Genomic DNA, 115343 nt, shown 5'->3' on the forward strand with positions numbered 1-115343 from the left:
GGATCAATGTCGATAACGAAATGGGCTGGGTGCGCGGCTACACCTTTGGCGAGGGGATTACCCGATTCAATATCGTGCATCGTGATCGCCGCCATGCGCCGAAAGACGAGCCCGTTACGCTCGAGGAAGCACTGCAGTGCATTCGTGATGTGCATGGTACCGATTACGGCATCGAGAAGTATCGCTGGGCATCACGATTCGACGACCAGATGCGCGCGGTGCCGAGCCTGCGTCTGGGACGTACTTTCCTCGTTGGCGAATCCGCGCGTATTCATTACCCGGCAAGCGGCGTGGGCATGAATTTCTGTTTGCAGGATGCGTTCAATCTCGGCTGGAAACTCGCCAACGTTATCAACGGCGTCGCGGATGTGGCCACGCTGGACACTTATGACACGGAACGTCTTCCCGTCATGCATGCGTTGCTCGACAGCGTGAAGGCGCAGTGCGTGCTGCAGTTTAACTTCGAGCCCGAGGCGGTGGCGCTCAAGCGTCGGATGCAGGAGCACATCGTTCCGTTGCCTGATGTGCAACGCAAACTGGTGCTGGAGCTATGCGGTCTGGAAGCGCCTTATCCGCGCGACGCGGATAGCCATCCGTTGACGGGCCTGCGTTGTCCCGATTTCGATCTCGTGTTGCTTGACGGACGTTCCGTCGCGGTGACGGAGACTTTGCGAAGCCGGCACTTCGTGTTGCTGGATCTCGAAGGATTCAGCCGCCAGTTCGGGGCACTCGATGTGTCCGGGCTGCCGGTCACGGTATTGCCGGTGCGTGCCGCGCATATCCCCGCGTCGATGGATGGCGTGAAAGCACTGCTGGTCCGTCCGGATGGATACGTGGCATGGGCAAGCACGGAGGTGGCGCGTGCCGGCGAAGCCGAAGCGCAAATCGGCAAATGGCTCAAGCGGTGACATCATGAACGAACCACGAATTCTGCTGACAGGTGGCTGGATCCTGAGTATGGATCCAGCTATCGGCGACCTGCGTAAAGGTGACATCCTCGTCGAGGGGAAGGACATCATTGCCGTCGAGCCCCACATCGACGCTCCCGATGCCGGGCATGTCGACGCGCGCGGCATGATCGTGCTGCCTGGGTTTGTCGATACGCATCGCCACACGTGGCAAACCTGCGTGCGCCATCGCTATGCGGATATCGATCCGCAGATTTACTTCGCCGAGATGCTGGGCGCCAAAGGCGCCGCGTTCCGGCCGGAGGACGTCTACATTGGTACGATGCTCGGTGCCGTTTCCGCGCTGGACGGCGGCATCACCACGATGCTCGACTGGTCGCACGTGCAGAACACTCCGGAACATTCGGACGCGGCTATTCTAGGCCTGCGTGATGCGAACATTCGCGGCGTGTTTGCCCACGGCTGGCCGCTGGTCGACGGTGCTTCGTGGATGTTCGACAGCCAGCGCGGCCACCGCGATGACATCCGGCGACTGCGCGAGCGGTTCTTCTCGTCGGACGATCAACTGCTCACGCTAGCGATGGCGGCGCGTGGCCCCGAAATGGCGCGTCGCGACGTCTGGCTTGCCGATCTGCGACTCGCCCGCGAACTCGACATCCGCTCGACCATCCACATGGGCGCGTACGCGCGCAACGCGTCGGTGAAGGCCATTACGCAGATGCACGACGCCGGTGTATTGAGCGACGACCTGACGTTCGTGCATTGCTGCTTTTGCGGCGCGGATGAGATTGCGATGATGGCCGATGCCGGGGTCAGCGCTTCGCTCGGCGTGCATTGCGAATTGAATGCTCAGGGCATCGGCGACATTCCGCTAGATCGACTGCTGGCGGTTGGCATCCGGCCCAGTCTGAGCGGCGACACCGAAACAAAATGCGCAGGCGACATGTTCACGCAGATGCGGCATGCGTTCGCCTATTACCGCTCGTGGATGGGGGGCAACCATTCGAGCGTTCCGAATGCACCGGCCACGCTGTCGATGCGCGACGTGCTTGAATTTGCCACCGTCGCGGGTGCGCGAGCGAACGGTCTCGATCACAAAGTCGGTTCGCTCACGCCGGGCAAACAGGCCGACATCATCATGATCCGCTGCGACGACCTCAATCTCACGCCGGTTTCCGACGCGGTGGGGGCTGTTGTGCTGGCCGCTCATCCGGGCAACGTGGACACGGTCTTTGTCGCGGGCCGGGCTGTGAAGCGGCATGGCCACATGCTGGATGTCGACCTCGACGCGCTACGGCAGCGCGCGCGGGCGTCCCAACAGTACATTCTCGGATTGCAATGAGAGACGCCGCCATGCCTTTACCGCTCGATTTTGAACTGGCTGGCATTGTGTCGGCCATGCGTGCCGCTAACGCACCTCCGCCGTTTTCCGGCACGCCTGAGCAAGCCCGCGAGCGAATGCGGCGCGCCATCATGGCGGCGCGCGAACGGTCTGCGTTGCCCATCGTCGGCGTGGTCGAAGATGCGCTTGCCGGGTTCGACGGTGCCCACGTGCCGGTGCGTGTCTATCGTCCGCAAGATGCGCAACCTGGGTTGGCGACGGTGGTGTTCTTCCACGGCGGCGGATTCGTGCTCGGCAGCGTCGAGTTGATGGACGACATCGCACGCAAGCTATGTCGGGACATGAACGCGGTTGTGGTATCTGTCGAGTACCGGCTGGCGCCGGAGCACCCGTTTCCTGCCGCCCATGATGACGCGTTGACGGCCACGCTATGGGCCATTCGCAACGTCGCGGCACTGGGGGGCGATGCGTCGCGCGTCGCGGTGGCAGGGGAGAGCGCGGGTGGCAACCTCGCTGCGTCGACTGCTCTGACACTGCGCGATCGGGGAGAGCGTCTCGCGGCACAACTGCTCGTGGTGCCCGGTGTCGATCTGGCTCGTGATACCTCGCGGATCGAAGCAAAACAGAGCGACTTCCCGATGCTGTCGCCGTCGGATCTGCGGGATATTTCGCGGCTTTACATGGGGGCAAACTCGGCACAGGCGGGGATGTTTCCGCCATCGCCGTTGCACGCTGCGGATTTTGCAGGGTTGCCGCCCGCGGTGATCGCCGTTGCCGGGCACGACCCGCTTTGCGAGGAAGGACTCGCCTATGCGGAACGTCTTGGCGCCGCCGGCGTTCCGGTGCAGGTGCACCGATTCGACGATATGTTCCATCCATTCTTTGGGTTCTTCGATGCTTCGGCAGCGGCGTGCCGCGCGAATGACGAGATTTGTCAGGGCTTTGCCGCGTGGCTCGAGCAATACGCGTTGCCTGTCGCCCGGTGAAAGAGACACCTCAAGCTCACGATTAATGTAAATTGGTCGTACTTGAGAGTGCCTTTCAGCGGAGAGACCCATGAAAAACGGAAAACCAAAACGGACGCGTCAGGATGCGGACAATCTTTTCCCCGACCTGCAGCAAAGCGGCACCCATCTTGCGAGCCGGCCTGACAACCCGTTCGGAGAAAAAGTATCTGAGCCAATCGCGCGACGTGATCGTGACGAGGCATCGTTGTGGAAAGATAATCTCGTCACCTTGCCGACAGCGATCGAGTTGCCTCCGGGATATCAGTCGGTGCCGCACGTGCGCGAGGCGATGGAGAAGGCATGGCGTATGAAATGGGTCAGGGAAAGCGGCAATGAGGTTGTCGCAGAATTTCCTGAGGGCTGGGCGGCCATTCGGCCCCCGAGCGGTGCAGTGGAATTGAGGGACGCGACCGGCGTGGTCCGAGCCGTGTACGGCTGGGCAGAGGATGCTGAAGTGAGACTTCTGCCGCGGTATAGGGTCGAATCGCAGGCGAACAGCTCGAGCGGTCTCGGCAGCCTGGTCGTGCGTGATCGCGAGAACGGAAACATTCTTGAGAGGTCGTCGATCTGGTCTGCTCAGACCGGGACAAACCACCCCGATTGGGCGAGGCTTTCGGCATGGCTGGACAAGCAGTATCCTGGCCACCGCGATCCACTGCGGCTGTGGGCGGATTGCGAAGACAACCTCAGTTGAATTCTTCTCATCGAGAGTCCGGCTCCCCAAGAAGCCGTTCCGTACGAAATCAAACGCTGCTATCTCGTGCCATGCACGCAAGAAAAGCGGCAATCGCGGGACTCTGCCCGCGTTCTTTCAGGTAATAGATGTATTCGTCGATCGTCGTGCGTACGCCGCGCAAGCCAAGCACGCACAGATCGGGATGTTTTTCGACCTCGCCGAGCGGAAACAGGCTGCCGCCGATCCCACGCAGGATCGCTTCCCGAATGGCCTCCCGGCTGCCGATCTCCGCGACTCGCGGTGGCGCGACCCCCGCGGCTGCAACGATCTCTTCAGTGCGCTGACGTGTCACCGAACCATCTTCGCGCATCAGCAGTCGCACCTCGCCCAGCATCGACGCGTCGATCTCGGTGAAGCGTGCCAGCGCATGCGTGCGGTGGACGACCAGCACCAGTGGATCCGTTGAAATCACACGCCGCGCCAATCCTTCAGCAGCGTTGAGTTGCGAGGACACCGCAAGATCAATGCGGAATTCGTGTAACGCATTGAGCATTTCTTCCGAATTGCCGATCCGGCAGGTCAACTCAATTGTCGGATAGACCTCCGAAAAGCGGCCGATCGCATCCATGATGTAGTACGGCCCGGTCGCCCCGAGCCGCAGATGACCTTCGAACAAGCCGCCTGCATTACGCAGCGTCGTCCCGGCTTGTGCTTCGAGGTCGATCATTTTCTCGATCACGGGCAATAGCTTGACGCCTGTCTCGGTCACTTCAAGCCTGCGTCCACTGCGATAGAACAACTCCGCACCGTAGGTCTGTTCGAGTTGTCTGATCTGCGCCGCGATGGTCGGCTGACTCAGGCCGAGATGCCTCGCTGCGCGCGTGATGCTGCCCTGTTGCACGGTCGCGTGGAATGCTTTCAGCTGATCGTACAAACTCCGTCTCCTTCATTTTCACAACCCCTCAGCTTAACGGCGCGTTATGTCGAGCATGTGAAACGGTCTCTATCTCAACGACCGCAAAGGTTTGCGCTGCCACCTTTACCCCAGAAAGCTTGGGTGGCTACCCAGGAAACCTCGGGGAACTGGTCAAGTCCGCGACATGTGCGGCAAGTATTAATAGGGGTGTTCTAAACGACTGGACCATTCAACCATGCACAGACTCAGATCGGCTGCGCTCTGCGCGGCTTTGCTCCTCACGGTCGCGCTGGCGGCTTGCGGGGACGGCAGCAGCGGTTCGTCGGCCGCGCCTGCCGCTAACAGCCAGACGCCCGCTTCTGACGCAAATGCACAGGAGCCATCGTCCGGCACGCCCGTCGTGCATTGGGCGCCGGATTCTGGCGCGAGCGCCGCCAACTGACCCGTGAATCGGGCCCTGCATCGCCTCTTCCCACATCACCAGGTTTCTCATGTCCTCTAAAAACAGACGCGACTTCCTGCGCCTTGCCGCGACGTCGGCCGGTGCGCTTGCCACTTATGCAGGCTTTCCCCCGGCGATCCGCAAGGCGCTCGCCATGCCCGCGGCATCGCGCACCGGCACGATCAACGACGTCGAGCACGTCGTGATCTTCATGCAGGAGAACCGTTCGTTCGATCACTATTTCGGTGGCATGCGGGGTGTGCGCGGGTTCAACGATCCGCGTCCGCATCTGCTGCCCAACGGCGCACCTGTGTGGCAACAGCCGCCCGCCACGGTGCAAACGCAACGCTACAACGCGCGCGGCCTCGATCCAGCCGCGCCGTACGTGATGCCTTTTTATCTCGATCCGGCGCGGACGAGCGAATTCCAGCCGGGCACCGATCACGGCTGGAGCAGCGGCCACCTCGCGTGGAATGGCGGGAAATGGGATCAGTGGGTCAACCAGAAGCAGGACGTGCTGACGATGGGTTATCTGAAGCGCCACGATCTTTCGTATCACTACGCGCTCGCCGAAGCGTTCACCGTGTGCGACTCGTACTTCTGCTCAGTGAACGCCGATACCGCGCCCAATCGTATCTATCTGTGGACGGGGACTATCGATGCCCGCAACGCATACGGCACGAAGCCGAACGGTCCAGGCCTCGGCGAGCGGGACGGCACGAATGGCTATACGTGGACGACCTATCCGGAGCGGCTCGAAGCGAACAACATCAGCTGGAAGCTTTACCAGGGCGGCACAGGAATTCCTGGCGATCCAACGGATAACTTCACCGACAACTCCCTGGAATTCTTCGCCCGCTATCAGGTGCAGGGGGGTGCGAGCGGCCCACTCGTCGACAAGGGCGCATCCCAGCACACGCTCGCCGAATTCAAGTCCGATGTGCAGAACGACCGTCTGCCGCAGGTATCCTGGATCGTGTCACCGTACAAGTACAGCGAGCACCCTGCGGCCTGCGCCACCGACGGTGCCTTCTTCATCAACATGATTCTCGAAGCGCTCACGTCCAACCCCGACGTCTGGGCAAAGACGGCGTTCTTCATCAACTACGACGAGAACGATGGGTTGTTCGACCACGTCGTTCCGCCGATGCCACCTACGACGAGCGGCGTCAACGGGCAGGGCATCGTGTCGGGCGATCTGCTCGCGAGCCTCGGTGACGAACTGCTCGATCTCGACAAATACCCAGGCGAAAAGAGTCCGCTCGTACCTGGCGCGGATCCTGGCGGCATTCAGCCGATCGGCCTTGGAACACGCGTGCCGATGATTGTCGTCTCGCCGTGGACTAAAGGCGGATGGGTCTGCTCGGAGGTCTTCGATCACACATCCGTGCTGCAATTTCTCGAAGCGCGTTTTGGCGTCGCGGAGCCGAACATCAGCAAATGGCGCCGTGCGGTGTGCGGCGATCTCACGTCGGCGTTCGACTTTTCCGGGCGTCCCGATACCGAGGCGGTGAGCTTCACTGTGCCGCAGCACATCTCTTCATCTGGGCTGGCGTACCAGGTGCCGGCCCAGCAGACGATGCCCGTGCAGGAACCCGGAACGCGGCGCGCCCGCGCATTGCCGTATGAGATGTACGTCAACAGCCGCGTCGCGGGGCATGACGGCAACGTATGGCTCGACTTCGCCAACACCGGCGAGGTGGGCGCGGCGTTCTACGTCTATGACCGGCTGCGTCCAACCGACACGCCGCGCCGCTACACCGTTTCCGCGAAGGACAAACTGTCGGATTACTGGAGCACCTCGGCATCGCAGGGCGCCTACCATCTCGCGGTGTACGGGCCGAACGGCTATCTTTGCGAGTTCCAGGGCAATACGAAACTCGCGACGGATGGCCGGCATGCAAATCCGGAAGCGCGCATTGGCTACGACGTGCGAAACCGGCACATCTATCTGGAGGTGCGCAACAGCGGCAATGCGACGTGTCATGCGACGGTCGACAACGCGTATGGCCACGGCCACGGGCGGCACTACACGTTGCGACCCGGCGATACGGTTCAGGATCACTGGGAGTTGAGTTCGAGCCACGGATGGTACGATCTGACGATTTCCGCCAGCACGACCGGAGGAGATTCGACGGACCCGGTCATGCGGCGCTTCGCGGGTCACGTCGAGACTGGGCGGCCGAGCAGGAGCGATCCCGGGCCGGGCAGAGAGTGACGCTGCGATAGCGTAGACCGACGCATGGCGTGGCGGCTGAAGATGACCGCCGGCCATGCCACTCACTGTGTGCTGGTCGCGACGCCCCTGACCCTTTGCGACCAGCAAAAATCACCATGCAGCAATTGAAATACCTAATCGGCTATCCAGCGTCTCTGCAGGAAAAAGTCCAGAAGCTGATTGCCGACGAGCAACTCGGCGCTTATCTAAGCGCGAGGTACCCCGGCACGCACACAGTGCAAACAGATAGAGCGCTGTACGAATACTGCGCAGAGTTGAAGCGCGAACACCTTCGCACGGGAGCCGCGATCGACAAAGTCACCTACGACAGCAAGCTCGATGTCGTGCGCCATGCGCTCGGCCTTCACACGAGCATTTCGCGTGTGCAGGGCGGCAAGTTGAAGGCAAAAAAAGAAATCCGCATCGCCTCGCTATTCAAGGACGCCGCGCCGGAATTCCTGAAAATGATCGTTGTACATGAACTCGCCCATCTGAAAGAAAGCGACCATAACAAGGCGTTCTACCGCCTCTGCGAGTTCATGCAACCGGGCTACCATCAGATCGAATTTGATCTGCGCTTGTATCTGACGTACCGCGATCTGAGGAAAAGCCAGACCTGAGCGGTAAGCACGTGTTTCGCTACGTATCAGGTTCGTGTGGTTGCGAGCGGCGCCGTACGGGCGGCATACGCGACCTCTGCTGCAGCTTGATCCACCGCCGCGCCGGTTGAATCCGCGTACGCCTGTTCGCGTGCCAGGCTCAGGCGGAACTGCCTGCAGCCGAACCACAACAGCACGGCGGCCAGCAGTGTGGCGACCAGGTTGACGATGGACATCGAGTTGCCGACGGCTTTGGGCGAGCCGAACACCTTGTCGGTCAATAACGCAACAAGAGTGGTGCCGATTCCGAGCGCGATCAGGTTCGAGACCAGCAGGAACACCGCTGAAATCTGCGCGCGCATCTGATTGGGTGCGAGGGTTTGCATCGCGGCAGTCGAAGTAGGCATCGGGAACGACGCAAAGAACATCGCGATCACCAGTAGCCCGAGAGAAACGGTCAGGCTGCCGACCTGCGTGAAGACGACCGCCGGCACCAGCATCCCGATTGCGCCAATGAAGCCAGCGAGCATCGGGCCGTCTGCGCGGCCTTTCTTCATCAGCCAGTCGTTGAGCCAGCCGCCGCAGAACACGCCGACGGTATTCGCGATCAGCAGGATAGTGCCGAGCGTGTAGCCGGCTTCGACCGGCGTAAGCCCGAAGCGGCGGATGTAGAACGCGGGTGTCCAGCTCATCAGGCAGAAGAGGGTCATCGCGTAGAAGGAAAAGCCGAGGTAATGGCAGAAGAACGTCTTGCCATGTTTGCGGATGAAGCGCAGCGAGTCGCCCATCGACACACGCTTTGCCTTGCCGGCGCCGTCCTGCATGAGCCCCTTACGTTGGGGATCGCGCACGGTCAGGATAAACAGCAGGGCTATAAGAAAGCCAGGCAGCCCGACGATGAAAAAGGTCAACTGCCACGAGCGCACGTCGCCGACGAGCGGCAGTGAGACGGTGGTCATCTGTTTCAGCAGGTTGATCACGTACCCGCCGATCAGGAATGCGATCCCGCCGCCAATGAACGATCCGAGGGAATAGATGCCGACTGCGCGCCCCAGCTTTTCCTTGGGAAAGTAGTCGCTCAACATCGAATACGTTCCCGGCGAGAGCGCGGCTTCGCCCACACCGACGCTCATCCGCGCCAGAAACATGTGAAGGAAGTTCTGGCTGACGCCGCAGACAGTGGTGGCCAGACTCCATAGCGCGATGCCTGTCGCGATGATGCGCGGCCGCGCAAAGCGGTCGGCGAGATAGGCGAGCGGCATGCCCATCACCGCGTAGAAGAGCGAAAACGCGAAGCCCTGCAACAGGCTGAACTGCGTATCGGTCAGATGCAGATCCTTTTTGATCGGCTCGATCATCAGCGCAAGCACCTGCCGGTCGATAAAGGAAAAGACATACGCAAGCATGCAGATCACGACCACATACCATTCGTAGGTATAGCGCTTGCCCGCAGGTTTGCTGCGTGTTGATACGGTCATCTGGGTTCTCCGGGAATCGGTGTTCGACGGCGCATGGCAGCGCGCGTATGCGCACGTCCTGCATGAGAAGAGTCCGCTACGGTGGCGTTCCGGAGATGCAGCGTACGTAAACAAAATTCCGAAACCTATGCGCAATACCTGCACGCACACGGCGGCATTCCCCTGGGAAGCTAAGGCTTTTCCCAGGGTGAGTCGCTAAAAGGCCCGCCACATAAGGCGCCGAGGAGCGCCATGCGGTGTGCGAGGCACATCATTCGTGCGGTCTATAAGTGTTATATGCATGAGTTGATCGACGCTCGAAATTGGTCTTCCTAGACTCGCTTCGTTTTCCGCTCGATCAAACGAAGTCCTTAGGGAAGGCGGGAAACACAAGCGCCGCAGCGTCCAAATCCGCTCGGCCCATAAAAATCAGACTCTCGCCGGGACCACAGGAATGATTAACTGGAAATGGTGCGCGCCGCTGCTATGCGTCGCAGCGACGCCCGCGCTGGCGCAATCAAGCGTGACCTTGTATGGACGTATTGATACATCGATCGAGTACACGAATTTCGGCCCCAACCACGTAGTGCGGATGGGCAGCGGCGATATCTTCGCGACGCAATGGGGCTTGAAGGGCAGCGAAGATCTCGGCGGTGGCTACTGCGCGATCTTCAAGCTTGAAAACGGCTTTAGTTCGGCCAACGGCACGCTCGGCAACAACGGCGCGCTGTTCGGGCGCGAAGCGTGGGTCGGACTGTCCGGGCCATTCGGCGCCATGCAGGCGGGCGTCAACTATACGATCCTGCATACCTCGTTCGTGACGTACAGTCTGCCTGGAGATGGCGCCGGGCTTGCGTGGGGCAACGCGGCGAACAACTTTGTCGGACCCGCATTCCTGCGCGTGAACAACTCCGTGAGGTACACGTCGCCGCGTTTCGGCGGGTTCCTGCTCCGGGCGATCGCCGCGCGCGGTGCAAATGGTGCGCAGAATGTGCCGTCGACGCTCGGAGACACCTATGGGGCGTCGCTCAACTACCTGAACGGCAATCTGTCGATCGACGCCGACTACATGCAGCAGACCTTCAGCCCGGCTAGTGCGGCGACGCTGAACGCGAACAGTCCGACGGCTGCCGGCAATTACGCGCTCGGCGGCGTGTCGTACGACTTCGGCTTCTTCAAACCGGCATTCATCTACATGCGCCATCGCGGTGGACCGGACGTCGCGGCCGGCGTGAATGCCACCAGTTCGAATCCGCACAGCGATCTGTTTGAACTTGACGCAACCGTGCCGGTGGGGCGGTCGCAGGTTCTGCTGAGTTACGGCCATTATCGGAAGGTCGCCGACAGTGGAGGCAATGCGGATTCGTTTGGCGTGCGCTACGACTACCCTCTGTCGAAGCGCACGGTGCTCTACACGGGCGCGGCCATGATCCGCAACGGCGCACATGCGACGTTCACGGTCAACGGCGCGGCGGGCGGCGGGGTAGCCGTGGCCAAGCCGGGCGCTACCGCGAGTTCGGTGGTTGCAGGCATCATGACGGCGTTCTAGGCGAAGCATCCGCTTCCGCTTCAAACGCCGAATGTGACGCGGCTAGTCGCTGTGCAAGCCTTCCGGGTTGAGATTGAGCGGCGCGCCGAGCCAACTGTCGAATGGCTCGGCGGTGCCGATCCTGAAGAGTTCCATCAATAACCCGCGTAGCCAGCGGTGGCCGGGGTCGGCATCGAAACGCCGATGCCAGTACGCGTTGACGGGCCACGTGCCCGCATCGTCGATCTCGAAGACGGCGGACTCGCCGAGCGCGGAGAAGGCACGCGCCACGGTACGCGGCAGAATCAGCGCGTAATCGCAGCGGCTAAGGATCGCCGGCACGACCATGAAGTTCGGCACGGCGATCCGCACGCGCGCCGTCAGGTGATAACGTTCGAGCAATTCGGTCGATTGCGGGTGTGACGTGACCGCGATGAAATGCAGCCCTGAGGGTACATTCGCGCCCAATGTGTAGTGTTCATCCAGTTCGAGTCGCTGTGCCACGCGCCGCGCCATCAGCAGTACGTACCGTTCATGGAGGAGTTCACTGTGGTAAAAGTGGCTTGATGCGTGCGGGAAATGCCCAAGGGCAAAGTCGATGCGGCCGGATTCGAGCGCCACGTTGAACTGGCTGTCCTCAATGTGATGGGTTTCGACCATCACGTCCGGCGCACGGGCGCTGAGTTCGCGCATTAGCGTCGGCAGAAATGCGCTTTCTGCAAAGTCGCTCATATGCAGGCGAAACACGCGTCGCGAGGTGGCTGCGCAGAATTGCGCGCCTTCATCGAGCATGTCCTGGAGGATGCGCAGGACGCGGTCGATCGAGCCCGCCAGGCGCTGCGCGCGCGGCGTTGCTTCGACACCGCCGGGTGTGCGCACGAACAGGGCGTCACGAAACACAAGCCGCAGGCGGCTCAACGCATGGCTGACGGACGGCTGCGTCACACCCAGGCGTAACGCCGCGCGCCTGACGTTCTTCTCGACGTGTACCGCGTGAAACGCTTTCAGCAGGTTGAGGTCGAGATCCTGCACGCGCGGCGCGTCGCCGGCATCCATGAAGGCTCGTAGGTCGTGCGCAGGCGGCGTGACGTCAGAGGGGGCAGGGGGATTGGTTGGCATGAGGTCGTTAGGCGTTTTGCGAACACCGGGTCAGTTGCACATCCGGCGCTTCGCGGTTGCCGATGGCAGACAGCCGAAGCGTCGCGCATAAGCCTTCGCGAAATGCCCAAAGCTGTTCACGCCATGTTCAATAAGGATGTCGGTCACCGATCGTTCCGGCCCGGCCTGGAGTGCGCGATGGACTGCCTCGAGCCGTCGTTCGCGGACATAGCCACCCGGCGACGTATTGAGAAACTGGCTGAAGCCGTTTTGCAGCGTGCGCGCCGATACGCCGGCTGCACGCGCCAGCGTGTCCATGCGGAGCGATTCGTCGAGGTGCGCGTGGATATAGTCGCGCGCGCGGCGCACGTGGGCCGGCAGCGGCGCGGAGGATTCTTTCGCAAGCGCCGCGCTGTATGAGTGAGGAAGCTGGCTGAGCAGTACCGTCATCAGCCACTGCGTGAGATCCCGGCCAAAAATCCGTTCATGTGCCGGCGTGTCGAACTGGTCGCAGAGATCGCACAGGTAACGCAGCGTCGAAAAAAAGACCGTCGTGCCGGTATGTGCGCCGTCCACCGCGAGGTCGAATACCAGCGGCTGTCTGACGCTGTCGTTGAGCATCTCGGCGAGCTTGACTTCAAGTGCCTGCCGGTCGATACGCAGCAGCAGGTTGCGGCATTCGCGATCCGTGACGATGCGGCTCACACGCGCAGGCGACGACACGCTCAGGCCACCCGCGCGCAACGAGACGCGTTCGCTGCCGGATTCCAGCGCGCATTGACCGCTTAGCGTGGTGCGAAACAGATAGTGATCCCCAATATCGCCCGCGTCGATGTGCGTTTCGCTGCCGTAGTGGAGTTCCAGAAGCGTCGCCTGATAGAGGGCGACACGGTACAACTCCGCGTTGAGCGGTCCGCGATCCGCGACTTCCATTCTGTGTGGGCACAGCACCTGCGACACCTCCCGTTCGATGTCCTCACGCGCGTGCGAAGCGATAAGCCGGTTACGGGTCTTGCGTGAAATCGCGATGTCCATTCGTGGCCTCGAGCCGTGCAGTAGGTAGCGCGCTCATGATGCGATGACCATATTGTTCGCGCAAGAACGGGGCGACCCGGATGGCGAATTGTTCATCGCGCGTCCTGGTGCGCAGCATCGAGTTGCCGGATTTGAATGCGGATTGCGCGGCGTGAAGCGTTTTTGTGCGGGTGGGCACGTACTCTGGCAGCCATCGAACAAGGAGAACTGTGATGAATGTCAGCGTACTGGGCGGCGGCCACGGCTGCTATGCGGCCGTGATCGACCTGTTGGAAAAGGGCCACCGGGTGACGTGGTGGCGACGCGACACGAGCGCCGCGGCGCGACTGCGCGAAATTGGCGCGTTGAATGTGAAGGATTTTCGGGGCGAACGGCGTGTGCCGCTTGGCGAGGCGCAGGGCGCAGTGCGCCTCGTCGACGACCTCGCTGAGGCGGTACAGGGCGCACGGTTAGTCGTTATCCCGTTGCCGTCCACAACGCACGAAGCGCTGGCGGCGCAACTCGCGCCATGCCTCGCGGACGATCAGGTCGTCTTCCTGCCGCCGGGCACGTTCGGCAGCTATGTGTTCGCGAAGGCGATGCACGAGGCCGGCAACACCAGCAAGGTGGCACTCGCCGAAACAGGCACGTTGCCGTATCTGGCTCGCAAGCACGGTGAAGACAACGTCGTGGTGAGCGCCTATGCAACCCGATTGCCGACCGGCGTGTTCCCCGCGCGGTTTTCCGGCTGGGCGTTCCCCGTGCTCCAGGATGGCTATCCGTCGGTCGAACCCATCGAGGATGCGCTGAGTGGCGCGTTGATGAACGCAGGGCCGGTGATTCACCCGCCGCTGATCATGATGAATGCGGGGCCGCTCGAACATTTCGACGCCTGGGACATTCACAACGAAGGCACCCAGCCTTCGATCCGCCGCGTGACGAGTGCGCTCGATGCCGAACGTATCGCGGTTCGCGAAGCGCTCGGCTACGGCGCGCCGCACTTTCCGCTCGCAGACCACTACGCCAGCGAGGGCGATGAGTGGATGTACGGTCGAGGCGCGCATGGCAAGCTGACCGACAGTGGCGACTGGCGCGAGGACATCGATCTGAAGACGCACCGCTACATGCTGGAGGACACGCGGCTCGGCCTGTCGTTTCTCGTCTCGGCTGGACGGTGGGCCGGCGTGCCGACACCCGTGGCCGAAGGCTTGCTGAATGTGGCGAGTGCGGTGTCGGAGCGCGATCTGTATGGCGAAGGCCGTACGCTGGAGCAATTGGGCATCGCTTCGCTTTCGCGAGAAGCGATGACGGCCCTGCTTGAACGAGGCTTTGCGCAATGAGTGCGGCCGCTGCTATCCAGCATGTCCATATCCTTGGCGCGGGACGCATGGGCCAAGGCATCGCGCTTGCGTTCGCGTACGCGGGGTTGCACGTCACCCTGATCGATTTCAAGGATCGCGACGCAGTGGCCCGTATTGCATTCGCCGCGGCAGCGCGAGGCGACATCGCGCGGCAGTTGCAAACGCAGGTGAGCGTCGGCCGTATCACGGATCCGCAGGCGGCCGAGGCGATGGCTCGCATCGGCATCGTGGATCGCGAGCGAGCGCGCGCCGGGCTTGCTGCGGGCGAGATCGTCTTCGAAGCCGTGCCGGAAGTCATGGAGGCCAAGCAGACCGCATTCGCATGGTTGTGTGAACACGTGGGCGCTGAGGTGCTGATTGCGTCGACCACGTCCACTTTTCTCGTGACCGAACTGCAGCAGATCGTCGCTCATCCGCGGCGGGTGCTCAACGCGCACTGGCTCAACCCCGCCCATCTGATGCCGCTCGTCGAGGTGAGCCGCAGCGACGTGACGAGTGAGGCGGCCGTGCAGCGCGTTGTGGCGTTGCTGCGCAGGGTTGGCAAGGTACCGGTGGTGTGTGCGCCGTCTGCCGGTTACATCGTGCCGCGTATTCAGGCGCTCGCGATGAACGAAGCCGCGCGCATGGTCGAGGAGGGTGTCGCCAGCGCGGAAGATATCGACATCGCTATCCGTACGGGCTTCGGCCTGCGTTTCTCGGTTCTGGGTCTGCTGGAATTCATCGACTGGGGCGGTTGCGACATCTTGAACTATGCGTCGCACTATCTCGCACGCGCAATCGATCCGCGCTTTCTGCCGGCGAAAATCGTCAGCGACAACATGCGCGAAGGCCGTGACGGACTGCGCAATGGGCGCGGTTTCTACGATTATGCGGACGTTGATGTGCCCGCATATCGGGAAAAGCGGTTTGCTGAATTCGGACACGCGCTGGATAGAATGGGGCTTTTGCCAGCATTCAACGCTGCCATTTGAGGCTGAGGGGGCCAACGTGAATCAGGTGCGGAGCTTCGGGCGGCACCCGCCAACTGTGACGCAAGACCCCTCACGCAGCAGCCGCCTCCATCGCCGACGCCGTCAGCAACACCGGAATCGACTTCGAAGTCGGCGTCCCCGCGCCATCGGCGACCGACGAGAGCGGCACCAGCGGATTCGTCTCCGGATAGTAAGCGCCGAGACATCCACGTGGAATGTCGTACTCCACTAGCAGGAACCCAGCCGCGTGACGCTCGATCCCATCGGCCCACACGCTCGTGATATCCACGCGCTGGCCCGCAACGAAGCCGAGCATCGCGAGATCGTCCTTATTGGCGAACAGCACGCGCCGCTGTCCATACACGCCGCGATAACGGTCGTCGAGGCCGTAGATCGTCGTGTTGTACTGGTCGTGTGAGCGCGTCGTCATCAAGGTCATCAACCGCTCGCCATGCTCTGCGCGTGCCTGATGAATCGGCGTGTCGACATCAATCGCATGCACCAGGAATTGCGCTTTGCCGCTCGGCGTTTTCCAGATGCGATCGCGCGAGGCGACGCCGAGGTGGAAACCGCCCGGGTGCTTCAGGCGCTCGTTGTAATCGTGGAAGCCATCGATCACTTTCGCGATGCCGTCGCGAATCAACGCGTAGTCGGCCGTCTGTGCGAGCCAGTCGACCTTGTCGCTGCCGAGCGTGGCGCGTGCCATCCGCGCGACGATCGCAATCTCGGACAAAAGATTTTCCGAGGCCGGCTTGTTCATGCCGTACGAGATGTGCACCATGCTCATCGAATCTTCGACGCTCACGCCTTGCGCCACACCATTCTGCAGATCGATCTCAGTACGGCCGAGTGTCGGCAGAATCAGCGCGTCGCGGCCATGCACGAGATGGCTGCGGTTCAGCTTGGTCGTGATGTGCACGGTCAGGTCGCACGAGCGCATCGCTTCCCACGTGCGCGGTGTGTCCGGCGTCGCGATCGAGAAGTTGCCGCCAAGCCCGATGAACACCTTCACCTTGCCGTCGAGCATCGCCTGGATCGTGTTGACGACGTCGAGGCCATGCTCGCGCGGCGGCTCGAAATCATAGACTTCGCCGAGCCGGTTGAGAAACTCCTGAGTCGGTCTTTCTTCGATGCCGACCGTGCGATCGCCCTGCACATTCGAGTGCCCGCGTACCGGGCACAAGCCCGCGCCAAGGCGGCCGATATTGCCGCGCATCATCATCAGGTTCGACAGGATCTGCACCGTCGGCACCGAATTCTTATGCTGCGTGAGGCCCATGCCCCACGTCGAAATCACCGCGCGGCCCTTCACGTAGATGTCGGCGAGCTTCAGCACGTCTTCGAACGGCACACCCGATTCGGCGACGATCATGTCCCAGTTTTCGGCACGCAAATCGTCGGCGAACGCATCGAAACCGACCGTGTGTTCGGCGATGAACGCGACGTCGAGCACGCGTTCCAAACCTGAGTCCAACGCTTCGTCGTCGAGTTCGATCACGCGTTTGGCGACGCCCTTGATCAAGGCGAAATCGCCGCCGACTTTCGGCCGGATGAACACGGAGCTGATCTTCGTGCTGCCCATCGTGATCATTTCCACCGGATGCTGCGGGCTTGCAAAGCGCTCGAGCCCTCGTTCCTTCAGCGGATTGATCGACACAATGGTCGCGCCGCGCTTCGCGCACTCGCGTAGTTCGCCGAGCATGCGCGGATGGTTGGTCGCCGGATTCTGGCCGAAGATCAGGAGCGTATCGGCGTGTTCGAAGTCGTCGAGCGTGACCGTGCCCTTGCCGATACCGACCGTGTGCGGCAAGCCGCGGCTGGTCGCCTCGTGGCACATATTCGAGCAGTCGGGGAAGTTGTTGGTGCCGTACATGCGCACGAACAACTGATACAGGAACGCGGCTTCGTTGCTGGCGCGGCCCGAGGTATAGAAGGCGGCCCTGTCGGGATTGTCGAGTCGTTTCAGGTGAGCGGCGATCAGGTCGAAGGCTTCGTCCCAGCCAATCGGCACGTAACGGTCGCGCATGGCGTCGTAGACGAGCGGGTCGGTCAGGCGGCCGTGTTGTTCCAACTCGAAATCCGACTGGGCCATCAGTTCTTCGACGGTGTGTTGTTCGAAGAACGCCGGCGTGACGCGCTTGCTGGTCGCCTCGGCGGCCACGGCCTTGACGCCGTTTTCGCAGAACTCGAAGGTGGACGCATGTTCGCGATCCGGCCACGCGCAACCCGGGCAGTCGAAGCCGTCCGGCTGATTCTGTTTGAGCAGCATGCGGTAGTCGCCGCCCGTCACCTTTTCCTTCAGCAGGTTGATGGCGACGTATTTGAGCGCGCCCCAACCGGCAGCGGGGTGCGTGTACGGTTCGATGCGGGCTTCGGGTTTCTTCATGATCTTGCTGCCGGATGTGGCTTGGACGAGGCTTTTATGCCGATGCAGAGAAGCCTACTGTGTTCCAAAAGCAGCGCAGCATACAGAAAATCGGAAAACGGAGGAGTACAGTTGTTTGATATTTGTCATAGACTGACGATCCCGCCCACGCTTTCGTTTGATCCAGGTCCTTGAAACTGTACGAAAAACTCGCCGATGAAATGACCGAAGCCGTGCGCCGCGGCGTTTTCGCGGCGGGCGAGCGGATTCCGTCGGTGCGGCAGGCGAGCCAGCAGCATGGCGTCAGTATCAAGACCGTGTTGCACGCATATGCGTTGCTGGAAAGCCGGGGGATTGTCGAGACCCGTCCGCAGTCGGGGTATTTCGTGCGCGACGCGGCGGCGACGACAGCAGCGCTCGACGAGCCGCGTTTGAGCCGCCAGCCGGCGGCGCAAACTCCGCCGGTGGCCGCCGCGGTCGACGTGAGCCGCCTCGTGCTGTCGACCCTGCGCAGCATCCGCGCGCACGACGCCGTGCCGCTTGGCTCGCCTTATCCCGATCCGTCGCTGTTCCCGTGGCGGCGCATCAATCAGTACGCGAACGCGATTGCCCGGCGCCATGCGAGCTGGAACCTGATCGACGACTTGCCGCCCGGCAATCCCGAGCTGATCCGCCAGATTGCGCGGCGCTATGCCGAGAACGGCGTGCCTGTGGATCCCGACGAAATCATCATCACGCTCGGCGCGACCGAGGCGATCAACCTCAGCTTGCAGGCGGTCGCCAAACCGGGCGACACAGTCGCCGTCGAGTCGCCGACCTACTACGCGATGCTGCACGCCATCGAGCGTCTCGGCATGCGCGCCATCGAAGTGGCGACGCATCCGGTCCATGGCATCGATATCGAGGCGTTGGCCCAGGTCATCGCCAGACAGAAGATCGCCGCGTGCATGGTGATGCCGAACTTCCAGAATCCGCTCGGTTTCCAGATGCCGGACGCGCGCAAGCAGCAACTGGTCGAACTGCTCGCCGCGCACGAGATTCCTGCCATCGAGAACGATGTCTATCAGGAGCTGTACTTCGGCGAGGCGCGGCCGTCCACTTTGAAGAACTACGACACCAGGGGGCTGGTGCTGCATTGCGCGTCGTTCTCGAAGAGCCTGACCGCCTCGTACCGGATCGGCTGGGCGATGCCGGGGCGCTACCGCGCGCAGGTCGAGAAGCTGAAGTTTCTCAACACGCTGACCACGCCCTCGGTGCCGCAAGTCGCCGTCGCCGATTACCTCCGGCAGGATGGCTACGACCGGCATCTGCGCCACGTGCGCAAGCTCTACCGCCAGCAGGCGAGCATCATGACGGCGATTGTGCAGCGGTTTTTCCCGGCGGGCACGCGCATGTCGACGCCGCAAGGCGGTTACGTGCTGTGGGTGGAGTTGCCTGAACGTGTCGATTCGATGCGGCTCTATGAGGCGGCGCTCGCGCGCAGCATCACGATCGGGCCGGGCATGATGTTTTCGATGCGCGACGACTTTCGCCACTTCATCCGGCTCAATTACAGCTATCCGTGGACGGCGCAGACCGAGGCGGCATTGAAGACGCTGGGCGAACTGGTGGCGCACATGGCTTGATGGCGCCTGGCAGGGCATGGGGAAAACGAGGAGACATTCACAATGGAAGACGACGAACTCGATCCGGTACTGGTCGCCATCCTGACGCAGTTGTGGCGCGCCTGTCAGGAAACGCCTGGCGGCGCGTGGTCGCTCGCCAAACTTTCCAGGCAGGCGGATGTGCCGATGAGCGGCTTGCGGCGACAGTTGACGGCACTCGTCGACGGCGGTCTGGTGGACACCACGTTCAACGAGGAAGGCACGGGCACGGCGCGCTTGAGCGAGACCGGCCAGGCTTTGTGCGCGGACTTGTTCGGCGAGGGCGACGCGCCTGACGAAGAGCCGGCAGACCCGCCGCCCCAGGTTCATTGAGTTGCAAATGCGCGTAGCAGATGAATTCGGCGCGAGGAAGACGGCTGCGCCTTCAGCATCCGGATGTGGTGCGCGCTTGCCGTCCCATGTTGCCGACGTACTCCTTCGAAGATATCGATCACGTTTCCTGGGCACCAAAATACCGGATTCGTTATGGGCGGGATAACGAATACTAATTTTTCCACTGAAATTGACCTTCGAATATGGCCCTCTATGCTGGAGCCGTGCCCGGGCGTGTCCCGAGCGAGCGCTGTGGCAGGCACTTCACCTGGAAACCATCTTCGGAGAATTCATGAAAACAAAGCTGGCGCGAGCGCTGCATCACTCATTGCGCATCAAAACCGTCCGGACCGCTCTCGCCGCATTACTCGGCGCGACTCTGGCGTTCAGCGCCGCGACCGCAGCCGCAGCGACCGCACAGCCGCTCGGTATCGCCTTCGTCTACCTCGGTAATCCGGGCGATGCCGGTTGGACCTACGCGCACGAGCAGGGTGTGAAAGAGGTCGAGGCGAAATTCGGTGACAAGATCAAGGTGACACGCGTCGAGAACGTGCCGGAGTCGGCGGATTCGGAACGCGTGTTTCGCGATCTGGCATCCAAGGGCAACAAGATCGTGGTTGGTTCGAGCTTCGGTTTCCAGGATTTCGAGCTGAAAGTCGCCAAGGACTTCCCGGACGCCGTGTTCGAACATGCGACCGGCTACAAGAAGGCCGCCAACTTCGCCACCTATGACGTGCGCACGTACCAGAGCGCCTACCTGGCCGGTCTGGTCGCCGGTTATACGACGAAGTCCAACACGCTCGGCTTTGTCGGCTCGGTGCCGGTGCCGGAGGTGGTGCGCAACATCAACGCGTTCACGATGGGCGCGCGTTCGGTCAACCCGAATGCGCGGGTGAAGGTCGTGTGGATCAACAGCTGGTTCGACCCGGGCCGCGAAAAGCAGGCCGCCGAGACGCTGATCGGCCAGGGCGCTGACGTGCTGATCCAGAACACCGATTCGACTGCGACCATGCAGACGGCCGAACAGAAAAAAGTGCATGCATTCGGCTGGGATTCCGACATGAAGAAGTTCGGGCCGAATGCACAGTTGGGCGCATGCGTGAGCAACTGGGGCGTGTATTACACGCATCTGGTGCAGCAGGTGATGTCGGGTACCTGGAACAATTCGCCGGTATGGTGGGGGCTGAAAGAGAAGGCGATCGATCTGGCCAACATCAACACGGACGCGGTGTCGCCGGTGGCGCAAAAGGCGTTGAACCAGAAGCGTGACGACATCATCTCGGGCAAGTTCAACCCGTTTGCCGGTCCGATCGCGGATCAGTCCGGCGTGGTGAAGGTTGCTGCCGGCAAGTCGTTGAGCGATGCGGAACTACTGCGTTTGAACTGGTTCGTGCAGGGCGTGGACGGTTCGCTGCCGAAGTAACGAATTGATTGGTTTGCCTAACTATTATTCAAGGAGATTGCACGTGAGTCTTACCGTCCCGACCGGTGCCGATGCTGCTGGAGTGGCGCCGACCTATCCGCCGCAGGGTTTAACGCCGACGCACGAGCAGATTGTGCGGCATCTACGGCATTCGAGCCGGGTGGCCGAGCGGGCGACATTGCTGGGGCACCACCCGTTCGGCGCCGTGCTGGTCGGCCCGGATCAGGAGACCGTGTTGATGGAGCAGGGCAACGTCGACACGGTGAATCATGCCGAGTCGGTGCTGGCTCGCGTGGCGGCGTTGAATTTCACGCCGGAGTATTTGTGGAGTTGTACGTTGTACACGTCAGTCGAGCCCTGCTGCATGTGTGCCGGCACGATGTATTGGGCCAACATCGGCCGCGTCGTGTTTGGCATGACTGAGAAGCGCTTGCTGGAGGCGACCGGCGATCATGCCGAGAATCCGACCATGAGCGTGGACTGCCGCTATGTGTTCGACCATTGCCAGAAACCCGTTGAGGTGATCGGTCCGGTGGTCGAGGTGGAGGGCGAGGTGATGGCGGTTCAGCGGAGGTTCTGGAGCGGCAGGTAGCGCTATTGCCCCTCCACTGGCGCGAGCATGGCGAGGCCACAGAACCAGTCGCCGCCGTGCGGCTTATATTTCCACTGACTGTTGTTCTGCCTGATCACAGTGGAGCACTGGTCATTCACAACGATCCCGGGATTCGCGGCGGTGCATTGAAGCATCGCCGTTTCGATTTGTTGTAGCGCGGGCATCACGGCCTTACGTTGAGTGTCCGGTTTGGCCGGCGCATCTGGCGTTTCCATCTGCATGCTTTCGATCAGCCGTTGCAGTTCTTCGATCCGCGTCGTATACCACGTCCCCAGGCATGCCTCATCGCGGCAATTCGCTTCCCGCCACGCCCACTTGCTGTCGCTATCGGTGAGGAAGGCGCGACGGTTAATGACGCGCCGCCGTGCTTTCCAGTACAGTTGTCCCAGTGTGTCATCGAGCTTCGAGAGCGCGGGGTCGTTGCAGATCATCCGTTCGGTGAGCGAGCGTCCCCGATGGCAGTCGAAGCTGGTAGCGTGAGCGGGCAGATGCGTGAGCATCAGTGCGGCGACAAGGATGGGGCGAAAAATTTTCATGGTGGTCCCGCCAGTGCAAGGGTTTTTCATGCAATGGATGATCGGCTGAGTTGCCGGAACGCAGACGCCCGAAAACAGCGTGAGTTCGGCTGGGTGATTACCAAATCTTGCTTTGTGCGAGGCGGCACTGGAATGGGTAGGGCAAGCCCGTAGGCATTTGCCGGGCGGTTTCAGGCATGTGCATTGCAGGTGCGGATGAGTAGGTACCCTGGCCGCGACACCGCTTGAGGCGACGGGCCTGGCCCGATGCATTCCCACGTGCGTGCAGGTGGGCACACATGCGGGCCATAGCGGCAGGCACGCAAACGCGGGACGTAAAAACGGGAGAAAAAATGAAACAGCACCTCGTTCGATGTATGTACGTGGCGGTCGGCTTGCTGTCACTGCCAGCAGTGGCTTCTGCGCAATCGCAGGCTTACACGAACAGCACCGTCAATGTGCGTGCCGGGCCTGCTTCGGATTACCCGGTCGTGACGCAGTTGCCAGGTGGCGTGCCGGTTAGCGTGATGGGTTGCATCAGCAATTACGAATGGTGTGACGTCGCTGCTCCGAATCTGCGCGGTTGGGTCTATGCGGGGCGGCTCAGCTATCCCTATCAGGGCAGCAATGTGCCGGTGATGAGCTACGGCACGGTGATCGGGCTGCCGATCGTGACGTTCTCGATCGGCGCCTACTGGGGCAATTATTATCGGGGCCGGCCGTGGTACGGCCAGCAATCGCGCTGGGCGCATCATCCGCCCCCGCGACCGCCGAGACCCGGTGCCGGACGGCCACCAGGGGGCCGTCCGCCGGGGAATGTGGGTGGGCGTCCGCCACCGGGTAACGCAGGTGGACGACCGCCAGGAGGTCAACCGGGTAACGCGGGAGGACGCCCGCCAGGAGGTCAACCAGGGAACGCGGGAGGACGCCCACCAGGAGGTCAGCCAGGGAACGCGGGAGGACGCCCACCAGGAGGTCAGTCAGGGAACGCGGGTGGCCGTCCGCCAGGTGGCCAGCCGCCGGGTAATGCAGGAGGCCGCCCGCCGGGTGGCAATGGTGGTGGCCGCCCGCAAGGTGGCGGTGGCAGACCCCCGGGTGGCGGAAAAGACGGCGGTGGAGGCGGAGGTAACCGGCCACCGGATCAGCGTGGCTAATCCGCATAACGGCACCGGTGGCGAGGGGGCAGGGGCAGGATAAGGCACCTCGACTCGCCAGAGCCTGCGCCTGATTCGGGTTTCGCAGCGCCGCGAGGCGCGTGCGGAACCCGCCTGACGCGCCCGCTCTAGCTTCGTCGCCGTCCTCACGTTGGGGACACGCCGAGCCGTCGCTCCTCTTCAGTACGCCGCGTTCAAAAACGCCGAACTAACCGCGCGCAAGGTCTCCTGCGAGCGCGGGTCGCTAAGCCGCGTATGCAGCACCACTTTCGAGTTTGGCAGCGGCGGCAAGCCGAGTTGCTCGCCGACCTCGACCGTTCCCGCCGGCGCCACGCGCTGCGCCAGCGCGGCCACGGCGAGCCCGGCGCTCACTGCCGCGCCAACGGCCATCACGCCGCCGCCGACGAACACCTCGGTCCACGTAATCCCGGCAGCATCGAGCGCGTCTGTGGCAATCGCCCGAATCCCACACGGCGCGGCGAGCGTCGCCAGCTTCAGCGGCTGCCCCTCGCGATGTTGCCAGCCCGGCGCCGCGAACCAGCCTAGCCGCTCCTCCGCCAGCAGTTGCCCATCGCGGCGATCACCCTCGCGACGGCCGATCGCCGCGTCGATTTCACCCCGCTCGAACCAGGCAAGTACGTCGCGTGACGCAGCAATGCGTACCTCGATGACGAGCAACGGATCGTAAGCCGCGAGCCGCCCCAGCAACACCGGCAGATTGGGCCCCGCCACGTGGTCGCTGATGCCGAGCTTGAGCCGGCGTTCCGGCGCATCGGTAGTCTCCGCCAGCGCTCGCTCATGAGCGAGCGGTGTGTCTAACAGCAGGATGAGCGAAACTGGTTCGACAGCGACGCTGGCGGCCTCTTCTCCGTCAGCGCCGCTCGATGCCCGGGTGGCGCTGGCCACCCACCTGACAGGGCTCGCGCTGACGGCCGGTGCAATCGTGGGATTCGCCGTATTAATGGTGCTGTCGCTTCATTGGCTGAATAGATAGCTGGACGGCCGTGCACTTCGCCCTATGCATCGCGATTAAAGTGCGCCGGTCTCGCGTAAACCCCGGTGCGCCGCGTACACTAACTTGCCGATGTGGGGTTAGGGGGCGCACAAATGACACGCGATGCGACGTCAGATACGACGATGGGAGCAACGCCTGAGGGCACCCGCTACCGGCCAAATCTGGCCGAGGGTGTGCTGGCGTCGGAGCGTACGGTGTTGCGGCTGATTACCCGCAATACCCCGCTGCCGGAATTGCTCGATGAAGTATGCCGCCGCGCGGAAGCGCTGCTCGGCGACGGTGCGTCCTGTTCGATCCTGTTGCTGGATGCCGACGGCGTGCACGCGAGAGTGGGTGGCGCGCCTTCGCTGCCGGCGCACTTCAGCGCCGCGATCGACGGCGCCGCGATTGGCCCAGGGGTAGGGTCCTGCGGCACCGCGATGTACGAGCGGCGCATGGTCGCCGTCGAAGATATCGAAACCGATCCGCTGTGGGCCGATTTCCGGCACCTTGCGTTGCCGATCGGCTTGCGCGCGTGCTGGTCGGTGCCATTTGAAAACGATGCCGGCACGGTGCTGGGCGCGTTCGCGGTCTACCATCGCACGTCGCGCCGGCCGAGTGCCGAAGAAGAGGCGATGCTCCACGACATCAGCCACAGTGTCGGTCTCGCCGTTCATCAGGACGTTATGGCGCAACGCCTCGCGCACAGCGAGGAGCATCACCGGCTGGTCGTCGACCATCTCAACGAAGGCATCGTCGTGCAGTCGCGCGAGGGCGTGGTGCTGGCCTGCAATCCGAGTGCGCAACGCATTCTGCGGGCGAACACCGATCTGATCGGCCAGGACATTCTGACGGTCATGGTGCGCGCGTATCACGAGGACGGCTCCGCCGTCACCGAGGCAGATCGTCCGACCGCTCAGGTGCTTGCAACCGGCACACCCATGCTTGGCATCACGATCGGTCTGGAGCTGACCGACGGCGAGGTCATCTGGATTACGGAGAATGTCGTGCCGATCATCAAGCCGGGCGACAGCGAACCCGGTTCGGTGCTGATCTCGTTTACCGACATCGGGCCGGTGCGCGAGGCGCAACGGCAGCTCAAGTTTCTGGCCACTCACGATCCGCTCACCGGTCTCTACAACCGCGCCTACCTGGCCGAGCGGATGCGCGATCTGTTTGCGCCGGGTGGGGTGGCCGGGATGGGCGAGCTGGCGCGGGTCGCCGTGCTATTCGTCGACCTGGACGGTTTCAAGAAGGTCAACGACACCGCCGGTCACGAGGCCGGGGATGCGCTTCTATGCAGCGTGGCGGAGCGGTTGTCGGCGTGTGTCGCGCGGAACGACACGCTCGCGCGCGTGGGCGGCGACGAGTTCGTGATCGTGGTCTGCGCTTACGAAAACACCGGTCATCTGATCGCGCTCGCCCAGCGCATTCTCGACATGATCGCGGTGCCGTTCGCGGTGGCGGACAACGAGTACTACATGGGTGCGTCGATCGGCATCAGTCTGTTTCCCGAAGACGGCCAGGACGTGCCCACGCTGATGCGCAATGCCGACTCGGCGATGTACCACGCGAAACAATGCGGGCGTAACAATTTTCAGTTCTTCACGGTCGAGCTGAATCAGCATCTGCAACGCCGCTTCATGATCGAGCAGGCGTTGCGGCGTGCGCTCGCTACCAACGAACTGAGCCTCGTGTATCAGCCGATCGTCGACAGCCAGTGCGGCCGCACGATCGGCGCCGAAGCGCTGCTGCGCTGGTACAACACCGAGTTGGGCAATGTTTCGCCGGTGGAATTCATCCCCGTGGCCGAAGACGCCGGCCTGATCGTCGAGATCGGGTCCTGGGTGCTGGCGCGGGCCTGCGAGCAGGTCGCGCAATGGCGGCGCACGCTGGCGCCCGAGTTGATCGTCGCGGTGAATCTGTCGCCGCGCCAGTTCAAAAACGGGCTCGTGGAGCGGATCGAGCGTTGTCTGGAGCAGTCCGGGCTTGAGCCGGAGGCGCTGGAACTCGAGATTACCGAGCGGCTGTTGATGAGCGACAGCGACGCCGTATTGCCGATGCTGAGCGCGTTGAGCGCGATGGGCGTGCGGATTTCCGTCGACGATTTCGGTACCGGCTATTCGTCGCTGTCGTATTTGAAGCGGTTTCCGCTGCATAACCTGAAGATCGATCGTTCCTTTGTCGCGGGCTTGCCGGATCATCGCGATTCGATCGCGATCACCCAGGCGGTGGTGGCGATGGCCCATTCGCTAGGCATGAATGTCACGGCTGAAGGCGTGGAGACCGCCGAGCAGGCGGCGTTTTTGCGTGGGATCGCCTGCGACAAGCAGCAGGGGTATTTTTATAGCCGGCCGGTTGGGGCGAGTGCTTATGCGCGTAGTTTGTGTGACGCTCAGATAGGGCTGGCCGGGGCATCATGACTGTCCTGACGTTTCCGGCCACGGCCGCAGGCAGGCGCTGGCGTAGCAAACCCACTTCGCCGGGCGGGTTAATCCAGCAAACAGACCCCTCTGCCGCGGGCATCCAGACTTGATTGTTCAGTTTTGCAAACAAGTGCCTTCGCGTTCCCGGTATTTATCCGAGCCCCCTGTTTCCCTAAAATTCTCCCATCGAATATACATTCCGCGCTGCGCCGAAGCGGCCCCGCGCGATGGGAGCCGTTATGCCAGCCCTGATTCAAAACCAGCTTTATCGGCCATCGGTGATCCTGCCGATGGTCGCCCTCATGCAGGTGATGGTGTCGCAGGATTTCAACCTCGGCCAGGTCGGCTGGGTCGTCGCGACGCGCGGCGCGCAGGCCGCACTGCAACGCTCGCGTGAATTGATCTGCGCTGTGCACTGCCACGCCTGAACACAATCGGGCGCGATTTCCATTCAATCGACTGGCGCCGGTCCCCCGGCGAGACGAAAACAGATCGCACGCCGGCGCGCGGAGCTCACGGAGCGCAGCAGAATCAACGAGGAGGGGCGACAAAGGCAACACGCGGCGCTGAGGGTAAGATGCTACGACCAGCACCCCAGCCTCGGGAGATCTGCCATGCCACAGCACTTCGACGCAGTCGTGATCGGCACGGGACAAGGCGGTGCGCCGCTTGCTGTCCGTCTTGGTGAAAGCGGCCGTAAAACCGCGGTCATCGAACGCGCGGCCTTCGGCGGGACCTGTGTGAATGTCGGCTGCACGCCGACCAAGTCTTATGTGGCCAGTGCCCGCGCGGCCCACGTGGCGCGCCACGCCGCGGAGTTGGGCGTGCAGGTGAGCGGCGCGGTCAGCGTCGATCTGGCAGCGGTCAAGGCACGCAAGGACGGGATCATCGGTCAATCGCGCGATGGCGTCGAGAAATGGCTGCGCGGCGCGGATAACCTCACCGTCTTCAACGGCCACGCGCGCTTCACCGGCGCCCATACGCTCGCCATCAGCGGCCCGGACGGCGCGGTGCTCGATGAGCTCAGCGCTGACGAAATCTTCATCAATACCGGCACGCGGGCCGTTGTGCCGCCGCTCGAAGGGCTCGAGCGAATTCGCTACTACACCAATTCGAATCTGCTTGATCTCACGGAATTGCCGGACCATCTGGCGATTGTCGGCGGCAGCTATATTGCGCTCGAATTCGCGCAGATCTTTCGCCGCTTCGGCAGCCGGGTGACCGTGCTGGTGCGCGGCGAGCGCGTGCTCACGCGCGAGGATGCCGACTTTGCCGACTCCGTGCAGAAGGTGCTGGCGCGCGAAGGGGTCGAGTTTGTCTTCGGCGTGCAACCCTCGCGGGTCGAGCCGCATCCGCATCACGAGAACGAGGTGTGCATCGGCTTCGAGCAGAACATTCCCGCACTCGAGGCGTCGCACCTGCTGTTCGCCACCGGCCGCGAACCGAATACTGACGACCTCGGCCTCGACGCCGCCGGCATCGCGACGGACCGTCACGGCACGATTCCCGTCGACGGCCAGTTGCGCACCAATGTGCCGGGCATCTGGGCGATCGGCGACATCAACGGACGCGGCGCCTTTACCCACACCTCTTACGACGATTTTCATATCGTCGCGGCCAATCTGCTCGACGGCGGCGCGCGCAGCGTCGACACGCGAATCATGGCGTACGCGGTGTTCGTCGACCCGCCGCTCGCGCGCGTCGGGCTCTCGGAAGCCGATGTGCGCAAGGCCGGCCGCGACGCGCTGATCGCCACCATGCCGATGACGCGGGTAGGCCGGGCCCGCGAACGCGGCGAGACCGACGGCTTCATGAAGGTGCTGGTCGACGCGCAGAGCAGGCAGATTCTTGGCGCGGCGATCCATGGCATCGAAGGCGACGAAGCGCTGCACACGTTCATCGACATCATGACGGCCGGGGCGCCGTATCCTACCTTGCAGTACGCCATGCACATTCATCCAACCATCAGCGAACTGGTGCCGACTTTGCTCGATGGACTCAAGCCGATGAAATAGACGATGTATCCGGCGGTAAACCGGGCGACGTGACGTGTGCTGTGGGCGAAACGCGCTGCGAACCGGTTGCCGGGCAATGACCAATCGCTGAGATCACGTCGCCATAACGGGATTACACTCGAACTGGGACGTATCCTGGAGCAAAATTATGATCAATGCCGACCCCAAAAGCACTTTTCGCGGTCTTCCGTTGACCCCGGAACAGGACGCGGAAGTCAGACATTACATCAAGAAGCAGAAGCAACAGGGCGCGGAGTGGGACACGCCAGAGCTGGCGGCCATGCTTCGAGACATGCTGGAACCCCCGGGTGATGATGACGAGGAATTCGATCCCGTTTTCGACGAAACGAAAGCAGCCGCGGAACGTGCGGCGGCTTCGATCGACGAGTCGATGGACCCGATTGAAGCCAGCGAAGAGCGGAACGCGGCTATGGAAATCGAGGCCATGAAGGGCAAGAGGCGTTGAGCCTGCATGACGGAGCGACAGAACGACTGGCGAGCCGCGCTTATCGATCCGGCGATCTTGCACGGAGTAAGGACTTCGTGGTTCTATCCGGCAGCAGCCGATCAGTCATCAGGGGAAAACATGAGCATTAGCATCGTCCAGCTAGGGTCTCCGAGGGCGGCCGACGAAGGGGTGCGTATCGGTACGGTTCGGCGACCGCCGCGCGGCGTACCCCGGACGGAATTCGCCACCCGCGACTACTACGATGTGTGGCTGCCTAATCTGTCGCCTGATGCGGAGTTGGTGAAGGAAGCAAAGGCGGTCGCCAGTGACGCTGAGTGGGCCGCGTTTGCGAAAAAATTCCGGACCGAGATGAATGGCAGCGACACCAGTAAGGTGTTGGACCTGCTTGCCGCATTGTCAAAAACGACGCACTTTTCCATCGGCTGCTACTGCGAGGATGAAAGCCGGTGCCATCGCAGCATTCTTCGTCAATTGTTAAACGAGCGGGGTGCGCTGATAAGGTGATGTGTGCGTACGCGGTCGGCCTTCAGCGATGGTGTGATCGCCATCATCATCACGATCTTGTGCTCGCGTATGAACGAGCGGCAGTGAGCTTACAGTATGGTTGGCAGTTAAGCTGGCTGCTTGACACATGGCGGAATGACCGCACGCTGCGTATGCGCCTTTACGATGACCGGCGCGCATCTGGGGTATGCGGACAGGCGCAAGCGGGATAATCGCGCGCGCCTGGAACACTATTTTCCAACAGCAAATCTGCTATTCAAGCTGTGGACAAGCTGTGGATTGATTTCAATTTTTAGTTTGATGCTTAACATCACTTTTTCGGGAATTTAGCGTATCCACGCATTACGAAACCCGAGTCGATATCCACTTTTGGCATTACCGTGCCGCAGTAGAATTTCCGATAGCTTATTTTCCAAATTCATTGCCTGGTCACCATGGATTCCATGATTCAGGCTTTCAGCCGGTTCCAATCCGCGTTCCCTCCAGGGTGTCGGGCGTGTGACGGCTCGTGTATCCTCTTGCTAACAGGCCGTTCATCGAAATAATCCGTTTTGACCTGATCTGTGTGGCCTTTGAAAACAATTTCAATCATCGAAGGGACATAAATGAATCGGATCCACCGTGTCATACATGAACGCTCGTCTGATTCTATGCAAATGGCATTTGAAGCCGTCTGGCCGAAAGATAGCCATAAAACTGGTCAAACCGTCACTCACGCCACCAGGCTAATTGGCCGCGGCGGCGTCGCTGAATCTCGCGACAAACCTCTTCTCAGACCCATTAGCGCCAGCATTCTGTTAATTGGCGTCAGTGCGGCCGTCAGTACAGCACAGGCGCAAACCATTTCATTCACGACAAACTCGACCGTCGATATAGGCGATTCGACAACCTCTGTCACCAGTCTGCTGGTTAGCAATAACGTTACCGGCACGCTCAATGGAGTGGGTGGCACGCTGGTGTATTCGGGCGGTGCCTTCCGCCTCGGCGGCACGGCTAACGGCACACAGCAGACGTTAAATATGTCGGGGCTGAGTAATTTCATTTCCAGCAATGCGACGCAAGCGTTCAGTATTAGCGGGCAGATAACGGCAGTGGGCGGGTCGGGTAGCACGAGCGGTAGCATGACCCTGGCGGGCAGCAACACCATTACGGCAGCCACGTTCGGCGTGGGCGATTTCAATCGCAGCGTGTCCAATTCCGCAACTAACGTCGGAACCGTGTTGCTGGGACAAAGCAATATGATCAACGCGGATCAGATTACGATCGGGAACAACCAGGCAAGCGGCACGCTGGCCTTCCAGAGTGGGAGCAACGGCGGGACGCTCGTGCTCCGGGGAACCGATGGCAGCAGTCCGGTCGGCACCTGGAATATCGCCGTGGGCGTATCCAGCAATTACACCGGTAACAATGGCACTGTGGACCTGAGCCGAGGTTCATTGGACGCGAAGATAGGCAATCTGCTCATTGGTTCAGCTGGATATGGCTCGCAATCGGCCGTCGGCAGTTTGAGCATGGGAGCCGGCATACTCAATGCCACGTCCATTACTCTCGGCCAACGCAGCTCCACGGTTGGCGCCGGTGGCGCCCAAGGAACATTGACGATTGCCGGCGGCACCGTATTGACGCAGAGCCTGACACTCGGCGACTTCTCCGGCACCATCGGCTCGGCAACTGGCACGGTCAACCTGAACAGCGGCGCTACGCTTCGTGCCCTGTCGATTCAACCCGGTGCGGGTAGCGCAACCCGGACGATCAACTGGAACGACGGCACGCTCGGCAACTATGCCGACGGCGACAACATGACGGTGTCGGGTGCGCAGATCCGTTTGTCCGATAGCGGTACGCACACGTTCCAGATCGACGGCGCCAATGCGCTCGCAACGGTGAGTTCCACGTTGGCCAACGCGAGCGGTTCGGTGACGGGCGGGACGCTGGTCAAAGCAGGGACGGGGACGCTCGCGCTGACAGCGGCGAACACCTATAGCGGCGGCACCACAGTGACCGGCGGACTGGTCAACTTCCAGAGTCTGTCCAATCTCGGGACCGGAAATGTCACGCTCAATGGGGGAGGTCTCCAGTGGGCGAGCGGGGTCGCTGCGGATGTGTCTGGCCGCCTGAATCCGCTGGGCCAGAACGGCGGGGTTTTCGATACCAATGGCAACGACGTCACGCTCGCTACAGGCCTGACGGGAACCGGCGGCAGCCTGACCAAACAGGGCGCAGGCGTTTTGACACTGACAGGCAACAATACCTACACCGGCGGCACGGTGATTGGCGCCGGCACGCTGCAGCTCGGCAACGGGGGCCCCAGCGGCAGCATCGTGGGCAACGTGACCGATAACGGCACGTTTGTCATCGATCGCTCCGATACCGTGACCCTGCCGGGTGTGATTTCCGGAACCGGCAGTGTGAATCAGCACGGCCCGGGCACCGTCATTCTTGCCGCGGACAATACCTATACCGGTGGCACGACGATCAGCGCCGGCACACTGCAGCTCGGCAATGGCGGCGCCGGCGGGAGCCTCGTCAGTGATGTAACCGACAATGGCGCGCTTGCTTTCAACCGCAGCGATACGCTGACCTACGGCGGCGCGGTGAGCGGCACAGGTTCGCTGGAACAGGCGGGCACCGGCACCTTGATCCTGACCGGCAATAACACTTACACCGGCACCACGACGATCAGCGCCGGCACACTGCAGCTCGGCAATGGCGGCCCCAGCGGCAGCATCGCTGGCAACGTGAACAATGACGGCGCGCTGGTATTCGATCGTTCGGATAGCCTGGTTTATGACGGAACCGTCAGCGGGACCGGATCGGTTACGCAAGCGGGTAGTGGCAAGGTGGTTCTCAATGGCGTGCAGACTTACAGCGGTAACACGAATATTGTCGGCGGCACGCTGGTCATTGGCGACAGCGCGCACACCGGCGCAGAACTGGCAGGAGGCGGACAGGTCAACATCGCGGCCGGGGGCGCATTCGGCGGCTACGGGAAGGTGACGGGTCCGGTCGTCAACGACGGGCTGATTGGCGTGGGCAATGCGCTGCCGGCCCTGGCCAATGGCCCTGATGCCGTTTTTACCGTCGCCGGCAATCTCGATAACGGTGGCACGATTACCATGGTTAATGGCTTTGCTGGCGACCGCATGGCCGTGATCGGCGGCACGTACACGTCCAACGGTGGACGGCTGCTGATCGAGACCGTGCTCAATGCAGGGGGCGCAAGTTCTCAAACCGATACGCTGGCAGCCCAGTCAACTGCCGTTGGAGCAGGCGGTGCGACCAGCATCACCGTTCAACGCATAGGCGGCACGGGGGCGGTAACCGACCAGAACGGCATTCAGGTCGTGCAGGTGGCTGACCCGAGCCGCTCGGCGAGCGGTGCATTTACTCTCAATGGCCGCGTGGTAGCCGGCCCCTATGAATACCGGCTGTTTCAGGGCGGGGTGAGCGATCCTGCCGACGGTCAGTGGTACCTTCGTTCCGAGCAGCCCACGCCCACACCGACGCCCACACCGACACCGACACCGACACCGACACCGACACCGACACCGACACCGACACCGACACCGACACCGACACCGACACCGACACCGACACCGACACCGACACCGACACCGACACCGACACCGACACCGGCCAAACTACTGAGGCCTGAAGGGGGCGTCTATCTTGGCAACAAGTACGCGGCGCAAACCATGTTTCTGAATACGCTGCATGACCGCTTAGGTGAGCCTCAATTCGCCGAGCTTGATAAGCCCGACGGCAGCGCCCGGCTTGCTGATGGATGGGCGCGCGTTGTGGGCACGAGCTTGCGTAGCGACGCAGCTGGCGGTCAGCTGACTGTGAGAACGCAGGGGGAAGTGCTACAGGCGGGCGGCGACGCAGCGCAATGGTCCGTGTTGCAGAGCGGCGACCGTCTGCATCTGGGCGTGATGACCGCCTACGGCAACATGCGAACGAACTCGAGCGCGGACGGCAACCCTTTCAATGCGCATGGCACCGTGAACGGCTACGCGGTCGGCACCTACGCCACATGGTTCGCTAACGAAAAGGACCGGCTCGGCGCTTATGTCGACAGCTGGGTCCAGTACGGCAACTTCGACAATCAGGTCGAGGGCGATCTGCTGCCAGGCGAAAAGTACAGCGCGCATAGCTGGACCGGTTCGCTTGAGGCGGGCTACGCGCTGAAGCCGTTCGGTAATGATTGGGTGGTCGAGCCGCAGGGGCAACTCATCTATATCGACTACAGTGCGGGCACTCATACGGAAGTCAACGGGACTGACGTCGAGGACAACAGCTCAGGTGGGCTTGTGACCCGCCTGGGCGCACGCATCTACCGGGATTTTGCGAGAGATAGCGGCAAGACGATTCAGGCGTCGTTCGAGGCCAACTGGTGGTACACCAACCGCAAAAATGCGGTAGCGATGGACGGTGTGAACGTTCCGCTCGATGGGATTGCGAAAAGCACCGGGGAAATCAAGGCAGGGGTGCAATACCGCTTCGCTCATCGGTGGCAAACCTGGGGTAGCGTGGCGTGGGCCTTCGGCGGCAGCGATTACCAGCGTCTGACCGGTATGGCAGGCGTGAAATACGCCTGGTAACGGTTTCTTCGTGCGCCGCCAATGCAGGCCATCGCGTTTCGCGTGTTCTTCTCGCACGGCGATGCGCGGGGCGACCCGATATTGACGCGGTGGTCCGCGTTCATGAGCCGCCGCCCGCATCGACAAATCGAGTGGTCATCGCCGATAATTGCCGTCGGGCATGCCAGCGTAAGCATGCTGGCATGCTGCGCGCGGTGCTCGCGCAAGGACCACGTTCCCGGCACACGCGCATTTCCCTCTCAACCGCCGCTGCACGACCAGGAAACCAAACGATGGGCAAGGGACGTGTCGAAGCTTTCAGCGATGGCGTGATCGCCATCATCATCACGATCATGGTGCTCGAGTTGAAGGTGCCGGAAGGCTACGACCTCGCTGCGCTGCGCCCCGTGATCCCGGTGTTCTGCGCCTACGTGCTGAGTTTCATCTACGTCGGCATCTACTGGAACAATCATCATCACATGTTCCATGCCGTCCAGAAGGTCAACGGCGCGGTGCTCTGGGCCAATCTCCATCTGTTGTTCTGGCTGTCGTTGCTGCCGGCCGTCACGCATTGGATCGGCGAAAACCATCTGGCTTCGTGGCCGACCGCGCTGTACGGCGTGGTGCTGTTCATGTCGGCGATTGCCTATTTCATTCTGACCCGCGTGCTGATCCGCGAGCACGGCACGGAGTCGACGATCGCGAAAGCGCTCGGCAACGACTTCAAGGGCAAGGTCTCGGTCGTCATCTATCTGGCGGGTATCGTGCTGGCATTCGTGCAGCCGTGGCTCTCGGCTGCGCTCTATACGCTGGCTGCGGCGTGGTGGCTGGTGCCCGACCGGCGCATCGAGCACCTGATGGAAGCGTAAGCAGTTGCTTCGCGCGAAGCGGCCGGTGTGGACCTTGACGCGGGAGCTTGCCGAACAGCAGTCGGCAGACTGAGGCCGTTTGGCAGATACTGGCATCATGACTTCGCGTACCCAAAACTCCCCAGCCACTCGAATCGGCCTGATCTCCGATACGCACAACCTCGTGCGTCCTGAAGCGCTGCAGTATCTCGCAGGCTGCGATGCGATCATCCACGCGGGCGATATCTGCAATCAGGCGGTGCTCGATGCACTTGCGCAGATCGCGCCGGTCACCGCCGTGCGCGGCAATAACGACATCGACGACTGGACCGCCGAGCTGCCGACCCACGTCAAGCTCACAGTGCAACAGGTGACGATCCTCGTCGTGCATGACATCGCCGACGTGGGCGACGACCTGCGTCGTGAAGGCGTCGACGTGGTCGTGACGGGGCACTCGCATAAGCCCGCGATCAGCGAGCGCGACGGTGTGCTGTTCGTCAATCCAGGCAGTGCCGGACCGAGGCGGTTCAAGCTGCCGATTTCCGCGGGCATGCTAATTATCGAAGGCACGCATGCAAGTGCGACGTTCGATTCTCTGGTGACATAAAAAACGGGCCGGCAAAAATCTGCCGGCCCGTTTTCGGACACGCTAACGCGAATTACAGTGATTGCTTGCCGCCGCCTCGTTCGCCCCTTACGGCGGGCGCTACGGGTACGACTTCGGGCGGCCAGCTACCGCGCAACCCAGGATCAGGCACGCGCCGTAGCCGCAGCAGCGTAACCTTCATCCATCTCCGCCGCCTCACGCTCGCCGCGCAGCACCGCATGCGCTTCCGCACGCGTTGCGACACACGGACCCGAGCCGAGCAGCGGCTTGCGAGCCGTTTCACGCAGTGCGAACACCGACACGATCCCGATCAACGACGCGCCCATCAGGTAGTACGCAGGCATCATCAGATTGCCGGTGCTATTGACTAGCCATGCCGTCACGAGCGGCGTTGTCCCGCCGAACAGCGACACCGAAATGTTGAAGCCGATCGCGAGCGCACCATAACGGATCTTCGTCGGGAACAGCGCCGGCAGCGCCGACGGCATCACGCCGGTAAAGCACGACAGCAGCACGCCGAGAATCATCAGGCCGCCGAACACGGGCAGCACCGTGCCCATGCGAATCAGCAGCAGCGCGGGAATCGACAGCGCGAACAGACCCACGCAACCGAACAGCATCACCGGCTTGCGGCCGATCGTGTCGGACAGACGGCCGGCGGCCAGCGTCATCGGCATCATCAGCACCATCACGAGCAGCACGAGGAAGAGACCATGTGTTTCGTTGAAGTGCAGCGTGGCTGACAGATAGCTCGGCAGATACGAGAGCGCCATGTAATCGGTGACGTTGAAGATCAGCACGAGGCCGACGCACAGCAGAAGCGGCTTCCATTGCTGCATGAGCAACTCGCGGAACGATTGCTTCGGGAGCGCCTTGTCTTCGGCTTCACGTTGTTCTGCCTGCTTCTTGAACGCGGGCGTTTCTTCGAGCTTCATCCGGATGTAGAGGCCCACCAGACCCAACGGCCCAGCGATCAGGAACGGCACGCGCCAGCCCCAGGAGAGCAGCGCATCGTTCGACAGCGTTGCCGTCAGGACCGCGACCGTACCTGCGCCGAGCACATAGCCGATCAGTGTGCCGAACTCGAGGAAGCTGCCCATGAAGCCGCGGCGTTTGTCCGTCGAGAATTCGGCGATGAAGGTGGCGGCGCCGCCGTATTCGCCCCCCGTCGAAAAGCCTTGCACCAGGCGCGCGACCAGCAGCAACACCGGCGCGAAAATGCCGATCGTCGCGTAGCTCGGAATCAGGCCGATCGCGAAGGTGCCGAGCGCCATCATGATCATGGTCATGGCCAGCACGCGCTGACGGCCGATGCGATCGCCCAGCGGCCCGAACACCATGCCGCCGACCGGCCGCACGAGGAACGCCGCGGCAAACGTGCCGAAGGTGGCGATCAACTGGGCGGCCGGACTCGCCGACGGGAAGAACACTCGGCCGAGCGTGACAGCGATATAGCTGTACACGCCGAAATCGAACCATTCCATCGCGTTGCCGAGCGCCATGGCGCCGACGGCCCGCTTGAGGAGAGATTTGTCGACGACGGTAATGTCGTCGAGTGAGAGGCGTTGTTCTTCTTTGTGATGTCGCCAGAAGCCGTTGCTGGAAGCGGTCAAGGTGAAAACTCCAATGACTGCGACGAAACTCATGAAAACGCGCATGAACGTTCCGCCACGGGTGCTGGGGAAGTGCAGTTTCGCGAGCAGAGCGATGGCGTCTCTTTCGCCCGAGGACAAAAGAAGTGGGCGCGAAAAAGAAAATAAAACGCCCGTGCCTCGCGAACGATTCGCGAAAAAACACTCGTCTAGATTGTGCTGACTGTTGCATCTGCGTGGCCGTGGAAGGGGGGCAGATGCATGAGGACGCTGGGGTGGCTGAAAGCTGGCCCATGCGCCGCTGGAAGGCTCGAAACGAAAAAGGCCGGTGCTGGATCGCCGCTCATGGGATGAGATCCGGCGGGGAAACGACCGACAAGCCTTCTTGTATAAAAACTGTCCAATTCAGCGTGGCGGCGTACGGGAAAAGACACGACGGGCCAGCTTGAGAGAACGCGAATGAAGGTGAAATGCTGTTGGAACGATGAACACGATAGCACGATGACCGAGGATCGTGCAAACCAGGCGTGCGCTCAGAAGCCCGGGGAGGGCAGTCAATCCCTTGCGTGGTGGGGAATCCAGCGGATTGCGGCGGTATGGAAAGGAGGCTTAAAAATGGCCGGAAATGGTCCGGTTAGTGAATTTTGCCAAGGAGTGACAGTAGTGAAAGGCGCAACGGGAAGCCGGTGTATCGAGCGGCTCAAGGTTCGACGAAAACGTGGCGTATCGAGCGGCGAAAGGCGCGACCAGACAGGCGAAAAAAAACCGCGCACGCGGCGCGGATTCTTCATACGGCTGATCGCCAATACTGGGGCGTAGCCGAAAACGCTTATTCGGCTGCCGGCGGCACGTAACCCTGCGCCGTATCCGCGCCTTCGCCGAAGAAGAACTTTTCGGTCTGCTTCATCAGATACTGACGTGCGCGCGGGTCGGCCATATTAAGGCGGTTTTCGTTGATCAGCATGGTTTGCTGCTTCAACCAGGCCTGCCAGGCTTCCTTCGAAATACTTTCGTAGATCCGCTTGCCGAGTTCGCCCGGCAGCGGCGGGAAATCGAGACCTTCGGCTTCCTTGCCGAGCTTCGCGCATTGAACCATACGAGTCATGCTGTGCTTCTCCTTTAATCGATGTGGGGGCGGGCAGTCGCTTTATATGGGGACGCTCAGAGCTGTTTCATCAGCACGAGCGACTTGCGCTGCCAGTTATAGAGTCGCCGGCGGTCTTCAGGCAGGTCGTCCACCGTGACCTTGACGAAGCCGCGCTTGAGGAACCAGTGTTCGGTGCGCGTGGTGAGCACGAAAATGCGGGTGAGGCCGCGTGCCCGCGCGCGTTGTTCGATGCGCTTGAGCAGGCGTTCGCCGTCGCCGGTGCCCTGCGCTTCCGGCGCGACCGTGAGGCACGCCATTTCGCCGATGCGCTCCTGCGGGTACGGGTACAGCGCCGCGCAGCCAAACAGCACGCCATCGTGCTCGATCACCGAGAAATGGTCGATGTCCCGTTCGATCTGGTGGCGGCCTCGCCGTACCAGCGTGCCGTCGGATTCGAGCGGTTCGATCAGCGAGAGAATACCGCCGACGTCGTCCGGCGTGGCTTCGCGCAGGCTTTCGAGGTTCTCGTACGAGATCATCGTGCCCACGCCATCGTGCAGGAACAGTTCGAGCAGCAGGCTGCCGTCGAGCGCGTAAGGGATGATGTGCGCCCGTGCCACGCCGCCGCGGCAGGCGCGGATCGAATGCTTCAGATAAAAGCCAGCGTCACCGGTGACTTCGCCGCTTTCGTGGAGCTTGTAGGCGTCGTCGAGCGACAGTTCTCGGACCAGTTCGGGGCCGTTTTCGCCGGTTTCCATCAGGCCCGGCGTTTCGGTCAGGAACACGATCTTGTCGGCGCGCAGTGCGATGGCCGCCGCCGAGGCGACGTCTTCCATCGACAGATTGAATGCCTCGCCGGTGGGCGAGAAGCCGAGCGGCGAGAGCAGCACCAGCTTGCGGCTCGCGAGCGAATGGCGGATCGAATCCGCGTCGATCTTACGCACCACGCCGGTGTGGGCGAAATCGACGCCATCCAGAATGCCGACCGGGCGCGCCGTGACGAAGTTGCCGGACACCACGCTGATGTGCGCGTGCGCCATCGGCGTGTTCGGCAAGCCCTGGCTGATCGCTGCCTCGATATCCAGACGCACTTCGCCCGCCGCTTCTTTGGCGGACTCCAAAGCACGCGCGTCAGTAATGCGCATGCCGTGCGAAAACTCGGATTCCACGCCATGCAGGCTCATCTGCTCTTCGACTTGCGGTCGTGAGCCGTGCACCAGAACGATCTGGATGCCCATGGCCTGCAGCAAAGCGATATCGGACACGAGTGCGTTCAGGAGCCCCTGATGCACCACCTCGCCGCCGAAACCGACGACGAACGTCTTGTTACGGAACGCATGGATGTAAGGGGCGACTGAGCGCATCCAGTCGACAAATTGCGCGTGCTGGGCGAGGTCTTCCGTTGCTCCGGTGGGGGCCGGAGCGCTCGCGGGCGCGGGAACGAGGTCGGTTTGGGAATTCATGCCGGGGATTATAATGCGCCCCCATGTCGAATGTACCCAAAAGTCCCGCTACGGCGAACGAGAATGCGGCGCCGGCCGCCGATCAGGCGAAGCCTGGCGACGCTGCACGCCGCGAAGCGCCAGACGCCAACCGCAACGCGCCGCGCACGGCGCGCGAGCCGCGACGCACCGCGGAAGGCGCGCAAGCGTTGGCGCAAAAAAATAATCCGCCGCGTGAGGCGCGCCGCGAAGCGGGCGCGCCCGCGCGCAAATCACCACAAGCAGGTGATGCTCAAGGCGGCCAGCCCCGCCGCGAACCGCGCCCGCCGCGCGTTCAACGCGTCGTCGAACCGAACCCGATTCCGCCGATCACCTTCCCCGAAGCGCTGCCGGTTTCCGGCCGTCGCGAGGAGATCGCGCGCGCTATCGCGCAGAATCAGGTCGTGATCGTGTGCGGCGAGACCGGTTCGGGTAAAACAACCCAGTTGCCGAAAATTTGCCTCGAACTCGGTCGTGGTCTCGGCGCGGGTGGCACGGGCCTGATCGGCCACACGCAACCGCGCCGGATCGCGGCCTCGGCGACGGGCCGCCGCATCGCCGAAGAGCTTGGCACGCCGTTCGGCGAGGTGGTCGGCTACAAGGTGCGTTTTACCGACAATCTGTCGCCGGGCGCGTCGGTCAAACTCATGACCGACGGCATTCTGCTCGCCGAAACGCAGACCGATCCGCTGCTGCAGGCCTACGACACGCTGATCATCGACGAAGCGCACGAGCGCAGCCTGAACATCGATTTCCTGCTGGGCTACCTGAAGGAAATCCTTGTCAAACGGCCCGATCTGAAGCTGATCGTGACCTCGGCGACGATCGACGCGGATCGCTTCGCGCGTCATTTCGGCAGCGACGAGAAGCCTGCGCCGGTGATCGAAGTGAGTGGCCGGCTCTATCCGGTCGAGATGCGCTATCGGCCGGTCGCGGAAGACAGTCCGGCGGTGAAGTCGGCGGAAGGCGCTTCTGCATCGTCGTCGCGTGAAAGGCCGAAGACCCAGCGCGAAACGGATCGCGATCTGATGGAAGCGATCGTCGATGCGGTCGACGAACTGTGCCGCGAAGGTCCCGGGGACGTGCTGGTCTTCCTGCCCGGCGAGCGCGAGATTCGCGACGCCGCCGAAGCGCTGCGCAAGCACCATCCGCCGCATACGGAAATTCTGCCGTTGTTCGCGCGCTTGTCCGCCGCCGAACAGGAGCGCGTGTTCCGCACTTCGAACGCGCGCCGTATCGTGCTCGCGACCAACGTCGCCGAAACCTCGCTGACCGTGCCTGGGATTCGCTACGTGGTCGATACGGGCCTGGCGCGCGTAAAGCGCTACTCGTATCGCAACAAGGTCGAACAACTGCAGGTCGAATCGATTTCGCAAGCCGCCGCGAATCAGCGGGCAGGGCGCTGCGGCCGCGTTGCCGATGGCGTGTGTATCCGTCTGTATGAGGAAAGCGACTACCAGGGCCGCGTGCGCTTCACCGATCCGGAGATTTTGCGTTCGTCGCTGGCGTCGGTGATTCTTCGCATGAAGTCGCTGCATCTCACGGCGATCGAAACCTTCCCGTTCATCGAGCCGCCGCCTGGCCGCGCCATCGCCGACGGCTACCAATTGCTCAACGAACTGGGCGCCGTCGACGATGACAACCAGCTCACGCCGCTCGGCCGCGAACTCGCGCGCTTGCCGCTCGACCCGCGCGTCGGCCGGATGATTCTCGCCGCGCGCGATCAGCAGGCGTTGAGGGAAGTGTTGATCATCGCCAGTGCATTGTCGGTGCAAGATCCGCGTGACAGGCCGATCGAAGCGCAGGAGCAAGCTGACCAGGCCCATCGCCGGTTCGCCGACGAGCGTTCCGAGTTCCTGCAATGGCTGAAGATCTGGAACTGGTTTGAAGAAGCGATCGCGCACAAGAAGTCGAACCGGCAGTTGCAGGACGAATGCCGCAAGAACTTCCTGTCGCAACTGCGCCTGCGTGAGTGGCGCGACGTGCACTCGCAACTGCTCACGGTGGTGCGTGAGCACGGCTGGCGTCTGAACGAGGCCGAAGCGACCTTTGAGCAGATCCACCTCGCATTGTTGACCGGTTTGCTCGGCAACATCGGCCTGAAAGCCGACGACGAGCCGTATTTCCTCGGCGCGCGCAGCATCAAGTTCTACCTTTGGCCTGGCTCGGCGCTGGTGAAGAAGGCTGGGAAGTGGGTCATGGCCGCGGAACTGATTGAGACGAGCCGTCTGTACGCACGTTGCATCGCGAAGATCGAACCGGAATGGATCGAGAAGATCGGCGAGCATCTTCTGAAGAAGTCATTGTCCGAGCCGCATTGGGAAAAGCGCGCGGCCCAGGTGTCGGCGTTCGAGCGCGCGGTGCTGTACGGCTTGCCGATCTACCACCGGCGGCGCGTGAGCTTCGGCAAACAGGACCCGGCGCGGGCGCGCGAGTTGTTTATTCGCGGTGCGCTGGTGGAAGGCGAGTTCGATACGAAGCTTGCGTTCTTCGCGCACAACCGCAAGCTGCTCGCCGATATCGAGCAACTGGAACACAAGTCGCGCCGTCAGGACGTGCTGGTCGACGACGAGCTGATTTTCGGCTTTTACGATCAGGCGTTGCCGCAGGGCATTTACACAGGCGCATCGTTCGAGCGCTGGTATCGCGACGAGGTCAGGAAGAGCGGCCAGTCGGAGGACAAGCTGCGTCTGCTGTATCTGTCGCGTGATGATCTGATGCGGCACGAAGCCGCCGGCGTGACGACCGACCTGTTCCCGAAGCGCACGACGATGGCGGGCGTCGAGATGGCGCTCACGTATCACTTCGAACCCGGTTCGCCGCGCGACGGCGTGACGCTCGCGGTGCCGCTCTACGCGCTGAATCAGGTCGACGCGCGCCGTTGCGAATGGCTCGTTCCGGGCATGCTGAAAGAGAAGGCGCAACTGCTGCTGAAATCGTTGCCGCAGAAGTTGCGGCGCCATTGCGTGCCGCTGCCTGAGTTCGCGGCGGGTTTCGTCGATCGGCATAGTGGTCCGCGTTTCGGCGCGGGCGGTTTGCTCGAGTCGCTGATTGCGGACATTCGCGAGCAGACCCAGGTCGCGATGAAGCAATCGGACTTCAAGCTCGAAACGCTGACGCCGCATCTGTTCATGAACTTTAAGGTTGTCGACGAGCACGGGCGGCAACTTGCGATGGGCCGGAATATGTCGCAACTGCGCGCCGAGTTGGGCGGTCAGGCGCAGCAGCACTTCCAGAAAATTGCGTCCAGTGCGGCTGGGGCGGCGTTGGCGGATGCGGGCGGCGGTAGCGTAGCGGTTGGCTCGCAGGCATCCGGCTCAGCAGGCGCGAGCGGTGCGGCGCCGCGGGGCAAGGGCGTCGCTGCGGCTGGTCCAGAAACAGCGTCGCAAGGCGGCGGCGCACCGGCTACCGCGCTCTACGAAAAACTGACGACTTGGAATTTCGGCAAGCTTCCCGAGTTGCTGGAAATTCGCCGCGGCGGGCAGACGTTGTTCGGCTATCCGGCGTTGGTGGATCGCGGCACGCATTGCGACGTCGAAGTATTCGATTCACCGGACGAAGCCGCGCGCATCCATCGCGCGGGATTGCGGCGCCTCTTTGCGTTGCAGTTGAAGGAACCGATCAAGTATCTGGAAAAGAATCTGCCGGGTTTGCGCGAAATGGCGATGCAGTTCATGCCACGTGGCACGCAGGAGGCGTTGCGCGATCAGCTGATCGATACCGCGCTCGACCGCGCGTGTCTGCAAGACCCGCTGCCCGCCGATGACGTTAGTTTCCATACGCGCCGCGACGAAGGCCGCAGCCGTCTGACTTTACTGGCGCAGGAAATCTCACGGCTGGTGGGGCAGATTCTGAGCGAATACGCGACCGTGACGAAGAAGCTGGTGCAGGCGAAGTCGTTCACTGCGGCGTATGCAGACATGCAGAACCAGCTCGATGGGCTGATCGGCAAGCGTTTCGTGGTCGACACGCCGTACCCGCAGCTGGCGCACTTCCCGCGCTATCTGAAAGGAATCGCGCTGCGCATCGACAAGCTGAAGGCTGACTCGGCGCGCGACGCCCGGCAGTTCGCCGAGTTCCATCCGTTGTTGCAGAACTATCAGCGGGCAGTCGCGCAACGCGGCGGCGTGCTGGATCCTCGCTTGTCGGAATTCCGCTGGCTCCTGGAGGAGTTGCGGATTTCGCTGTTCGCGCAGGAGTTGCGTACACCGATGCCGGTTTCGGTGAAGCGTCTGTACAAGGTGTGGGAATCGATGCAGCGCTGAGCGGCGGTGGGGTAGGGGCGCTGCAGGTGCCTGCTCCATCTGGGCGGCGCGGCTGCAACGCTTGCGCAGTGCGCATAAAAAAACGCGCGACACCGCTCCTTTTGAGAGTGACATCACGCGCAAAGGGCGGGGGCCTTTCGGACCCGCGCCTGCTCGCTGCTAGTACAGCAACGCTGTAGACTTCTACGTGACTGGCTCAGGTCGAGCCGGTCACGCTTCTTGCCGAAGTTTTACCAGTGCATGCCGGCGCCGACCGACGCGCCGAACTGACCACGCGAGTCGGAGGTGCCTTGCACCTTGTAGACCCACTTGCCGGTTTCCGACAGTTGCGACACGCCGATGGCGACTGCTGACTGGCCACCGTAGGTGCCCGCAGCCATCGCCACCATGCCGTGACCCGGCAACACGGCTTGCGGCAAGCCCGCAGCCGCCAGTGCCGTTGCCGTGCCACCGTAGGCATCGCGGCGAGCCGAGCGGATCTGGTCGTTGGTGTAGCTGTTGGCCTGACCGACCGCGCCGTTCATGCTCTGCTGCAACTGGTTGACGTTGACCGCGTCCGTGCCTTGCACGCCGGCTGCCACGTTGGTGATCTGACGCTCTGCACCCGCCGCGCCGACCGACACCGTGTTCGCCCGATCCGCGACAGAGCCTTGACCCAATGCCACCGAGTTGTCCGCGCTGGCATTGGCGTTTGCGCCGAGTGCCGTTGCGTTGTTTGCGCTTGCAACCGAATTCGCGCCGATAGCGACAGCGTTGGTACCCGTGGCTTGTGCGTTCGCGCCTGATGCGACGGAGTGCGTACCGGTTGCCACCGCGCCTTCGGTATCGCGATTGCCTTCGGCGCTGAAGAACGGGTTGGCCGAGTTGACGGTAATGTTGCTGACCGCGCCGTTGATGGCCGCGTTCAACTGACCGAGGTTGACCGCGTCGTTTGCATCCACGCCGTCGGCGACATTGTGGATCGCGGTGCCCGCGTCGCCGCCCAGCGTGACGCTGTTCTTGTTGACCGTGCCATCGGCGTTCTGGTCGTACATGACCGCGCCGTCGAGTTTGGCTGCGGTGGCGGCGCCCTGGTCGCTGACGGCTTTCAGTTGGGCGACGTTGACCGCGTCGGTGTCGGCGGTGCCGGCTGCGACGTTGGTGATCTGACGTTCTGCGCCTGCTGCGCCAACCGATACGGTATTTTCGCGATCAGCGACTGAGCCTTGACCGAGGGCGACTGAATTGGCCGCAATAGCGTTCGCCTTGTAGCCGAGGGCGGTCGAGTTGTCGCCCTGCGCCGTGGAGAGCGTGCCGACAGCGGTGGAGAAATCGCCTTGTGTTTGCGAACTTGTACCAGCGGCAAAGGATGCTTTGCCTGACGCGTCGGCGGAGCTGCCGATCGCGACGGCGTGATCGCCGCTTGCGATCGCATCGTCGCTACCGTCATTGGCGCCGTTTGCCTTGAAATAACGCGATGCGCCGGCCGTGGCGGCCTGCAACTGGCTGACGTTGACGGCGTCGGTGGCCTCGGTGCCGGCTGCGACATTGGTGATCTGGCGTTCGCTGCCCGCCGAGCCAACGGAGACGGTGTTTGCGCGGTCGGCCACCGAACCTTGACCCAATGCGACAGACCCTTCCGCGGATGCGACTGCACCTTGCCCCAGAGCAACGGAGTCGGTGGCGCTGGCCGTTGAAAAGGCGCCGAGCGCGACACTGCCAAAATCGCTGGCGGTGGCGCCTGAGCCCAGTGCGACCGAACTGTCGCCGCTGGCTTCGGCGTGCAGGCCCATGGCGGTTGCGGTCAAGCCGCTAGATTCGGCGAAGTTGCCGATCGCGACTGCGCCCGTCGTCGCGGCGCTGGAGTTCGCACCCAGCGCTATTGCGCCGTTGCCTTCAGCGTCGGCAAGCGTGCCGACAGCGACGGAGTAATCGGCGATTGCCATGGCTGTCGCACCGCCTGCGAACGAACCGACGCCGGATGCCGATGCGTTGCTCCCCACCGCAGTGGCAGCCGTGGTGCCCGCCAACGCCTTGCTGCCGATAGCGACTGATGTCGTGCCGAGCGCTTGCGCGTCGTCCGAGCCGTCGCTGGCGCCAGTTGCCTTGAAGTAACGTGATGTAGTGGCGGTGGCGGCAGCCAGTTGGCTGACGTTGACGGCGTCGGTGGCCGCAGTGCCGGCTTTCACGTTGGTGATCTGACGCTCGCTGCCCGCAGCGCCGACGGAGACGGTGTTTGCGCGGTCGGCCACCGAACCCTGACCCAATGCGACTGAACCGTCTGCGCTGGCGTCGGCATAGTTGCCGAGTGCGACGCTGCGGGATCCCGTCGCGGACGAATTGCTACCGATCGAAGTGGAGACCTGACCGTCGGCGACGGAATCGATCCCCACCGCCGTCGCAAGTTGACCATTCGCCGCGGCGCTTGAGCCGATTGCTACGGAACCAAAGGCAGTGGCGCTGGCGTTCGCTCCTGCTGCAACCGCGTTCGTACCGCTGGCGGCTACCGCGTCGTCCGTACCATCGTTGGCGCCGTCGGCTTTGAAGTAGTGCAGGGCGCTGCTTTTGGCGACAGCGTCGACCTTGCCATCGACCGCGCTGAGTTGGCTGACGTTGACTGCATCCGTCGCGGCCGAACCGGCTGCGACGTTCGTGACGCGGCGTTCATTACCAGTGGAACCCACTGAAACTTCACCCGTTGCGGTGGTGGCTGCGACGGCTGTGGCGCCTGCACCTGTCGGCACAACAGCCGGGGTAGTCAGATCGGCAGTGGTGGTCGACTTTGCACCCAAGGCAACACTGTTGTCGCTTGCGGCAGTTGCGCCGTAGCCGATTGCTACGGAGTTGATGCCCGCGGCGTTGGCGTTCGCTCCGGCAGCAACCGCATTCGTACCGGTGGCGGCTACCGCGTCATCCGTGCCATCGTTGGCACCGTCGGCTTTGAAGTAGTGCAGGGTGTCGTTTTGGGCGACAGCATCAACCTTGCCATCGACTGCGCTGAGTTGGCTCACGTTGACCGCATCGGTCGCGGCCGAACCGGCTGCGACGTTCGTGACGCGGCGTTCATTACCTTGGGAGCCCACCGAAACTTCACCTGTTGCGGTAGTGCCTGCGATTGGCGCAGACGTTGTACCGTCCAACAGTTTCGGTGCATAAGCTGCAGCACCCAGATCTGCGGCCGCGGTCGAGTTCGCACCCAGCGCGACGCTGTTCTCTGATGTGGCCTGCGAGTTGTACCCCAGCGCGACCGAGTTTGCGCCATTCGCCACGCTATATGCGCCGACTGCGGTTGCTCCGGCTGCAGCTGATGTGGCCCAGCCCCCGAGGGCAATACCGGATTCGTTCAATGCCCATGCTGCCGTGCCGGCCGAAACAGCACCTTGGCCCATTGCGTGCGCGTTGCTGCCGAGCGCAATGGCGCCTCCAGCTGTTGCCATTGCTCCATAGCCGACGGCAGAGGAGCTGTCACCTAAAGCTTGGGCGTTAGCGCCGGCCGCGACTGAAGCCTGTTCACTCGCCATCGCGCCGCGATCTACGCCGTTAGCTGCCGGCGTGGCCACGAAGTGATCTGGCGTTGTCTGTGCGTGTGCGATCGATGCAGCACCCATCAACGCAGCCCCAGCCAACACCACCTGCGCCATCGCCAGCTTCCGCGCCGTGCCGCGCTTCGTCTTCGACCGTGCCGTTTCCGACGTGGCTACCCACGTTCCCGTCGCTTCACACCAAACCGATTTGTAAATCTTGTTCATGTTTTTAGAAAACTCCGCGGAATTACGAGTGTGGACAGTGCGTGAAAGCATTTTGATTCGGAGGGAATGTCATCGCCCCAATATGTCGCGCACAAAATAAAGCATGTCGACCGCGGTTTCTCCGTTGTCCGTTTTTTCGTGTCCTGCTGAATTTTTCGCGCGTCCGAATCGCATGCGTCACGCTCTTAAGTCCACAGGATTAAGTGCATGGGCGATGATCGGCGGGATTGTCAGGTGTGGCGGGGAAGGGGCGGAATAAGCCAATTCCTAAACGATTAAAAATAAATAATACATTGTAATTTAATTTGATTAAATGTTATTTGAATGTATAAAATTAGGGGGTGTAAAGATAAATCTTGGTTTGTCTTATTTGATATTTAAAAAATTAAGAATGTAATAATCCGTTATTTTGATTAAAATGGTGGCATTGAGAAAATCAGATGAGGATTTTCTTACGCGAAGCTGACCTTATGTCAGCAGTGCGGCGGAATGCGCTGACAGTCTCGTGCCCGCATTCCGCCTGTTTTCCGTTTTCCCCCACGTGTCATACCCGCATCCACGTCAACCGCGTGCCCCGGCAAACGTTCTACAATGACGGTTGTTCTCCGAAGTGAGTTTTCATGCGTAAATTTTTTCTTCCCGGCTTGACTGCCACGTTCGCCGCAGGCGCGGCGCTGGTTGCCGCCGCAGGTTTTTTTTCTCCGGCGGCCCACGCCAATAACGTGATCGTGCTCAATTCCGGCGAAGCCACGCTGAGCCTGATCGACGAGGCCACCCGCCAGGTCGTCGGCACGGTGCCGACGGGCAAGGAACCGCATCACCTGATGGCCACGCCGGACAATTCGTCATTGATCGTCGCCAACTCAGTGTCGAACAACCTGATGTTCGTCGATCCGAAGTCGGGCCAGGTGCAGCGCTGGGTCGAAAACATCGAGGATCCGTATCAGATCGGCTTTTCGCCTGACCGTAAGTGGCTCGTCACCACCGGGCTGCGTCTGGACCGTCTCGACATCTATCATTACGACGGCCAGAAGAATCAGATGGCGCTGGCCTCGCGTCTGCCGCTCGCGGTGATGCCGAGCCACATGGCGTTCACCAATGACAGCAAGACGGTTTTCGTCACGCTGCAGGTTTCGGGCGAACTGGCCGCTATTGATCTGGCCACGCAAACCGTCAAGTGGAAGATGAAGGTCGGCAAGGTGCCGGCCGGCTTGTGGATGACACCGGGCGAAAAGTACCTGCTGATCGGCATGACCGGGTCGGATTACGTCGCGGTGGTCGATTGGCGCAATCAGAAAATCGTCAAGACGATCCAGACAGGCAAGGGCGCGCATAACTTCCGCTCGCTGGCTGACGGCAAGCATGTCGCGGTGTCGAACCGTGTCGCGAGCACCATCAGCATCATCGACGAAGACACGCTCACCAACGTCGGCGACATCACCGGTTTGATGCCGGGGCCGGACGACATGGAACTTTCCGCCGACAAACGCTATCTGTGGGTTACCTTCCGCTTCGCGAAGCACGTCGGCATCATCGACCTGAACACGCGTAAGCTGATCCAGACGATTGCCGTCGGCCGTTCGCCGCACGGTATCTATTTCTTCAATCGCGCGCCGGTCACGGCGCCGAACGGCGCATGATACGGTTATCAGCGAACCGTCAGGAATGAAGTAACAGGCCAGCACCATGTTCCATCTGATTTTTTCTTCGCTCGACAGCTTCGTCTCGGCCCTGCAGACGCTGCTGTACGTCGACGTGGTGCAGCCGTTGCTGTTCCGCTTCAATCTGATGGACTACGACGAAGATACCTACGACAGCCTGTATTGGGTGATCGTCGGCGTCGTCGAGGTGCTGGCGATGTACGCGGTGCTGCGCCCGCTCGAGGCGCTGCGGCCGGTGGAGCGGTGGGAAAACCGCAAGGCCGTGCGGGTCGACGTGATCTATACCTGGATCGCCAAGCTCGGCATCCTCAACCTGTTCTTCTTCTTTGCGCTGCAGCCATTCTTCGACACCGTTCAGGCCTGGCTGCGTCTGCACAACATCGCTAATATCGAATTCGACAATCTGTGGCCAGGCGTCACCACGCAGCCGCTCGTCACGTTCGTGATGTATCTGCTCGTGCTCGATTTCGCCGGTTACTGGTACCACCGCTGGGAGCATCGGATCGGCGTGTGGTGGGAGCTGCACGCGGTGCACCACAGCCAGCAGCAGATGTCGCTATGGTCCGACGACCGTAACCATCTGCTCGACGATCTGCTGCAAGCGTCGTTCTTCGCGGTGATCGCACTGGTGATCGGCGTGCCGCCGTCTCAATTCGTCGTGCTGGTGGCAATCACGAACCTGGCGCAGAGCGTGCAGCACGCAAACATCCGTCTGTACTTCGGCTGGCTCGGCGAGCGCCTGCTGGTCAGTCCGACTTTCCATCGCCGTCACCATGCGATCGGCTACGGCCACGAAGGCCTGACGTACGGTTGCAATTTCGGTGTGCTGTTTCCGTGGTGGGACATGTTGTTTCGCAGCGTGTCCTGGAGCCGGGAGATGGAGCCGACCGGCATCCGTGACCAACTCGAAGGCCGGCGCTACGGTGACGGTTTCTGGGCGCAGCACTGGCTCGCCTTCGTACGCATCGCCGGACGTCTTTCGCCGAAGCGACGCCGCGCCGAAGGCAGCGACGCCGCGCCAGTTTGAGCATTCTTCTTCCCACGCTGCCGGTTTTCCCGGCGGCGCGTCACGTGGTTTATCCTGTCCACGTTTGCGCGCACGTTCCTGGTTCGTTTTCCGATCCGCATTGCGGTCTGTCTGCCGGATCCTTCGCCTGTTCGTCGCGCTGTTCCCCTTATTCCATCGTTTCGTTCACCGGCACTGGCACGTATGAATGATCTGTTGCGCTCGTTCGGACGTGCGCTCGCAAGCGCGCTCCACCCGCGCATGCTCTGGCTGACCTTCCTGCCGTTTCTGGGGGCGACGCTCGGGTGGGGCGTGATCCTGTGGTTTTCCTGGCAGACGCTGATCGGCGCTACCCGCACGTGGCTCGAAAGCTGGTCGTTCACGATCACGCTTTATCGTCTGTTCGACTGGCTCGGTTTTTCAGCGCTGCACACGGCGATCGCCCCGTTTATGGTGATTGCAATGGCGATTCCGCTGATCGTCGTCACGGTGTTGCTGTTGATCGCCACGCTGTCGATGCCGGCCGTGATCCGCTTTCTGTCGGCTCGGCAATTTACCGGACTCGAAATGCGCCACGGCGGAACGTGGTACGGTAGCCTCGGCCAGGCGTTGTGGACCACACTGGTCTGCCTCGTGCTGCTGATCGTCACGTTGCCGCTGTGGTTGGTGCCGCCGTTCTTCGCGCTGATTCCGCCGCTTCTGTGGGGCTGGCTGACGTATCGCGTAATGAGTTACGACGCGCTCGCCTTGCATGCCACGCGTGAAGAGCGGCGCGAGCTGGTGCGGCGCTTCCGGCTGCCGCTGCTGTTGATCGGCGTCGCGAGCGGACTACTGGGCTCACTGCCTACGCTGTTGTGGGCGTCGTCGGTCTGGTTGATCGTGTTGTTCCCGGTGATCACCGCGGTGACGATCTGGATTTACGCGTTCATCCTCGTGTTTTCGGCGCTGTGGTTCGGCTACTACTGTTTGCGCGCGTTGCAACGCATGCGCGCGGAAGAGCACGGTCCGCGGCACGCGGCGCCGGTTCCTTACTGATGAATTATTGACTAAGCGAAAGAGGCGGCAATGGCATTTGGCGTCATCATCATCGGCGACGAAATCCTGTCGGGCAGACGCATCGACAAGCATCTGCCGAAGGTCATCGAATTGCTGGGCGCGCGCGGGCTGTCGCTCGGCTGGGCGGAATACATCGGCGACGAGCCGGAGCGCATCACGGCAACGCTGCGGCGCACGTTCGCATCGGGCGACATTGTGTTTTCCACGGGCGGCATTGGCGCCACGCCGGACGACCATACCCGCCAGTGCGCGGCAGCCGCGCTTGGCGTGCCGCTCGAACTGCATCCGGAGGCCGCGACGCTGATTCAGGAGCGCATCCGTGATATGTATCCGGCGAACTCGGCTACGCGGCTTGATCTGGCTTCGCCGGAGAACCGGCATCGTCTGAATATGGGCACGTATCCGCAGGGCGCATCGATCATTCCCAACGGCTACAACAAGATCCCAGGCTTCTCGATCAAACAGCACTACTTCGTGCCGGGCTTTCCGGTCATGGCGTGGCCGATGATCGAGTGGGTGCTGGATACGCAATACGCGCATCTGCACCACGCGATGCCGCACGCTGAAAAGTCATTGCTGGTCTTCGAGCTGCCGGAGTCGCGCCTTACGCCGTTGATGGAAAAGATCGAACACGATTTTCCGGGCGTGAGGGTGTTCAGCCTGCCGAGCGTGGGCGATGCGGAGCGCGGCGGTGTGTATGCGCGGCATCACATCGATCTCGGTGTGAAAGGCGAACCGGAAGCGGTGGCCGCGGCCTTCGTGAAGCTGCGCGAAGGTGTGCATCTGCTGGGCGGCGATATTGTCGAGCTTGAGGCGGCCGCGGCTAAACCGCGCGGTTGATCAGCCCAACACGCCAGACGTTGTTCGGGTGCACTCGCGCCTCGTGGCGAGCTTATTAAGACTCAACGCATCATCGGCCTGTCACATGCAGCGCCGACGATGCGTCTAATCGTTCCGCCCTTCGACTGACGGTACCCTCAAGTGTCCTTATGCGCCGGCTTGGACACGCGGCTGACGAAAGTACCCGTACCGCGCCGATAGCGGTACGCGCGCAGAGGTGCCGCTGAAGCGGGCAGCAACGTTCAGGCCGCCGACCAGCAATCAGGCGCCAATCCACGGCAACCCGCGAAAGCACCAGCCCGACACTGTCTTCCGATGCCCTTGGCCGTCCTTATCGCCTTCAAAGCCTTCCAGCAGGTCATACGCCTTGGTAAAGCCGGCCTGGGCGGCGGCGATCGCGGCGAGCTTCGACCGCGCGGCGCTGCGGCACAAAAACAGCACGGGTGTATCGGGCGAGGCCACCTGGCTGAGTTGCTGAAGGAATTCCTGGTTCGGCACGGCGCCCGGATAACGCGTCCACTCCACATGCGCGTATTGCCCGTCGCCCATAACCGGCCGGCCGACCCAATCGAGTTCGGCGCGGGTGCGCACGTCGACGAGACGCGTGCGCGGATCGAGTTGCAGCAGTTCGAACGCTTCGGCGGGCGATACCGCGCCCGCATAGGGCAACTGGTTCTCGGTGCGGCGCTTGTCCGCCTGGGCGTACAACTGTTCGAGCGTGCTCATGAGCGCAAATCTCCTTCGGACCAAATGACCATTCTAGCGCGCGGCGGGCAGGGAGCATGCCGTTCAGAGGCGGCGTCTCGGCCGTGTGGAGCGAGGAGGCGGACGCCCAGTAATGGTGCGTTTTTGCGAGATTGCACCAAGATAGAGATGTCGGCAGTTGCGGATTTTGCGAACGCACTAATTCGGTGCGTAACGCGACACAAAGATTTCAGGGCTGCATGCTGTTCGGTGCGCTCATTCCCCGCAAATGCGCGCGCAGTGCGGTTTTGCGCCGGGTTGGCGCATGCATGGCACAGAAGCTGCTTTATTGGTGCCGATCGATTTGCTCCAGCAGGCTTTTATGTTCGCCCTCAACGATACAGGGGTGGACGGGCCGGAGCGGGTCAGCTAGATTGGGCGGCGGCTGAATCCGCCGAATTCGTTAATCAGGAGATAGGTTATGAGTAAATCCGTGGCCGACGTCATTCAACTCGTCAAAGACGAAGACGTCAAGTTTGTCGACTTCCGTTTCACCGACACGCGCGGCAAAGAGCAACACGTTTCGGTGCCGGTGTCGGCATTCGATGAAGACAAGTTCGAAAGCGGCCATGCGTTTGACGGTTCGTCGATTGCCGGCTGGAAGGGCATCGAAGCATCGGACATGTTGCTGATCCCGGACGCGAACACCGCCTTTATCGACCCGTTCTATGAAGAGTCGACCCTCGTGCTGACGTGCGACGTCGTCGAACCGGCTGACGGCAAGGGCTACGAACGCGATCCGCGTTCGCTCGCAAAGCGCGCTGAAGCGTATCTGAAGAGCACGGGTCTGGGCGACACGGCCTTCTTCGGTCCGGAACCGGAATTCTTCATTTTCGACTCGATCAAGTGGGGCACGGATCAGTCGGGCACGTTCGTCAAGATCGGTTCGGAAGAAGCACCGTGGTCGTCGTCGATGGACTTCGAAGGCGGCAACACCGGCCACCGTCCGGGCACGAAGGGCGGCTACTTCCCGGTCGCTCCGGTCGACACGTTCCAGGACATCCGTTCGGAAATGTGTCTGTTGCTCGAACAGATCGGCATCCCGGTCGAAGTGCATCACCACGAAGTTGCGGGCCAGGGCCAGAACGAAATCGGCACGAAGTTCTCGACGCTGGTGCAACGCGCCGACTGGCTGCAGCAGATGAAGTACATCATCCACAACGTCGCGCACACGTACGGAAAGACGGCTACGTTCATGCCGAAGCCGGTGGTCGGCGATAACGGTTCGGGCATGCACGTTCACCAGTCGATCTGGAAAGACGGCGCGAACCTGTTCGCAGGCAACGGTTACGCAGGTCTGTCGGAATTCGCGTTGTTCTACATCGGCGGCATCATCAAGCATGCTCGCGCGCTGAACGCGATCACGAACCCGTCGACGAACTCGTACAAGCGCCTCGTGCCGCACTTCGAAGCACCGGTGAAGCTGGCTTACTCGGCTCGCAACCGTTCGGCATCGATCCGCATTCCGCATGTGTCGAACCCGAAGGGCCGCCGTATCGAAACGCGTTTCCCGGATCCGATGGCGAATCCGTACCTGTGCTTCTCCGCGCTGATGATGGCGGGTCTGGACGGCGTGCAGAACAAGATTCACCCGGGCGAAGCTGCCGACAAGAACCTGTACGACCTGCCGCCGGAAGAGGATGCAAAGATCCCGACCGTGTGTGCCGGCCTCGACCAGGCGCTGGACTCGCTGGACGCGGACCGCGAATTCCTGACGCGCGGTGGCGTGTTCACGGACTCGATGCTCGACGCGTACATCGAACTGAAGACGGGCGAGTTGCAACGCTATCGTCAGTCGGTGCATCCGATCGAATTCGAAATGTACTACTCGCTGTAAGCGGCAATGGCGCTTCGCCCTTCAAACGGCGAAGCGCTTTGCCCGACGCTCGCGATCGGTCACAAAGGGACGGCGGCGCCGTCCCTTTTTTGTTAGACCCGAATTCGTTTGCAGCGTAGGGGCAGCAATAAAGCAGAACAGTAGGCAGTGCAATAAGCGGTACACCTGATTTATCACCATCTCCTATCGGCCAGACTGCAAGATGGTTCTGAAGAATCTGATGAAGGCAAGAAAAGGGCACGAGCAGACGCTCTCGGACGACGCCCAGTTGGTGAGTTCCGGGTTGTTGCCGGGCTTCGAGGCATTACCAACGGTCGTGCTGGTGCTCGAAAAGCGCACGCTGCGTGTGGTGTTTGCGAACCCGTCGGCGGAATCGATGCTGGAGCTTTCGCGAAAGCAACTGACGCAGATGGCGTGGCAGGACATTTTCTCGAATGCCGACGAACTGGTCGCCACGATTTCCGCGATCGCCGCCCACCGTTTTCACGCCACGCATCTGGACGCCGTACTCGAGCGTCCCGGCCACGAGCCGCTGCATGTGCATGCGATCGTCGGCTTTCTGGAGAGCGCGCAAGACTATGTGCTGCTCGAACTATTCGAGAACGAGCGGCATTTACGTTCCGACCGCGAGGAACGCATCAACGACCTCACGGCCGTCAACAAACAACTGATCCGCAATCTCGCGCACGAGATCAAGAACCCGCTTGGCGGGATTCGCGGCGCGGCGCAACTGCTCGAGTTTGAACTCGGCGAGCGCGAACGGGACGAGTTGCGCGAGTACACGCAAGTCATCATCAAGGAATCGGACCGGCTGCAAACGCTGGTTGATCGCTTGCTGGAGCCGCACCGTCATCCGCATATCGTCGGTGACGTGAATATTCACGAAGTGTGTGAGCGCGTGCGTCAGGTGATTCTCGCGGAGTTTCCGCGCGGACTTACGATCGAGCGCGATTACGACGTCAGCGTGCCGGACCTGCGTGGCGACAAGGAGCAACTGATTCAGGCGCTCCTGAATATCGTGCGCAATGCAGCCGAAGCGCTGCGTGAACGCATCTCGCAAGGCGACGCGCGCATCGAATTGCGCACTCGCATTGCGCGCAAGATCACCGTGTCGAAACGTTTATGTAAGCTGGCACTGGACTTGCATATCATTGACAACGGCCCTGGCATTCCCGAGGAAATCCGTGACCGCATTTTCTATCCGCTCGTATCGGGGCGGGAGGACGGTAGCGGTCTCGGTTTGACGCTCGCGCAGACCTTCGTGCAACAACACGACGGACTGATCGAAGTGGAAAGCCGGCCGGGCCATACCGAGTTTCAGATTCTGCTGCCGCTCGACTGCTAACACCAAACGCACCGTGAGAAAACGCCGGGCCGCCCCAAGTTTTCTCACCCCCTTCGGGGGGCCTGGCGCGAAGCGACAGGTTTGGGGGCGCTCTTAAGACTTCTGACCGACCTATATGAAGCCGATCTGGATAGTAGACGACGATCAATCGATTCGCTGGGTGCTCGAAAAAGCGCTCGCCCGCGAAAACTTCGCGACGCGCAGCTTCGCGAACGTGCGCGAGGCTTCCGCGGCGCTCGATCACGACAGCCCTCAGGTGCTGGTGTCCGACATCAGGATGCCTGGCGGCTCGGGTCTCGAATTGCTGCAAACCGTCCGTGAGAAGGTGCCGGGTTTGCCCGTCATCATCATGACGGCGTTCTCGGACCTGGACAGCGCGGTTGCGGCGTTCCAGGGCGGGGCATTCGAGTACCTCGCCAAACCGTTCGACGTCGACAAGGCGGTCGAGCTGATCCGCCGCGCGGTCGACGAAAGCATGCGTGGCGAACAGACGTGGGACGACCGCGTCGCCGATGCACCGGAAATGCTCGGCCAGGCGCCGGCGATGCAGGACATGTTTCGCGCGATCGGCCGGCTGTCCCATTCCGCGGCCACCGTGCTCATTACCGGCGAATCAGGCACCGGTAAGGAACTCGTCGCGCGTGCATTGCACCGACATAGCCCACGCGCGAACGGTCCCTTCATCGCGCTGAACACGGCAGCGATTCCGAAGGATCTGTTGGAATCCGAACTGTTTGGCCACGAGCGCGGTGCGTTCACCGGTGCGCAGGCCATGCGTCAGGGGCGCTTCGAGCAAGCGGAAAACGGCACGCTGTTTCTCGACGAAATCGGCGATATGCCGTTCGATTTGCAGACACGCCTGTTGCGTGTGCTGTCAGACGGGCAGTTCTATCGCGTCGGCGGGCACAATCCATTGCGCGCCAATGTGCGCGTGATCGCGGCGACGCACCAGAATCTCGAATCGCGCGTGCGTCAGGGCCTGTTCCGCGAGGACTTGTATCACCGGCTCAATGTGATCCGTTTGCGCTTGCCGGCGTTGCGCGAGCGCAGTGAAGACATTCCGTTGCTTACCCGCCATTTCCTGCAAAAGAGTGCGCGCGATCTGGGCGTGGAGCCGAAGCGCGTGTCCGAAGAGGCGCTCGCTTATCTGGCATCGCTGCCGTTTCCCGGCAATGTGCGTCAACTGGAAAATCTCGCCAACTGGCTGACGGTGATGGCGCCGGCGCAGACCATCGAGATCAAGGATTTGCCGCCTGACCTCGGTCCCACGCAAGCGGGCCTGACTGATCTCTCCGGTGGTGTTGGCGGGATGATCGGCACGGGTGAGGCAGCCCTCGCGGGTGGCGCGCCGATCAACGGTATTGGCGCGGCTACGCATCCGGCTACCGCCGCCGGTATGCCGGCCGCGACTACCGTAAACGCCTGGGAAGGCGGCTTGCGCACCGAAGTCGCGCGGATGTTGCGTGAGAATGCGGCCGACGTCATGGACGAACTCGCACGCCGTTTCGAAGCTGCGGTGATTCGCGAGGCGCTGGATTTCACGCGTGGGCGTAAGGTGGAAGCAGCGGAGCGGCTCGGCATCGGTCGTAATACGATTACGCGCAAGATTCAGGAGCTCAATCTCGAGCCCTGAAGTGTGTTGTCAGCCGGGGTAGCTTGCCAGCCGCCCCGGCAGTTGTCGCTTAGGCCGCTCGTTCGGCCATCTCATGGATAAGTTCCTAAGCCGCCTCTCCAGCGATCTCTTCAGCTGTTCCGGCGCGTGGCATCAAAGGCCTTCGGGCTCACGCAAGGCATAATCAACGCTGTTTTCATTCGACAGCTGACGATGCCCGCTTCTCCCGCTACTTTCTCCTGGCCGCTTTCCCCCGATACCTTTCTGTCGCTCGAAGCACTCGACGACCCTGACGCGCTCGCGTGGGTCGAAGCGCAGAACGACCGCACGCGCGCGGCTTGGTGCCGCAGCGCGGAATTTGAGTCGCTCAAACAGCGGCTTACCGACGCTTATCTGCCGCGTGAGCGTCCGGTTATTCCCGATCGCTGGAAGGACTGGGCCTACGATTTGTGGCAGGACGAACGCAATCCCAAAGGCATCTGGCGGCGTACGACGTGGGCAGCCTGGCGCAGTGGCGCGCCGGTCTGGCAGAACCTGCTCGATTTCGACGCGCTCGGTGCAGCCGAAGGCACGCCATGGGTCTGCGCCGAACTCGACATTCTTTATCCGGACGGCGATCGCGCATTGATCACGCTGTCGCCGGGTGGCTCGGATGCGCTCGTGGTGCGCGAGTTCGACATCGACGCGCAATGTTTTGTCGAGGACGGTTTCGTGATCGCGAAGGCCGGCAAGCACACGGCTTCGTGGATCGATCGGGATACGCTCTATGTTGGCTGGGACAACGGGCGCAAGACGTTGACGCGCTCCGGCTATCCGCGCGAAGTGCGGCGTTGGACGCGGGGCAGTGCGCTGGCCGACGCGCCGGTGGTCTTCAAGGGGGCATTCGGCGACATCGGCGTGGAGGCACACTACGATCCGATCGAGCTGCGGCATGCCGTGGTGAGCAGTGTCGATTTCTTCGATTCGCAGACGTACTACCTCGATAGCGCCGATGGCACTGCAGATGGTGCTGGTGCGGCCAATCGTGCTGATATTGTCAATGCCTGGAAGCAATACGACGTGCCTTCGCACGTCGCGGTCGGCGGCTGGCAGGGTTGGCTGCTGCTCGAGCCGCGCCTCGATTGGGACTGCAACGGGGTGCGCTATCCGGGCGGTTCGTTGCTGGCGATCCGCGAAGCGGCGTTCTTGCGTGGCGAGCGTGACGTGGTGCCGCTTTTCACGCCGACATTGCAAACCTCCGTCTGTGAGTGGGCGCACACGCGCAATCACCTGATCGTGTCGTATCTGGAAGATGTGCAGAGCAGGACCGCGCTGTGGATCCCGTCGCAAGCGGCCGATCAAGCCTGGCACTGGCATCGACGCCTCTTTCCATCGCATGACGACGTGCAGGCTGACGTCTCGCCCGTCGAGCCGACGCTGAACGACGAAGTGTTCGTCGATACCGACGATTATCTGCAGTCGCCTGCGTACTGGCTCACCGATCTTGCTCGCGATGACCTGACCGATTGGGCGTTGCTGGACCGCTGGCCGACTCAGTTCGATGCGACGCCGTTCGCCGTGACGCGTGGGCATGCGGTGTCCGCAGACGGCACACCGGTGCCGTATACCGTGATCGGACCGCGGGTTGCGCCGCATGCCGGGCAAGGGCAGACGGCGCAACCTGGGCAGCAAACGCATGGACAAACACACGAGCAGACACACGAGCAAGCACGCCCATGCCTGCTTAACGGTTACGGTGGCTTCGCGATTCCGTTGCTGCCGGGTTATCTGACCGGGCAGGGCATCGGCTGGCTGGAGCGGGGGGGTGTGTATGTGGTGGCGCATATTCGCGGCGGCGGCGAGTTCGGCACGGCGTGGCATACGGCGGCGCAGGGCGAGCATCGACAGCGCTCGTTCGACGATTTCATCGCGGTGGCCGAGGCGCTTATCAGCACAGGCGTAACCAGCGCGGCGCAACTCGGCATTCAGGGCGGTAGCAATGGCGGCCTGCTGGTCGCGGCGTGCATGGTGCAGCGGCCCGAGTTGTTCGGCGCCGTGGTGTGCGAGGTGCCGTTGCTCGACATGAGCCGCTATCACCTGCTGCACGCGGGCGCGTCATGGATCGATGAATACGGCGATCCGGACGAACCCGACGAAGCGCGCGTGCTGGCCGCTTACTCGCCTTATCACCGCGTGAGCGCGGACGTGGCGTATCCGCCCGTACTGTTCACCACGTCGACGGCCGACGACCGCGTGCATCCCGGACACGCGCGCAAGATGGCGGCGCGCATGCAGGCGCTGGGCGCGGAAAGGGTCTGGTATCGCGAGAACACGGAAGGGGGTCACGGCGGCTCCGATGAACTGGAGCAGGCCGAGCATGACGCGATGGTGTTCGAATTTCTGTGGTGCTGTTTGAACGGGGCGGCGTATGCCTTTTGAAACAGGCGGACTGTCGTCCAGCGTGAGGCCTCGCTTGCGGCGCGTTCAGTCGATCTGTGCGACGACCGGTGCATGGTCAGACGGCTGTTCCAACTTGCGCGGCACTTTGTCCACATCGCAGGACGAGCACGCTTCAGCAAGCTCTTTCGACAGCAGAATATGGTCGATGCGCAGCCCCGCATTGCGGCGGAACGCCATCATCCGGTAGTCCCACCACGAGTAGATCTTCTCCGGTTGCTCAAACTTGCGAAACGCATCGACAAGACCGAGTTCAATCAGTCGCACGAATTCGGTACGCTCTTCGGGCGACACAAGATTCTGGCCTTCCCATGCTTTCGGATCGTGTACGTCGCGATCTTCCGGCGCGATGTTGTAGTCGCCGAGCAGCGCGAGTTTCGGATACAGCACCATTTCGCTCGCGATCCAGTCGTGCAGTGCGGCGAGCCAGCGCAGCTTGTAGGCGAATTTGTCGGTGCCCGGCGCCTGGCCGTTCGGGAAGTACGCGGAGATGATGCGCACGCCTTCGACGGTCGCGGCGATCACCCGTTGCTGCGGGTCTTCGAAGCCGGGGATATTGCGCACGATAGTGCTTTCGTCGACGTTCAGGCCTTCGCGCACCAGGATGCCGACGCCGTTATAGGTCTTCTGGCCCGCGAACCAGCTCCTGTAGCCTTTCTCTTCGAGTTCGGCGCGGGGGAACTTGTCGTCGGTCAGCTTCAGTTCCTGCAGGCACAGCACATCCGTATGGCTCGTTTCGAGCCAATCGATGACATGCTGCAAGCGAACTTTGAGGGAGTTAACGTTCCAGGTGGCGATTTTCATGAAGTTCTCACATTCTTGCTGAGCAAGGCTTGGTGGGGCGCTGACCCCGCGTCTTTGCTTTATCTACCCGTCTGGCGACCCAAAATCGGATTGTCAGGATCGGGTTAATTCTGATAGTCCCGCATCTTATCGCGCGAGACGGGCGACGGTGAAAATTGCCCCGGCGGCCGTGAAAAATAAAAGCCCGATCCCTTCATGCCGCAGCGTATAGTGGGATCACATTTACACGCATCAAGGATGCACCATGGCCCAACTTTATCCAGCCCTTTATAAGGACTTCGAAGTGCATCCGCTGGTGTTTTCGCGGGAGTTCGACAAGTTCGACGGTCACAAGCGTCATGCCGAAGGGTACGACGTTGCGGTACGCGTCTGCCGGCCGGGTGCGATCGGCGGCTCGAAGGCAAGCCGCGTATTTCGTCTCGTGCTGCCGGCCACGTTCTCCGATTTCGGCGTCGCGAAACGCAGCGCGAGCCAGTACGGCGCGGACATCATCGACGGCAAAGTAGAAGGCGCTACGGTCGAAGATCTTTGAGTTGCACGCTCACGTGCTGCATGAGCGTGGACACGCGCGGCGCGCCTCGTTTGAAACTATTTCATCCGATTGTTTGACGTCTGGCTGACAGCCCGCTATAATCTTTTTCTCTGACGCGGGGTGGAGCAGTCTGGCAGCTCGTCGGGCTCATAACCCGAAGGTCGTAGGTTCAAATCCTACCCCCGCAACCAAGTATTGTTGAAAGCCCGCTAGCGCAAGCTACGCGGGCTTTTTAACTTCCAACGTCTCCTCATGCTCGCCTCATACATGCATGAGGCGAGCTTGCATTCAGTCCGACTCGATCGCCCATTCCACTGCCGCCTGCGCATGCAACGCAGTCGTGTCGAACACGGGTAACGCCGAATCCTCCGGCTTGATCAGCAAGGTGATTTCCGTGCAACCGAGAATCACCGCCTGCGCACCGCGCGCAGCGAGCCCTTCCATCACACGTTGATACACCGCACGCGAGGCGTCATTCACTTTGCCGTGGCACAGCTCGTCGTAGATGATGCGGTGCACATCCGCGCGTTCGGCTTCGTCGGGAATCAGTGTCTCGAGGCCGTAGCGCTCGCGTAAGCGTCCCGTGTAGAACGTCTGCTCCATCGTATAGCGTGTACCCAGCAAGCCCACCCGTTCGATTCCTGCGGCGCGCAGCGCGTTGCCGGTCGGATCGGCGATGTGCAGGAAGGGCACGTCGATCGCCTGTTCAATCGATTCATACACGCGGTGCATCGTGTTGGTCGCCAGTATCACCAGGTCGGCACCGCCTCGCTCGAGTTGGCATGCGGCATCGGCTAGCTGTTTGCCGAGCGCGGTCCAGTCGCCGGCACGCTGGTTGGCCTCGATCGGTGCGAAGTCGACCGTCAGCATCAGGCTGCGCGCATTGTGATGGCCGCCCAGACGCGCCTTGGCGTGCCGGTTCAGGAGCTTGTAGTACTCGGTGGACGACTCCCAACTCATCCCGCCGATCACGCCGATGGTTTTCATGGTCTTGCTCCGTGGGTGGATGAGGCAGGCACCCGTTGTGCGCCGAAGGAGGATGCCAACGTCAGTGCGGAACCCCCAGGCGTCGAACATGTGGAAGGTCGAGTATAGGCGCGCGCCGTTGCCTGGAGCCGGTACGGATTTCCCTCTGCCCACCGGTACGGCATCCTGTTAAAACGCGGCACTTGGTTTCTGACGCCGATAGAATCACCATTAGTCAAAGAGCGGTCAACAGGAGCGAATCATGGATCTGATCATCCGCCACGCGATGCTGCCGCCGAGCGCCGCGCCGCAGCAAAAGCAGCCGGTCGACATCGGCATCGAAGCGGGGCGCATCGTCGCCGTCGAACCGAATCTGGCCGCGAGCGCGCGCGAAGAAATCGACGCCGTCGGTTCGCTCGTCACGCCGCCATTCGTCGATCCGCATTTCCACATGGACGCGACGCTATCGTATGGTCTGCCGCGCGTGAACGCGTCGGGCACCTTGCTGGAAGGCATCGCGCTGTGGGGCGAACTGAAGCCGGACCTCACGCAGGAAGCCCTGGTCGAGCGTGCGTTGCATTACTGCGACTGGGCTGTCGCGCGCGGACTGCTGGCGATTCGCAGCCACGTGGATGTGTGCGATCCGCGCTTGCTCGCGGTCGAGGCGCTGGTCGAAGTGAAGCGCCGCGTTGCACCGTATCTCGACTTGCAGCTGGTTGCGTTTCCGCAGGACGGCGTCTTGCGTAGCGCAGGCGCATTCGAGAATCTCAAGCGCGCGATTGCGATGGGCGTCGACGTGGTCGGCGGGATTCCGCATTTCGAACGCACGATGGCCGATGGCGCGCTGTCCGTGCGCATGTTGTGCGAGTTCGCGGCAGAGCAGGGCTTGCGCGTCGATATGCATTGCGACGAATCGGACGATCCGATGTCGCGCCATATCGAAACGCTCGCTGCCGAAACGCACCGGCTGGGCTTGCATGGGCGCGTCACCGGTTCGCATCTCACCTCGATGCATTCGATGGACAACTACTACGTCAGCAAGCTCTTGCCGCTGATGCGCGAGTCGGGTGTCGCCGCGATCGCCAATCCGCTGATCAACATCACGCTGCAAGGCCGCAGCGACACGTATCCGAAACGGCGTGGCATGACGCGCGTGCCGGAGATGATGGCCGCGGGCATCAATGTCGCGTTCGGCCACGACTGTGTGATGGACCCGTGGTACAGCCTTGGCTCGGGCGACATGCTCGAAGTCGCACACATGGGTTTGCATGTTGCGCAGATGACGGGCGTCGACGGCATGCATGCCTGTTTCGACGCGGTCACGGTGAACGCCGCGCGTATTCTCGGTCTGGAGGGCTATGGCATCGCGCCGGGAAGCGCCGCCAACCTCGTGCTGCTCGACGCGCGCGATCCGGTCGAGGCAATTCGCTTGCGCGCCGCACGGCTCGCGGTGGTCAGTCGCGGCAAGGTGGTGAGCCGCGCGCCTGCTGCGCGTGCGGCGTTGTCGCTGGACGGGCGTCCTGCGCAGGTGGATTTCAAACTGCATCGCGGTTAGCCGGCGCGCGCAGCGTACTGACGCGTAAATGGAAAAAACCGGTGCTTGCTCACGCAAGTCACCGGTTTTTTTGTCGACGCTGGCGTGACCTGCAACGCCAACTGATGCTTCAACGCAAGATCAATGCGCGGCGGCAGGCGTCATGCCATTGTGGCGCAGCAGCGCATCGATATTCGGCTCGCGGCCGCGGAATGCCTTGAACGATTCCATCGCGGGACGGCTGCCGCCCACTTCCAGAATCTCCTTGCGATAACGCATGCCGGTCGCCTGATCGAGCACGCTGCCGCTCGCGGCTTGTGCAGCTTCTTCGAACGCGGCATACGCATCGGCGGACAGCACTTCAGCCCACTTGTAGCTGTAGTAACCTGCCGCATAACCGCCCGCGAAAATATGGCTGAACGTATTCGGCCAACGCGAGAACGAAGCTTGCGGAATCACATGGAAGCGCTCGTTGATCTCGCTCGCGAGTTCGGTCGCGTTCTTTGTGCCGGACGCATCGAAATCGGTGTGCAGTTGCATGTCGAACATCGAGAAGACGATCTGGCGCAACGTGCCGAGACCGCTCTGGAAGTTCTTCGCGGCGAGCATCTTGTCGAACAGATCACGCGGCAATGGCTTGGCGGTGTCGACGTGCGAGGTCATGTCGCTCAACACGTCCCATTCCCAGCAGAAGTTCTCCATGAATTGCGACGGCAATTCAACGGCGTCCCACTCGACGCCGTTGATGCCCGACACGCCGAGTTCATCGACACGCGTCAGCATGTGATGCAGCCCGTGACCGAACTCGTGGAATAGCGTGATCACTTCATCATGCGTGAAGCAGGCGGGTTTGCCGCCCACCGGCGCCGAGAAGTTGCAGGTCAGATACGCGACCGGCGTTTGCACGCTACCGTGCGTATGTTTGTGACGGCCGCGGGCGTCGTCCATCCAGGCGCCGCCGCGTTTGCCTTCGCGTGCATACAGGTCGAGATAGAACTGCGCGACGAGTCCGCCGTCCTGATTCTCGACGCGGAAAAAGCGCACGTCCGGATGCCACACGGCCGCTTCATCGCGACGGATGCGCACGCCGAACAGCGTTTCGGTGACCTTGAAGAGCCCCTTGAACACGACGTCTTCCGGGAAGTACTGTTTGACTTCGTTCTCGGAGAACGAATAGCGGTTCTGGCGCAAACGTTCAGCGGCAAACGTCATGTCCCATGGCTGCAGGTCGGTCATGCCGAGTTCGTTCGCGGCAAATTCGCGCAGCTCCTTCCAGTCCTGTTCGGCGTGCGGACGCGCGCGCGTGGCGAGGTCTTCGAGGAAGCTCATCACTTGTGCCGGCGACTCGGCCATCTTCGGTGCGAGCGAGACTTCGGCGAAGTTGTTGTAGCCGAGCATGTGCGCTTCTTCCGCGCGCAGCTTCAACTGATCGGCGAGCACCTGAGTGTTGTCCCACTCGGGCTTGCCGCCGCCGTATTGCGGCCCGAGTTCGGAGGCGCGCGTTACATACGCGCGGTACATCGTTTCGCGCATCGCGCGATTTTCCGAGTACTGCATCACCGGGAAATACGAGGGAAAGTGCAGCGTGAACTTGTAGCCGGTCTTGCCTTCGCGTTCGGCCGCTTCCTTCGCGGCTTCGATCACGTCCTCAGGCAGGCCGGCCAGTTGTGCTTCATCGCCGGCCTCGACAACATACGCATACGCGTTCGTCGCATCGAGCACGTGATCCGAAAACGCTTTGGACAATCCCGCCTGGCGTTCCTGCAATTCGGCGAAATGCGGCTTCTGGTCTTCCGGCAGTTCCGCGCCTGACAGTCGGAAATCGCGCAGCGCATTGCCGAGAATCTTCTTGCGCTCGCCGGTCAGCGACGAAAAATCGCTGCTGGCGTGAAGCGTCTTGTACTTCTCATAGAGCGCGAGATTCTGGCCGACGCTCGACCAGAATTCGGTGACGCGCGGCAGATTCTCGCCATACACGGCGCGCAGTTCCGGCGTATCCGCCACGGCGTTCAGATGGCCCACCACGCTCCAGGCGCGCGACAGCGGTTCGGTGGCGCGCTCGACCGGCTCGACCACGTCGGACCACGAAGCGGGCGTAATGGGTTGGGCGGCGCGCTCGACGGCGGCGGCGGCATCGGCGAGCAGGACATCGAGGGCGGGGGTGACGTGTTCGGGGCGGATCTCGCCAAAGCGCGGCAGGTCGGAGAAATCGAGGAGCGGATTGTCTTGATTCGAGGGGGTAGTGGACATAAGGCTTCCTGTCTGACGCGGGTGAACGGGTAATCGGTGCATCGACGGGCGCGCGCGATGGCGCCCCGATAACACTCCATATGGACATTATTGGGGCAGGGCGCGCCGATTCCAATCCGTCGGCAGACAAATTATCAGATGTCGCGCGCCTGTGCGCGGAGAGCGCATGGCGTACGCGGTTCGGGCGGCGGGAATGCGCCACCATGCCGCGCCCGCCATGCCGCTGCGCTCTGTGCGAAAGCGAACGGTTCGAATTGTTGCCATGCCGCATTCTGACGTGTCGCTACCGGTCAGCGACGCTTTCTGTAAGAGGTATCGATGAACCCGCTTTCGCACGCTTTATCGCGCAAGGGCAACAATTTCGACCTCGTGCGGCTCTTGGCCGCCGTTGCCGTGGTGTATGGCCATTCGTATCTGCTGCAAGCACCCGACGGCGCGACGGATTGGGTCCAGAACGCGCTTGGCTTCGACGGTTTCGGCGCGCTTGGCGTCTACGCGTTTTTTTTGCTGAGCGGCATGCTGGTGACCGCCAGTTTCGACCGGCAACGTTCGGTGCCGCGTTTTGCCGCGTTGCGCATCGCGCGCCTGTGGCCGGCGGTGGCTGGGGGCTCGCTGGTGACCGTGTTCATCCTCGGGCCGCTGTTCACGACACTGCCGCTGCGCGACTATTTCGCCTCTGGCATGACGTGGGGCAACCTCGACAATTTCTCCACCATCGTACTGAAAATCGGCTGGGCGCTGCCTGGTGTATTCGAGCACAACCGCTTTCCGGTCGACGTCTGCGCGCCGCTGTGGACGCTGCCGCTCGAAGTGCGCTGCTATCTGATCGTGATGGTGACCGGCATGCTGGGGCTGTTGTCCAGCACGCGCGGCATCGTGCTGGCGGTGGCGCTCGGATGCGCCGCGTTCGTTCTGCGCGTGCATCTGCCGCATCTGCAAATCGGGCTGCGCGACTTCAGCGAAACGCCCGGCGGCTATTCGTTCTGGCCGGAGCCGTTTTTCATGCTAGGGATGCTGCTGTACGGATGGCGCGAGCGGATCGACATCAACGGTCTGACGGCTCTCGCGCTGGCGATGGTGTTTCTGGTGTTCCGCGACACGGCTGGTGCTCAACCGCTGTTCTATCTGGCTTTTGCTTACGGCGTGCTGTGGGTGGGTTCAACGCCGCTTTTGCGGCGCTTCGTGCCGCGCCACGATTACTCGTATGGGATTTATCTGTACGGTTTCATGGTGCAGCAATGCGTCGCGAATATCGCGCCGCGGTTGAGCCATGTGACGGCGGTGCTGATCGCCGCGCCATTCATCCTGCTATGCGCGGCGCTGTCGTGGCACTTCGTGGAGCGACCGGTGCTGAAATGGTGCCGCGGGCGCCTTGCGCGTCGGCAGACGCCGCATGGCGCGGGCATCGCGGCAGGGGATCAGGCCGCACGTTGAGGGTGGGGTTCGCCGTCAACGTGGAGCGATCGGAGTTGGCTCTTTACGCGAGCCGCCGTTGCGGATTTATGCCTGTGCCGCCGCTTCGCGCTCGGCTGCTTCGATCGTGTTGACGAGCAGCATCGTGATGGTCATGGGGCCGACGCCGCCCGGCACCGGCGTGATATAGCCCGCCACTTCCTTGACGCCCGCGAAATCGACATCGCCGCACAGCTTGCCGGCTTCGTCGCGATTCATGCCGACGTCGATCACGGCAGCGCCCGGCTTCACCATGTCCGCCGTGAGAATGTTGCGCAGGCCGGTGGCGGCGACCACCACGTCGGCGTTACGCGTATGAGCGGCCAGATCGCGCGTCTTGCTATGGCAGATCGTGACGGTTGCGCCGGCTTCGAGCAGCAGCAGCGCCATCGGCTTGCCCACGATGTTCGAGCGGCCGATCACCACGGCATTCGCGCCTTGCAGCGGAATCTCGTAGGCCGCCAGCATCTTCATCACGCCGTATGGCGTGCACGGACGGAACAGCGGCCGGCCGGTCATCAGCGCACCGGCATTGGCAACGTGAAAGCCGTCGACGTCCTTTTCCGGCGCGATGGCCTCGATCACCTTGTGGCTGTCGATATGCGGCGGCAGCGGCAGTTGCACCAGAATGCCGTGGATGCGCGGATCGCGGTTCAGTTCGTCGATGCGAGCCAGCAGTTCGGCTTCCGGCAGATCGGCCGGATAGCGATCGAACGACGAACCGAGGCCGTTGTCATTGCACGCTTTGACCTTATTGCGCACATAGACTTCGCTGGCAGGATTGTCGCCGACCAGCACCACGGCGAGGCCCGGCTGATGTCCACGGGCGGTGAGGGCGGCGGCGCGCGTGGCGACGTCGGCGCGCAGGGTCTTGGAAAGGGCTAGGCCGTCGATCAGTTTGGCAGTCATGGTCGGTCGAGATGGGCAGTTTGGAAAGCGGAGCAGGGCGCAGGCGCGCATATATGGCATGTGCGGCACGTGCGATGGCGCTTTTCACCGAAAACGGGTCGGCACATGAAAAGCGCGCGGAGCGAATCGGGGATAAGCGGCGCTGCAAAGTCCGACATTATACCGGCCCGGCATGACGCACCACGTACGGATTCCAGGCGCGTGGGAGCGCCGCGGATTCGCGATGCCTTCGGGGGCGGATCCGCACTCGCGGCGGCTGCCTGGTGTGGTCGGCAGGCGTGCGTGTCGCGCGGACGTTGCCATGAATACCGGTGTTGGACACCGGCACAGATCTAAAAACAGATCGGCCGCGGGCGGCTTGTGCGCCGCCGCGGCCGTCGAGCGACGCCCGCCGCTTTACTGTTGCACCGGCTGCCAGCTATCGTCGGGGTCGAACGACTTAATGGCCGCCGCGGCGCGCGCGCTTTGCGGCCCGAGGTTCTTCTGATAGACCTGACCATCCTGATTGACGATAAAGCTCATCACGCCGGTCTTGCCGTATTCGGCCGGCGAGGCGATCAGACCGAACCCTTTGGTCATCTCGCCGTTCTCCACGTAGTTCTGTGCGCCACCCTTTGCGTGCGAACCCTGCGCCGTCAGGATCCGGTAGTGATAGCCGTGGTAAGCCTCTTTCGGCAGCGTGCCGTTGGGCATGGTGGCGGCGAGCGGTCCGAGCGGGCTTTCCGTTTCGCCGGGCGCCGTTGTCCAATACAGCCCGTCATGCTGGCCCGGCGTACTGACGAAGCGCTGTGCGTAGTGCTGGGTCAGGTTGTGATAGTCGTTTTGCGCGTCGAGATAGGCGAGCGAGGTCAGGATCGCTGCGTGTTCGTTGCGGCCGATGCGGCGTGTCAGCATCTCGTCCTGCGCGGCGGGTGGATCGAAGCGCCAGCCATGCGCGGCCTGCACGAGCGGAATCGGCAAGGTCCAGCCGCTGTCGCCGACCGCCAGATGCGCGGTTGCGCGGCCCTTGCTCTTCACAGGGTCTTCGACGATCTGATGTCCTTTCGACCATGCGCCGAGGAACTGGTAGATGTCGTCCTCGCCGATTCCTTCGGAAGGAATGAAGCGATGAAAATCGTTGCCGAGCACGTGCTTGAGCGCGTTTTCGTCGTTGCGGGCCAACGCGTCGACGAACGCACTGGCGGCGTCGTCAGCACTCGGATAGACCGCCTGCGCGTGTGCGGCGGTCGTGCCGAGCAGCAGTGCCGGCGCCACCAGCAGGGTACCCATCGTGCCAAGGGCGAGGGCGAATGTCAGTGCGCGGACGCGTAAGGCGCCCCGTGGAAATAAGCGAATCATCAGAGACTCCTCTTGATCGTTCAACGGTTGCGGCCGAGGTGGCGCTCACCACCGCCGCCACCGCCCAGTCGGCCGCCACCACCGCCGCGCTGGATGCCGCCGCCGTTTGCACCGAGACCGCCGCCCGTGCGTTGCTGGCCGCCACCGTTGGCGCCGAAGCCACCGCTGCCGGAACGGTTCGCGGCTGCGTTGCGGCTCGCCTCGCCACGCTGCGTGTCCTGCCGCGCGCTGTTGCCGTCGCCGGCGCCGCGCAACGCGTTATCGCGATTGGCGTTCTGCGCGCGGTTTTGCAGATCGGTGTTCGCGGTGCCGCCCTGGTGAATCCCCTGCACGCGCTGGCTCGCGTTGCCACTCAGATTCTGGCCGGTACGATTCTGCAAGGTCTGCTGCGCCTGGGCGCGGGCGGCGTCGTCACGTCCGCGGTAGGCATCGCGTTGCGCACCGCCGAGGTTGTTGTTGACGTTGCGGTTGAGATTCGCATTGTTGACGTTGCGATTAACGTTGGTGTTGCGGTTCCAGTTCGTCGTGCTGCTGTTCACGTTGAGCCGGTTGTTCACATTGATGTTGTTGTACCGGTTCACGTTGATGTTGACGTCATGTGTGTTCCAGTTGAAGCCACCCCACAGCGAATTGGCAACGGCGACGCCGGCGCCGAACGCAAGGCCTGCAGCCAAACCGGACGCGATTGCATAACCGGGCGGCGGCGGGACATACACGGGCGGGTAGGCGGGATAGGGCCATGTGCCGTAGACGACAGTCGGGTTATACGTCGGCACGTACACCACTTGCGGATTGGCCGGCACGATCTGAATCGTGCTTTGCTCGACCACGACTTTCTGTTGCGAACTCGTCTTCAGATTGCCTGCCGCTTGCGCCTGTTTGCGCAAGCGCTGCACAGAGTCCATCACGTCATTCGGCTGACCGAGAAAGGCGGTGCCGAGTTGCGAGACCCAGTCGGGTTTCGACGCCATCGTCGCGAGGACCTGCGGGAAGGCGACCAGCGATTGCACGCTGGGATCCCACGGTTCGGATGCGACTGCCTTCACGGCGTCGTCGCCTTGCAGCTTCGAGTTCGCTTTCGACCATGCGGCTGCGACCTGCACGTCTTGAGGGAAAGTGGCGGCCATCAGCACCTGCGCGAGCAGGGCATCGGGATAGAGCGCGATGGGTGCAGTCAGCGAATCGAGTTGCTGGGTCGACATCTTCGCGGCACTTTGCGCATAGACTGCGCCTGGCATGGCCAGACCGGCGAAGAGTGGCGCGCCCGCAAGTGCGGCGCAAACAAGCAACACACGCGAACGGTGTGTTCCGGATCGTTTCACGATGAAATCCTCCCGGGTGCGTTAGACGCGCGAAGTCAATGCGCAGCGCATGCTGCGTTGCTTCGGCGCAAAGGAATGGAGAAGGAAGCGAGTAAAGGCCGGCTCAGTTTTGCTTGAGCCGTTCGATAGAACAGATCCCCCAGCAATGCGGTTGAACCACGGTAACTGCTTTGCATCGCCTTGCGACGCACACACGAAAACGGCAGCACACCTGTCATGCGTTTCATCGGGCATCAACGGTTCCTGTTGAGGAGTTCTGTGTAAATTAAGGGGCGCAGCGAAGCTTGTCAATCTTGCCGGAGGAAAGAAATTATTGCCGCGCGACGTAAGCGCATGCTGAGTAATGCGTAATGATTAACGGATGCGAACGTGGATGCGGGCGTGTTGAGCCATGCCGCCCGTCGTTGTTGCGAAGCGGGGGAAGAGAGGAGAAGTAGATGAGGCAGGCCGGACTGTTCGACAGCCCGGCCGTTGACACCGCACACAGTCACGACCCCGGCCTGTGCCGCGGTCGCTATGCTTATCGGTTTATTGCGCCGGTTGCGGTTTGTTCGACAACGCGAGGCGCAGCAGATCGGCGACCGTGTTGACGTTGAGCTTTTCCATGATGTTCGCGCGGTGCGCTTCAACCGTCTTGATGCTGATGCCGAGGTCGTCGGCGATCTGCTTGTTCAGGCGGCCGGCAATAATGCGCTCAAGCACCTGATGCTCACGCGCGGTCAGCTTGCCTAGGCGCTCCGCAGCGGCGCGCTGTTGCTGCACGCTGGTGCTTTCGCTGCGCGCCTTGTCGAGCATGCGCTCGACAAGCTTGCGCAGTTCGGCTTCGTCGAATGGTTTTTCGATGAAGTCCATGGCGCCTTTTTTCATCGTCGACACGGCCATCGGCACATCGCCGTGACCCGTCACGAAGATGATCGGCAGCGAGGCGTTGTCGGCGATCAGGCGTTCCTGCAACTCGAGCCCGCTCATTCCGGACATCCGCACATCGAGAATCAGACACGCGATCTGGCCCGGATGCGTATGCGGCTGCCATGCGTCGATGAACTGCTCGGCGCTGGAGAAGCATTGCACGCGGTAGCCGTTCGCCTCCAGCAGCCAGCGCAGCGAATCTCGTACGGCCTCATCGTCGTCGACGACAAAGACAGTTTCCTGTGTGGTGACTGGGCTGTTCATAGCTCTCCCGTAACGGTTTGTGGTGTCGGCGCCTCTGACCCGCCGTTGCTCGGGCCGTCGGGCTCTCCAATAGGCAGACTGCAATGGAACGTGGCGCCTGTGATGTGGCCGTCAGATTCGACGTTGTTGACCACCCACAGACGGCCGCGGTGCGATTCGATAATCGAACGGCAAATGTTCAGCCCCATGCCCATACCATCGGACTTGGTGCTGTAAAACGGTTCGAACAGCCGCTCGGCTGTCGCTTCGTCGACGCCCGGTCCCTGGTCGACAACACTGATGCAGACAAACCCGCCTTCCAGCCGGACGACCACGCGAATCACGGGGTCGACGGCATTCGGGCGCGCATCGTGCATCGCTTCGGCACCGTTCTTCAGCAGGTTCACCAGCACCTGCTCGATCAGCACCGGGTCGACATAGATCACCGGCAGGCGCGAGCGCAGATCGGTCACGATGCGAATCTTGCGCTTGCGCGCTTCGAGTTCGGCGAGACCCACGGCATCGGCCACGATATCGGCCACGCGCGTGGCCTGGCGTTTCGGCTCGCTGCGTTTCACGAATTCGCGAATGCGCTTGATGATCATGCCGGCTCGCACCGCCTGTTGGGCGGTTTTCTCGAGCACGGGCAGAAGATTGTCAGGCGTCGTCCGACCGGATTTAACCAGTGCTACGGTTCCTGAGCAATAGTTATTGATCGCGGCGAGCGGCTGGTTCAGTTCGTGCGCGAGGGATGAGGCCATTTCGCCCATCGTCATCAGGCGGCTGGTGAACTGCAGCTTCTCGTCCTGTTGGCGCGAAAGTTCCTGAGCCTGCTTGCGGGTGGTGATGTCGGTCGCGATCTGCATCTGCGCGAGGTGGCCGTCCACCCACTGAATGTACTGGCGGCGCACTTCGAACCATTTCTGGATGCTCTGGACGTAGATTTCCTGCGCATCGGCTGTGCTTTCGGTCAAGGCGGCGGCGGGCAGGCCCGCGTAGGTATCCACCATATCGATCGAATCGGACGACGCCTGTGCGCTATCGAACCCGCCGCCTGCCAATTCCAGATGGCCGTCCGGGCGAATGCCGAAGAGGTGACGGTAGTAGCGGTTGGCGAACAGCAGTTCGGCTTCGTCGGCGGCCAGCACGGAGACAGCGGCGTCCAGACTTTCGAGCACGGTCGTGAAGCGCTCGTGTGCAGCGGCGAGTTCTTCGCGCGCGCGTTTCGGTTCGGTGATGTCAGTCATCGACGACATCCAGCCGGTCTGGCGCCCCGAGCTGTCGATCAGCGGCGACACATAGAGACGCGCGTGGAACAGCGAACCGTCCTTGCGGCGCACCCGCAATTCGAAGCCGGAAGAGGGCGCCTTGCCGCGCAGCGTCATATCGAGCTGGCGTTGCATCTCTGGGTAAGCGTCGCGTGGCCAGTAGGCGAACGGCGCGTTCTTGCCGACCAGATCGCTTTCGTCCCAGCCGGTCATGCGGCAAAACGCCGGATTGACGTGAGTGATGCGGCCGTGCATGTCAAGCACGCGCATGCCGATCAGCACCGAGTTTTCCATCGCGCGCCGGAAGAACGCTTCGGCGTAAAGCGCCTGTTGCGCTTCGAAGCGTTGCCGCGTGTGTTTCCACAAGCTCCACAGACTCCACAACACGAAGCACGACAGGCCGGCCACCAGCCAGACCAGTGTGTTGTTGGTGAAGTTGGTCATCTGCGGGAACGCGTAGACGCGTACCGAGACGCCCTGGCCTGGCGGGTCGAGCGGCAGATCGTAGAACATGTCGCGCGGCAGGCGCGGGCGGGTCGACGTGGTGGTCAACTCGCGATTGTTCACGTCGATGATCGAGATTTTGTATTTGGCCGACAATTCGGGCGGAATGTCGTGCTTCAGTATCCCTTCTACCGAGAACACGGCGGCAATCGTGCCGAGGAAGTCGCGGTCGCGATAGACCGGCGTTTGCAACGTAATGTAGCCGTTGCCGACGTCGTCGTAGATCAGTGGCGAGTACACCTGGCGGCGCGTATTGCGCGCCTCGTTGAACGCGGCTTTGACGGCATCGTCCATCTGGGCGTCGTTCGGCTTGGCAAGGCGCTGGCCGAACACGGGCAAGGCGGTATTGGGCCAGCGCGGCTGCTGCTGGCTCGTGTACCAGTTCATATAGAGGATCTCGGGATGCCCCTGCATGATGTCCGTGGTGGACACCTGGAATGAATGCGGATCGGCGTGGCCGGCGACGAGATCGCGGGCGAGGGCCTGAATCTGTTCCTGCGCGCCGGTCATGGACAGGCGGATCTGCTGCTGCGCCCACGCGACGTTACGGTAGAGCGTGTCTTCCTGCTGCTGCTGTTCGCGCCGGTTCAGACTCCACAAAATCAGGCTCATGACGACCAGGAAAACCAGGATCGACAACAGCGGCGTAAGCAAATAGGAGTTCGACCACCACGGTCCGTGGTGCCAGCGGGAGGACGGCGTCGAATCCGCCGGCGAACCGGCGGTGCGCGCCGAGCGAGCGAAAAGCCGTTCGGTCAACATGCGTGGCATTGTAGCGCAGCGAGTCACTAGCAAATGGCGCAAAAAAGCACTGAAAGTACCGTTAATCGGCGCAAACTAGCCGACGTATCCGTCGATCGACAGTCAAATCAGGTTGCGCCGCAGCAATTTTTCGCATTATGAGAACCAATCTCGTAATTCGAAAATTTTGTTGCGCGGACGTCGGGACCCCTTTTACAATCGGCCGAAGCTGCCGCGGCCGTGCTTCGTCCGCGTCGTCTGTTCAAAAGAGCGTTCCTCTATATCCAGGAGACGAGCATGTCCGCTGTACCCGACGAAGTCATGAAATATGTCGCCGCCGAGAAAGACGACGATCCCCAGGAAACCGGCGAATGGCTGGAAGCGCTGGATGGCGTGATTTCTGCTGTGGGCCCCGATCGCGCCCACTATCTGATCGAGAAACAGATCGAATTCGCCCGTGTACACGGCGAACATCTGCCGTTCTCCGCTAACACCCCGTACATCAACACGATTCCCGTGTCGCGTCAGGCGCCGATTCCCGGCGACCAGGATCTCGAACACCGCATCCGTTCGTACACGCGCTGGAACGCCATTGCCATGGTGCTGCGCGCGGGCAAGGACACGAACGTCGGCGGTCACATCGCTTCGTTCGCGTCGGCTGCCACGCTGTACGACGTCGGCTATAACCATTTCTGGCACGCACCGTCGGCTGAACATGGCGGCGATCTCGTGTTCGTGCAGGGCCATTCGTCGCCGGGTGTGTACTCGCGCGCGTTCCTGCTCGGCCGTCTGACCGAAAACCAGCTCGACAATTTCCGTCAGGAAGTGGGCGGCGAGGGCATCTCGTCGTATCCGCATCCGTGGCTGATGCCGGATTTCTGGCAATTCCCGACCGTCTCGATGGGCCTCGGCCCGATCATGGCGATCTATCAGGCGCGCTTCATGAAGTACATGCAGGCGCGCGGCATCGCGAAGACGACCGGTCGCAAGGTCTGGGCCTTCCTCGGCGACGGCGAAACCGATGAACCGGAATCGCTCGGCGCGATTGGCATGGCCGGCCGCGAACGCCTCGACAACCTGGTGTTCGTGATTAACTGCAACCTGCAGCGTCTCGACGGCCCGGTACGCGGCAACGGCAAGATCATCCAGGAACTCGAAAGCGAATTCCGCGGCGCCGGCTGGAACGTCATCAAGGTTATCTGGGGCAGCCGCTGGGATGCGCTGTTCCAACGCGACAAATCGGGCGCGTTGATGCGCCGGATGATGGAAGTCGTCGACGGCGAATACCAGACGTACAAGTCGGAGTCGGGCGCGTTTGTTCGCGAACACTTCTTCAACACGCCGGAACTGAAGGCGCTGGTCGCCGAATGGTCCGACGAGGACATCTGGAATCTGAACCGCGGCGGTCACGATCCGCACAAGATCTACGCAGCATTCCAGGAAGCGTCGAATTCGCAAGGCCAGCCCACCGTCATTCTCGCGAAGACGATCAAGGGCTACGGCATGGGCGAAGCGGGCCAGGCGATGAACATCACCCACCAGCAGAAGAAACTGCACGTGGATCAGCTGAAGAAATTCCGCGACCAGTTCCGTCTGCCGATCTCCGACGAAGACCTCGTCAACGTGCCGTATCTCAAGTTCGAAGAAGGTTCGAAAGAACTCGAGTACATGCGCGCTCGCCGTCAGGACCTCGGCGGCTATCTGCCGGCGCGCCGTCAGAAGGCCGAGCCGCTGCCGGTCCCGGAACTTTCGGCATTCGAGCCGCTATTGAAGGGTACGGGCGAAGGCCGCGAGATCTCCACGACGATGGCGTTCGTGCGGATACTGAACATCCTGCTGAAGGACAAGGCGCTCGGCAAACGCATCGTGCCGATCGTGCCGGACGAGTCGCGTACCTTCGGTATGGAAGGCCTGTTCCGCCAGATCGGTATCTGGAATCAGGAAGGCCAGAAGTATGTGCCGGAAGACTCCGACCAGCTGATGTTCTACCGCGAATCGGAAACCGGCCAGATCCTGCAGGAAGGGATTAACGAAGCCGGTGGTATGTGTGACTGGATCGCAGCCGCGACGTCGTACTCGACGCACGGCGAGATCATGATCCCGTTCTACATCTTCTACTCGATGTTTGGCTTCCAGCGTATCGGTGACCTGGCATGGGCTGCGGGCGACATGCGTTCGCGCGGCTTCCTGCTGGGCGGTACGGCTGGCCGCACGACGCTGAACGGCGAAGGTCTGCAACACGAAGACGGCCATTCGCTGCTGTGGGCGGCATCGGTGCCGAACTGCATCAGCTATGACCCGACCTTCGGTTACGAACTTGCCGTCATCATGCAAGACGGTCTGCGCCGCATGGTGGCCGACCAGGAAGACGTGTACTACTACGTCACGGTGATGAACGAGAACTACGAGCACCCGGCAATTCCGCAGGGCGAGTCCGTAGCGGCCGACATCATCAAGGGTATGTACTCGTTCAGGAAGGCCGATGCTGATAAGAAGGCGCCGCGCGTTCAGCTGATGGGTGCCGGCACGATCTTCAACGAAGTGATCGCCGCTGCCGACCTGCTGAAGAACGACTGGGGCGTCGCTGCCGACCTGTGGAGCGTACCGAGCTTCACCGAACTGGCTCGCGAAGGTCACGAAGTTCAGCGCTGGAACCTGCTGCACCCGAGCGATGAGAAGAAGGTCTCGCACGTCGAAAAGCTGCTGAAGGATGCGCAAGGTCCGGTCATCGCATCGACCGACTACGTGCGCGCGCTGACCGAACAGATCCGCGCGTTCGTGCCGCAGAAGTTCGTCGTGCTGGGTACGGATGGCTACGGCCGTTCGGACACACGTGAAAAGCTGCGTCACTTCTTTGAAGTCGACCGCTACTGGGTCACGGTTGCCGCGTTGAATGCACTGGCAGATGAAGGCACGATCGAACGCAAGGTCGTCGCCGAGGCGCTCAAGAAGTACAACCTTGATCCCGCCAAACCCAACCCGATGACCGTCTAAGGCATCATTCCCCGTGTGCCACGGCGTGCGCGCCTGTCCCTGACGACCAGGGGCGGGTGGCGTGCGCGGCCCAGGAGACACTAACAATGAGTCAAGCGATCGAAGTCAAGGTGCCGGACATCGGCGATTACAAGGACATTCCTGTGATCGAGGTGCTGGTGAAGGCGGGTGATACCGTCGAGAAAGAGCAATCGCTCGTTACGCTGGAATCTGACAAGGCGACCATGGACGTGCCGAGCCTCGGCCGCCGGTGTCGTCAAGGAAGTGAAGGTCAAGGTCGGCGACAACGTGTCGGAAGGCTCGCTGATCGTCGTGCTGGAAGGCGAGGGTGCGGCTGCTGCCGCGCCGGCGCCCGCTGCGGCACCTGCACCTGCGCCCGCGGCGTCACCTGCTGCTGCTCCGGCAGCGGCGCCTGCCGCCGCTGGCGGTGGTGGTCTGCAAGAAGTCAAAGTGCCGGATATCGGCGACTACAAAGACATTCCCGTGATCGAAGTCTCGGTGAAGGTCGGTGATCGCGTCGAGAAAGAGCAGTCGCTGGTGACGCTCGAATCCGATAAGGCGACCATGGACGTGCCGAGCTCGGCCGCCGGCGTCGTCAAGGAAGTGAAGGTCAAGGTCGGCGATAACGTGTCGGAAGGCTCGGCCATCGTCGTGCTGGAAGCGGATGGTGCTGCTGCGCCGGCTGCGGCTCCCGCACCCGCGCCTAAGCAGGGCGCGGTCGAGAAGCCCTCGGACGCGCCGGCTGCTCCGTCGCCCGCTCCGGCTTCGCCGTCTGCGCTTGCACACGCGCCGCTGATTCAGGCTGGCGAGGGCGGCGCTCGCCGTGCGAGCCACGCTTCGCCGTCCGTGCGCAAGTTCTCGCGCGAACTCGGTGTCGACGTGACGCAGGTGCAGGGCACGGGTCCGAAGGGTCGCATTACGCAAGCGGACGTGACCGGCTTCATCAAGGGTGTGATGACGGGGCAGCGTGCTGCACCGGCAGGTGCTGCTGCGCCGGCCGCTGGCGGTGGTGGCGAGCTGAACCTGCTGCCGTGGCCGAAGGTGGACTTCACGAAGTTCGGTCCGGTCGATCCGAAGCCGCTGTCGCGCATCAAGAAGATCTCGGGCGCGAATCTGCATCGCAACTGGGTCATGATTCCGCACGTCACGAACAACGACGAAGCGGACATCACCGATCTCGAAGCGCTGCGCGTGCAGTTGAACAAGGAAAACGAAAAGGCCGGCGTGAAGATCACGATGCTGGCGTTCGTGATCAAGGCGGTGGTTTCCGCGTTGAAGCAATTCCCGACGTTCAACGCCAGCCTCGACGGCGACAACCTGGTGTTCAAGCAGTACTTCCATATCGGGTTCGCTGCCGATACGCCGAATGGTCTGGTCGTTCCGGTGATTCGCGATGCGGACAAGAAGGGTTTGATCGACATCGCCAAGGAAATGACCGAGCTGTCGAAGGCTGCGCGCGACGGCAAGCTGAAGCCGGATCAGATGCAGGGTGGCTGCTTCTCGATTTCATCCCTGGGTGGCATTGGCGGGACTAACTTCACGCCGATTATCAATGCGCCGGAAGTTGCCATTCTTGGGTTGTCGCGTGGCGCGATGAAGCCGGTTTGGGATGGCAAGCAGTTTGTGCCGCGACTGATTCTGCCGCTGTCGTTGTCGTATGACCATCGGGTGATTGATGGTGCTGCGGCGGCGCGGTTCAATGCGTATCTGGGTGCGATTCTTGCCGATTTTCGGCGTGTGATTCTTTGATGTGATGACGTCGCTGTGGCGCCGGGGGCGTGGGTTTTTGCTGGTGATCCACGTCTCTCGTTGAACTTGTTTTCATGTCGGTCTATTAGCGTCGCCCCTGTGCGGGGCAGCACCTACTTTTCTTTGTCTTCCAAAGAAAAGTAGGCAAAAGAAAGGCGCGTCCTTGGGCGGACGGCAAAGGCTGATTCTGTCCAGCACGCTGCCAGCTTTTGCGCTGTTTTTAGGCTGCTTGATTCCGTTCACGCTGCCTCATCATCACGATCAATAAGAGAAGGGGACACTATGAGTCTCGTCGAAGTAAAAGTGCCGGATATCGGTGACTTCAAGGACGTCGATGTCATCGAAGTCAATATCAAACCGGGCGATGTCATCGAGAACGAACAGGCGCTGATGACGCTCGAGTCCGACAAGGCCTCCATCGAAGTGCCGAGCGATACCGCCGGCACAGTCAAGGAAGTACGCGTCAAAGCCGGCGACAAAGTTTCGCAAGGCACGATCATCGCGCTGGTCGAAACGTCGGCAGACGCGGGAGCGGCTAAAGAGGCACCGAAGGCTGCGGCCAAAGAACCCGAGAAAGCGCCCGCGCCTGCAGCGCAAGCTGCGGCCGCTGCGCCGAAGGCTGCCGCACCCGCACCGCAAGCCGGTAGCTTCTCCGGCAACGCGGATATCGAGTGCGACATGCTCGTGCTCGGTTCGGGCCCCGGTGGATACTCGGCTGCGTTCCGCTCGGCCGACCTCGGTATGAAAACGGTGCTGGTCGAACGTTATGCAACGCTCGGCGGTGTCTGTCTGAACGTCGGTTGTATTCCGTCGAAGGCGTTGTTGCACACCGCTCTCGTCATCGACGAAGCGGAAGCCCTCGGCGCGCATGGCATCACGTTCGCCAAGCCGCAAATCGATCTCGACAAGCTGCGCGACTTCAAGTCGGGCGTCGTCAAGAAGCTCACCGGCGGTCTCGCCGGTATGGCGAAAGCGCGCAAGGTCGAAGTCGTGACGGGTAACGGCTCGTTCGTCGATCCGCATCACATGGAAGTGCAGACCGAAGGCGGCAAAAAAGTCGTCAAGTTCAAGCAGGCAATCATCGCCGCGGGCTCGGAAGCGGTGAAATTGCCGTTCATTCCGGAAGATCCGCGTGTGGTCGATTCGACCGGTGCGCTCGAACTCCGTCAGATTCCGCAACGCATGCTGGTGATCGGGGGCGGCATCATCGGGCTGGAAATGGCGACGGTCTACGCCACGCTCGGCGCCAAGATCGATGTGGTCGAAATGCTCGACTGCCTGATGGCCGGCGCGGATCGCGATCTGGTCAAGGTCTGGGAGAAATACAACAGCAAGCGTTTTGCCAACGTCATGCTGAAGACCAAAACCACTGCAGCGGAAGCGAAAGACGACGGCATCTACGTGTCGTTCGAAGGCGAAAAAGCCCCGGCCGAAGCGCAACGCTATGACCTCGTGCTGGTCGCCGTCGGCCGTACGCCGAATGGCAAGAAGATCGGTGCGGATAAGGCAGGCGTGGCCGTAACGGATCGCGGCTTCATCGACGTCGACAAGCAGATGCGCACGAACGTGCCGCATATCTTCGCGATCGGCGATATCGTCGGTCAGCCGATGCTCGCGCACAAAGCCGTGCACGAAGGTCACGTCGCCGCTGAAGTGGCGCACGGCGAGAAGGCTTACTTCGACGCGCTGCAGATTCCGTCAGTGGCCTACACCGATCCGGAAGTGGCATGGGCCGGCAAGACGGAAGACCAACTGAAGGCCGCGGGCATCAAGTACGGCAAAGCAGTGTTCCCGTGGGCAGCCTCGGGCCGCGCAATCGCCAACGGCCGTGACGAAGGCTTCACCAAGCTGCTGTTCGACGAAGAAACGCATCGTGTGATTGGCGGTGGGATCGTCGGTCTGAACGCGGGCGACCTGATCAGCGAAGTCTGTCTCGCGATCGAAATGGGTGCGGACGCAACGGATATCGGTAAGACGATTCACCCGCACCCGACGCTCGGCGAATCGATCGGGATGGCCGCCGAGTTGTACGAAGGCGTTTGTACCGACTTGCCGCCGCAGAAAAAGAAGTAATGCGGTTGGTAGGCTCACCTGCATGCAGGTGAGCTGGAAGCAACAGAGGCAAAAAAACGGCGCGCCCTGTAAAGGGCGCGCCGTTTTCTATTTGCAGCAGACAGCGCAAAGCGTTTGTCGTGGCGCACCGCATGAAACATGCGCTGCGCACTCTGACCGAGGGGAAAAAAATCCCGGCCTTTCGCCGGGCAAACGATACGTCATTCAACGTATCGGAGCGTTCGGCCAGATAAAACCGTGTGAGCGGCACGGCACGACGCTGTTGCTTGCGATAACGCCGGCCCAGCCTGTGAGGCGGGCCGGCGTGATGTGATGCCTGAAACTTAGACTGCCTTCTTTGCCGAGCGCGATGCTTGTGCCGCGGCTTGCGACGCTGCCTTCGATGCGGCCGTTGCGGCTGCATTGAAGTTGCTTTCGGCGATTTCGACAGCTTGCTTGGTTGCCTTGTGGACCGTTTCGTACGTGGTGTTGGCGGCGGTGATAGCCGACTTCATCACGGCGACAGCGGTTTCCGAACCGGCCGGAGCATTCTTTGCAACGTTCTCGACGAGCGCCTGAACCTTGCGGTTCTGCTCTTCGAATTGGGCTTCCGCGACGCGGGTGAATTCACCCTGCGTTGCCGAAACGATTTCATACACGTGACGGCCGTACGACAGCGCCTTTTCAGCCACCGGCTGTGCAAGGCTTGCTTGCAGCGCCAGCAATTCCTGCGCGTCCTTCACCGACAGTGCGCGCTGGGCATTTTCCTGGCTTTCCGCGAGCGTCGACTTCACGACTTGCAGGTTCAGCTCAACCAGCTTTTCGACGCCCTCAAATGCTTTGGTCGTCAGGCCGAACAACGTTTCAAAGTTGGCTTTCTGGGCTGCGGCGAATTGCTCAGGGGTCAGCAGAGTCATGGTTTACGCTCCTGGATTGCGGCCTGTCTGTGCGGACCGCATTGGGTTGGTGGCGAGACGCTTTAAAGATCGTCTCTCCGGACCGCGATGTATTGTGCATCGCAGCAATGGTTCCCATTTTAGGATGGCCACAACGAATGTCAAGCGTTTTTTGTGCGTCGCACAATGTTAAGAAATTGCTGATAAAACAATGCCTTATGCAGTAGGCATGACATTCATATGATGCAAGTTAATTTGTCCATTGCACTATGCTGGTGCGAGAGGAAACTGCATTTGTTACCGATTTCAGGAGGGATTTTGACCGCTTGACGAGGAGTGGCGCCGACGCAAACGTGGTGTCGGCATTTGACAAAAAATCCATCAATTGGCCATTCCGATGTAAACCGGAAAGTGTCACGGAACGTTAATGTTCTATGCCGGTCCAATGCGCGTTGGCGGTCTCCAGCAGATGTTTAACAGACTGCAGCGAGACCCCGGCGACGTTCTGATGCTCCGGCACGTTGCGCCGGCAAGGCTTTAGACGCTTGCGCTCAGACCGTATTTCCCCTGATCAAGGTTGTCTCGAAATTGCCGTTATGCTGAAAGAATCGTCTTGATTCCAGCATCTGGCGGCAAAGGCGAGGCAAAGCGCGCCGGCGATCGTTTTTTTCGATCGGCGCGTGGCACTTATTTGTGTTTTTGCGATCGGAGCTTACAAGCCGGTTTAAGGAGCGCGTATAAGTGCTTCAAATTGCTAATTTTTCATTGTTTTACTACACTTGCGGAAACCTCTCGCCGCTCCCTACCGAACACCCATGAAAACCGACATGTTTTCGTCGCTAAAAGTGATCCACGGCGCGGCCCGCAGCACCGCTCTGTCGGTGGCCGCCTCCATGGTCATCGCAGCGGCGTTCGCCGCGCCTGTCAGCACTTTTGCCGCCACGCCCGCTACAACCGCAAAAACCTCCAAACACGCGAAAGCAGCCAAAAAGCCTGCCGCAGCCGCTGCCGACAAAGTGTCGAGCAAGAAGGCCGCCAAAGGCGCCGCTGCGAAGACCGTCGCCGCCGCGGATGACAACGCGCCGCGCGCGAGTGTCAAGCGCAAGCGCGTAACGTATACGTCGAACGGCCGCCACCGTTCCGTGGTGCGCCGCGTCGCATATGAACCGCGTCCGCCTACTGTCGGCCAGGCTTTTGGTTTGCACGAAACGCCGGACGCGCTGATGCTGCGTTCAAGCGTTGCCTACGTGATCGATCAGAACTCCGGCGAATCGCTGTTCGACAAGAATTCGCGCGCCGTGGTGCCGATCGCGTCGATCACCAAGCTGATGACCTCGATGGTCGTGCTCGATTCGAAAGAGCCGATGACCGACCAGATCGAAGTCACCGACGAAGACCGCGACTACGAGAAGAACACGGGCTCGCGTCTGTCGGTGGGCTCGGTGCTCTCGCGTGAAGACATGCTGCACATCGCGCTGATGGCCTCGGAAAACCGCGCGGCCGCAGCGCTGTCGCGTTACTTCCCGGGTGGCCGTCCGGCGTTCCTCGCGGCCATGAACGCGAAGGCCAGGCAACTCGGCATGACCGACACACACTTCGAAAACCCTACGGGTTTGACGAGCCAGAACGTGTCGAGCGCGCGTGACCTCGTGAAGATGGTCAACGCGGCGTATCAATATCCGCTGATCCGCAAGTTCTCGACCGATCACAGCTACGAGGTGTACACCGGCAAGCGTTCGCTGGCGTACAACAGCACGAATGCACTGGTGCGTAACCCAACGTGGGACATCGGTCTGCAGAAGACCGGCTTCATCAACGAAGCGGGCGAGTGCCTTGTGATGCAGGCGACCATTCATGGTCGTCCGATGATCATGGTGCTGCTCGACTCGTCGGGTAAGTACTCGCGCTTTGCAGACGCGACGCGTCTGCGCACGTGGCTCGACAACGGCGGCGATCAGCCGCGCATTACCAGTGCGGATGCCGGCGGCGCCGGTACCTGAAGTGGGCTAGCATGTTTTAGTGGTCGGTTTTCGGACCGGCCAGAAAAAAGCCTCGCAGACGCGAGGCTTTTTTATTGAGCCGAAGAGGAAGGCCCCGCCAGCCTATGCGTGCTGGTGGCGCGTATGCTCCTGTGGTTTCTGCGGGCGATAACCGAGCGACTCGGAAATCAGCAACGCCGTTTGGCTGAGCTGCCCCAGCCACGAGTCTTGCAAGCGATCCGCCGGGGCGGACAGCGACAGGCCCGCAACCAGCTTGCCGGTGTCATCGTAAATCCCGGCTGCAATGCAGCGCACGCCGAGTTCCAGTTCTTCGTTATCGCGTGCGCACGCCTGCTGGCGCACGTGCGACAACTCACGTTCGAGCTTGGTCAGATCGGTGATGCTGTTCTGCGTGTGACCAGACAGCCCGGTGCGCGTGGCATAGGCCCGCACGCGGGTCGATTCGTCCGCGGCGAGGAAAAGCTTGCCCACTGAGGTCAGATGCAGTGGCGCGCGCCCACCAATCGCTCGCACCACCTGCATGCCGGAACGTTCGGAATAGGCGCGTTCTATATAGACGATCTCGTCGCCCTGACGCACCGACAGGTTCACTGTCTGTCCGGTTTGACGGTGCAGCTCGCGCATCGGCGTGAGCGCCGCGTCGCGTACCGACAGCCGCGCCTTCACCAGATTGCCTAGCTCGAGCAGGCGCATACCGAGACGGTAAGTGCCGGGGTCCGACCGGTCGACCAGCCGGCACATCACCATGTCGTTCAGGATGCGGTGCGCGGTGGACGGGTGCAGCTCCGTGCGGATGGCAAGTTCTTTCAGGCTGACCGGGTCGCTATGCGCAGCGAGTGCATCGAGCAGGCGCATCATGCGTTCGATCACCTGGATCGACGTTTTGGGATCCGGGTTCGTATCGCTCATGGGAGGAATCGGTTGACGCGTCAAACAGCGGAAATTGATTGTATCCCGTATTGTGAAAAGAAGGAAAGCAGTTGGAACGCCTATTCCAATTTAACGTGGCATTCGTCCTATGCCTTCCGGTCGTTGGTATTGTGCGGCAAACAGCGGATAATCAGGGACGTTTTCCCGAAGGAGGGCTCATGCGAGTCGGATTGTTCGTCACCTGCCTGATCGACCTGATGCGTCCGGAGATCGGTTTTTCGGTCATCAAACTGATCGAAGGCGCCGGTTTCGAGGTGATGGTGCCGCCCGCGCAAACCTGTTGCGGGCAGCCCGCATACAACTCGGGCGAGCGGCACATCGCGCGCGACCTTGCCGAGAAAACCTTGCGCGAGTTCGAACAGTTCGATTACATCGTAGTGCCGTCCGGTTCGTGCGGTGGCATGATCCGCGCGCATTACGGCGACCTGTTTGCGGACGATCCGGAGCTGATGAACCGCTTCGGCCGGTTGCGAGCCAAAGTGTTCGAGTTGACCGACTTCCTCGTCAATGTGGCCAAGGTGCAATTGCAGCCGGGTGAGTTCGCGGGCCAGGTGACGTACCACGATTCCTGTTCGGGATTGCGCGAACTCGGTATCAAGGCACAGCCGCGAGCGTTGCTGACGCAGGTGGGCGTGGCCGTGACCGAAATGAAGGATTGCGAGCACTGCTGCGGTTTTGGGGGCACCTTCGCGCTCAAGTACGGTGACATCTCGACGGCGATCGTCGACGAGAAATGCGCGAATATCGGCGCGAGCGGCGCCGGCACGGTGGTACTCGGCGACCTCGGCTGCATGCTCAATATCGAAGGCCGCTTGCGGCGCACCGGTGACACCACCACGCGCGTGCTGCACATCGCCCAGGTGCTCGCCGGCGACGCCTGAAAACCATTGCGGCGCTTGAACCGGTGCACTTGATTCGGCGCACGCCATTCCGCACGCTTCGCTCGCGCATCTCACTCGCGCATTTCACCCGAATACGCTCAAGGCCGCCATGCAAGTCCAATCGATGCATTTCAAGGCCCGCGCGGGCCAGAAGCTCGCCGACCAGCGTCTGCAGCAGAACCTCACCAAGCTGTCGACCAAGTTCGTGTCGGCCCGCGCCGCGGCCATTACCGCGATCGATTTCCCCGCCACCCGCGCCGCGCTGAAGGAGCGCCGCGATCGCGCGCTGGAAAATCTCGATGTCTGGCTCGAGACCTTCGAACGTGAAGCGACCCGGCGCGGCGTCACGGTCCTGTTCGCCGAGACGACGCAGGAGGCCGCGCGCCTCGTCGGCGATATTGCGCGTCGGCACGAGGTGAAGAAGGTGATCAAGACCAAGTCGATGGTCACTGAGGAAGTGCGCCTGAACGAAGTGCTCGGGCAGATGGGCGTGCAATCGATCGAAACCGATCTGGGCGAATACATTCTCCAGCTTAATGACAACGAGCCGCCCAGTCACATCATCGCGCCGGTGGTCCATAAAGATAAGGACGAGATCGCCGACCTCTTCGCGAAAACGCACGACCGGCCGCGTCTGACCGAGATCACGGACATGACCCGCGAAGCGCGCGAGATGCTGCGGCCGCACTTCATGACCGCGGACATGGGTGTGACCGGCGGCAACTTCGTCGTAGCGGAGACGGGTTCGGTCGCGTTGGTCACGAACGAGGGCAACGAGGGCATGTGCACCGTGATGCCACGCGTGCACGTGGCCGTGACCGGCATTGAGAAAGTGTTGCCCACGCTGGAAGATCTCGCTACGGCTATGCGTCTTTTACCGCGCTCGGCAACGGGGCAGGCGACGTCGAACTATTTTTCCGTGTTAACCGGGCCGCGCGGGGCGCGCGATCAGGACGGTCCTGAGCATATGTACGTGGTACTGGTCGACGGGGGGCGCACGGGGCTGATCGGCGGCGACTTCCAGGAGATGCTGCGCTGCATCCGTTGCGGTGCCTGTATGAACCACTGCCCGGTGTATCAGAAGGTGGGCGGCCACGCCTACGGCTGGGTTTATCCGGGGCCGATGGGGGCGGTGCTGACGCCGAGCTATGTCGGAATCGACAAAGCGCTGGATTTGCCTCAGGCGGCGACTTTGTGCGGCGAGTGCGACAGCGTGTGTCCGGTGGGGATTCCGTTGTCCAATCTGCTGCGCAAGCTGCGCGAGAAGCAGATCGAGCGGCGCCTGCGGCCGTGGCGCGAGCGGGCAGGGCTTGCGGTATGGGGGTTTCTCGCGCTGCACCCGGATGCTTATGCGCTCTTCACCAAGCTCGCGGTTCGCGTGCTGGAAAGAATGGGTGGGAGAAATCGTTCGATTACCAGGCTGCCGCTGGGTGGCGCGGGCTGGACCAATACACGCGATATACCGGCTCCGGTCGGTCGCACGTTCAGAGAACTGTACGCCGCGCAACGCAGCCATCTTGGCTGAGCGAGCGGCACAGCAGTTGTAGCTTGCACCGCCGGTGCATTGAAGCTTTCGCACGTAGGCCCATAGGCGGAGCGTGGCCCGAGCCGCGCTGCCAGCGCTACCTGGCTTTGTGTTTTATAGCTGGCGCTTCTGAAGCCATTCGCCTCGCGCCACTCGGTTCGTGCAATTCTCTCGCGGTACCAGGTGCGTCAGGTACGCCAGGTGCGGGAAGCGTGACCTAAGACTGCGCTTCCGTTCTCCACCACCTCAATGGTCCGTCATTCCCCCTGACTGGCGGTTGGGATTGCCTCTGGCCGGCGTATTCCCCCCATTTCCGCGCCCGCCGCTGTTGCCTGCTTGCTGCGGCGGAGGTGGGCTGCCTGCCCCCGGCCGTGGCGCGTTAGACCCGCTTGGTCCCCTCGGCCCGCCAACCGCGCCTTGAGGCGGCGGCCCTCCACGTGAGCCGCCGGCGTTCGGTTGACCATGCCCGCCCCCGTTGTCTCCGCGGTTGCCGTTGTTTCCATAGTTGCCGTTATTCGGCCGTCCCCGGTCCGGATAGCCCGGGTAGCCGCGATAGCCCGGCCCCGGCCCGTAATAGCGGCCCGGTCCGTCGTAGTAACCCGGGCCCGAATAATTGCCATAGCCCATATAGACGTTGGTTTGTGGCACAACTGGCGCGCCGGTGGCATAGCCATCGTAACCGTCGTAGCCGCTGTAACCGCTGCCATAGCCGTTGCCGACCATCGGCGTGCCGTCCGGATAGACTGCGCAGCCGCCTAGCAACGCAGCAGCGACCGTGAGGCTGGCAAGTGGAGCAATACGTTTCATTTGGAGGACCAGTGCGAAGATTTCATGTCTGTAAGACATCTATTATCGCTAACCGGCATGCCAGTTTTGTATGCGTTTGTAAGGATTTCTCTTTCGTGCCACGACCCATGTCAACGGTGCGTGCGGCAAAGCAGTCAATGGACTGTTCCATTCAGCGCAACGCTGTATCTCGTGCCAGTGGGTTTTTCCCGATTGTGAATTCCTATAGCATTTGGACTGGGCATAGTGTGTCACAAGCTCATGAGCCCCTAATCGGAAGAAACGACATCATGAAAAAGATAATATCGGTGTACTGGCCTCTTGCCATCGTTGTGTCGCTCGCTGTGGCAGGCTACCTGCATATTTGCGGCGGCGCCGCTTCGCGTTCCTCGCAAGCCCCGCTCGCTGCTGATCAACTGACCGCGGAACTGGCGCGCGCCGTCTCGTATGGCATGGTCGACAGCGCGACGACGTTGCCGGCCAAGCCCATGCGCGCCGTTACGGCGATGCCGCTGGCCGAAGCGTCCTAAGCAGGGCGGATCGGATCGTGCGCCGTGATTCCAGCGATTCCATCATCCCGGCGCGGCTTGGCGTTACGGCAGTGTCCGTGGCCAACCTGCCGCTTGCTGGAGTTGCTAGCGCAGTTTCCGTAGCCGAATCCGGTCGCCGGCTGAGGTGCTCCGCCTCGGGCGAGATTTTGTTCAGCTTTGTATAATCGCGGCACCTTTTCCTAACTGCCGATCCGCGCGCGCTTGACGCCCGAAAGCCTCTGATGAAAACCGTGTCCATCTGCTTTGTCTGCCTGGGGAACATCTGCCGTTCACCGACCGCGGAAGGCGTGATGCGTCATCTGGTTGGGGAAGCGAAGCTGGCGGAGCGCATTCTGATCGATTCCGCCGGCACGGGCGACTGGCACATTGGCCAGCCACCTGACGATCGCGCGCAACATGCGGCCGGCCAGCGAGGTTACGAGCTTGCCGCCTTGCGTGGCCGCCAGATCGCCTCGGCGGACTTCGAGCGCTTCGATCTGCTGATCGCAATGGACGACAAAAACGTCGCCGCGCTGCGTCAGGTGTGTCCGGCGGAGCAGCGTGACAAAATCCGCCTGCTGATGGAGTTTGTGCCTGAAGCGGATGGTCGCTGGGGTGGCGCCCGCGAAGTTGTCGATCCCTATTTCGGGGGTGCCGAAGGTTTCGAGCAGGTGCTGGATCAATGCGAAGCAGCCTGCCGCGGGCTGATCGTGGCGTTGCGTCCCCAATTGATTGCATAAGCCTGGCGGGACATTGGCGAACTTCGGCCGCCTTATCCAGCAATTAAGCAAATGACCCAAATCGCGGTAGGGATACTTGACTAATTCACTCATGTATTTATACTTGACCAAACTTGTCGAGAATTACGGTTCCCACACCATATGAGACTCACCACGAAAGGCCGTTTCGCCGTCACGGCGATGATTGACCTGGCCCTGCGCCAGGAGCAGGGCCCGGTGACGCTTGCGGGTATCAGCCAGCGCCAGCATATCTCCCTGTCTTATCTCGAGCAGCTGTTTGGCAAGCTGCGTCGTCACGAAATCGTCGAGTCCGTGCGCGGACCAGGCGGCGGCTACAATCTGGCCCGCCGCGCTGAAGACGTGACCGTCGCCGACATCATCATCGCTGTCGACGAGCCGCTCGACGCCACCCAATGCGGTGGCAAGGGCTCGTGCGAAGGCACCAAACAGCACGACGGCCACTGCATGACGCACGAATTGTGGTCGACGCTGAACCAGAAAATGGTCGAGTACCTGGATTCGGTCTCCCTGAAAGACCTGGTCGATCAGCAGCGTTCGCGTGAAGGTGCGCCGGCGGTGTTGCGCGACCGGCGCAATGAGGCGCCGGCGGTCGAACCCGCCCGCGTCGTGCCGAAAGGGCCTAATTCTGTTTTCAACATGGCCGGTTCCTAGGCGCGGCAATCTGAACACACCGCAGCCTGATAAAGAACCCAGAAGCCAGAACAATGACGTCCCCGGAGCAATTGATGAACAACGACACTCTCCACCTGCCCATTTACATGGACTACAGCGCGACGACGCCGATCGATCCGCGCGTGGTGGACAAGATGATTCCGTACCTGCGTGAGCAGTTCGGTAACCCCGCATCGCGCAGCCACTCGTATGGCTGGGACGCGGAACGTGCGGTCGAAGAAGCGCGCGAGAATGTCGCTGCGCTGGTGAATGCCGATCCGCGCGAAATCATCTGGACCTCGGGCGCAACGGAGTCGGACAACCTCGCGATCAAGGGTGCCGCGCACTTCTACAAGAGCAAGGGCAAGCACATCATCACGGTAAAGACCGAGCACAAGGCTGTGCTCGACACTTGCCGCGAGCTTGAGCGTGAAGGCTTCGAAGTCACGTATCTGGATGTGAAGGACGACGGTCTGATCGACCTCGAGAAGTTCAAGGCAGCGCTGCGCCCTGATACGATTCTGGTCTCGGTGATGTCGGTGAACAACGAAATCGGCGTGATCCAGGACATCGAGGCGATCGGCGAGATCACCCGTGAAAAGGGCATCATTTTCCACGTCGACGCGGCGCAAGCCACCGGCAAGATCGCGATCGATCTGCAAAAGCTGAAGGTCGACCTGATGTCGTTCTCGGCCCACAAGACATATGGTCCGAAGGGCATCGGCGCGTTGTACGTGCGTCGCAAGCCGCGTATCCGTATCGAAGCGCAGATGCACGGCGGCGGTCACGAGCGCGGCATGCGTTCGGGCACGCTGGCGACTCACCAGATCGTCGGCATGGGCGAAGCATTCCGTATCGCACGTGAAGAAATGGCGACGGAAAACGAACGCATCCGCATGCTGCGCGACCGTCTGTTGCGCGGCCTGCAGGACATGGAAGAAACGTATGTGAACGGCGACATGCAAAAGCGTGTGCCGCACAACCTGAACATCAGCTTCAATTTCGTCGAAGGCGAGTCGCTGATCATGGCGGTGAAGGACGTCGCGGTGTCGTCGGGCTCGGCGTGCACGTCGGCCTCGCTGGAACCGTCGTACGTGCTGCGCGCACTGGGTCGTAACGACGAACTGGCGCACAGCTCGATCCGCTTCACGGTGGGCCGCTTCACGACCGAGCAGGATGTCGACTACGTGATCAACCTGCTGAAGACCAAGATTTCGAAGCTGCGCGACTTGTCGCCGCTGTGGGAAATGCACAAGGACGGGATCGATATTTCGACCATCCAGTGGGCAGCGCACTGACGCGCCAGCTTGGACGACGTCGAATTTATCGAATTGCAAATTGCAGGTTGAAACGGATCAAGGAGTGTCATCATGGCTTATAGCGACAAGGTTCTGGACCACTACGAAAACCCGCGCAACGTTGGTTCCTTCGCGAAGGACGACGATGCAGTCGGCACGGGCATGGTCGGCGCGCCGGCATGCGGCGACGTGATGAAGCTGCAGATCCGCGTGGGCGCGGACGGCATCATTGAAGACGCGAAGTTCAAGACGTACGGCTGCGGTTCGGCGATTGCGTCGAGCTCGCTCGTCACCGAATGGGTGAAGGGCAAGACGCTCGATCAGGCAATGTCGATCAAGAACACGCAGATCGCCGAAGAACTGGCGCTGCCACCGGTGAAGATCCACTGCTCGATCCTCGCGGAAGACGCGATCAAGGCAGCGGTCGCCGATTACAAGCAGCGTCATGGTGAAGCGGTCGTCGAAAGCGACAAGCAACACGCATAAGTGCGTGTTTGAGTGAGTCGAAGCGGGCCGTGCCAGTAGAAAGGCGCGGTCCGGCATGAGCGATATTTGAGGCAGGCAGGGTAGCAGTGCGTCAGTAGGCATACGAATGCCGAACGCGCGCGGCGCAATGAGAAACGCTATGGCAATTACGTTGACCGAAAAGGCAGCACAGCACGTCCAGAAGTATCTGATTCGTCGCGGCAAGGGTGTCGGGCTGCGCGTGGGCGTACGCACGACTGGTTGCTCGGGTTTGGCCTACAAGCTCGAGTACGTGGATGAACTCGCGCCTGAAGACGAAGTGTTCGACTGCAACGGCGTGAAGATCATTGTCGACCCGAAGAGCCTCGCCTATATCGACGGCACCGAACTCGACTTCGCACGCGAAGGGTTGAACGAAGGCTTCAAGTTCAACAACCCGAACGTGAAGGACGAGTGCGGTTGCGGCGAATCGTTCCGCGTGTAAATCGGCTCATTCCGCGTGCAGCGGATCAAAGGCGGCGCGGGCCGCCTTTTTAGTTTCATCCGCGTATTTGGCCTGGTGTCTTGCGGCTGAGCTTTGCCGTTGAACTTTGGCGGCGCTTTCGATCCGCGTTTTTAGCCTGCACTCCGGTGCGCTTTCCTGAACGGACTCTTTCTATCCGATGGCCTCGCTGAACGACAGCCACTTCGACCTGTTCGATCTACCGGCGCAATTCGCGCTCGACGCAACGACGCTCGATCACGCCTACCGCACGGTGCAGGCGCAAGTGCATCCGGACCGCTTCGCGGCGGCCGGCGACGCGCAAAAGCGTATCGCGATGCAATGGGCGACGCGCACCAACGAGGCGTATCAGACGTTGCGCGATCCGTTGAAGCGCGCGACCTACCTGCTGCACCTGCGCGACATCGACGTCGGCTCGGAGAACAACACGGCGATGGAACCGGCGTTCCTGATGCAGCAGATGGAATGGCGCGAAAACATCGAAGATGCAGCCGCGGCGAAGAACGTCGACGCGCTCGACGCCTTGCTGACCGAACTGCGCGACGAAGAGCGCGTGCGTTTCGACAAGCTCGGCGCGCTGCTCGACAGCGGCGCGAACCAGGCGGCGGGCGAAGCGGTGCGGCAGTTGATGTTCATCGAACGGGTGGCGTCGGAAATCGGCACGCAGATCGAGCGGCTCGAAAACTAGCGGTCCGGCGCACGCCGACGCCGCGCATGAATATGCAGCGATAGTAGCCGTAGCAATACATCCAGCAACGCGAAAATTCAGGACGGGGTCAAGCGGCCCCGAGAAGATCCAGATGGCCTTACTGCAAATCTCCGAACCCGGCATGGCGCCGGCGCCCCATCAGCGGCGTCTGGCGGTCGGTATCGATCTCGGCACCACCAACTCCCTCGTCGCCGCCGTGCGCAGCGGCGTGCCCGATGTGCTGCCCGACGAAGATGGCTATGCGTTGCTGCCGTCGGTCGTGCGTTACCTGGAAAAGGGCGGCCGCCGTATCGGCCGCACGGCCAAGGCTGAAGCCGCGACCGATCCGCGCAACACGATCGTGTCGGTCAAGCGTTTCATGGGCCGCGGCAAGGCGGAAGTGGAAGGCGCTGAAAATGCGCCCTACGATTTCGTCGACGCGCCGGGCATGGTGCAGATCCGTACTGTCGACGGGGTGAAGAGCCCGGTCGAAGTCTCGGCGGAAATCCTCGCAACGCTGCGCCAGCGCGCCGAAGACACGCTTGGCGACGAACTGGTCGGCGCAGTCATTACTGTGCCCGCCTATTTCGACGAAGCGCAGCGCCAGGCGACCAAAGACGCCGCGCGTCTGGCCGGCCTGAACGTGCTACGTCTGCTGAACGAGCCGACCGCGGCTGCGATCGCCTACGGTCTCGACAATGGCTCCGAAGGCCTCTACGCGGTCTACGACCTTGGCGGCGGCACGTTCGATCTGTCGATTCTGAAGCTCACCAAGGGTGTGTTCGAAGTGCTCGCGGCCGGCGGCGATTCCGCGCTCGGCGGCGACGATTTCGACCATGCCCTGTACCGCCACGTGCTGGAGCAGGCGGGCATCGCGCCGCGAACGCTCGCACCGGAAGACGTCCGCCTGTTACTCGATAGCGTACGCGCGACCAAGGAGGCTTTGTCGGATGCGCCGGGTGCGAAGGTGCAGGCCAAGCTCTCGAACGGCACACGGATCGATCTGACGGTCGACGAGGCCACTTTCGAGGCCGTCACTCAGGCGCTGGTTCAACGCACGCTTGGGCCCACGAAGAAGGCGCTGCGCGACGCCAAGGTTGCCACCAAGGATATCAAGGGCGTGGTGCTGGTCGGCGGCGCGACGCGCATGCCGGTGATTCGTCGCGCGGTCGAGTCGTTCTTTGGTCAGCCGCCTTTGATCAACCTTGACCCGGATCAGGTCGTCGCGCTCGGCGCGGCGATCCAGGCCGATCTGCTCGCGGGCAACCGCGGCGCCGACGGCGACGACTGGCTGCTGCTCGACGTGATTCCGCTGTCGCTGGGCGTCGAAACGATGGGCGGTTTGACCGAGAAGATCATTCCGCGCAATTCGACGATTCCGGTCGCGCGCGCGCAGGATTTCACAACGTTCAAGGACGGCCAGACGGCGATGGCAATCCACGTCGTGCAAGGCGAGCGCGAGCTCGTCAGCGATTGCCGTTCGCTCGCGCGTTTCGAATTGCGCGGCATTCCGCCGATGGCCGCCGGCGCGGCGCGGATTCGCGTCACGTATCAGGTCGACGCCGACGGCTTGCTGTCGGTGTTCGCGCGTGAACAGGGCTCGGGCGTGGAAGCGTCGGTGGTGGTGAAGCCGTCCTACGGTCTGGCCGACGACGACATCGCCAGGATGCTCGAAGACAGCTTCTCGACCGCCGAGGTCGACATGCGCGCGCGTGCGCTGCGTGAAGCGCAAGTCGAAGCGCGCCGCCTCGTCGAAGCGACCGACGCGGCGCTCGCCGCCGACGCCGAATTGCTCGACGACAACGAACGCGCCGAGCTCGATACGCAGCTCGCCGCGTTGCGCAATATCGCAGCAAGCGAAGACGTCGACGCGATCGAAGCCGCGACCAGAACGCTCGCCGAAGGCACCGACGAATTCGCCGCCCGTCGCATGAACAAGGGCATTCGCCGGGCACTGGCCGGCCGCAAGCTCGACGAGATCTGAGCCTTGCGGCGTGGCCGCGCCATGCGGGCGGTGCCGGCAATGAACCGCGCCACGCGGACTTAAAAAGTCCGTGCGGCGCCAGTAAAATGGTACGGAGCCTGTTTGCGGCCGCCGTGCCGCAGACCCAAACGGAAAATGTATGCCTCAAATCGTTGTGCTGCCTCACGTCGAACTGTGCCCGGAAGGCGCGGTGATCGATGCCGTGCCCGGCAAGAGCATCTGCGACAATCTGCTCGAACACGGCATCGAAATCGAGCACGCGTGCGAGAAGTCCTGCGCGTGCACAACCTGTCACGTGATCGTGCGTGAGGGTTTCGCCGCCTTGACGCCATCAGAGGAAGACGAGGACGATCTGCTGGACAAGGCGTGGGGGCTCGAACCGGCCTCACGTCTGTCGTGCCAGGCGATGGTGCCGGCCGAGCAGGATCTGGTTGTCGAGATCCCGCGCTACTCGATCAATCACGCGAAGGAAAATCACTAACTGGAGGATGCAGCCATGAAGTGGACCGATACGCAAGACATCGCGATGGCCCTGACTGACAAGCACCAGGCCATTGATCCGCAGCAGGTGCGCTTCACTGATTTGCACCGTTGGGTCACCGAGCTGGAAGGTTTCGACGACGACCCTAACCGGTCGAACGAAAAAATCCTCGAAGCGATTCAGACTGCATGGATCGAAGACGCGGATTACTGAGCACGCGGCCGGGTTTTCCAACGGCGGTGGGGCGCGATTGATTCCGCTCCGGCTACAGCAAAGAAAAAGGCGATTCCATTGGAATCGCCTTTTTTAACGCCAGGAGAATCTTCAGGCTGCCAGTGGTCAGCTTGCTACGAGCGTGCCGTTTTCGACCCGCACGCGCTGGCCTTGCTGGAACGGCGGCGCTTCGTGATAGGTGAAATAGCGCGTCTTGCCGTTTTCCATCTGCACCCGGACCGAATAGGACGTCGTGCTGCGGATGTGCTTTTCAACCGAGTTACCGGCCAGGCCACCGCCGAGCACGCCGAGCACCGTCATCGCGGTGCGACCGCCACCGCTGCCGAACTGGTTGCCTACGACACCGCCGGCCACTGCGCCGCCGACTGCACCGATACCGGTGCCATGGCCTTCCTGACGTACCGCCGAGATGCCGGCCACCGTGCCGCAGCTCGAGCAGTAGGCCGGTTGCGACGGCTGTTGCTGAGCGTACTGCGGAGCCGGCTGAGCCTGTTGCTGCTGGGCGTACTGTTGTTGCTGCGCTGGTGTCGGGGCGCGCTGAGGCGCCTGCTGCTGCGCTGCCTGTTGTGCCGCGGCCTGCTCGGCTGCCTGCTGAGCGCCCGGATTCGCGGGTGCCGCCGAATCGACCACACCCGGTTGGGTGGCCACTTGCGCAGCCTGGGTCTGATCGGTTTGCGCGCCACTGCTCGAGGCCTTGGGGAACAGGCCCGTGACGGCCGCCGTTGCGGCGAGGCTGGCGATGATCACTGCACCCGCCGCGGTAGCGACGAGCGGATGAATACGACGTTGTTGCGTGGGTTTGGTATCTGGATTGTCCATATTGGCCTCCGTCTGGAGCAGAGTCGACTGTTATTGAGACTGAGTGTCGGGCAAATCGATCCCGGGAGGGTTTCAATTTGTAACCATTCCTGGGCAATTATCGCGGCTCTTTCGCGTCAAAGCGCGCGAAGGGCGGCGGGGCGCCTGATTCCTTGCGGTTCCGCAGCGGGTTAAGAAAACAGCGGTCTGGCGGGCAATGCGCGCCTTTTACCGATGGTTACAAACCGTCAGGTTGCGGCCGGCAGTGCTTTTCATACGCCGCATAAAAAACGCCCGGCATCGAACCGGGCATTTTTCTTTTACGGGCCGTTGACGCGAGCAACGGGGCGATCAGTCTTCGCGGCGCAGATGCGGGAACAGAATCACGTCGCGGATGCTCGGGCTGTCGGTCAGCATCATGACCAGACGGTCGATGCCGATGCCGCAACCACCGGCCGGCGGCATACCGTATTCCAGCGCGCGGATGTAGTCGGCGTCGTAGAACATGGCTTCTTCGTCGCCGGCGTCTTTCTGGTCGACCTGCTTCTTGAAGCGGGCGGCCTGGTCTTCCGGATCGTTCAGCTCCGAGAAACCGTTGGCGATTTCACGGCCTGTGATGAACAGCTCGAAACGCTCGGTGATGCCGGGGACCTTGTCCGATGCGCGCGCCAAAGGCGACACTTCGACCGGGTAGTCGATGATGTAGGTCGGCTCCCACAGTTGCGACTCGGCGGTCTCTTCGAACAGCGCCAGTTGCAATGCGCCGACGCCCGCGTTCAGGAACTGCGGCTTCGACGCGTCCACGCCGAACTTCTTCAGTTCGGTGCGCAGGAATGCGTCGTCGCCGAGTTGTGCGTCCGTGTACTGCGGCGCGTACTTCTGGATAGCCTGGCTGATCGTCAGGCGGTGGAATGGCTTGGCCAGATCGAGTTCGCGGCCCTGATAGCTGATCGTGGCGGTACCGAGCGAGTCGATCGCCGCCTGGCGGATCAACTGCTCGGTGAAATCCATCAACCATTTGTAATCGGTGTACGCCGCGTAGAACTCGATCATCGTGAATTCCGGATTGTGGCGTACCGACACGCCCTCATTGCGGAAGTTACGGTTGATCTCGAACACGCGCTCGAAGCCGCCGACCACGAGGCGCTTCAGATACAGCTCCGGCGCGATCCGCAGGAACATTTGCATATCGAGCGCGTTGTGGTGCGTGGTGAACGGCTTGGCCGCCGCGCCGCCCGGAATCGGGTGCAGCATCGGCGTTTCGACTTCCATGAAGTCGGCATCCGACATGAACTTGCGGATCGACGAAATCGCCTTGGTGCGCGCGACGAACGTCTTGCGCGTTTCCGGCGTGACGATCAGGTCGACATAGCGCTGGCGGTACTTCATTTCCTGGTCGGCAAGACCATGGAACTTGTCCGGCAGCGGACGCAGCGACTTCGACAGCAAACGCAGTTCGGTACAACGCACCGACAGTTCGCCCTTGTTGGTGCGGAACAGCACGCCGCGCGTCGCGACGATGTCACCCATGTCCCATTTCTTGAAGGCGTCGTACGTTTCCTGACCGATGTCGGCGGGCGTGATGAAGAACTGGATCTGACCCGAACCGTCGCGCACGGTCGCAAAGCTCGCCTTGCCCATCACGCGCTTGAGCATCATGCGGCCGGCGATCGCGACTTCGAGCGGATTGGCTTCGAGCGCTTCCTTGTCGGTCTCGGCGTACTGCGTTTGCAGATCCGCGGCATGGTGCGTGGGACGGAAATCGTTCGGGTAGGCGACGCCGTGCTCACGCAGTTCGCGCAGCTTTTCACGGCGCTCGGCCATGATCTTGTTGTCGTCTACCTCGGGCGCGACATTGGGCTGGGCCGCATTAGGCTGGGTCGGTTCGGTCATGATGATTTGGTATTCGGTGGCCCGCATCGGGGAGCCCCACATGCGGGTGGCCAGTCAGTGAAAAAACCTCAGGCGCTATGACAAAGTTGCAAAGAGACGGCGCAGCAATGCGATGCATGCCGCGCCGGTTGCGCCTAGACGCCCTGTTTCAGGCTGGCGCTGATGAAGGGATCGAGGTCGCCGTCGAGCACGCTCTTGGTATTGCTGATTTCGACGTTGGTGCGCAGATCCTTGATACGGCTGTTGTCCAGCACGTACGAGCGGATCTGATGACCCCAGCCCACATCGGTCTTGCCGGCTTCGAGCTTGTCCTGCTCGGCCTGACGCTTGCGGATTTCCGCTTCGTACAGGCGCGATTTCAGCATGGCCATGGCTTCGGCACGGTTGCGGTGCTGCGAGCGGTCGTTCTGACACTGCACGACGATGCCCGAGGGCATGTGCGTAATCCGCACGGCCGAATCGGTCTTGTTGATGTGCTGACCGCCCGCGCCGGACGCGCGGTACGTGTCGATGCGCAGATCGGCCGGGTTGATGTCGACTTCGATCGAATCGTCGACTTCCGGGTACACGAACACTGACGAGAACGACGTATGGCGGCCGCCCGACGAATCGAACGGCGACTTGCGCACGAGGCGGTGCACGCCGGTTTCGGTGCGTAAAAAGCCGTATGCGTATTCGCCTTCGATCTTGATCGTGGCGTTTTTGATGCCGGCGACGTCGCCGTCGGTCTGTTCCAGCACTTCGGTCTTGAAGCCCTTGCGCTCGCAGTAGCGCAGGTATTGGCGCAGCAGCATCGACGCCCAGTCGCACGCTTCGGTGCCGCCGGCGCCGGCCTGAATGTCCAGGAAGGCATTGTTCGGATCGGCCGGGTTCGCGAACATCCGGCGAAATTCCATGTCGGCGACGCGCTGTTCGAGCCCTTGTGCATCCAATTCGCAGGAGACGAGGGTTTCCTCGTCGTTTTCTTCGCGGGCCATTTCGAACAGGTCGTGCGCGTCGCGCAGGTCGTTGTCGAGCGAGGTGAGCTTGCCGACGACGTCGTCGAGCAGTTTCTTTTCCCGGCCGAGGGCCTGGGCGTGTTTCGAGTCGTTCCAGACGTCCGGGTCTTCGAGTTCCCGGTTGACTTCAATTAGACGCAGTGCTTTGTCGTCGTAGTCAAAGATACCCCCGTAGGTCGTCCGCGCGTGTGCGCAGGTCCGCCAGAGAGGCTTCGATCGCGTTGAGACGTTCCGCTTCCATGTCGATCTTTTATAGCTTCGTAAAAAGGGGAAATTATAGCCGATCGGCGCGCCGCGCCGGAGGCTAGTGTGCGATCCGGCGCGGGTTTGGGGTTGATTTTGCGGTGTTTTTCGGCGTTTTGCGCGCGCTGGGCAGAAGGTTGGCCGCACTCAGGCAGCGCACGCGCAGCACGCGGGAGCCGCTCGCGCGGCAACCCGTGGCCGCGTCAGCTCGCCGCGTGTTCGACGATCAATTGCACGCGCGACACGCCGTTCCAGGTGTCGCTGGCGAGCCGGTATGCAACCGTGGTGCGCGCCGGCAGCGTGTCGGTATGGTTGAACCAGATTGCGTTGAAACGCTGGCGGCCGCGCACCAGTTGCAGTTTCAGATGCTTGTCTTTCACCAGCGCCTGCGAGGCGATGTCGAATTCGCCGGAAAACACCGGCGCCGGAAAGCCCTGGCCCCATACGGCGGCGTCGAGCATTTCGACGAATTGCGGCGTGAAGTAGGCGTCTTCGAGTTCGCCGTCGGTTTCGACCGTGCGCGATAGCGCTTCTTCGGAGAGCCATTCGCGGCCGATCGCTTCGAATGCGGCGGTGAAGCGCGGCACGTCGGCGGTGGCCATCGTCAGGCCCGCGGCCATCGCGTGGCCGCCAAATTTGACGATCAGACCCGGCTCGCGCTTCGAGATCAGATCGAGCGCGTCACGCAGATGGAAGCCCGAGATCGAACGGCCCGAGCCTTTGACAAGCTGGCCGCTGTCGTCGGCGAGCGCGAACGTGAACGACGGCCGGTGGAACTTCTCCTTCAACCGTCCGGCGACGATGCCGATCACGCCCTGGTGCCAGCCCGGATTGAACAGTGTGATGGTGGTCGCGCCGTCAGGATTGATCGCGGAGAGGTCTTCGAGCGCCTGCTGCTGCATGCCGGCTTCGATCTCGCGGCGTTCGCGGTTCATGGTGTCGAGCTGCTGGGCGAGATCCCATGCGCGGCCGATGTCGTCGGTGGTCAGGCATTCGATGCCGAGCGACATGTCCGACAGGCGGCCGGCAGCATTCAGGCGCGGCCCGAGTGCAAAACCGAGGTCGAAACCCGACGCGCTGCGCGCGTCGCGCGCGGCGGCGCGAAAGAGGGCGGCGATGCCCGGCTGCATCTTGCCTTTGCGGATCCGCTGCAGACCTTGCGCGACCAGCACGCGGTTGTTGCCGTCGAGTTTGACCACGTCGGCAACCGTGCCGAGCGCGACCAGATCCAGCAGGCCATCCAGACGCGGCTCGGGGAATGCATCGTTGAAGGCGCCGCGGCGGCGCAATTCTGCGCGCAATGCCAGTAACACATAAAACATCACGCCGACACCCGCGATGCACTTGCTCGGGAATGTGCAGCCCGGCTGGTTCGGATTGACGATTGCGCGGGCCGCCGGCAGTTCGTCGCCGGGAAGGTGGTGATCGGTGACCAGCACGTCGATGCCGAGCGCATTGGCTGCTTCCACGCCGTCGACGCTGGCGATGCCGTTGTCGACGGTAATCAGGAGTTCTGGCTTGCCCGCCGCACTGCGGGCGGCCAGCGCGACGATTTCGGGCGTCAGACCATAACCGTACTCGAAGCGGTTCGGCACCAGATACTCGATCTGGCCGCCGAACATGCGCAGGCCGCGCACCGCGACCGCGCAGGCAGTGGCGCCGTCACAGTCGTAGTCGGCGACCACCAGCATGCGGCGTTTGCCCTGAATCGCATCGGCGAGCAGCACGGCGGCGTCTTCGCAACCTTTGAGCCCGGCGGGCGGCACGAGCCGCGCGAGGCCGGTTTCGATTTCATCGGGCATGCACACGCCGCGTGCGGCGTACAGGCGCGCGAGTACCGGATGCAGGCCGTGGCGGGTGAGGATTTCGGCGTCGACGGGTGAAGCGGCGCGCGTAACGATTCGAGTCATTCTGAAAGGTCGTGGATCATTCGATAAGTCATTCGATGAACAGCGAGGCGAGCACGCGCCGCCGCCAGAATTTGCGCAGGTCGCCGCGCGTGATCGTGAGCGTCACCGAGCCGGTGTCGCCGCACAGCGTCAGGTCAAGTTCGCCGAGCTGGCCCGACTGCAGCGCTTGTAGCGCCGGTTCGAACCAGTCGGTTTGCAACGCGGCGAAAGCGTCGTTCCAGCGCGCCCAGTCCTGTTCGATGTAGGGCGCGGAAAAGGGATCCAGTTCGACCAGCGTGGCGCCGTCGGCGTTGACATTTGCATTGGCGGACGTGCCGCTCGACGTACCGACCGCACCGGTAGCGGCCCGTAGCGCCGCAAATGACGCCGGCGGCGCAGCGGCCGCGACGCCCGCAGTCATGGCGAGGCCGCGCGTCGCTGCTGCGTCGGAGAAGACCCGCGCGAACGGGCTCGTCACCGGTTGCACTGCGCCCTGTGCGTGAAACCAGATCGAGTTGACAGCCGGCAAGCCACGCGCCTCGCGCGCTTCATTGACCGGATGTTCGAACCACGCCATCTGCACTTCGTTCTGCAGCTTCATCCAGGCGCGCGAACGGTCGCCGGAATGCGCTTCGTGCGGCAGCCAGATTTCGATGTTGCGGCCGCTCGCGCGCAACGGCGACGCTCCCGCCAGCGTGCCGAAGCCATCGCCCGACAAATACCACCGTGTGGGCTTCGGCGCGTCGATACGCACGCCGAGTTCCTCGATCAATGGCCGGGCGACTGCCAGCAGCACGCTGGCTTCGTCGTCGGAAAGATCGAGCGAGGCCGGATCGATCAGCACCAGATGGTCGTGCGCGATGCGCACATGCACCGGTTGCACGCAGGCCCACGTGGCGTTGCCGGGGTCGCCGCCGTCGGCGCGCAGCATATACGGGGCGAGCGGCGCTTCATCGGCTGCCGCCGCGCCGCTGGGAAGCGCGCCGAACTGGCGTGCCACCCAGCGCTCGTGCGGCAGTGTGCGCTGAAAATCTTCGCCGACCACCCGTTCGACCAGCGTCGCGCGGGCGATCAGCCGGTCGAGGGCCGGACTCTGGATATCGTGCAGGGCGGTAGAGGCGTCCGCTGCGGCGGGCAGCGCGAAGGGCAGGAGCAGATGAAGACGGTTGGCGTGCATGATGCTGCGCATTGTAGGGCAAAGAGTGCGAGTATTCAGACCATATCGGCGGATTCGGGCGCCTTGCCCGAGCCTTGCGGGTGGCAGCAGCCGGGCGCGGCGGCACCGCGCGCATGACGAGGGAGACCGACATGTCGCGTGAACTGAAAACCGAGCAGGAACTGCTTGGATTGGTCGTACAGGCGCTCGAAGCCAATCCGGCCACGGCCGGCTGGATTCCGACCGGATTCCACGAGACCGTCGAGGACGAGGAAGGCTGTAACTGGGATATCACCCATCTGCACCGCGACCGTAAAGATGCGGAGGTGCGCGAAGCCGCGACCAGCCAGGCGGCCGGGATCATCAACGATCTGCGCCGCCATTACAACCTGCGTTAGTGCGGAACGGGCGAGTCGGCTCAAGGCGGCAGGTGAGCCGGTTTTCGCCGCGAGTCCGGCGTTCATGACCGGCAGCAGGCGCTTGAGCCCGCCGCGAGCCCGTGTGCAAGGCCTTTGCGCGAGGGCGCGGCATTGTATGGCAAACTTCGCGCTTGATTGAAGGTGGCAGCAGCAGTGGCGGCGGGGTAGCTCCAGTGGCGCCGGGTTTGCTAACGACGCTGTAAGGCGCCCGAAGGCGCCAGAACGTCGTACCGGAACCATCCGGGTTGCCGCGACACCAATGATCACGACGCTCAGGCCACATAACAGGCGCGACAGGTTCAGGTTGCCGCCGTCATGCGCAGCAAAAGGGCCATGAGCAGACGGGCCATGAGCAGACGAAGAACGCAGAAAAGGATTCGCTTGAAATTTCCCTACGAATGGCAGATTGGCTGGCGCTACACCCGCGCCGGCAAACGCACGACCGGTAACGGCTTCATTTCCTTCATCGCGCTCGTGTCGATGTCGGGCATCGCGCTTGGCGTTGCGGCGTTGATCGTCGTGTTGTCCGTGATGAACGGTTTCCAGAAAGAGGTGCGCGACCGGATGCTGTCGGTGCTGGCGCACGTCGAAATTTTTTCGCCGACCGGTTCGATGCCCGACTGGCAATTGACTGCGAAGGAAGCCCGCCAGAACAAGGAAGTGATCGGCGCTGCGCCGTATGTTGAAGCGCAGGCGCTGCTCACGCGTCAGGACGCGGTGAGCGGCGTGGCGCTGCGCGGCGTCGAACCGACGCTTGAGCCCGAGGTGTCCGATATCGGTAAGGAGATGAAGGGCGGTAAGCTAACCGACCTCGTTCCGGGCGACTTCGGCATCGTGCTTGGCGCTGACCTCGCCACCAATCTCGGCGTGACGGTCAACGACAAGATCACGCTGGTCGCGCCTGAAGGCACGATCACGCCCGCCGGCATGCTGCCACGGCTGAAACAGTTCACGGTGGTGGGCATCTTCGAGTCGGGGCACTACGAATACGACAGCACGCTCGCGCTGATCAACATCAAGGACGCACAGGCGCTGTTCCGGCTACCCGCGCCAACCGGCGTGCGGCTGCGCCTGACCGACATGCAGCGTGCGCCGGAGGTCGCGCATCAACTGGCACGCAGCCTGTCCGGCGATTTATATATTCGCGACTGGACTCAGCAGAACAAGACCTGGTTCTCGGCGGTGCAGATCGAAAAACGCATGATGTTCATCATCCTCACGCTGATCATCGCGGTGGCGGCGTTCAATCTGGTGTCGTCGCTGGTGATGACGGTGACCAACAAGCAGGCTGACATCGCGATTTTGCGCACGCTCGGCGCGCAACCTGGCTCGATCATGAAGATTTTCGTGGTGCAAGGCGTGACGATCGGTTTTATCGGCACGGCGACCGGCGTCGCGCTCGGCTGCCTGATCGCGTGGAGCATTCCGTGGCTCGTGCCGATGATCGAGCATCTGCTCGGTGTGCAGTTCCTGCCGCCGTCCGTGTATTTCATCAGCGAACTGCCGTCCGAACTGATCCCCGCCGACGTGGCGCGGATCGGCCTCATCGCGTTCCTGATGTCGGCGCTGGCGACCCTTTATCCGAGCTGGCGTGGTGCGAAGGTCCGTCCTGCGGAGGCACTGCGCTATGAATGACCGTTCCGCTAGCGTTTCCATGAACTCTGAAGACACCGCGCTGTATCCCTATGTGCTGGAAGCAACCGGCGTTTCGAAGTCGTTCGTGCAGGGTGGCCTCAATGTGCAGGTGCTGAACAACGCGCAACTGAGCGTACGGCGCGGCGAAAAGCTGGCGATCGTCGGCGCATCGGGGTCAGGCAAGAGCACGCTGCTGCATGTGCTCGGCGGCCTCGACGATCCGAGCGCAGGCCATGTCTCAGTGATGGGCAAGCCGTTCACGAAGCTCTCCGAACGCGAACGTAACGACCTGCGCAATCGCGCGCTCGGTTTCGTGTATCAGTTCCACCATCTGCTGCCGGAATTCACCGCGCTCGACAATGTCGCCATGCCGTTGCGGATTCGCCGCATGACGACCGAAGCCGCGCGGCGCGAAGCGCTCGCGGTGCTGGAGCGCGTCGGCATGGGGCACCGCGCGAAGCATCGTCCGGGCGAATTGTCCGGCGGCGAGCGTCAACGGGTCGCGATCGCGCGGGCGCTGGTAACGAAGCCCGCGTGCGTGCTCGCCGACGAACCCACCGGCAATCTGGACGGCGGCACCGCGGACACCGTGTTCAATCTGATGCTCGAACTGTCGCAAACGCTCGACACCAGCTTTGTGATCGTGACGCACGATCTGGAATTGGCCGGGCGTTGCGACCGGATCATGCGCTTGCGTGACGGCGTGTTGCACGAAGATCCGCCTGTGCCGGTTTAATTGCCGCGCGGAATGTGAGCGATGCTTTGCCGCTAACGAGGCGCGCCATGTGGATCGATACGCACTGCCATCTCGACGCTTCCGAATTCAACGCCGACCGCGATGAAGTCGCCAATGCGGCACGTCAGGCAGGTGTCGGACGTATCGTGATTCCCGCGATCGGTCGCGAGAACTTCACGACGGTGCGCGATCTCGCGCACCGCATCGACGGCGGCGCGTATGCACTCGGCATCCATCCGCTCTTCACGCCGGGCGCGCAGGACGGCGATCTCGAACTGCTGCGCATGGAAATCGAGGCGAGTCTCGGCGATCCGTTGTTCGTCGGCATCGGCGAGATCGGCCTCGATTATTTCGTCGAAGGTCTTGACGATACGCGCCAGCAGTTTTTCTACAACGGTCAACTTCAACTGGCGCGCGAATTCGATTTGCCTGTGATTTGTCACGTGCGCAAATCACAGGACCAGGTCATCAAAGGGCTGCGGCGACATCAGATCCATCGTGGTATCGCCCATGCATTCAACGGCAGTTTCCAGCAGGCTCAGGCGTATATCGACCAGGGCATGCATCTCGGTTTCGGCGGCAATCTGACTTTCGAGCGGGCGCGGCAAATCCGGCGACTGGCGGAGCAATTGCCGTTCGACGCGCTAGTCGTCGAGACCGATGCGCCGGACATCGCGCCTTCCTGGATGTACAAGCAGCGCAACTCGCCGGAGCAGATTCCGGGCATCGGCGCGGGCCTCGCGCAACTGCGCGGCATGACTGCCGACGAAGCCGCCCTAGGCACAACGGCTAACGCGCTCGCTGCGTTGCCGCGGCTTGCACTTTCCTCTGCATAATTGAACGCGATGGTTTGAGTGGTTCGCGCCGGGCGGAACACACGCCCGGCGGGCCTGCTGACGCCTGCTCGCTGTGCGTTGCGTCCTCCGGCGATGGCGGGGCGGAAGGGGCGGAGGGTGGATGCGGGCATGGTGGTGCGGGTTTGCGCTGGGTGTGATCTGGCTGCAGCGGCAGGCGGCGTTGCCGGATTGGGGTGGGTGGTGTGCTCTGGTGATGTCTGGGTGCGTTGCGATTCTTTTGGCGGCGTGGGGATTGCGCTGCGGTGCGCGAGATGAAGTGCGCGGTGATTCGATAATCGCGCGCGCGCATGCGGCAGTTGCAATTTCGCGATTGTGGTACGTCTTGCCCAGCGCTCGCGTGCGCTCATGCGTTGGCTGGGGGGCGGTGTGGATTGCCGCCATGTGCATGGGTTTCGGCTATGCCGCCTGGCGCGCTGAAACACGGCTCGCGGTGAGCTTGCCGAGCGCATGGGAAGGGCGCGATATCGACGTCGTCGGCAGCATCAAGGGTCTGCCTTCACGCGACGACAAGGGTGCGCGGTTTCTGTTCGAAGTCGCTTCGGTCGACGCGCCGATCGACGCTTTTCCCCGCGTGATTCAACTCACGTGGATTGCCGCGGATGCGCCTGCGCCATTGCTCGAACCCGGCGCGCGCTGGCGTCTGAGCGTGCGGCTCAAACGTCCGCATGGCAACGCGAACTTCGGCGTGCGCGACGCTGAGGCGAGTTTGCTGGCGCGTAATGTACGCGCTACCGGCTATGTGAGCGCGCCGGCTCACGCTGTGCGTTTGCCGGGTTACGCGCGTGGCGCCAGCGTCACGGTCGATCGCTGGCGCGCCGCGCTGCGTGCGCGCATCGACAAGGTGCTCGCCGATGCACCGCACCGTGGGATCGTGGTGGCGCTCGCCATCGGCGCGCAGGACCAGGTCAGCGCGGCCGACTGGCTGCTGATGCGCGGCACGGGCACCAGTCATCTGGTGGCGATTTCGGGCTTGCATATTGGCTTTGTCGCGGGCCTTGCGGCCTGGCTCACTGGTGCGGTGTGGCGGCGCTCGGGGTTCATCGGCCGCAACTGGCCGTTGCTGCTGCCCGCGCAGGTCGTTGCAGTGACGGGCGGCGCGGCGTTCGCGGGGCTGCATGCGGCATTGGCCGGTTTCAACGTGCCGGCGCAGCGCGCGCTGTGGATGGCGGGCGTGGTGGCGCTCGCGTTTATCAGCGGCCGTAATGTCGCGCGATCGGTGGTGCTGGCGTGGGCGCTGGGCCTGGTGCTGCTGATCGATCCGTGGGCGGTCGTGTCGGCGGGATTCTGGCTGTCGTTCTGTGCGGTGGCGGCGATTCTGTTCGCGATGTCGGGACGGCCCCGTGTGCAGGATCATCAGCAGCGTCGAGACGAAGACGGTGAGGGCGGCGTAGCGCCGACAAGGCTCTCGCGGCTGTGGTCAGGCCTGGGCCGCCGCGTGCGCGCTTTCGGTGAACGCCTGCGTAGCGCCGCGCATGTGCAGTTCGCGGTGACCGTCGCGCTTGCACCGCTCACCGTCTACTGGTTTGCGCAGATTCCCTTGATCGGTCCGCTCGCGAATGCGTTCGCGATTCCGTGGGTGAGCCTGCTGGTAACGCCGGCGGTATTGGCGGGCGTCGCGTTGCCTGCGCCATTCGATGCCTATGCCTTTCGCGCCGCGCACACCTTGCTCGACCTGCTGAGCGCGGGCTTGCAGATGCTGTCCGGTCCGGCATGGACGCTCTGGCGGCTGCCGCAGCCGGACGCGTGGGCGCTCGCCGCGGCGGCGGCCGGTGTCCTCTGGTGTCTGGCGCCGCGTGGCTGGCCGCTGCGTTGGGCCGCACCGCTCACCTGGCTGCCACTGCTGATGCCGGCACCGCCCGGGCCGCCGCATGGCAGCTTCCGTCTGACGGCGCTGGATATCGGTCAAGGCACCTCGGTGCTGGTCGAAACCGCGCATCACGCGCTGCTGTTCGACACCGGACCGGGGCCGGAATCGACGCATGCTGGCGAGCGGGTTGTCGTGCCGTTTTTGCAGGCGCACGGCGTCACGGCGCTCGATACGCTGATCATCAGCCACGCCGATTCCGACCACTCGGGTGGCGCGCCGGCTGTACTGGACGCAATCGAGGTGCGTCAGATGGTGGCGGCATTGGCGCCGGCCAATCCGCTGTGGTCGAATGCAAGGCAACGCGGCGCGGATACGCTGCCCTGTGCGGCGGGGCAGCGCTGGCAATGGGACGGCGTCGAGTTCGCGGTGCTCTGGCCGGATGCCGGGCCGCTGCAAGGCAAGCCGAATGCGCATTGCTGTGTATTGCGAGTGAGTACGCTACCCGCTGCGATGAAGCGGTCTGCCATGGCGAGCCCGCCGGTCGCGGAGGGCATGTCGCTGGCGGCGGGCGGGGCGGCTGTAGAGAGCGTGCCGGCTGGAAGTGTTCAAACGGCGCCGGTACGCATGGCCGCCTTGCTGGCGGCTGACATCGAAGCGCCAGTCGAACGCATTCTGCTCGCGCGCGATCGTGACGCGTTGCACGCTCAGGTGCTGGTCGTGCCGCATCATGGGAGCAAGACCTCGTCGACCGAGCCGTTCCTCGACTCTATCGACCCGCTCGTCGCGCTATTTCAGGTAGGCTACCTGAAACATCCAGCCAGCCCCTCCACTTCCAATGCTGCTGACCACTGCGCTGAAACCCTTATGCAGCAAGGCTTTCAGCCAGCCTTTAATGCTCTCGGCGGGACTGTGCCCGAAATGCCGGAACCATCCTGTGTCCAGATTGTGACCGTCTCGGCATGCGGGGCAAGATGGTCGGGCGCGAGGTGGGCGTAGCGCAGCACCATCTCGTACTTCGACCAGCCACCCAGCTCCATCAGACGATTGAGCGGTGTTCCGCCCTGGACATGCCAGCTTGCCCACGTGTGCCGCACATCGTGGAACCGGAATTTCTGGATGCCGGCGCGCTCGCACGTCCGGTTCCATTGCTCCAGATCCCACTTCAAACACTCCTTCCCGCGCCGGGTGAACACGAACGTGTCGTGCTTTCCGATCTGGCGCCGGATCGCTGCCACGGCCTCCGCGTTCAGCGGTACGCCAATCGGTTTGCGTGCCTTCGCCTGATCGGGATGAATCCACGCCCGACGCTTCACCAGATCGACCTGCGACCACTCGAGCCCAAGAATGTTTGCCTGTCGCAGGCCTGTCGCAAACCCGAAGATCGTCACGTCACGCATCCACTCGGTGCGCATCGACGCCAGCAGCCGCTGCGCCTCATCCCGCGAGATCCACCGGATGCGTTTCTGCCCGGTTTTCAGCTCGGGCAGGTTTGGCGCCTTGTCGATCCACTCCCACTCCTTTAGCGCGGTGTTCAGCATGTTGCGCATCGTGCCGAGATACCGGTTTTTCGTCGAGTTCGACACCGGCGTCACGCCCTTGGACCGCTTGCTTGCCTCGGGCAGCGCGGCGAAAATCTCGTCACGCGTGATCGACTCCAGCTTGCGGCCGCTGAACACCTCCCTGAAATGCCGGATGTGTATTGCCTTGTTCGTGTAATCCACCGTTCCGGCGTGCTCGGTAAGGAAGCGGATCGCTGCCTCACCAAATGTCCGGGACGGTTTTTCGCCCAGCTTTGCGACTCGCCACAACTCCGCTTTCAGCTTGTCGTGGTATTCCTCTGCCTCCTTCCGGTTGCTGGTCCCAGTAGACGGTCTAACTCGGCCTCCGCCTGGCGTGCGGATATCAACATACCAGGCGTCGGAGCCTTTGCGCTTTCGGATAGACATGATGTTTCCTCGCGTTCCGTCTGCGCCGGTCGGCGCTTATTGTAATCCTGCGTGACTTCTTTCAATTTTTCCGGCCAGATCCGCCACACGGAGCCGATTTGGAAGAAGCCGAGTTCGCGGCGGCGCGCATAGACGGTGCCGTATGACACACGGAGCAGGGCAGCAGCTTCGCGCAGGCTGATGGCGCGGTCGCCAATGATCGGGATAGCGTTGTTCACTGCCTCTCCTTCAGGGCGCGAATCGCCGTAGCGCACTTGCCGTCCATACCGCATGTCCCGCAGGTGAACGTGTCCGCAATCGCGGCTGCCTGCTCGAGCACACCGGTCGTGTGCATCATCAGCTTTAGCATCGACGCCGCCTCGGCATGGAACGCCGCAAGCTTTTGATTGCGACGGGTAACGGCGGCTCGGTGGACTGCGCCGCCGGTTGTCTTGTGGTTGTCCGCGAGCCACGCGAAGCGCTCAGCCTGCTCGCGGTGCCACATAAACAGCTGACTGAGCGTCATAGAAGCTCCAGTTGTTCGAACGGCATGTCGGGCCAGTAGCGATTCGCCTTGATCGCGTTTTCAAGCCAATGGCTCACCTGCAGGTTGTGGGCGACGTGCAAACCGCACACACGCTCGCCGTCGAGCGGCACGATGTGGTCGACGACGTGCAGTTCGCCCGTTTCGAGCGTGAGACGCTTTGCTTCGCGATAGAACGGGCGCAGGTCGGACAGCTTCACCCACGGGGGCATCGCCCGACGCTCGCGCATGCGGCGTCGCCGGCCCGCGGTTCGCCCGCAATCGATCAGCGGCGGGCGTCGCTTGACCAGCACAAACAGCGGGCCCGGATGAAAACCGCCGACGAGATCGAGCTGCATGGAGGCTTTTTCCGATTCAGAGCCGAACGTTGCACCCGACACGCTCGGATACCTCGTTGAACTTGTCGACGGTTGCTTCGCCCAGGTCGACGCCGGCGCGCATCGCGAGGATGTCGAGATAGGTCACGATGTCAGCGAATTCTTTGGCGAGCGCTGCTCGCGCATCGTCGAGCGTCAAATCACCGCGCTGTACCTTTTTGATAAGGTTCGCAGCTTCACCGAGTTCGCCCGTTACGGCGTTACACCATTCTCCGAGCGACCAGTCAGACCCATCGGGCTGGCTGTGGGCTGGCTCACCGCGCGCGTTTTTGAATTGCGGCAGCCGTGCGGTATTTGCCATCCGGAGCATGCTGAAAGTGAGCGCTGATTTATCGATCATGATTTATCCACAGGTAGCGGGCGCACGTGCCCGGTTTTGAGATTGACGAAGGCGCCGCACCAGCTGAGCTTTCCGTGCCGGAAAAACTCCCACAGGATCCCCAGCGCCGGCGTCACGATCGCCTGATTAATGAAAAGCTCCTGCCGCTCAAGCGCTTCGGCGAGGCCACAGCTGGGCGTGTCGTCTTCGGGCACGGATGTGTCGATCAGCTCGGGCAGCACGGCATACGGCCAGCGCAGTGGAACGCTTCCGTCATTGCGGAGTGGCGTTCCGGCCGGCGACGGGTCGACGCGGAAGTGCCCGAAAACCACCTGCCCATCGCTGGCGCGGTTGCCGAGATCCATCACATACGCCGCGGTCTTCGCGAGAATCGGCGCAAGCTTTGCTCGAGCAGCTGCGCTGTCGACACACACGACCGCGATACCCGCACCCACGTTGACGAGCTCGGTCGGGCCCGCGTGGATCGGGCGGCCGTGCCAGTCCAGACCAAAGAACGCATTCAGCCGGTGAACGAGCACGACACTCTTGTGCATGCCGACGTCGGCCGGGCTGAACATCTGGCGGCCGATATTCGCCTCGCTGACCGTGTCGCCGTCGAATGCCGTGACGTGCAGGCCGGGGTGGCCGAGCGCGGTCAGCGCGTGGTTGAGTCGCGCGAGGCCTGTAAGCATCTGCGACCCGTTACCGCCGCAACCGATCAGCGCGATGTTCACGCGCCGATCGAGAAAATGCGCGGGCGTGATGTGCGTCATGCCGGCTCCGGAACCTTGAACACGGCGGACGCCGGTACCTTCAACGGAATGATCAGGCCGAGCACACACAGGCGGAATGCGACGCTTGGCGTTCCGCCATCGCCGAGGCCTCCGATCACGCCGGAGATCTTCACTTCGCCGGCATCGTCGGTGTTGTCGGTCGAACTGAAAAACGCTTCGCCGGCGCCGTGGCTATGCAGATCGATCGCGAGCGATTCGTGCGGCTCCAGTTCCGGCCGCGTGAAGGTGATCGATCCGGGCGACGATGCGGAGACGTGAAGTGCCTTGTAGGCGAGTGCCTTCTTTTCCTGATCCCAGACGATCCAGGCGGCGTGCTCGTTCGGCAGCGCGCTTTGCGCCTCCTCGGCGAACGCCTGCACGAACGGCATCGCGACACCGAGTCGGCCGAAAGCAAGTTCGATCTTCGGCATGACCAGGCCGTAAGGCGGCTTCGGGCCCACGTCGTTATGCTTGGCCAACTGCTGGATGACATGGAGCCACGGCCGGCGCACCTCAACAAACACACCCTCGGCCGTCATCAGGAAGCGGTGGCCGACGTCGGCGAGCGGCAGGAACTGCGCATGCTTCGGTACCGCAACCGTCGGCGCGCTATCGAACAGGGCGATATCGAGCGGCAGCTGGTCGTCGTCTTCGGCTGCGGCGATCGCCCGCGGCTTGGCGCGCGCGAGCTCGTCGGCGACGCCTCGCGAGAAGCTTTCGAGCGCAGCGGCGATATCGCGGAGGCCTTCTTTGGTGGCGTCCTGAAATTCAGCGAGTAGGTTTTCCATGAGATCAATCCAGTGATTTGAGGTTGTCGACGACTTCCGCCAGCGTGCGTCCGGTGGCGATCAGGCGATCAAGGGGGAATTCGGCGCCGTCGAGCAGATCCAGCCACAGGCGTACAGCGCCGCCGCGCCTGTGGATAAGTCGGGGGTTATTCGAATGGGTGAAGCGGCTGCGAAAGAACGCGTCTTCGAACGGCTTGATGCTGTCCGTGCTGATGCTGTCGGGCGTCTTGACGTTGCCCTCGCAGATTTCGCCGTTTTCCCACACGTTGTAATAGGGCGCGGTGTACAGCCGGGTCGATGGACCCGGCCGCACGTTTTCACGCAGGGCGAAAACCAACCAGCTGGACTTGCTGACAATGAACATCAGCGGCGGGTGACTCGCCTCGGCGGCGCGCTCGCCGATCGCGTCTTGCGTTTTGAACCAGACGCGACGCGTGCAGGCCGGAACCCACCATGCAAGCTGATTCGGCGCGAAGTAGACGACGCGCTCATGCACGAACCCGCGATAGCTGGTTTTCTTCGCGGCCGCGTCGGCGATATCGGCCAACTGGTCGAGCGTGATCGGCACGCCCGGCAGCAGTGAAGGCTTGCCGTCGACGACTCGCGCGCTGTGCTGGGTCGCGTAGATATGGTTCGTGCCCTGTCCGCGGTAGAACAGCAGTGCGCTGTCGAGCGCCAGCTCCACGTCGCTGTCCTGAGTGATCTGGACCGGGTTCATACGCGCACCCGCACCATATTTCGCGGCGACACGAACTCGTCCCGCATGAAAATCGCCAGCAAATGCTCCACGGCCTTTGCGAGCAGCGCTGTCGCTTCCATGTGTTTCAGCCATTCCGCGAGGTCGCCGCCGACAATCTTGAGCGGCGTAACGGCGGATGCTTCGAGGTATTCGCCCTCATAGGCCTGATGTGCGTAGTCGTCGATGACGCGGGTTGCCACGTCGTCTTCGCTCCACCGGATGATCAGGCTGAAATCGATGAGGTCCGCTCCGACTTCGCCCGACCTGAGATCGGCAAACGGGCCGTAGTGGCATGCGATGCCCCAGATCGTGGTCATTGCGTCGACCACTTCGCGGGCAAGCGGGTCTCTATTGGCGGCGCGATTGATCTGATTGCGCGTGAGCACACGTCGCGGCAGGGCGGCCCACTCGGGCATGCCTTCGAAGAACTGCGATCGCGTGAAGAAGTCCGTCAGTGTCAGCAGTTCTTCCCGTGTCTTGACGTCGTGCATTTGCATGGCTTCTTCGATCGCGTATTCCTCGTTGCTCTCGCCGTACCAATACATGTACTCG

At 62.1% G+C, this 115343-nt stretch carries 93 protein-coding genes, 1 tRNA gene and 1 pseudogene (2 of these 95 cut by a window edge); 58 read left to right on the plus strand and 37 right to left on the minus strand.

Annotation, left to right across the window (positions count from 1 at the left end):
- From ACUN0E_RS26855 to ACUN0E_RS26870, 4 genes are all read left to right on the plus strand, one after another.
- Positions 1–908, plus strand: partial view of an FAD-dependent monooxygenase gene (locus tag ACUN0E_RS26855; RefSeq protein ID WP_445568484.1) — the 3' portion only. 592 nt of this gene lie to the left of the window's left edge; the window shows 908 of its 1500 coding nt (coding positions 593–1500); its start codon lies beyond the left edge, outside the window; the stop codon is at positions 906–908.
- 4 nt (positions 909–912) lie between these two features.
- Complete coding sequence (locus ACUN0E_RS26860; RefSeq protein WP_445568485.1) at positions 913–2250, plus strand: amidohydrolase family protein; 1338 nt, start codon at positions 913–915, stop codon at positions 2248–2250.
- An 11-nt stretch (positions 2251–2261) separates the two neighbouring features.
- On the plus strand, positions 2262–3236 hold the full coding sequence (locus tag ACUN0E_RS26865; protein WP_445568486.1) for an alpha/beta hydrolase: 975 nt from the start codon (positions 2262–2264) through the stop codon (positions 3234–3236).
- 70 nt (positions 3237–3306) lie between these two features.
- Complete coding sequence (locus tag ACUN0E_RS26870) at positions 3307–3951, plus strand: hypothetical protein (protein WP_408227430.1); 645 nt, start codon at positions 3307–3309, stop codon at positions 3949–3951.
- Between the two features lie 49 nt (positions 3952–4000).
- Here ACUN0E_RS26870 and ACUN0E_RS26875 read toward each other — a convergent pair whose 3' ends face one another.
- Entirely contained in the window at positions 4001–4867 is an 867-nt protein-coding gene (locus ACUN0E_RS26875) for a LysR family transcriptional regulator (RefSeq protein WP_445568487.1), read from the minus strand.
- A gap of 217 nt (positions 4868–5084) precedes the next feature.
- Here ACUN0E_RS26875 and ACUN0E_RS26880 point away from each other — a divergent pair, with 217 nt between their 5' ends.
- The 3 genes from ACUN0E_RS26880 (at position 5085) to ACUN0E_RS26890 (ending at position 8129) form a co-directional block, all read left to right on the plus strand.
- Positions 5085–5291, plus strand: a complete 207-nt coding sequence (locus ACUN0E_RS26880) for a hypothetical protein (protein ID WP_408227424.1) — start codon at positions 5085–5087, stop codon at positions 5289–5291.
- 49 nt (positions 5292–5340) lie between these two features.
- Positions 5341–7509, plus strand: coding sequence for a phosphocholine-specific phospholipase C (locus ACUN0E_RS26885; RefSeq protein ID WP_445568488.1), 2169 nt, complete (start codon positions 5341–5343; stop codon positions 7507–7509).
- A 116-nt stretch (positions 7510–7625) separates the two neighbouring features.
- The gene (locus tag ACUN0E_RS26890; RefSeq protein WP_445570525.1) at positions 7626–8129 is read left to right on the plus strand and encodes a YgjP-like metallopeptidase domain-containing protein; all 504 of its coding nucleotides are present in this window, start codon (positions 7626–7628) and stop codon (positions 8127–8129) included.
- Positions 8130–8155: 26 nt separating this feature from the next.
- Here the strand turns inward: ACUN0E_RS26890 and ACUN0E_RS26895 are convergent, their stop codons facing one another.
- Complete coding sequence (locus ACUN0E_RS26895) at positions 8156–9586, minus strand: spinster family MFS transporter (protein WP_408508492.1); 1431 nt, start codon at positions 9584–9586, stop codon at positions 8156–8158.
- Between the two features lie 433 nt (positions 9587–10019).
- On the opposite strand from ACUN0E_RS26895, the gene ACUN0E_RS26900 reads away from it, so the two are divergent.
- Positions 10020–11114, plus strand: coding sequence for a porin (locus tag ACUN0E_RS26900; RefSeq protein ID WP_445568489.1), 1095 nt, complete (start codon positions 10020–10022; stop codon positions 11112–11114).
- A 42-nt stretch (positions 11115–11156) separates the two neighbouring features.
- On the opposite strand, the gene ACUN0E_RS26905 is transcribed toward ACUN0E_RS26900, so the two are convergent.
- Positions 11157–12212, minus strand: a complete 1056-nt coding sequence (locus tag ACUN0E_RS26905) for a LysR family transcriptional regulator (protein ID WP_445568490.1) — start codon at positions 12210–12212, stop codon at positions 11157–11159.
- 30 nt (positions 12213–12242) lie between these two features.
- Positions 12243–13226, minus strand: a complete 984-nt coding sequence (locus tag ACUN0E_RS26910; protein WP_408227409.1) for an AraC family transcriptional regulator — start codon at positions 13224–13226, stop codon at positions 12243–12245.
- Between the two features lie 212 nt (positions 13227–13438).
- On the opposite strand from ACUN0E_RS26910, the gene ACUN0E_RS26915 reads away from it, so the two are divergent.
- Positions 13439–14545 (plus strand): NAD/NADP octopine/nopaline dehydrogenase family protein, encoded by a 1107-nt coding sequence (locus tag ACUN0E_RS26915; RefSeq protein ID WP_445568491.1) that lies wholly within the window; start codon positions 13439–13441, stop codon positions 14543–14545.
- Positions 14542–15537: a 3-hydroxybutyryl-CoA dehydrogenase gene (locus ACUN0E_RS26920; protein WP_445568492.1), complete on the plus strand. Its 996-nt coding sequence runs from the start codon at positions 14542–14544 to the stop codon at positions 15535–15537. Before ACUN0E_RS26915 ends, ACUN0E_RS26920 begins: the two co-directional genes overlap by 4 nt.
- A gap of 70 nt (positions 15538–15607) precedes the next feature.
- Here ACUN0E_RS26920 and ACUN0E_RS26925 read toward each other — a convergent pair whose 3' ends face one another.
- Positions 15608–17923 carry an FdhF/YdeP family oxidoreductase gene (locus ACUN0E_RS26925; RefSeq protein ID WP_445568493.1) on the minus strand — a complete coding sequence of 772 codons (2316 nt, stop codon included), beginning with the start codon at positions 17921–17923 and terminating at the stop codon, positions 15608–15610.
- A 170-nt stretch (positions 17924–18093) separates the two neighbouring features.
- Between ACUN0E_RS26925 and ACUN0E_RS26930 the strand changes: the two genes are divergently transcribed.
- The 4 genes from ACUN0E_RS26930 to ACUN0E_RS26945 all read left to right on the plus strand — a co-directional run bounded on the left by ACUN0E_RS26930 (position 18094) and on the right by ACUN0E_RS26945 (position 21893).
- Positions 18094–19527, plus strand: coding sequence for an aminotransferase-like domain-containing protein (locus tag ACUN0E_RS26930; RefSeq protein WP_445568494.1), 1434 nt, complete (start codon positions 18094–18096; stop codon positions 19525–19527).
- A 42-nt stretch (positions 19528–19569) separates the two neighbouring features.
- Entirely contained in the window at positions 19570–19878 is a 309-nt protein-coding gene (locus ACUN0E_RS26935; protein WP_408391781.1) for a winged helix-turn-helix domain-containing protein, read from the plus strand.
- A 292-nt stretch (positions 19879–20170) separates the two neighbouring features.
- Positions 20171–21301, plus strand: a complete 1131-nt coding sequence (locus ACUN0E_RS26940) for a BMP family ABC transporter substrate-binding protein (protein ID WP_445568495.1) — start codon at positions 20171–20173, stop codon at positions 21299–21301.
- A 43-nt stretch (positions 21302–21344) separates the two neighbouring features.
- Positions 21345–21893, plus strand: a complete 549-nt coding sequence (locus tag ACUN0E_RS26945) for a nucleoside deaminase (RefSeq protein ID WP_445568496.1) — start codon at positions 21345–21347, stop codon at positions 21891–21893.
- Positions 21894–21895: 2 nt separating this feature from the next.
- Here the strand turns inward: ACUN0E_RS26945 and ACUN0E_RS26950 are convergent, their stop codons facing one another.
- Positions 21896–22450 carry a lysozyme inhibitor LprI family protein gene (locus ACUN0E_RS26950; protein WP_445568497.1) on the minus strand — a complete coding sequence of 185 codons (555 nt, stop codon included), beginning with the start codon at positions 22448–22450 and terminating at the stop codon, positions 21896–21898.
- A gap of 332 nt (positions 22451–22782) precedes the next feature.
- Here ACUN0E_RS26950 and ACUN0E_RS26955 point away from each other — a divergent pair, with 332 nt between their 5' ends.
- Positions 22783–23583 carry an SH3 domain-containing protein gene (locus ACUN0E_RS26955; protein WP_445568498.1) on the plus strand — a complete coding sequence of 267 codons (801 nt, stop codon included), beginning with the start codon at positions 22783–22785 and terminating at the stop codon, positions 23581–23583.
- Positions 23584–23763: 180 nt separating this feature from the next.
- Here ACUN0E_RS26955 and ACUN0E_RS26960 read toward each other — a convergent pair whose 3' ends face one another.
- The gene (locus ACUN0E_RS26960) at positions 23764–24489 is read right to left on the minus strand and encodes a LysR substrate-binding domain-containing protein (RefSeq protein WP_445568499.1); all 726 of its coding nucleotides are present in this window, start codon (positions 24487–24489) and stop codon (positions 23764–23766) included.
- A 201-nt stretch (positions 24490–24690) separates the two neighbouring features.
- Here ACUN0E_RS26960 and ACUN0E_RS26965 point away from each other — a divergent pair, with 201 nt between their 5' ends.
- From ACUN0E_RS26965 to ACUN0E_RS27000, 8 genes are all read left to right on the plus strand, one after another.
- Positions 24691–27000 (plus strand): putative bifunctional diguanylate cyclase/phosphodiesterase, encoded by a 2310-nt coding sequence (locus ACUN0E_RS26965; protein WP_445568500.1) that lies wholly within the window; start codon positions 24691–24693, stop codon positions 26998–27000.
- Positions 27001–27242: 242 nt separating this feature from the next.
- Entirely contained in the window at positions 27243–27431 is a 189-nt protein-coding gene (locus ACUN0E_RS26970) for a hypothetical protein (RefSeq protein WP_408227379.1), read from the plus strand.
- A 186-nt stretch (positions 27432–27617) separates the two neighbouring features.
- On the plus strand, positions 27618–29018 hold the full coding sequence (locus tag ACUN0E_RS26975) for an FAD-containing oxidoreductase (RefSeq protein WP_445568501.1): 1401 nt from the start codon (positions 27618–27620) through the stop codon (positions 29016–29018).
- A 148-nt stretch (positions 29019–29166) separates the two neighbouring features.
- Positions 29167–29484: a hypothetical protein gene (locus tag ACUN0E_RS26980; RefSeq protein WP_408227373.1), complete on the plus strand. Its 318-nt coding sequence runs from the start codon at positions 29167–29169 to the stop codon at positions 29482–29484.
- Between the two features lie 120 nt (positions 29485–29604).
- Positions 29605–29991 carry a DUF488 domain-containing protein gene (locus tag ACUN0E_RS26985; protein WP_408519297.1) on the plus strand — a complete coding sequence of 129 codons (387 nt, stop codon included), beginning with the start codon at positions 29605–29607 and terminating at the stop codon, positions 29989–29991.
- 656 nt (positions 29992–30647) lie between these two features.
- Entirely contained in the window at positions 30648–34592 is a 3945-nt protein-coding gene (locus tag ACUN0E_RS26990; RefSeq protein WP_445568502.1) for an autotransporter outer membrane beta-barrel domain-containing protein, read from the plus strand.
- A gap of 272 nt (positions 34593–34864) precedes the next feature.
- A complete protein-coding gene (locus tag ACUN0E_RS26995) occupies positions 34865–35440 on the plus strand; it encodes a TMEM175 family protein (protein WP_445568503.1) in 576 nt (191 codons plus the stop codon).
- Between the two features lie 97 nt (positions 35441–35537).
- A complete protein-coding gene (locus ACUN0E_RS27000; RefSeq protein WP_445568504.1) occupies positions 35538–36026 on the plus strand; it encodes a metallophosphoesterase family protein in 489 nt (162 codons plus the stop codon).
- A 143-nt stretch (positions 36027–36169) separates the two neighbouring features.
- On the opposite strand, the gene proP is transcribed toward ACUN0E_RS27000, so the two are convergent.
- The gene (proP, locus tag ACUN0E_RS27005) at positions 36170–37672 is read right to left on the minus strand and encodes a glycine betaine/L-proline transporter ProP (protein WP_408333395.1); all 1503 of its coding nucleotides are present in this window, start codon (positions 37670–37672) and stop codon (positions 36170–36172) included.
- A gap of 447 nt (positions 37673–38119) precedes the next feature.
- On the opposite strand from proP, the gene ACUN0E_RS27010 reads away from it, so the two are divergent.
- On the plus strand, positions 38120–38437 hold the full coding sequence (locus ACUN0E_RS27010) for a hypothetical protein (RefSeq protein WP_445568505.1): 318 nt from the start codon (positions 38120–38122) through the stop codon (positions 38435–38437).
- Positions 38438–38447: 10 nt separating this feature from the next.
- Here the strand turns inward: ACUN0E_RS27010 and ACUN0E_RS27015 are convergent, their stop codons facing one another.
- Positions 38448–38723 (minus strand): oxidative damage protection protein, encoded by a 276-nt coding sequence (locus ACUN0E_RS27015; protein ID WP_082855080.1) that lies wholly within the window; start codon positions 38721–38723, stop codon positions 38448–38450.
- A gap of 56 nt (positions 38724–38779) precedes the next feature.
- Positions 38780–40168: an amino-acid N-acetyltransferase gene (argA, locus tag ACUN0E_RS27020; protein ID WP_408333392.1), complete on the minus strand. Its 1389-nt coding sequence runs from the start codon at positions 40166–40168 to the stop codon at positions 38780–38782.
- Positions 40169–40191: 23 nt separating this feature from the next.
- Here argA and hrpA point away from each other — a divergent pair, with 23 nt between their 5' ends.
- On the plus strand, positions 40192–44451 hold the full coding sequence (hrpA, locus tag ACUN0E_RS27025) for an ATP-dependent RNA helicase HrpA (RefSeq protein ID WP_445568506.1): 4260 nt from the start codon (positions 40192–40194) through the stop codon (positions 44449–44451).
- Positions 44452–44681: 230 nt separating this feature from the next.
- On the opposite strand, the gene ACUN0E_RS27030 is transcribed toward hrpA, so the two are convergent.
- Entirely contained in the window at positions 44682–48179 is a 3498-nt protein-coding gene (locus tag ACUN0E_RS27030; protein WP_445568507.1) for a YadA-like family protein, read from the minus strand.
- A gap of 620 nt (positions 48180–48799) precedes the next feature.
- Here ACUN0E_RS27030 and ACUN0E_RS27035 point away from each other — a divergent pair.
- The 4 genes from ACUN0E_RS27035 to ACUN0E_RS27050 all read left to right on the plus strand — a co-directional run bounded on the left by ACUN0E_RS27035 (position 48800) and on the right by ACUN0E_RS27050 (position 52742).
- The gene (locus ACUN0E_RS27035; protein ID WP_408227346.1) at positions 48800–49819 is read left to right on the plus strand and encodes a YVTN family beta-propeller repeat protein; all 1020 of its coding nucleotides are present in this window, start codon (positions 48800–48802) and stop codon (positions 49817–49819) included.
- Between the two features lie 46 nt (positions 49820–49865).
- Positions 49866–50867 carry a sterol desaturase family protein gene (locus ACUN0E_RS27040; protein ID WP_408227343.1) on the plus strand — a complete coding sequence of 334 codons (1002 nt, stop codon included), beginning with the start codon at positions 49866–49868 and terminating at the stop codon, positions 50865–50867.
- A 183-nt stretch (positions 50868–51050) separates the two neighbouring features.
- Positions 51051–51881: an EI24 domain-containing protein gene (locus ACUN0E_RS27045; protein WP_445568508.1), complete on the plus strand. Its 831-nt coding sequence runs from the start codon at positions 51051–51053 to the stop codon at positions 51879–51881.
- 30 nt (positions 51882–51911) lie between these two features.
- Entirely contained in the window at positions 51912–52742 is an 831-nt protein-coding gene (locus tag ACUN0E_RS27050) for a competence/damage-inducible protein A (RefSeq protein WP_445568509.1), read from the plus strand.
- A 261-nt stretch (positions 52743–53003) separates the two neighbouring features.
- Here the strand turns inward: ACUN0E_RS27050 and ACUN0E_RS27055 are convergent, their stop codons facing one another.
- The gene (locus ACUN0E_RS27055; RefSeq protein WP_445568510.1) at positions 53004–53468 is read right to left on the minus strand and encodes a rhodanese-like domain-containing protein; all 465 of its coding nucleotides are present in this window, start codon (positions 53466–53468) and stop codon (positions 53004–53006) included.
- Positions 53469–53907: 439 nt separating this feature from the next.
- Here ACUN0E_RS27055 and glnA point away from each other — a divergent pair, with 439 nt between their 5' ends.
- The 4 genes from glnA (at position 53908) to ACUN0E_RS27075 (ending at position 60698) form a co-directional block, all read left to right on the plus strand.
- Positions 53908–55323 carry a type I glutamate--ammonia ligase gene (gene glnA / locus ACUN0E_RS27060; RefSeq protein WP_408227331.1) on the plus strand — a complete coding sequence of 472 codons (1416 nt, stop codon included), beginning with the start codon at positions 53908–53910 and terminating at the stop codon, positions 55321–55323.
- Between the two features lie 202 nt (positions 55324–55525).
- Positions 55526–56668, plus strand: a complete 1143-nt coding sequence (gene glnL, locus ACUN0E_RS27065; RefSeq protein WP_408227328.1) for a nitrogen regulation protein NR(II) — start codon at positions 55526–55528, stop codon at positions 56666–56668.
- Positions 56669–56783: 115 nt separating this feature from the next.
- A complete protein-coding gene (gene ntrC, locus ACUN0E_RS27070; RefSeq protein ID WP_408227325.1) occupies positions 56784–58301 on the plus strand; it encodes a nitrogen regulation protein NR(I) in 1518 nt (505 codons plus the stop codon).
- Positions 58302–58493: 192 nt separating this feature from the next.
- A complete protein-coding gene (locus ACUN0E_RS27075; RefSeq protein ID WP_445568511.1) occupies positions 58494–60698 on the plus strand; it encodes a prolyl oligopeptidase family serine peptidase in 2205 nt (734 codons plus the stop codon).
- Positions 60699–60743: 45 nt separating this feature from the next.
- On the opposite strand, the gene xth is transcribed toward ACUN0E_RS27075, so the two are convergent.
- Positions 60744–61520 (minus strand): exodeoxyribonuclease III, encoded by a 777-nt coding sequence (gene xth / locus ACUN0E_RS27080; RefSeq protein WP_408227319.1) that lies wholly within the window; start codon positions 61518–61520, stop codon positions 60744–60746.
- Between the two features lie 244 nt (positions 61521–61764).
- Here xth and ACUN0E_RS27085 point away from each other — a divergent pair, with 244 nt between their 5' ends.
- Together ACUN0E_RS27085 and ACUN0E_RS27090 are read left to right on the plus strand one after the other, a co-directional pair.
- Complete coding sequence (locus ACUN0E_RS27085) at positions 61765–62052, plus strand: hypothetical protein (protein WP_325046479.1); 288 nt, start codon at positions 61765–61767, stop codon at positions 62050–62052.
- A 114-nt stretch (positions 62053–62166) separates the two neighbouring features.
- Positions 62167–62243: transfer RNA gene (locus ACUN0E_RS27090), tRNA-Met, on the plus strand.
- A gap of 97 nt (positions 62244–62340) precedes the next feature.
- On the opposite strand, the gene ACUN0E_RS27095 is transcribed toward ACUN0E_RS27090, so the two are convergent.
- A complete protein-coding gene (locus ACUN0E_RS27095) occupies positions 62341–63039 on the minus strand; it encodes an aspartate/glutamate racemase family protein (RefSeq protein WP_445568512.1) in 699 nt (232 codons plus the stop codon).
- Between the two features lie 241 nt (positions 63040–63280).
- Here ACUN0E_RS27095 and ACUN0E_RS27100 point away from each other — a divergent pair, with 241 nt between their 5' ends.
- Positions 63281–64573, plus strand: a complete 1293-nt coding sequence (locus ACUN0E_RS27100; protein WP_445568513.1) for an amidohydrolase family protein — start codon at positions 63281–63283, stop codon at positions 64571–64573.
- A gap of 120 nt (positions 64574–64693) precedes the next feature.
- On the opposite strand, the gene ACUN0E_RS27105 is transcribed toward ACUN0E_RS27100, so the two are convergent.
- Positions 64694–66802 (minus strand): M3 family metallopeptidase, encoded by a 2109-nt coding sequence (locus ACUN0E_RS27105; protein WP_445568514.1) that lies wholly within the window; start codon positions 66800–66802, stop codon positions 64694–64696.
- A gap of 318 nt (positions 66803–67120) precedes the next feature.
- Here ACUN0E_RS27105 and ACUN0E_RS27110 point away from each other — a divergent pair, with 318 nt between their 5' ends.
- A complete protein-coding gene (locus ACUN0E_RS27110) occupies positions 67121–68236 on the plus strand; it encodes an acyltransferase family protein (RefSeq protein ID WP_445568515.1) in 1116 nt (371 codons plus the stop codon).
- A 66-nt stretch (positions 68237–68302) separates the two neighbouring features.
- Here ACUN0E_RS27110 and folD read toward each other — a convergent pair whose 3' ends face one another.
- The 5 genes from folD to fixL all read right to left on the minus strand — a co-directional run bounded on the left by folD (position 68303) and on the right by fixL (position 75509).
- Complete coding sequence (gene folD, locus ACUN0E_RS27115; protein ID WP_408333373.1) at positions 68303–69163, minus strand: bifunctional methylenetetrahydrofolate dehydrogenase/methenyltetrahydrofolate cyclohydrolase FolD; 861 nt, start codon at positions 69161–69163, stop codon at positions 68303–68305.
- Between the two features lie 396 nt (positions 69164–69559).
- Complete coding sequence (locus tag ACUN0E_RS27120; RefSeq protein WP_445568516.1) at positions 69560–70501, minus strand: DUF2950 domain-containing protein; 942 nt, start codon at positions 70499–70501, stop codon at positions 69560–69562.
- A gap of 20 nt (positions 70502–70521) precedes the next feature.
- On the minus strand, positions 70522–71823 hold the full coding sequence (locus ACUN0E_RS27125) for a DUF3300 domain-containing protein (RefSeq protein ID WP_445568517.1): 1302 nt from the start codon (positions 71821–71823) through the stop codon (positions 70522–70524).
- Positions 71824–72351: 528 nt separating this feature from the next.
- Entirely contained in the window at positions 72352–72996 is a 645-nt protein-coding gene (gene fixJ, locus ACUN0E_RS27130; protein ID WP_011488992.1) for an oxygen response regulator transcription factor FixJ, read from the minus strand.
- Positions 72993–75509 (minus strand): oxygen sensor histidine kinase FixL, encoded by a 2517-nt coding sequence (fixL, locus tag ACUN0E_RS27135; protein ID WP_408210335.1) that lies wholly within the window; start codon positions 75507–75509, stop codon positions 72993–72995. The genes fixJ and fixL overlap by 4 nt, the downstream gene beginning before the upstream one ends.
- A 276-nt stretch (positions 75510–75785) precedes the next feature.
- Between fixL and aceE the strand changes: the two genes are divergently transcribed.
- From aceE to lpdA, 3 genes and pseudogenes are all read left to right on the plus strand, one after another.
- Positions 75786–78482 carry a pyruvate dehydrogenase (acetyl-transferring), homodimeric type gene (aceE, locus tag ACUN0E_RS27140; RefSeq protein ID WP_408227294.1) on the plus strand — a complete coding sequence of 899 codons (2697 nt, stop codon included), beginning with the start codon at positions 75786–75788 and terminating at the stop codon, positions 78480–78482.
- A gap of 86 nt (positions 78483–78568) precedes the next feature.
- A pseudogene (gene aceF, locus ACUN0E_RS27145) lies at positions 78569–80231 on the plus strand (dihydrolipoyllysine-residue acetyltransferase).
- Positions 80232–80513: 282 nt separating this feature from the next.
- Entirely contained in the window at positions 80514–82304 is a 1791-nt protein-coding gene (lpdA, locus tag ACUN0E_RS27150; protein WP_445568518.1) for a dihydrolipoyl dehydrogenase, read from the plus strand.
- A gap of 323 nt (positions 82305–82627) precedes the next feature.
- On the opposite strand, the gene ACUN0E_RS27155 is transcribed toward lpdA, so the two are convergent.
- Positions 82628–83200, minus strand: a complete 573-nt coding sequence (locus ACUN0E_RS27155) for a phasin family protein (RefSeq protein ID WP_120290936.1) — start codon at positions 83198–83200, stop codon at positions 82628–82630.
- Between the two features lie 794 nt (positions 83201–83994).
- Between ACUN0E_RS27155 and pbpG the strand changes: the two genes are divergently transcribed.
- Positions 83995–85179: a D-alanyl-D-alanine endopeptidase gene (gene pbpG / locus ACUN0E_RS27160; protein WP_408227285.1), complete on the plus strand. Its 1185-nt coding sequence runs from the start codon at positions 83995–83997 to the stop codon at positions 85177–85179.
- A gap of 102 nt (positions 85180–85281) precedes the next feature.
- Here pbpG and ACUN0E_RS27165 read toward each other — a convergent pair whose 3' ends face one another.
- The gene (locus ACUN0E_RS27165; RefSeq protein ID WP_445568519.1) at positions 85282–86088 is read right to left on the minus strand and encodes an IclR family transcriptional regulator; all 807 of its coding nucleotides are present in this window, start codon (positions 86086–86088) and stop codon (positions 85282–85284) included.
- 179 nt (positions 86089–86267) lie between these two features.
- Here ACUN0E_RS27165 and ACUN0E_RS27170 point away from each other — a divergent pair, with 179 nt between their 5' ends.
- Positions 86268–86990: a (Fe-S)-binding protein gene (locus tag ACUN0E_RS27170; protein WP_445568520.1), complete on the plus strand. Its 723-nt coding sequence runs from the start codon at positions 86268–86270 to the stop codon at positions 86988–86990.
- 109 nt (positions 86991–87099) lie between these two features.
- Complete coding sequence (locus tag ACUN0E_RS27175; protein ID WP_445568521.1) at positions 87100–88515, plus strand: lactate utilization protein B; 1416 nt, start codon at positions 87100–87102, stop codon at positions 88513–88515.
- Positions 88516–88761: 246 nt separating this feature from the next.
- Here ACUN0E_RS27175 and ACUN0E_RS27180 read toward each other — a convergent pair whose 3' ends face one another.
- The gene (locus tag ACUN0E_RS27180; RefSeq protein WP_445568522.1) at positions 88762–89322 is read right to left on the minus strand and encodes a hypothetical protein; all 561 of its coding nucleotides are present in this window, start codon (positions 89320–89322) and stop codon (positions 88762–88764) included.
- A gap of 269 nt (positions 89323–89591) precedes the next feature.
- Here ACUN0E_RS27180 and ACUN0E_RS27185 point away from each other — a divergent pair, with 269 nt between their 5' ends.
- From ACUN0E_RS27185 to iscX, 10 genes are all read left to right on the plus strand, one after another.
- Positions 89592–89831, plus strand: a complete 240-nt coding sequence (locus ACUN0E_RS27185; RefSeq protein ID WP_445568523.1) for a hypothetical protein — start codon at positions 89592–89594, stop codon at positions 89829–89831.
- Between the two features lie 242 nt (positions 89832–90073).
- Complete coding sequence (locus tag ACUN0E_RS27190; RefSeq protein ID WP_445568524.1) at positions 90074–90571, plus strand: low molecular weight protein-tyrosine-phosphatase; 498 nt, start codon at positions 90074–90076, stop codon at positions 90569–90571.
- A gap of 141 nt (positions 90572–90712) precedes the next feature.
- Positions 90713–91243 carry a Fe-S cluster assembly transcriptional regulator IscR gene (gene iscR / locus ACUN0E_RS27195; RefSeq protein ID WP_028199491.1) on the plus strand — a complete coding sequence of 177 codons (531 nt, stop codon included), beginning with the start codon at positions 90713–90715 and terminating at the stop codon, positions 91241–91243.
- A gap of 74 nt (positions 91244–91317) precedes the next feature.
- Entirely contained in the window at positions 91318–92541 is a 1224-nt protein-coding gene (locus ACUN0E_RS27200) for an IscS subfamily cysteine desulfurase (protein ID WP_408227267.1), read from the plus strand.
- Between the two features lie 72 nt (positions 92542–92613).
- Positions 92614–93027, plus strand: a complete 414-nt coding sequence (gene iscU, locus ACUN0E_RS27205; RefSeq protein WP_093633555.1) for a Fe-S cluster assembly scaffold IscU — start codon at positions 92614–92616, stop codon at positions 93025–93027.
- A 139-nt stretch (positions 93028–93166) separates the two neighbouring features.
- Complete coding sequence (iscA, locus tag ACUN0E_RS27210; protein WP_035546490.1) at positions 93167–93490, plus strand: iron-sulfur cluster assembly protein IscA; 324 nt, start codon at positions 93167–93169, stop codon at positions 93488–93490.
- 178 nt (positions 93491–93668) lie between these two features.
- A complete protein-coding gene (gene hscB, locus ACUN0E_RS27215) occupies positions 93669–94196 on the plus strand; it encodes a Fe-S protein assembly co-chaperone HscB (protein ID WP_445568525.1) in 528 nt (175 codons plus the stop codon).
- A 112-nt stretch (positions 94197–94308) separates the two neighbouring features.
- The gene (gene hscA / locus ACUN0E_RS27220; RefSeq protein ID WP_445568526.1) at positions 94309–96180 is read left to right on the plus strand and encodes a Fe-S protein assembly chaperone HscA; all 1872 of its coding nucleotides are present in this window, start codon (positions 94309–94311) and stop codon (positions 96178–96180) included.
- A gap of 139 nt (positions 96181–96319) precedes the next feature.
- On the plus strand, positions 96320–96661 hold the full coding sequence (fdx, locus tag ACUN0E_RS27225) for an ISC system 2Fe-2S type ferredoxin (RefSeq protein WP_012433562.1): 342 nt from the start codon (positions 96320–96322) through the stop codon (positions 96659–96661).
- A 15-nt stretch (positions 96662–96676) separates the two neighbouring features.
- Positions 96677–96874, plus strand: coding sequence for a Fe-S cluster assembly protein IscX (gene iscX / locus ACUN0E_RS27230; RefSeq protein ID WP_445568527.1), 198 nt, complete (start codon positions 96677–96679; stop codon positions 96872–96874).
- A 126-nt stretch (positions 96875–97000) separates the two neighbouring features.
- Here iscX and ACUN0E_RS27235 read toward each other — a convergent pair whose 3' ends face one another.
- The 5 genes from ACUN0E_RS27235 to ACUN0E_RS27255 all read right to left on the minus strand — a co-directional run bounded on the left by ACUN0E_RS27235 (position 97001) and on the right by ACUN0E_RS27255 (position 103905).
- A complete protein-coding gene (locus ACUN0E_RS27235; protein WP_408227256.1) occupies positions 97001–97714 on the minus strand; it encodes a glycine zipper 2TM domain-containing protein in 714 nt (237 codons plus the stop codon).
- 330 nt (positions 97715–98044) lie between these two features.
- On the minus strand, positions 98045–99586 hold the full coding sequence (gene lysS / locus ACUN0E_RS27240; protein ID WP_408227253.1) for a lysine--tRNA ligase: 1542 nt from the start codon (positions 99584–99586) through the stop codon (positions 98045–98047).
- Between the two features lie 134 nt (positions 99587–99720).
- Positions 99721–100825, minus strand: a protein-coding gene (gene prfB / locus ACUN0E_RS27245) for a peptide chain release factor 2 (RefSeq protein ID WP_408227250.1) whose coding sequence is annotated in 2 segments (ribosomal slippage) — positions 99721–100743 and positions 100745–100825 — 1104 coding nt in all. Because the reading frame shifts where the segments join, the coding sequence is not laid out codon by codon here.
- Between the two features lie 205 nt (positions 100826–101030).
- Entirely contained in the window at positions 101031–102737 is a 1707-nt protein-coding gene (gene recJ, locus ACUN0E_RS27250; protein WP_445568528.1) for a single-stranded-DNA-specific exonuclease RecJ, read from the minus strand.
- Positions 102738–102765: 28 nt separating this feature from the next.
- Positions 102766–103905, minus strand: coding sequence for a regulator (locus tag ACUN0E_RS27255; RefSeq protein WP_445568529.1), 1140 nt, complete (start codon positions 103903–103905; stop codon positions 102766–102768).
- A gap of 119 nt (positions 103906–104024) precedes the next feature.
- Between ACUN0E_RS27255 and ACUN0E_RS27260 the strand changes: the two genes are divergently transcribed.
- The 5 genes from ACUN0E_RS27260 to ACUN0E_RS27280 all read left to right on the plus strand — a co-directional run bounded on the left by ACUN0E_RS27260 (position 104025) and on the right by ACUN0E_RS27280 (position 110322).
- The gene (locus tag ACUN0E_RS27260) at positions 104025–104270 is read left to right on the plus strand and encodes a hypothetical protein (protein WP_408227241.1); all 246 of its coding nucleotides are present in this window, start codon (positions 104025–104027) and stop codon (positions 104268–104270) included.
- A gap of 402 nt (positions 104271–104672) precedes the next feature.
- Positions 104673–105926: a lipoprotein-releasing ABC transporter permease subunit gene (locus ACUN0E_RS27265; protein WP_408227238.1), complete on the plus strand. Its 1254-nt coding sequence runs from the start codon at positions 104673–104675 to the stop codon at positions 105924–105926.
- Entirely contained in the window at positions 105919–106662 is a 744-nt protein-coding gene (gene lolD, locus ACUN0E_RS27270; RefSeq protein ID WP_408333364.1) for a lipoprotein-releasing ABC transporter ATP-binding protein LolD, read from the plus strand. Before ACUN0E_RS27265 ends, lolD begins: the two co-directional genes overlap by 8 nt.
- Before the next feature lie 47 nt (positions 106663–106709).
- Entirely contained in the window at positions 106710–107498 is a 789-nt protein-coding gene (locus ACUN0E_RS27275) for a TatD family hydrolase (RefSeq protein WP_445568530.1), read from the plus strand.
- A gap of 121 nt (positions 107499–107619) precedes the next feature.
- Positions 107620–110322 (plus strand): DNA internalization-related competence protein ComEC/Rec2, encoded by a 2703-nt coding sequence (locus ACUN0E_RS27280; RefSeq protein ID WP_445568531.1) that lies wholly within the window; start codon positions 107620–107622, stop codon positions 110320–110322.
- On the opposite strand, the gene ACUN0E_RS27285 is transcribed toward ACUN0E_RS27280, so the two are convergent.
- The 9 genes in view from ACUN0E_RS27285 to ACUN0E_RS27325 are tightly spaced (at most 16 nt apart) and all read right to left on the minus strand, a layout consistent with a single transcriptional unit that may run on beyond the window.
- Entirely contained in the window at positions 110205–111134 is a 930-nt protein-coding gene (locus ACUN0E_RS27285; protein WP_445568532.1) for a tyrosine-type recombinase/integrase, read from the minus strand. The genes ACUN0E_RS27280 and ACUN0E_RS27285 overlap by 118 nt on opposite strands.
- 8 nt (positions 111135–111142) lie before the next feature.
- Positions 111143–111490 (minus strand): helix-turn-helix domain-containing protein, encoded by a 348-nt coding sequence (locus tag ACUN0E_RS27290; RefSeq protein WP_445568533.1) that lies wholly within the window; start codon positions 111488–111490, stop codon positions 111143–111145.
- Positions 111487–111777, minus strand: coding sequence for a hypothetical protein (locus tag ACUN0E_RS27295; protein ID WP_445568534.1), 291 nt, complete (start codon positions 111775–111777; stop codon positions 111487–111489). The genes ACUN0E_RS27290 and ACUN0E_RS27295 overlap by 4 nt, the downstream gene beginning before the upstream one ends.
- On the minus strand, positions 111774–112133 hold the full coding sequence (locus ACUN0E_RS27300; RefSeq protein ID WP_445568535.1) for a hypothetical protein: 360 nt from the start codon (positions 112131–112133) through the stop codon (positions 111774–111776). The genes ACUN0E_RS27295 and ACUN0E_RS27300 overlap by 4 nt, the downstream gene beginning before the upstream one ends.
- Before the next feature lie 16 nt (positions 112134–112149).
- Positions 112150–112512, minus strand: a complete 363-nt coding sequence (locus ACUN0E_RS27305; RefSeq protein WP_445568536.1) for a MazG-like family protein — start codon at positions 112510–112512, stop codon at positions 112150–112152.
- Positions 112509–113264 carry a PRTRC system ThiF family protein gene (locus ACUN0E_RS27310; protein ID WP_445568537.1) on the minus strand — a complete coding sequence of 252 codons (756 nt, stop codon included), beginning with the start codon at positions 113262–113264 and terminating at the stop codon, positions 112509–112511. The genes ACUN0E_RS27305 and ACUN0E_RS27310 overlap by 4 nt, the downstream gene beginning before the upstream one ends.
- Positions 113261–114052 carry a PRTRC system protein A gene (locus tag ACUN0E_RS27315; RefSeq protein ID WP_445568538.1) on the minus strand — a complete coding sequence of 264 codons (792 nt, stop codon included), beginning with the start codon at positions 114050–114052 and terminating at the stop codon, positions 113261–113263. The genes ACUN0E_RS27310 and ACUN0E_RS27315 overlap by 4 nt, the downstream gene beginning before the upstream one ends.
- 4 nt (positions 114053–114056) lie before the next feature.
- Positions 114057–114770, minus strand: coding sequence for a PRTRC system protein B (locus ACUN0E_RS27320; RefSeq protein ID WP_445568539.1), 714 nt, complete (start codon positions 114768–114770; stop codon positions 114057–114059).
- Positions 114767–115343, minus strand: partial view of a PRTRC system protein F gene (locus ACUN0E_RS27325; protein WP_445568540.1) — the 3' portion only. 473 nt of this gene lie beyond the right edge of the window; only the last 577 of its 1050 coding nucleotides appear in the window; its start codon lies off the right edge, out of view — the gene reads right to left on this strand; its stop codon occupies positions 114767–114769. Before ACUN0E_RS27325 ends, ACUN0E_RS27320 begins: the two co-directional genes overlap by 4 nt.

This window comes from Paraburkholderia sp. D1E (genome assembly GCF_052682275.1).

What these genes read in the sequence shown, in the direction of transcription:
- ACUN0E_RS26860 (WP_445568485.1), top strand. Translation starts at nt 913, where the DNA reads ATGAACGAACCACGAATTCTGCTGACAGGTGGCTGGATCCTGAGTATG.
- ACUN0E_RS26865 (WP_445568486.1), top strand. Translation starts at nt 2,262, where the DNA reads ATGCCTTTACCGCTCGATTTTGAACTGGCTGGCATTGTGTCGGCCATG.
- ACUN0E_RS26870 (WP_408227430.1), top strand. Translation starts at nt 3,307, where the DNA reads ATGAAAAACGGAAAACCAAAACGGACGCGTCAGGATGCGGACAATCTT.
- ACUN0E_RS26880 (WP_408227424.1), top strand. Translation starts at nt 5,085, where the DNA reads ATGCACAGACTCAGATCGGCTGCGCTCTGCGCGGCTTTGCTCCTCACG.
- ACUN0E_RS26885 (WP_445568488.1), top strand. Translation starts at nt 5,341, where the DNA reads ATGTCCTCTAAAAACAGACGCGACTTCCTGCGCCTTGCCGCGACGTCG.
- ACUN0E_RS26890 (WP_445570525.1), top strand. Translation starts at nt 7,626, where the DNA reads ATGCAGCAATTGAAATACCTAATCGGCTATCCAGCGTCTCTGCAGGAA.
- ACUN0E_RS26895 (WP_408508492.1), bottom strand. Translation starts at nt 9,586, where the DNA reads ATGACCGTATCAACACGCAGCAAACCTGCGGGCAAGCGCTATACCTAC.
- ACUN0E_RS26900 (WP_445568489.1), top strand. Translation starts at nt 10,020, where the DNA reads ATGATTAACTGGAAATGGTGCGCGCCGCTGCTATGCGTCGCAGCGACG.
- ACUN0E_RS26905 (WP_445568490.1), bottom strand. Translation starts at nt 12,212, where the DNA reads ATGCCAACCAATCCCCCTGCCCCCTCTGACGTCACGCCGCCTGCGCAC.
- ACUN0E_RS26910 (WP_408227409.1), bottom strand. Translation starts at nt 13,226, where the DNA reads ATGGACATCGCGATTTCACGCAAGACCCGTAACCGGCTTATCGCTTCG.
- ACUN0E_RS26915 (WP_445568491.1), top strand. Translation starts at nt 13,439, where the DNA reads ATGAATGTCAGCGTACTGGGCGGCGGCCACGGCTGCTATGCGGCCGTG.
- ACUN0E_RS26920 (WP_445568492.1), top strand. Translation starts at nt 14,542, where the DNA reads ATGAGTGCGGCCGCTGCTATCCAGCATGTCCATATCCTTGGCGCGGGA.
- ACUN0E_RS26925 (WP_445568493.1), bottom strand. Translation starts at nt 17,923, where the DNA reads ATGAAGAAACCCGAAGCCCGCATCGAACCGTACACGCACCCCGCTGCC.
- ACUN0E_RS26935 (WP_408391781.1), top strand. Translation starts at nt 19,570, where the DNA reads ATGGAAGACGACGAACTCGATCCGGTACTGGTCGCCATCCTGACGCAG.
- ACUN0E_RS26940 (WP_445568495.1), top strand. Translation starts at nt 20,171, where the DNA reads ATGAAAACAAAGCTGGCGCGAGCGCTGCATCACTCATTGCGCATCAAA.
- ACUN0E_RS26950 (WP_445568497.1), bottom strand. Translation starts at nt 22,450, where the DNA reads ATGAAAATTTTTCGCCCCATCCTTGTCGCCGCACTGATGCTCACGCAT.
- ACUN0E_RS26955 (WP_445568498.1), top strand. Translation starts at nt 22,783, where the DNA reads ATGAAACAGCACCTCGTTCGATGTATGTACGTGGCGGTCGGCTTGCTG.
- ACUN0E_RS26965 (WP_445568500.1), top strand. Translation starts at nt 24,691, where the DNA reads ATGACACGCGATGCGACGTCAGATACGACGATGGGAGCAACGCCTGAG.
- ACUN0E_RS26970 (WP_408227379.1), top strand. Translation starts at nt 27,243, where the DNA reads ATGCCAGCCCTGATTCAAAACCAGCTTTATCGGCCATCGGTGATCCTG.
- ACUN0E_RS26975 (WP_445568501.1), top strand. Translation starts at nt 27,618, where the DNA reads ATGCCACAGCACTTCGACGCAGTCGTGATCGGCACGGGACAAGGCGGT.
- ACUN0E_RS26980 (WP_408227373.1), top strand. Translation starts at nt 29,167, where the DNA reads ATGATCAATGCCGACCCCAAAAGCACTTTTCGCGGTCTTCCGTTGACC.
- ACUN0E_RS26985 (WP_408519297.1), top strand. Translation starts at nt 29,605, where the DNA reads ATGAGCATTAGCATCGTCCAGCTAGGGTCTCCGAGGGCGGCCGACGAA.
- ACUN0E_RS26990 (WP_445568502.1), top strand. Translation starts at nt 30,648, where the DNA reads ATGGCATTTGAAGCCGTCTGGCCGAAAGATAGCCATAAAACTGGTCAA.
- ACUN0E_RS26995 (WP_445568503.1), top strand. Translation starts at nt 34,865, where the DNA reads ATGGGCAAGGGACGTGTCGAAGCTTTCAGCGATGGCGTGATCGCCATC.
- ACUN0E_RS27000 (WP_445568504.1), top strand. Translation starts at nt 35,538, where the DNA reads ATGACTTCGCGTACCCAAAACTCCCCAGCCACTCGAATCGGCCTGATC.
- proP (WP_408333395.1), bottom strand. Translation starts at nt 37,672, where the DNA reads ATGAGTTTCGTCGCAGTCATTGGAGTTTTCACCTTGACCGCTTCCAGC.
- ACUN0E_RS27010 (WP_445568505.1), top strand. Translation starts at nt 38,120, where the DNA reads ATGACCGAGGATCGTGCAAACCAGGCGTGCGCTCAGAAGCCCGGGGAG.
- ACUN0E_RS27015 (WP_082855080.1), bottom strand. Translation starts at nt 38,723, where the DNA reads ATGACTCGTATGGTTCAATGCGCGAAGCTCGGCAAGGAAGCCGAAGGT.
- argA (WP_408333392.1), bottom strand. Translation starts at nt 40,168, where the DNA reads ATGAATTCCCAAACCGACCTCGTTCCCGCGCCCGCGAGCGCTCCGGCC.
- hrpA (WP_445568506.1), top strand. Translation starts at nt 40,192, where the DNA reads ATGTCGAATGTACCCAAAAGTCCCGCTACGGCGAACGAGAATGCGGCG.
- ACUN0E_RS27030 (WP_445568507.1), bottom strand. Translation starts at nt 48,179, where the DNA reads ATGAACAAGATTTACAAATCGGTTTGGTGTGAAGCGACGGGAACGTGG.
- ACUN0E_RS27035 (WP_408227346.1), top strand. Translation starts at nt 48,800, where the DNA reads ATGCGTAAATTTTTTCTTCCCGGCTTGACTGCCACGTTCGCCGCAGGC.
- ACUN0E_RS27040 (WP_408227343.1), top strand. Translation starts at nt 49,866, where the DNA reads ATGTTCCATCTGATTTTTTCTTCGCTCGACAGCTTCGTCTCGGCCCTG.
- ACUN0E_RS27045 (WP_445568508.1), top strand. Translation starts at nt 51,051, where the DNA reads ATGAATGATCTGTTGCGCTCGTTCGGACGTGCGCTCGCAAGCGCGCTC.
- ACUN0E_RS27050 (WP_445568509.1), top strand. Translation starts at nt 51,912, where the DNA reads ATGGCATTTGGCGTCATCATCATCGGCGACGAAATCCTGTCGGGCAGA.
- ACUN0E_RS27055 (WP_445568510.1), bottom strand. Translation starts at nt 53,468, where the DNA reads ATGAGCACGCTCGAACAGTTGTACGCCCAGGCGGACAAGCGCCGCACC.
- glnA (WP_408227331.1), top strand. Translation starts at nt 53,908, where the DNA reads ATGAGTAAATCCGTGGCCGACGTCATTCAACTCGTCAAAGACGAAGAC.
- glnL (WP_408227328.1), top strand. Translation starts at nt 55,526, where the DNA reads ATGGTTCTGAAGAATCTGATGAAGGCAAGAAAAGGGCACGAGCAGACG.
- ntrC (WP_408227325.1), top strand. Translation starts at nt 56,784, where the DNA reads ATGAAGCCGATCTGGATAGTAGACGACGATCAATCGATTCGCTGGGTG.
- ACUN0E_RS27075 (WP_445568511.1), top strand. Translation starts at nt 58,494, where the DNA reads ATGCCCGCTTCTCCCGCTACTTTCTCCTGGCCGCTTTCCCCCGATACC.
- xth (WP_408227319.1), bottom strand. Translation starts at nt 61,520, where the DNA reads ATGAAAATCGCCACCTGGAACGTTAACTCCCTCAAAGTTCGCTTGCAG.
- ACUN0E_RS27085 (WP_325046479.1), top strand. Translation starts at nt 61,765, where the DNA reads ATGGCCCAACTTTATCCAGCCCTTTATAAGGACTTCGAAGTGCATCCG.
- ACUN0E_RS27095 (WP_445568512.1), bottom strand. Translation starts at nt 63,039, where the DNA reads ATGAAAACCATCGGCGTGATCGGCGGGATGAGTTGGGAGTCGTCCACC.
- ACUN0E_RS27100 (WP_445568513.1), top strand. Translation starts at nt 63,281, where the DNA reads ATGGATCTGATCATCCGCCACGCGATGCTGCCGCCGAGCGCCGCGCCG.
- ACUN0E_RS27105 (WP_445568514.1), bottom strand. Translation starts at nt 66,802, where the DNA reads ATGTCCACTACCCCCTCGAATCAAGACAATCCGCTCCTCGATTTCTCC.
- ACUN0E_RS27110 (WP_445568515.1), top strand. Translation starts at nt 67,121, where the DNA reads ATGAACCCGCTTTCGCACGCTTTATCGCGCAAGGGCAACAATTTCGAC.
- folD (WP_408333373.1), bottom strand. Translation starts at nt 69,163, where the DNA reads ATGACTGCCAAACTGATCGACGGCCTAGCCCTTTCCAAGACCCTGCGC.
- ACUN0E_RS27120 (WP_445568516.1), bottom strand. Translation starts at nt 70,501, where the DNA reads ATGATTCGCTTATTTCCACGGGGCGCCTTACGCGTCCGCGCACTGACA.
- fixJ (WP_011488992.1), bottom strand. Translation starts at nt 72,996, where the DNA reads ATGAACAGCCCAGTCACCACACAGGAAACTGTCTTTGTCGTCGACGAC.
- fixL (WP_408210335.1), bottom strand. Translation starts at nt 75,509, where the DNA reads ATGTTGACCGAACGGCTTTTCGCTCGCTCGGCGCGCACCGCCGGTTCG.
- aceE (WP_408227294.1), top strand. Translation starts at nt 75,786, where the DNA reads ATGTCCGCTGTACCCGACGAAGTCATGAAATATGTCGCCGCCGAGAAA.
- lpdA (WP_445568518.1), top strand. Translation starts at nt 80,514, where the DNA reads ATGAGTCTCGTCGAAGTAAAAGTGCCGGATATCGGTGACTTCAAGGAC.
- ACUN0E_RS27155 (WP_120290936.1), bottom strand. Translation starts at nt 83,200, where the DNA reads ATGACTCTGCTGACCCCTGAGCAATTCGCCGCAGCCCAGAAAGCCAAC.
- pbpG (WP_408227285.1), top strand. Translation starts at nt 83,995, where the DNA reads ATGAAAACCGACATGTTTTCGTCGCTAAAAGTGATCCACGGCGCGGCC.
- ACUN0E_RS27165 (WP_445568519.1), bottom strand. Translation starts at nt 86,088, where the DNA reads ATGAGCGATACGAACCCGGATCCCAAAACGTCGATCCAGGTGATCGAA.
- ACUN0E_RS27170 (WP_445568520.1), top strand. Translation starts at nt 86,268, where the DNA reads ATGCGAGTCGGATTGTTCGTCACCTGCCTGATCGACCTGATGCGTCCG.
- ACUN0E_RS27175 (WP_445568521.1), top strand. Translation starts at nt 87,100, where the DNA reads ATGCAAGTCCAATCGATGCATTTCAAGGCCCGCGCGGGCCAGAAGCTC.
- ACUN0E_RS27180 (WP_445568522.1), bottom strand. Translation starts at nt 89,322, where the DNA reads ATGAAACGTATTGCTCCACTTGCCAGCCTCACGGTCGCTGCTGCGTTG.
- ACUN0E_RS27185 (WP_445568523.1), top strand. Translation starts at nt 89,592, where the DNA reads ATGAAAAAGATAATATCGGTGTACTGGCCTCTTGCCATCGTTGTGTCG.
- ACUN0E_RS27190 (WP_445568524.1), top strand. Translation starts at nt 90,074, where the DNA reads ATGAAAACCGTGTCCATCTGCTTTGTCTGCCTGGGGAACATCTGCCGT.
- iscR (WP_028199491.1), top strand. Translation starts at nt 90,713, where the DNA reads ATGAGACTCACCACGAAAGGCCGTTTCGCCGTCACGGCGATGATTGAC.
- ACUN0E_RS27200 (WP_408227267.1), top strand. Translation starts at nt 91,318, where the DNA reads ATGAACAACGACACTCTCCACCTGCCCATTTACATGGACTACAGCGCG.
- iscU (WP_093633555.1), top strand. Translation starts at nt 92,614, where the DNA reads ATGGCTTATAGCGACAAGGTTCTGGACCACTACGAAAACCCGCGCAAC.
- iscA (WP_035546490.1), top strand. Translation starts at nt 93,167, where the DNA reads ATGGCAATTACGTTGACCGAAAAGGCAGCACAGCACGTCCAGAAGTAT.
- hscB (WP_445568525.1), top strand. Translation starts at nt 93,669, where the DNA reads ATGGCCTCGCTGAACGACAGCCACTTCGACCTGTTCGATCTACCGGCG.
- hscA (WP_445568526.1), top strand. Translation starts at nt 94,309, where the DNA reads ATGGCCTTACTGCAAATCTCCGAACCCGGCATGGCGCCGGCGCCCCAT.
- fdx (WP_012433562.1), top strand. Translation starts at nt 96,320, where the DNA reads ATGCCTCAAATCGTTGTGCTGCCTCACGTCGAACTGTGCCCGGAAGGC.
- iscX (WP_445568527.1), top strand. Translation starts at nt 96,677, where the DNA reads ATGAAGTGGACCGATACGCAAGACATCGCGATGGCCCTGACTGACAAG.
- ACUN0E_RS27235 (WP_408227256.1), bottom strand. Translation starts at nt 97,714, where the DNA reads ATGGACAATCCAGATACCAAACCCACGCAACAACGTCGTATTCATCCG.
- lysS (WP_408227253.1), bottom strand. Translation starts at nt 99,586, where the DNA reads ATGACCGAACCGACCCAGCCTAATGCGGCCCAGCCCAATGTCGCGCCC.
- recJ (WP_445568528.1), bottom strand. Translation starts at nt 102,737, where the DNA reads ATGACTCGAATCGTTACGCGCGCCGCTTCACCCGTCGACGCCGAAATC.
- ACUN0E_RS27255 (WP_445568529.1), bottom strand. Translation starts at nt 103,905, where the DNA reads ATGCGCAGCATCATGCACGCCAACCGTCTTCATCTGCTCCTGCCCTTC.
- ACUN0E_RS27260 (WP_408227241.1), top strand. Translation starts at nt 104,025, where the DNA reads ATGTCGCGTGAACTGAAAACCGAGCAGGAACTGCTTGGATTGGTCGTA.
- lolD (WP_408333364.1), top strand. Translation starts at nt 105,919, where the DNA reads ATGAATGACCGTTCCGCTAGCGTTTCCATGAACTCTGAAGACACCGCG.
- ACUN0E_RS27275 (WP_445568530.1), top strand. Translation starts at nt 106,710, where the DNA reads ATGTGGATCGATACGCACTGCCATCTCGACGCTTCCGAATTCAACGCC.
- ACUN0E_RS27280 (WP_445568531.1), top strand. Translation starts at nt 107,620, where the DNA reads ATGCGGGCATGGTGGTGCGGGTTTGCGCTGGGTGTGATCTGGCTGCAG.
- ACUN0E_RS27295 (WP_445568534.1), bottom strand. Translation starts at nt 111,777, where the DNA reads ATGACGCTCAGTCAGCTGTTTATGTGGCACCGCGAGCAGGCTGAGCGC.
- ACUN0E_RS27300 (WP_445568535.1), bottom strand. Translation starts at nt 112,133, where the DNA reads ATGCAGCTCGATCTCGTCGGCGGTTTTCATCCGGGCCCGCTGTTTGTG.
- ACUN0E_RS27305 (WP_445568536.1), bottom strand. Translation starts at nt 112,512, where the DNA reads ATGATCGATAAATCAGCGCTCACTTTCAGCATGCTCCGGATGGCAAAT.
- ACUN0E_RS27310 (WP_445568537.1), bottom strand. Translation starts at nt 113,264, where the DNA reads ATGACGCACATCACGCCCGCGCATTTTCTCGATCGGCGCGTGAACATC.
- ACUN0E_RS27315 (WP_445568538.1), bottom strand. Translation starts at nt 114,052, where the DNA reads ATGGAAAACCTACTCGCTGAATTTCAGGACGCCACCAAAGAAGGCCTC.
- ACUN0E_RS27320 (WP_445568539.1), bottom strand. Translation starts at nt 114,770, where the DNA reads ATGAACCCGGTCCAGATCACTCAGGACAGCGACGTGGAGCTGGCGCTC.